General features: G+C 59.0%; 109 protein-coding genes, 2 tRNA genes and 3 pseudogenes (3 of these 114 cut by a window edge). 52 read left to right on the top strand and 62 right to left on the bottom strand.

Going from position 1 to position 110,060, the window contains the following annotated elements; translation table 11 throughout:
- On the top strand, nt 1-862 hold the 3' portion of the coding sequence (locus AC1RJ3_RS04065) for a type I restriction endonuclease (RefSeq protein WP_493077570.1). The gene continues 224 nt to the left of window position 1, outside the view; the window shows 862 of its 1,086 coding nt (coding positions 225-1,086); its start codon lies off the left edge, out of view; its stop codon occupies nt 860-862.
- Between the two features lie 47 nt (nt 863-909).
- Here AC1RJ3_RS04065 and AC1RJ3_RS04060 read toward each other — a convergent pair whose 3' ends face one another.
- The 4 genes from AC1RJ3_RS04060 to AC1RJ3_RS04045 form a co-directional block, all read right to left on the bottom strand.
- Entirely contained in the window at nt 910-1,449 is a 540-nt protein-coding gene (locus AC1RJ3_RS04060) for an AidA/PixA family protein (RefSeq protein WP_347929165.1), read from the bottom strand.
- A gap of 122 nt (nt 1,450-1,571) precedes the next feature.
- Nucleotides 1,572-2,075 (bottom strand): inclusion body family protein, encoded by a 504-nt coding sequence (locus tag AC1RJ3_RS04055; RefSeq protein WP_054596081.1) that lies wholly within the window; start codon nt 2,073-2,075, stop codon nt 1,572-1,574.
- A 424-nt stretch (nt 2,076-2,499) separates the two neighbouring features.
- Complete coding sequence (locus tag AC1RJ3_RS04050) at nt 2,500-3,696, bottom strand: DUF1501 domain-containing protein (protein ID WP_493077567.1); 1,197 nt, start codon at nt 3,694-3,696, stop codon at nt 2,500-2,502.
- 21 nt (nt 3,697-3,717) lie between these two features.
- Nucleotides 3,718-5,253, bottom strand: a complete 1,536-nt coding sequence (locus tag AC1RJ3_RS04045; RefSeq protein WP_493077565.1) for a DUF1800 domain-containing protein — start codon at nt 5,251-5,253, stop codon at nt 3,718-3,720.
- A gap of 306 nt (nt 5,254-5,559) precedes the next feature.
- Between AC1RJ3_RS04045 and AC1RJ3_RS04040 the strand changes: the two genes are divergently transcribed.
- On the top strand, nt 5,560-5,889 hold the full coding sequence (locus AC1RJ3_RS04040; RefSeq protein WP_019692252.1) for a YXWGXW repeat-containing protein: 330 nt from the start codon (nt 5,560-5,562) through the stop codon (nt 5,887-5,889).
- Nucleotides 5,890-6,241: 352 nt separating this feature from the next.
- On the top strand, nt 6,242-7,012 hold the full coding sequence (gene tam, locus AC1RJ3_RS04035) for a trans-aconitate 2-methyltransferase (RefSeq protein ID WP_493077563.1): 771 nt from the start codon (nt 6,242-6,244) through the stop codon (nt 7,010-7,012).
- Nucleotides 7,013-7,047: 35 nt separating this feature from the next.
- Here the strand turns inward: tam and AC1RJ3_RS04030 are convergent, their stop codons facing one another.
- The 3 genes from AC1RJ3_RS04030 to AC1RJ3_RS04020 form a co-directional block, all read right to left on the bottom strand.
- Complete coding sequence (locus AC1RJ3_RS04030; protein WP_071551463.1) at nt 7,048-7,455, bottom strand: type II toxin-antitoxin system HicB family antitoxin; 408 nt, start codon at nt 7,453-7,455, stop codon at nt 7,048-7,050.
- A gap of 31 nt (nt 7,456-7,486) precedes the next feature.
- A complete protein-coding gene (locus AC1RJ3_RS04025) occupies nt 7,487-7,669 on the bottom strand; it encodes a type II toxin-antitoxin system HicA family toxin (RefSeq protein WP_081013750.1) in 183 nt (60 codons plus the stop codon).
- A gap of 326 nt (nt 7,670-7,995) precedes the next feature.
- Nucleotides 7,996-8,334, bottom strand: a complete 339-nt coding sequence (locus tag AC1RJ3_RS04020; protein WP_054596084.1) for a hypothetical protein — start codon at nt 8,332-8,334, stop codon at nt 7,996-7,998.
- Nucleotides 8,335-8,782: 448 nt separating this feature from the next.
- On the opposite strand from AC1RJ3_RS04020, the gene AC1RJ3_RS04015 reads away from it, so the two are divergent.
- The 5 genes from AC1RJ3_RS04015 to AC1RJ3_RS03995 are packed head-to-tail and all read left to right on the top strand — an operon-like array spanning nt 8,783 to nt 13,824.
- Nucleotides 8,783-10,240, top strand: coding sequence for a c-type cytochrome (locus tag AC1RJ3_RS04015; protein WP_493077560.1), 1,458 nt, complete (start codon nt 8,783-8,785; stop codon nt 10,238-10,240).
- Nucleotides 10,241-10,288: 48 nt separating this feature from the next.
- Nucleotides 10,289-12,064 (top strand): cytochrome c oxidase subunit I, encoded by a 1,776-nt coding sequence (gene ctaD, locus AC1RJ3_RS04010; protein WP_493077558.1) that lies wholly within the window; start codon nt 10,289-10,291, stop codon nt 12,062-12,064.
- Nucleotides 12,061-12,753, top strand: coding sequence for a cytochrome c oxidase subunit 3 (locus AC1RJ3_RS04005; protein WP_493077556.1), 693 nt, complete (start codon nt 12,061-12,063; stop codon nt 12,751-12,753). Before ctaD ends, AC1RJ3_RS04005 begins: the two co-directional genes overlap by 4 nt.
- A gap of 6 nt (nt 12,754-12,759) precedes the next feature.
- Nucleotides 12,760-13,473 (top strand): heme-copper oxidase subunit III family protein, encoded by a 714-nt coding sequence (locus AC1RJ3_RS04000; protein ID WP_493077554.1) that lies wholly within the window; start codon nt 12,760-12,762, stop codon nt 13,471-13,473.
- A gap of 33 nt (nt 13,474-13,506) precedes the next feature.
- A complete protein-coding gene (locus tag AC1RJ3_RS03995) occupies nt 13,507-13,824 on the top strand; it encodes a cytochrome C oxidase subunit IV family protein (protein WP_419119731.1) in 318 nt (105 codons plus the stop codon).
- A 44-nt stretch (nt 13,825-13,868) separates the two neighbouring features.
- Here the strand turns inward: AC1RJ3_RS03995 and AC1RJ3_RS03990 are convergent, their stop codons facing one another.
- The 7 genes and pseudogenes from AC1RJ3_RS03990 to AC1RJ3_RS03960 form a co-directional block, all read right to left on the bottom strand.
- Nucleotides 13,869-14,429 (bottom strand): magnesium transporter, encoded by a 561-nt coding sequence (locus tag AC1RJ3_RS03990; protein ID WP_493077552.1) that lies wholly within the window; start codon nt 14,427-14,429, stop codon nt 13,869-13,871.
- A gap of 196 nt (nt 14,430-14,625) precedes the next feature.
- Nucleotides 14,626-14,895 (bottom strand): hypothetical protein, encoded by a 270-nt coding sequence (locus AC1RJ3_RS03985; RefSeq protein WP_054596089.1) that lies wholly within the window; start codon nt 14,893-14,895, stop codon nt 14,626-14,628.
- A gap of 416 nt (nt 14,896-15,311) precedes the next feature.
- Nucleotides 15,312-15,689 (bottom strand): annotated as a pseudogene (locus AC1RJ3_RS03980) (Fic family protein); the annotation flags it as partial.
- 280 nt (nt 15,690-15,969) lie between these two features.
- A tRNA-Gly gene (locus tag AC1RJ3_RS03975) sits at nt 15,970-16,043 on the bottom strand.
- 248 nt (nt 16,044-16,291) lie between these two features.
- On the bottom strand, nt 16,292-17,176 hold the full coding sequence (locus tag AC1RJ3_RS03970) for an alpha/beta fold hydrolase (protein ID WP_054596091.1): 885 nt from the start codon (nt 17,174-17,176) through the stop codon (nt 16,292-16,294).
- A gap of 312 nt (nt 17,177-17,488) precedes the next feature.
- On the bottom strand, nt 17,489-18,181 hold the full coding sequence (locus AC1RJ3_RS03965; protein ID WP_347929219.1) for a pseudouridine synthase: 693 nt from the start codon (nt 18,179-18,181) through the stop codon (nt 17,489-17,491).
- Nucleotides 18,182-18,218: 37 nt separating this feature from the next.
- Nucleotides 18,219-18,425 carry a cysteine-rich CWC family protein gene (locus tag AC1RJ3_RS03960; RefSeq protein WP_054596093.1) on the bottom strand — a complete coding sequence of 69 codons (207 nt, stop codon included), beginning with the start codon at nt 18,423-18,425 and terminating at the stop codon, nt 18,219-18,221.
- A gap of 239 nt (nt 18,426-18,664) precedes the next feature.
- Here AC1RJ3_RS03960 and AC1RJ3_RS03955 point away from each other — a divergent pair, with 239 nt between their 5' ends.
- Together AC1RJ3_RS03955 and AC1RJ3_RS03950 are read left to right on the top strand one after the other, a co-directional pair.
- Nucleotides 18,665-18,922: a hypothetical protein gene (locus tag AC1RJ3_RS03955; RefSeq protein ID WP_493077550.1), complete on the top strand. Its 258-nt coding sequence runs from the start codon at nt 18,665-18,667 to the stop codon at nt 18,920-18,922.
- 248 nt (nt 18,923-19,170) lie between these two features.
- Nucleotides 19,171-19,605, top strand: a complete 435-nt coding sequence (locus AC1RJ3_RS03950; protein ID WP_493077548.1) for a hypothetical protein — start codon at nt 19,171-19,173, stop codon at nt 19,603-19,605.
- A 53-nt stretch (nt 19,606-19,658) separates the two neighbouring features.
- Here the strand turns inward: AC1RJ3_RS03950 and dspII are convergent, their stop codons facing one another.
- Nucleotides 19,659-20,771: an enoyl-CoA hydratase/isomerase DspII gene (gene dspII / locus AC1RJ3_RS03945; protein ID WP_493077546.1), complete on the bottom strand. Its 1,113-nt coding sequence runs from the start codon at nt 20,769-20,771 to the stop codon at nt 19,659-19,661.
- A 131-nt stretch (nt 20,772-20,902) separates the two neighbouring features.
- On the opposite strand from dspII, the gene ung reads away from it, so the two are divergent.
- A complete protein-coding gene (gene ung, locus AC1RJ3_RS03940) occupies nt 20,903-21,595 on the top strand; it encodes a uracil-DNA glycosylase (RefSeq protein WP_123582147.1) in 693 nt (230 codons plus the stop codon).
- A gap of 173 nt (nt 21,596-21,768) precedes the next feature.
- On the opposite strand, the gene AC1RJ3_RS03935 is transcribed toward ung, so the two are convergent.
- Genes AC1RJ3_RS03935 through AC1RJ3_RS03915 form a run of 5 tightly spaced genes read right to left on the bottom strand, consistent with a single transcriptional unit; the run spans nt 21,769 to nt 27,168 of the window.
- Nucleotides 21,769-22,806 carry an AbrB family transcriptional regulator gene (locus AC1RJ3_RS03935; RefSeq protein ID WP_493077543.1) on the bottom strand — a complete coding sequence of 346 codons (1,038 nt, stop codon included), beginning with the start codon at nt 22,804-22,806 and terminating at the stop codon, nt 21,769-21,771.
- Nucleotides 22,799-24,313 (bottom strand): tripartite tricarboxylate transporter permease, encoded by a 1,515-nt coding sequence (locus AC1RJ3_RS03930; RefSeq protein ID WP_103320006.1) that lies wholly within the window; start codon nt 24,311-24,313, stop codon nt 22,799-22,801. The genes AC1RJ3_RS03935 and AC1RJ3_RS03930 overlap by 8 nt, the downstream gene beginning before the upstream one ends.
- A 1-nt stretch (nt 24,314) precedes the next feature.
- Nucleotides 24,315-24,773 carry a tripartite tricarboxylate transporter TctB family protein gene (locus AC1RJ3_RS03925; protein ID WP_054596100.1) on the bottom strand — a complete coding sequence of 153 codons (459 nt, stop codon included), beginning with the start codon at nt 24,771-24,773 and terminating at the stop codon, nt 24,315-24,317.
- A gap of 58 nt (nt 24,774-24,831) precedes the next feature.
- Nucleotides 24,832-25,821: a Bug family tripartite tricarboxylate transporter substrate binding protein gene (locus AC1RJ3_RS03920; RefSeq protein WP_103320001.1), complete on the bottom strand. Its 990-nt coding sequence runs from the start codon at nt 25,819-25,821 to the stop codon at nt 24,832-24,834.
- 54 nt (nt 25,822-25,875) lie between these two features.
- The gene (locus tag AC1RJ3_RS03915) at nt 25,876-27,168 is read right to left on the bottom strand and encodes an OprD family porin (protein WP_054598260.1); all 1,293 of its coding nucleotides are present in this window, start codon (nt 27,166-27,168) and stop codon (nt 25,876-25,878) included.
- A gap of 234 nt (nt 27,169-27,402) precedes the next feature.
- Between AC1RJ3_RS03915 and AC1RJ3_RS03910 the strand changes: the two genes are divergently transcribed.
- On the top strand, nt 27,403-28,074 hold the full coding sequence (locus AC1RJ3_RS03910) for a response regulator (protein ID WP_019692544.1): 672 nt from the start codon (nt 27,403-27,405) through the stop codon (nt 28,072-28,074).
- Entirely contained in the window at nt 28,067-29,452 is a 1,386-nt protein-coding gene (locus AC1RJ3_RS03905; protein ID WP_489111130.1) for a sensor histidine kinase, read from the top strand. Before AC1RJ3_RS03910 ends, AC1RJ3_RS03905 begins: the two co-directional genes overlap by 8 nt.
- Before the next feature lie 196 nt (nt 29,453-29,648).
- Here AC1RJ3_RS03905 and AC1RJ3_RS03900 read toward each other — a convergent pair whose 3' ends face one another.
- Entirely contained in the window at nt 29,649-30,470 is an 822-nt protein-coding gene (locus AC1RJ3_RS03900) for an HDOD domain-containing protein (RefSeq protein WP_054596103.1), read from the bottom strand.
- Between the two features lie 36 nt (nt 30,471-30,506).
- Nucleotides 30,507-31,448 (bottom strand): CAF17-like 4Fe-4S cluster assembly/insertion protein YgfZ, encoded by a 942-nt coding sequence (gene ygfZ / locus AC1RJ3_RS03895; protein ID WP_347929225.1) that lies wholly within the window; start codon nt 31,446-31,448, stop codon nt 30,507-30,509.
- Nucleotides 31,449-31,597: 149 nt separating this feature from the next.
- Between ygfZ and AC1RJ3_RS03890 the strand changes: the two genes are divergently transcribed.
- Together AC1RJ3_RS03890 and AC1RJ3_RS03885 are read left to right on the top strand one after the other, a co-directional pair.
- Nucleotides 31,598-31,852, top strand: a complete 255-nt coding sequence (locus AC1RJ3_RS03890; RefSeq protein ID WP_019692540.1) for an FAD assembly factor SdhE — start codon at nt 31,598-31,600, stop codon at nt 31,850-31,852.
- Nucleotides 31,853-31,998: 146 nt separating this feature from the next.
- Nucleotides 31,999-32,448, top strand: a complete 450-nt coding sequence (locus tag AC1RJ3_RS03885; RefSeq protein ID WP_103319993.1) for a protein YgfX — start codon at nt 31,999-32,001, stop codon at nt 32,446-32,448.
- On the opposite strand, the gene nadB is transcribed toward AC1RJ3_RS03885, so the two are convergent.
- A complete protein-coding gene (gene nadB / locus AC1RJ3_RS03880) occupies nt 32,417-34,033 on the bottom strand; it encodes an L-aspartate oxidase (RefSeq protein WP_054596106.1) in 1,617 nt (538 codons plus the stop codon). The two genes, AC1RJ3_RS03885 and nadB, sit on opposite strands and share 32 nt — an antisense overlap.
- A gap of 557 nt (nt 34,034-34,590) precedes the next feature.
- On the opposite strand from nadB, the gene rpoE reads away from it, so the two are divergent.
- The 4 genes from rpoE to AC1RJ3_RS03860 all read left to right on the top strand — a co-directional run bounded on the left by rpoE (nt 34,591) and on the right by AC1RJ3_RS03860 (nt 38,435).
- Nucleotides 34,591-35,172 carry an RNA polymerase sigma factor RpoE/AlgU gene (gene rpoE, locus AC1RJ3_RS03875; protein WP_019692537.1) on the top strand — a complete coding sequence of 194 codons (582 nt, stop codon included), beginning with the start codon at nt 34,591-34,593 and terminating at the stop codon, nt 35,170-35,172.
- Nucleotides 35,173-35,203: 31 nt separating this feature from the next.
- Nucleotides 35,204-35,791 (top strand): sigma-E factor negative regulatory protein, encoded by a 588-nt coding sequence (locus AC1RJ3_RS03870; protein WP_054596107.1) that lies wholly within the window; start codon nt 35,204-35,206, stop codon nt 35,789-35,791.
- A gap of 8 nt (nt 35,792-35,799) precedes the next feature.
- The gene (locus AC1RJ3_RS03865) at nt 35,800-36,759 is read left to right on the top strand and encodes a MucB/RseB C-terminal domain-containing protein (RefSeq protein WP_054596108.1); all 960 of its coding nucleotides are present in this window, start codon (nt 35,800-35,802) and stop codon (nt 36,757-36,759) included.
- Between the two features lie 248 nt (nt 36,760-37,007).
- Nucleotides 37,008-38,435: a DegQ family serine endoprotease gene (locus AC1RJ3_RS03860; protein WP_054596109.1), complete on the top strand. Its 1,428-nt coding sequence runs from the start codon at nt 37,008-37,010 to the stop codon at nt 38,433-38,435.
- A gap of 64 nt (nt 38,436-38,499) precedes the next feature.
- On the opposite strand, the gene AC1RJ3_RS03855 is transcribed toward AC1RJ3_RS03860, so the two are convergent.
- Nucleotides 38,500-39,933 carry a M48 family metalloprotease gene (locus tag AC1RJ3_RS03855; protein ID WP_103319989.1) on the bottom strand — a complete coding sequence of 478 codons (1,434 nt, stop codon included), beginning with the start codon at nt 39,931-39,933 and terminating at the stop codon, nt 38,500-38,502.
- Between the two features lie 97 nt (nt 39,934-40,030).
- On the opposite strand from AC1RJ3_RS03855, the gene AC1RJ3_RS03850 reads away from it, so the two are divergent.
- Both AC1RJ3_RS03850 and AC1RJ3_RS03845 read left to right on the top strand, forming a co-directional pair.
- Nucleotides 40,031-40,270 carry a sulfurtransferase TusA family protein gene (locus AC1RJ3_RS03850; RefSeq protein ID WP_054596111.1) on the top strand — a complete coding sequence of 80 codons (240 nt, stop codon included), beginning with the start codon at nt 40,031-40,033 and terminating at the stop codon, nt 40,268-40,270.
- A 31-nt stretch (nt 40,271-40,301) separates the two neighbouring features.
- The gene (locus AC1RJ3_RS03845) at nt 40,302-41,372 is read left to right on the top strand and encodes an AI-2E family transporter (protein ID WP_347929226.1); all 1,071 of its coding nucleotides are present in this window, start codon (nt 40,302-40,304) and stop codon (nt 41,370-41,372) included.
- Between the two features lie 107 nt (nt 41,373-41,479).
- On the opposite strand, the gene AC1RJ3_RS03840 is transcribed toward AC1RJ3_RS03845, so the two are convergent.
- A complete protein-coding gene (locus AC1RJ3_RS03840) occupies nt 41,480-41,953 on the bottom strand; it encodes a peroxiredoxin (RefSeq protein ID WP_054596113.1) in 474 nt (157 codons plus the stop codon).
- 10 nt (nt 41,954-41,963) lie between these two features.
- Nucleotides 41,964-42,524 carry a glycine cleavage system transcriptional repressor gene (locus AC1RJ3_RS03835; protein ID WP_019692529.1) on the bottom strand — a complete coding sequence of 187 codons (561 nt, stop codon included), beginning with the start codon at nt 42,522-42,524 and terminating at the stop codon, nt 41,964-41,966.
- 329 nt (nt 42,525-42,853) lie between these two features.
- Between AC1RJ3_RS03835 and dapA the strand changes: the two genes are divergently transcribed.
- The 5 genes from dapA (at nt 42,854) to AC1RJ3_RS03810 (ending at nt 46,541) form a co-directional block, all read left to right on the top strand.
- Nucleotides 42,854-43,732 carry a 4-hydroxy-tetrahydrodipicolinate synthase gene (gene dapA, locus AC1RJ3_RS03830; RefSeq protein WP_054596114.1) on the top strand — a complete coding sequence of 293 codons (879 nt, stop codon included), beginning with the start codon at nt 42,854-42,856 and terminating at the stop codon, nt 43,730-43,732.
- 17 nt (nt 43,733-43,749) lie between these two features.
- Nucleotides 43,750-44,865, top strand: coding sequence for an NlpB/DapX family lipoprotein (gene bamC, locus AC1RJ3_RS03825; protein ID WP_493077533.1), 1,116 nt, complete (start codon nt 43,750-43,752; stop codon nt 44,863-44,865).
- Nucleotides 44,866-44,869: 4 nt separating this feature from the next.
- Nucleotides 44,870-45,628: an MBL fold metallo-hydrolase gene (locus tag AC1RJ3_RS03820; protein ID WP_054596116.1), complete on the top strand. Its 759-nt coding sequence runs from the start codon at nt 44,870-44,872 to the stop codon at nt 45,626-45,628.
- A gap of 28 nt (nt 45,629-45,656) precedes the next feature.
- Nucleotides 45,657-46,367: a phosphoribosylaminoimidazolesuccinocarboxamide synthase gene (gene purC / locus AC1RJ3_RS03815; protein WP_019692525.1), complete on the top strand. Its 711-nt coding sequence runs from the start codon at nt 45,657-45,659 to the stop codon at nt 46,365-46,367.
- An 84-nt stretch (nt 46,368-46,451) separates the two neighbouring features.
- Nucleotides 46,452-46,541 (top strand) — tRNA-Ser (locus AC1RJ3_RS03810).
- Nucleotides 46,542-46,626: 85 nt separating this feature from the next.
- Here AC1RJ3_RS03810 and AC1RJ3_RS03805 read toward each other — a convergent pair.
- On the bottom strand, nt 46,627-47,844 hold the full coding sequence (locus AC1RJ3_RS03805; RefSeq protein ID WP_493077530.1) for a multidrug effflux MFS transporter: 1,218 nt from the start codon (nt 47,842-47,844) through the stop codon (nt 46,627-46,629).
- A gap of 189 nt (nt 47,845-48,033) precedes the next feature.
- On the opposite strand from AC1RJ3_RS03805, the gene pdxR reads away from it, so the two are divergent.
- The gene (pdxR, locus tag AC1RJ3_RS03800) at nt 48,034-49,587 is read left to right on the top strand and encodes a MocR-like pyridoxine biosynthesis transcription factor PdxR (protein WP_493077528.1); all 1,554 of its coding nucleotides are present in this window, start codon (nt 48,034-48,036) and stop codon (nt 49,585-49,587) included.
- Between the two features lie 103 nt (nt 49,588-49,690).
- On the opposite strand, the gene AC1RJ3_RS03795 is transcribed toward pdxR, so the two are convergent.
- The 7 genes and pseudogenes from AC1RJ3_RS03795 to AC1RJ3_RS03765 all read right to left on the bottom strand — a co-directional run.
- A complete protein-coding gene (locus tag AC1RJ3_RS03795; protein ID WP_103316191.1) occupies nt 49,691-50,482 on the bottom strand; it encodes an ABC transporter ATP-binding protein in 792 nt (263 codons plus the stop codon).
- A gap of 18 nt (nt 50,483-50,500) precedes the next feature.
- Nucleotides 50,501-51,238 (bottom strand): ABC transporter permease, encoded by a 738-nt coding sequence (locus AC1RJ3_RS03790; RefSeq protein WP_054596119.1) that lies wholly within the window; start codon nt 51,236-51,238, stop codon nt 50,501-50,503.
- 21 nt (nt 51,239-51,259) lie between these two features.
- Nucleotides 51,260-51,976, bottom strand: a complete 717-nt coding sequence (locus tag AC1RJ3_RS03785; RefSeq protein WP_054596120.1) for an ABC transporter permease — start codon at nt 51,974-51,976, stop codon at nt 51,260-51,262.
- A gap of 67 nt (nt 51,977-52,043) precedes the next feature.
- Entirely contained in the window at nt 52,044-52,808 is a 765-nt protein-coding gene (locus AC1RJ3_RS03780; protein WP_102667258.1) for a transporter substrate-binding domain-containing protein, read from the bottom strand.
- A 612-nt stretch (nt 52,809-53,420) separates the two neighbouring features.
- The gene (gene hutH, locus AC1RJ3_RS03775; protein ID WP_103316192.1) at nt 53,421-54,959 is read right to left on the bottom strand and encodes a histidine ammonia-lyase; all 1,539 of its coding nucleotides are present in this window, start codon (nt 54,957-54,959) and stop codon (nt 53,421-53,423) included.
- 135 nt (nt 54,960-55,094) lie between these two features.
- Nucleotides 55,095-55,190 (bottom strand): annotated as a pseudogene (locus tag AC1RJ3_RS03770) (glycine betaine/L-proline ABC transporter ATP-binding protein); the annotation flags it as partial.
- Between the two features lie 423 nt (nt 55,191-55,613).
- Nucleotides 55,614-55,694 (bottom strand): annotated as a pseudogene (locus AC1RJ3_RS03765) (short-chain dehydrogenase); the annotation flags it as partial.
- A 249-nt stretch (nt 55,695-55,943) separates the two neighbouring features.
- On the opposite strand from AC1RJ3_RS03765, the gene AC1RJ3_RS03760 reads away from it, so the two are divergent.
- Entirely contained in the window at nt 55,944-56,495 is a 552-nt protein-coding gene (locus AC1RJ3_RS03760) for a hypothetical protein (RefSeq protein WP_081013753.1), read from the top strand.
- A gap of 107 nt (nt 56,496-56,602) precedes the next feature.
- Here AC1RJ3_RS03760 and AC1RJ3_RS03755 read toward each other — a convergent pair whose 3' ends face one another.
- Complete coding sequence (locus AC1RJ3_RS03755) at nt 56,603-56,845, bottom strand: short-chain dehydrogenase (RefSeq protein WP_493077848.1); 243 nt, start codon at nt 56,843-56,845, stop codon at nt 56,603-56,605.
- Nucleotides 56,846-56,922: 77 nt separating this feature from the next.
- Here AC1RJ3_RS03755 and AC1RJ3_RS03750 point away from each other — a divergent pair, with 77 nt between their 5' ends.
- Nucleotides 56,923-58,368, top strand: coding sequence for a hypothetical protein (locus AC1RJ3_RS03750; RefSeq protein WP_493077524.1), 1,446 nt, complete (start codon nt 56,923-56,925; stop codon nt 58,366-58,368).
- 195 nt (nt 58,369-58,563) lie between these two features.
- On the opposite strand, the gene AC1RJ3_RS03745 is transcribed toward AC1RJ3_RS03750, so the two are convergent.
- Nucleotides 58,564-59,982 (bottom strand): MFS transporter, encoded by a 1,419-nt coding sequence (locus AC1RJ3_RS03745; RefSeq protein ID WP_347929233.1) that lies wholly within the window; start codon nt 59,980-59,982, stop codon nt 58,564-58,566.
- 158 nt (nt 59,983-60,140) lie between these two features.
- Here AC1RJ3_RS03745 and AC1RJ3_RS03740 point away from each other — a divergent pair, with 158 nt between their 5' ends.
- Nucleotides 60,141-60,755 (top strand): helix-turn-helix transcriptional regulator, encoded by a 615-nt coding sequence (locus AC1RJ3_RS03740; RefSeq protein ID WP_203226127.1) that lies wholly within the window; start codon nt 60,141-60,143, stop codon nt 60,753-60,755.
- A 175-nt stretch (nt 60,756-60,930) separates the two neighbouring features.
- Here the strand turns inward: AC1RJ3_RS03740 and AC1RJ3_RS03735 are convergent, their stop codons facing one another.
- From AC1RJ3_RS03735 to AC1RJ3_RS03715, 5 genes are read right to left on the bottom strand one after another with little or no spacing between them, the layout of a single operon-like run.
- Nucleotides 60,931-62,259: an aspartate aminotransferase family protein gene (locus AC1RJ3_RS03735; RefSeq protein ID WP_347929234.1), complete on the bottom strand. Its 1,329-nt coding sequence runs from the start codon at nt 62,257-62,259 to the stop codon at nt 60,931-60,933.
- Entirely contained in the window at nt 62,249-63,373 is a 1,125-nt protein-coding gene (locus AC1RJ3_RS03730; RefSeq protein ID WP_493077521.1) for an aminotransferase class III-fold pyridoxal phosphate-dependent enzyme, read from the bottom strand. The genes AC1RJ3_RS03735 and AC1RJ3_RS03730 overlap by 11 nt, the downstream gene beginning before the upstream one ends.
- A gap of 8 nt (nt 63,374-63,381) precedes the next feature.
- Nucleotides 63,382-64,251 carry a TauD/TfdA family dioxygenase gene (locus AC1RJ3_RS03725; protein ID WP_347929236.1) on the bottom strand — a complete coding sequence of 290 codons (870 nt, stop codon included), beginning with the start codon at nt 64,249-64,251 and terminating at the stop codon, nt 63,382-63,384.
- A gap of 12 nt (nt 64,252-64,263) precedes the next feature.
- The gene (locus AC1RJ3_RS03720) at nt 64,264-65,796 is read right to left on the bottom strand and encodes an AMP-binding protein (RefSeq protein WP_493077519.1); all 1,533 of its coding nucleotides are present in this window, start codon (nt 65,794-65,796) and stop codon (nt 64,264-64,266) included.
- A complete protein-coding gene (locus AC1RJ3_RS03715; protein ID WP_054596131.1) occupies nt 65,793-66,401 on the bottom strand; it encodes a thermostable hemolysin in 609 nt (202 codons plus the stop codon). Before AC1RJ3_RS03715 ends, AC1RJ3_RS03720 begins: the two co-directional genes overlap by 4 nt.
- Nucleotides 66,402-66,902: 501 nt before the next feature.
- On the opposite strand from AC1RJ3_RS03715, the gene AC1RJ3_RS03710 reads away from it, so the two are divergent.
- The 9 genes from AC1RJ3_RS03710 (at nt 66,903) to AC1RJ3_RS03670 (ending at nt 75,732) form a co-directional block, all read left to right on the top strand.
- Nucleotides 66,903-67,826: a LysR family transcriptional regulator gene (locus AC1RJ3_RS03710; protein WP_347929238.1), complete on the top strand. Its 924-nt coding sequence runs from the start codon at nt 66,903-66,905 to the stop codon at nt 67,824-67,826.
- Nucleotides 67,827-68,374: 548 nt separating this feature from the next.
- On the top strand, nt 68,375-68,566 hold the full coding sequence (locus tag AC1RJ3_RS03705; protein WP_054596133.1) for a YegP family protein: 192 nt from the start codon (nt 68,375-68,377) through the stop codon (nt 68,564-68,566).
- Between the two features lie 245 nt (nt 68,567-68,811).
- Nucleotides 68,812-69,780 (top strand): glycosyltransferase family 2 protein, encoded by a 969-nt coding sequence (locus tag AC1RJ3_RS03700; protein WP_054596134.1) that lies wholly within the window; start codon nt 68,812-68,814, stop codon nt 69,778-69,780.
- Nucleotides 69,781-69,782: 2 nt separating this feature from the next.
- Entirely contained in the window at nt 69,783-70,493 is a 711-nt protein-coding gene (locus tag AC1RJ3_RS03695) for a class I SAM-dependent methyltransferase (protein ID WP_347929239.1), read from the top strand.
- Entirely contained in the window at nt 70,490-70,876 is a 387-nt protein-coding gene (locus AC1RJ3_RS03690) for a GtrA family protein (protein WP_103316206.1), read from the top strand. Before AC1RJ3_RS03695 ends, AC1RJ3_RS03690 begins: the two co-directional genes overlap by 4 nt.
- Entirely contained in the window at nt 70,873-72,969 is a 2,097-nt protein-coding gene (locus AC1RJ3_RS03685) for a DUF6311 domain-containing protein (protein ID WP_347929240.1), read from the top strand. Before AC1RJ3_RS03690 ends, AC1RJ3_RS03685 begins: the two co-directional genes overlap by 4 nt.
- Before the next feature lie 100 nt (nt 72,970-73,069).
- Nucleotides 73,070-74,014 carry a LysR substrate-binding domain-containing protein gene (locus AC1RJ3_RS03680; RefSeq protein ID WP_054596138.1) on the top strand — a complete coding sequence of 315 codons (945 nt, stop codon included), beginning with the start codon at nt 73,070-73,072 and terminating at the stop codon, nt 74,012-74,014.
- A gap of 78 nt (nt 74,015-74,092) precedes the next feature.
- Nucleotides 74,093-75,283: a low temperature requirement protein A gene (locus AC1RJ3_RS03675; protein ID WP_347929241.1), complete on the top strand. Its 1,191-nt coding sequence runs from the start codon at nt 74,093-74,095 to the stop codon at nt 75,281-75,283.
- Between the two features lie 83 nt (nt 75,284-75,366).
- Nucleotides 75,367-75,732: a 5-carboxymethyl-2-hydroxymuconate Delta-isomerase gene (locus tag AC1RJ3_RS03670; RefSeq protein WP_347929242.1), complete on the top strand. Its 366-nt coding sequence runs from the start codon at nt 75,367-75,369 to the stop codon at nt 75,730-75,732.
- Nucleotides 75,733-75,750: 18 nt separating this feature from the next.
- Here AC1RJ3_RS03670 and AC1RJ3_RS03665 read toward each other — a convergent pair whose 3' ends face one another.
- The 3 genes from AC1RJ3_RS03665 to AC1RJ3_RS03655 all read right to left on the bottom strand — a co-directional run bounded on the left by AC1RJ3_RS03665 (nt 75,751) and on the right by AC1RJ3_RS03655 (nt 78,993).
- Nucleotides 75,751-76,686 carry a LysR family transcriptional regulator gene (locus tag AC1RJ3_RS03665; RefSeq protein WP_054596141.1) on the bottom strand — a complete coding sequence of 312 codons (936 nt, stop codon included), beginning with the start codon at nt 76,684-76,686 and terminating at the stop codon, nt 75,751-75,753.
- 196 nt (nt 76,687-76,882) lie between these two features.
- The gene (locus AC1RJ3_RS03660) at nt 76,883-77,794 is read right to left on the bottom strand and encodes a DMT family transporter (RefSeq protein ID WP_347929243.1); all 912 of its coding nucleotides are present in this window, start codon (nt 77,792-77,794) and stop codon (nt 76,883-76,885) included.
- 14 nt (nt 77,795-77,808) lie between these two features.
- A complete protein-coding gene (locus AC1RJ3_RS03655) occupies nt 77,809-78,993 on the bottom strand; it encodes a cyanate transporter (RefSeq protein WP_347929244.1) in 1,185 nt (394 codons plus the stop codon).
- 208 nt (nt 78,994-79,201) lie between these two features.
- Between AC1RJ3_RS03655 and cynR the strand changes: the two genes are divergently transcribed.
- The gene (cynR, locus tag AC1RJ3_RS03650; protein WP_347929245.1) at nt 79,202-80,074 is read left to right on the top strand and encodes a transcriptional regulator CynR; all 873 of its coding nucleotides are present in this window, start codon (nt 79,202-79,204) and stop codon (nt 80,072-80,074) included.
- On the opposite strand, the gene AC1RJ3_RS03645 is transcribed toward cynR, so the two are convergent.
- Nucleotides 80,068-80,853: a transporter substrate-binding domain-containing protein gene (locus tag AC1RJ3_RS03645; protein ID WP_347929246.1), complete on the bottom strand. Its 786-nt coding sequence runs from the start codon at nt 80,851-80,853 to the stop codon at nt 80,068-80,070. The two genes, cynR and AC1RJ3_RS03645, sit on opposite strands and share 7 nt — an antisense overlap.
- A gap of 205 nt (nt 80,854-81,058) precedes the next feature.
- On the opposite strand from AC1RJ3_RS03645, the gene AC1RJ3_RS03640 reads away from it, so the two are divergent.
- The 4 genes from AC1RJ3_RS03640 (at nt 81,059) to AC1RJ3_RS03625 (ending at nt 84,317) form a co-directional block, all read left to right on the top strand.
- Entirely contained in the window at nt 81,059-81,721 is a 663-nt protein-coding gene (locus AC1RJ3_RS03640; RefSeq protein ID WP_054596146.1) for a class I SAM-dependent methyltransferase, read from the top strand.
- A 112-nt stretch (nt 81,722-81,833) separates the two neighbouring features.
- A complete protein-coding gene (rnd, locus tag AC1RJ3_RS03635) occupies nt 81,834-82,967 on the top strand; it encodes a ribonuclease D (protein ID WP_054596147.1) in 1,134 nt (377 codons plus the stop codon).
- Nucleotides 82,964-83,257 (top strand): YcgL domain-containing protein, encoded by a 294-nt coding sequence (locus AC1RJ3_RS03630; RefSeq protein ID WP_019692499.1) that lies wholly within the window; start codon nt 82,964-82,966, stop codon nt 83,255-83,257. Before rnd ends, AC1RJ3_RS03630 begins: the two co-directional genes overlap by 4 nt.
- Nucleotides 83,258-83,384: 127 nt before the next feature.
- Nucleotides 83,385-84,317 (top strand): D-2-hydroxyacid dehydrogenase, encoded by a 933-nt coding sequence (locus AC1RJ3_RS03625; protein ID WP_103316216.1) that lies wholly within the window; start codon nt 83,385-83,387, stop codon nt 84,315-84,317.
- Between the two features lie 163 nt (nt 84,318-84,480).
- Here the strand turns inward: AC1RJ3_RS03625 and AC1RJ3_RS03620 are convergent, their stop codons facing one another.
- On the bottom strand, nt 84,481-85,074 hold the full coding sequence (locus AC1RJ3_RS03620; protein WP_019692497.1) for a nitroreductase family protein: 594 nt from the start codon (nt 85,072-85,074) through the stop codon (nt 84,481-84,483).
- 282 nt (nt 85,075-85,356) lie between these two features.
- On the opposite strand from AC1RJ3_RS03620, the gene AC1RJ3_RS03615 reads away from it, so the two are divergent.
- Both AC1RJ3_RS03615 and AC1RJ3_RS03610 read left to right on the top strand, forming a co-directional pair.
- Nucleotides 85,357-85,806, top strand: coding sequence for a YcgN family cysteine cluster protein (locus AC1RJ3_RS03615; protein WP_054596149.1), 450 nt, complete (start codon nt 85,357-85,359; stop codon nt 85,804-85,806).
- A 39-nt stretch (nt 85,807-85,845) separates the two neighbouring features.
- Entirely contained in the window at nt 85,846-87,075 is a 1,230-nt protein-coding gene (locus tag AC1RJ3_RS03610) for a hypothetical protein (RefSeq protein ID WP_493077510.1), read from the top strand.
- 178 nt (nt 87,076-87,253) lie between these two features.
- On the opposite strand, the gene AC1RJ3_RS03605 is transcribed toward AC1RJ3_RS03610, so the two are convergent.
- From AC1RJ3_RS03605 to AC1RJ3_RS03585, 5 genes are all read right to left on the bottom strand, one after another.
- Entirely contained in the window at nt 87,254-87,628 is a 375-nt protein-coding gene (locus AC1RJ3_RS03605; protein ID WP_347929248.1) for a YgaP family membrane protein, read from the bottom strand.
- Nucleotides 87,629-87,705: 77 nt separating this feature from the next.
- Nucleotides 87,706-88,176 (bottom strand): RNA methyltransferase, encoded by a 471-nt coding sequence (locus AC1RJ3_RS03600; RefSeq protein WP_019692493.1) that lies wholly within the window; start codon nt 88,174-88,176, stop codon nt 87,706-87,708.
- A 146-nt stretch (nt 88,177-88,322) separates the two neighbouring features.
- Nucleotides 88,323-89,747 carry an efflux transporter outer membrane subunit gene (locus AC1RJ3_RS03595; RefSeq protein WP_347930004.1) on the bottom strand — a complete coding sequence of 475 codons (1,425 nt, stop codon included), beginning with the start codon at nt 89,745-89,747 and terminating at the stop codon, nt 88,323-88,325.
- On the bottom strand, nt 89,731-90,897 hold the full coding sequence (locus tag AC1RJ3_RS03590; protein WP_493077508.1) for an efflux RND transporter periplasmic adaptor subunit: 1,167 nt from the start codon (nt 90,895-90,897) through the stop codon (nt 89,731-89,733). The genes AC1RJ3_RS03595 and AC1RJ3_RS03590 overlap by 17 nt, the downstream gene beginning before the upstream one ends.
- Nucleotides 90,887-94,120: an efflux RND transporter permease subunit gene (locus AC1RJ3_RS03585; RefSeq protein ID WP_347929250.1), complete on the bottom strand. Its 3,234-nt coding sequence runs from the start codon at nt 94,118-94,120 to the stop codon at nt 90,887-90,889. Before AC1RJ3_RS03585 ends, AC1RJ3_RS03590 begins: the two co-directional genes overlap by 11 nt.
- A 225-nt stretch (nt 94,121-94,345) precedes the next feature.
- Between AC1RJ3_RS03585 and AC1RJ3_RS03580 the strand changes: the two genes are divergently transcribed.
- Together AC1RJ3_RS03580 and AC1RJ3_RS03575 are read left to right on the top strand one after the other, a co-directional pair.
- A complete protein-coding gene (locus AC1RJ3_RS03580; RefSeq protein ID WP_103316221.1) occupies nt 94,346-94,750 on the top strand; it encodes a PA0061/PA0062 family lipoprotein in 405 nt (134 codons plus the stop codon).
- 77 nt (nt 94,751-94,827) lie between these two features.
- Nucleotides 94,828-95,238: a PA0061/PA0062 family lipoprotein gene (locus tag AC1RJ3_RS03575; RefSeq protein WP_054596156.1), complete on the top strand. Its 411-nt coding sequence runs from the start codon at nt 94,828-94,830 to the stop codon at nt 95,236-95,238.
- A gap of 73 nt (nt 95,239-95,311) precedes the next feature.
- Here the strand turns inward: AC1RJ3_RS03575 and AC1RJ3_RS03570 are convergent, their stop codons facing one another.
- The 4 genes from AC1RJ3_RS03570 to AC1RJ3_RS03555 form a co-directional block, all read right to left on the bottom strand.
- Nucleotides 95,312-96,691: a sensor histidine kinase gene (locus AC1RJ3_RS03570; protein ID WP_493077505.1), complete on the bottom strand. Its 1,380-nt coding sequence runs from the start codon at nt 96,689-96,691 to the stop codon at nt 95,312-95,314.
- Entirely contained in the window at nt 96,669-97,352 is a 684-nt protein-coding gene (locus AC1RJ3_RS03565; RefSeq protein WP_103316223.1) for a response regulator transcription factor, read from the bottom strand. The genes AC1RJ3_RS03570 and AC1RJ3_RS03565 overlap by 23 nt, the downstream gene beginning before the upstream one ends.
- A 151-nt stretch (nt 97,353-97,503) precedes the next feature.
- Entirely contained in the window at nt 97,504-97,878 is a 375-nt protein-coding gene (locus AC1RJ3_RS03560; RefSeq protein WP_054596159.1) for a YajD family HNH nuclease, read from the bottom strand.
- Between the two features lie 49 nt (nt 97,879-97,927).
- Entirely contained in the window at nt 97,928-98,614 is a 687-nt protein-coding gene (locus AC1RJ3_RS03555; protein WP_103316224.1) for a spermidine synthase, read from the bottom strand.
- A gap of 118 nt (nt 98,615-98,732) precedes the next feature.
- Between AC1RJ3_RS03555 and AC1RJ3_RS03550 the strand changes: the two genes are divergently transcribed.
- Complete coding sequence (locus AC1RJ3_RS03550; protein ID WP_054598262.1) at nt 98,733-99,023, top strand: hypothetical protein; 291 nt, start codon at nt 98,733-98,735, stop codon at nt 99,021-99,023.
- On the opposite strand, the gene AC1RJ3_RS03545 is transcribed toward AC1RJ3_RS03550, so the two are convergent.
- On the bottom strand, nt 99,020-99,493 hold the full coding sequence (locus AC1RJ3_RS03545; RefSeq protein WP_054598263.1) for a cyclic nucleotide-binding domain-containing protein: 474 nt from the start codon (nt 99,491-99,493) through the stop codon (nt 99,020-99,022). The two genes, AC1RJ3_RS03550 and AC1RJ3_RS03545, sit on opposite strands and share 4 nt — an antisense overlap.
- Before the next feature lie 116 nt (nt 99,494-99,609).
- Nucleotides 99,610-101,664, bottom strand: a complete 2,055-nt coding sequence (locus tag AC1RJ3_RS03540; protein WP_493077501.1) for a S9 family peptidase — start codon at nt 101,662-101,664, stop codon at nt 99,610-99,612.
- 100 nt (nt 101,665-101,764) lie between these two features.
- Between AC1RJ3_RS03540 and AC1RJ3_RS03535 the strand changes: the two genes are divergently transcribed.
- From AC1RJ3_RS03535 to AC1RJ3_RS03525, 3 genes are read left to right on the top strand one after another with little or no spacing between them, the layout of a single operon-like run.
- A complete protein-coding gene (locus AC1RJ3_RS03535; RefSeq protein ID WP_054598264.1) occupies nt 101,765-102,262 on the top strand; it encodes a hypothetical protein in 498 nt (165 codons plus the stop codon).
- Nucleotides 102,263-102,294: 32 nt separating this feature from the next.
- Entirely contained in the window at nt 102,295-103,071 is a 777-nt protein-coding gene (locus AC1RJ3_RS03530) for a class II glutamine amidotransferase (RefSeq protein ID WP_103316226.1), read from the top strand.
- 13 nt (nt 103,072-103,084) lie between these two features.
- On the top strand, nt 103,085-103,627 hold the full coding sequence (locus AC1RJ3_RS03525) for a DUF2937 family protein (RefSeq protein ID WP_054596163.1): 543 nt from the start codon (nt 103,085-103,087) through the stop codon (nt 103,625-103,627).
- A 142-nt stretch (nt 103,628-103,769) separates the two neighbouring features.
- On the opposite strand, the gene AC1RJ3_RS03520 is transcribed toward AC1RJ3_RS03525, so the two are convergent.
- Nucleotides 103,770-105,881 (bottom strand): TonB-dependent receptor, encoded by a 2,112-nt coding sequence (locus AC1RJ3_RS03520; protein WP_054596164.1) that lies wholly within the window; start codon nt 105,879-105,881, stop codon nt 103,770-103,772.
- Between the two features lie 14 nt (nt 105,882-105,895).
- A complete protein-coding gene (locus AC1RJ3_RS03515) occupies nt 105,896-107,107 on the bottom strand; it encodes an MFS transporter (protein WP_103316228.1) in 1,212 nt (403 codons plus the stop codon).
- A complete protein-coding gene (locus AC1RJ3_RS03510; RefSeq protein WP_493077497.1) occupies nt 107,097-109,019 on the bottom strand; it encodes an IucA/IucC family protein in 1,923 nt (640 codons plus the stop codon). The genes AC1RJ3_RS03515 and AC1RJ3_RS03510 overlap by 11 nt, the downstream gene beginning before the upstream one ends.
- Nucleotides 109,020-109,144: 125 nt before the next feature.
- Nucleotides 109,145-110,060 carry the 3' portion of a LysR family transcriptional regulator gene (locus tag AC1RJ3_RS03505; RefSeq protein WP_493077495.1) on the bottom strand. Its footprint extends 2 nt past the window's final position, so the window shows 916 of its 918 coding nt (coding positions 3-918); the start codon is cut by the window's right edge — 1 of its three bases falls inside, at nt 110,060; the stop codon is at nt 109,145-109,147.
- Nucleotides 110,059-110,060, bottom strand: a 2-nt sliver of a protein-coding gene (locus tag AC1RJ3_RS03500; RefSeq protein ID WP_158246521.1) for a hypothetical protein. Its footprint extends 145 nt past the window's final position; only 2 of the gene's 147 nt are visible here; the start codon falls outside the window, past its right edge; only part of the stop codon is in view: it crosses the right edge, with 2 bases visible at nt 110,059-110,060. The genes AC1RJ3_RS03505 and AC1RJ3_RS03500 overlap by 4 nt, the downstream gene beginning before the upstream one ends.

Genomic DNA, 110,060 nt, shown 5'->3' with positions numbered 1-110,060 from the left:
GGTTCAGATCCTGATCGAGTGTAAAAAGATTGGTGAACCATTGCACATCAATCACGCATCGCAGTTGTTTCGATACTTCCATGTCACCAGCGCTCGAATCTCGATCCTCACCAATGGTCAGGTCTACAAGTTTTTTACGGATCTGGACGCCCCCAACAAGATGGATGAAAAGCCTTTCCTTGAACTCGATTTGCTCGATATCGACGAGTATTCAGTCCCAGAGCTGACGAAGCTGACCAAGTCCGCATTCGATGTCGATTCGATCATCAGCGCAGCGGGTGAGTTGAAATACGTCAGCCAGATCAAAAAAGTGATCGCGGCCCAAGTCAGCAAACCTGATGACGATTTCGTAAAAGTCTTTGCGTCCCGGGTTTACGATGGTGTGATCACACAAAAAGTCCGGGAACAGTTTCAGGAATTGACGAGAAAAGCGGTCGTGCAGTTTCTCAACGATCAGATCAACGATCGACTTAAATCAGCTATGAGCGGAGCCATTCAACCCAGTCTGTCCTCACTGCCGGCAACAGATGCAAGTATCTCAGAGCCGGATGAGCGTAACGAGTCGGATGACAAGGTATTGACCACGCTCGAAGAGCTGGAGGGCTATCACATTGTCCGTGCGGTGGTGCGTTCGGTAGTCGATGCCAAACGGATTGTGCAGCGTGATACACAGAGCTATTTCGGTATCTTGCTCGATGACAATAACCGTAAACCGATCTGTCGCCTGCATTTTAATCGGTCACAAAAGTACATCGGTATCTTCGACGAAGAGAAGAACGAAACTCGCCATCCGATCAATTCGGTCGATGATATTTACGAGTATTCGGATCAGTTGAAAAAGACAGTTGGGTATTACGGCTGATCACAGCAGGAAAAACTGAAAACCGGCTATTGAAGCCGGTTTTTTGTTTAGCTCGACAGCTTCACCCCAACCGTCCAACTGAAATACCCCAGCACTTCACAGCCGCTGTTCACCAGCATAAAGCTCAGCTCGCACTGCTCGACTCCGGTGCTCAGCTGCTGGCAATGCCAATAGTGATCATCGGCTTTTACCGCGAGTGGTTCGGTGGGGGATTCGGGATTGGGGGCGGGCAAGGTCTGGCCGTTATGCACCACCAGATGCGGTTTTGAGAACACACCGGCGTCGCCCACAGTCAGGTTGTAAAACACCACGCTGTGTTCGGCGTGCAGACCGACGGTTCGGCCACGGATGTGGAAGGTTTTGGTTGAACTTGCCGGTAGTTCAAGACAAGGGCTCTTGGACGTTGGCATTGTCCCCAGGGACGCGCCAAAGGTGAAAATGAAGCCGTCCTCGATCACGGTCGGTTGCTGCGGGTCGAGGCTCGGTTCCGGGTAGCGGGTGAGCAGGGTTTCGGCGTCGATAATCAGCAACACATTGGTTGCCTGCTCAGTGGTGGATGACGGGTTTGCGCTGGTATCTGTAGACATCACGGCTTCCTTTCATGATGTGGGTCGATCGCGGCCACCGCTGCGGCTTACGCAAGACATCCAGTTCCAGTCGGGGCGCGAGGCAGAGGGGAAAGCCCCTTGTCGCCAAGGGGCCGTCCAGATCAGTTACGGATGGTGATGAACGGATCCCACGAGCAGCAACCTACTATCTGGCAGTCCCGGTTCACGATCAGGAAGTTGAAGTGATAGGTCACGCTGCCGGTGGCCAGGGTTTCCGAAGACCAGTAATGGTTATCGACTTTCTGGCAGCTAGGCACTGACGGGTTGCTGGTGTTTGGCACGGCAACACATGCGGTGGCCTTGCGTGGCGTCGGTGTCGAGATCAGCTCATTACCCGCGTTGCCGATGAACTTGTAGAAAATTACCGCTGTTTCGAAGCTCTGCGACAGGCTGGTTTCACGCCAGCGAATCAGGTCACCGACGGAGGCTTTCAGATTCAGTTCACCACCGGCCTGGCCATTGATCACGTTGTCCCGGTTGGTGACCATGTACACATGACTGACATCGATAAGCGTTGGCGCGTTGGGATTTTTGCTGATGTTCGGGTAGTTTTTCAGAATGGATTCTGTGTCGATCGAAACAAGCACATCCGTGACTCGAGACATAGTAAAGCTCCTTGTTCATAGTGAGGGCCTGGCGTCTACCAGGCACAACAACGCTTGATTGCCATACGGCTGCTGTAAGCGCGCTACTACGGGGAACCTACCGATCACAAGGTACGAGCTGGCCTGGCTCCTTGCCTATAAAAGTGACCGGCCCGGGTTCCTTCCAACAGGCCGCGTCTGGAATATAGATGCCCATCTTAAGCTGTCAAAACAGAGGGGCCGTCGTTCGACGAGCGGTCGTTTTTCTTCTAATTTCCGATGATTTGGCGATAAGGAAATGGTGATCCAGAACGTTTCCCAAGCGTTGATTTCCCTCTGAATTGTGTGCCTTTGAGCAGCGATTACCGATCCCGGCAGCTTCACTTCCAGGGTGTCGGAGAATTGACCGTCGATGGCTTTGAGCAAGCCTTGCGCCGATCGCCGATCAGAGCAACTGCAATGCGTCCGGACGCGCACCGGGAAATACGTTCTGCAACTGCGAAGCAGATAAGCCCCAGGTCCTGCCAAGTAAACCTCCGAGCAGGTTCCGATAATTGTTGAACACCGGGTAATCGCGGTTTTGCAGCAGGCTTTGTGGGTTGACCGTCACCTGTTCACCCACGATGCGTCCACCGCGAACGTTGCCGCCGAGTACCCAGTACACCGTGCCATGTCCGTGGTCGGTGCCCCTGGCACCGTTTTCACGAAAGGTGCGGCCGAACTCCGAGACCACCACCACGGTGGTGTTGTTCCATTCATCCCCCAACGCCTGGGCATAGGCGACCAGACCTTCACCGAGGTTCGCCAGGTTGTTGGCCAGTTGGCCGCTGGTGCTGCCCTGATTGACGTGGGTATCCCAGCCGCCGACATCGACGAAACCCAGTCGGTACTGGTCGCGCATCAGCGTCGCCATGCGCCGGGTCTGGGCCGCGAAGTTCTGTGCATTCGGCGCGCCACGATTGGCCTTGACCATCTCTTCTTGCAGATCCCTTGACACCTGCTGGCGCAGTTCAAGGCCACCGGCTGCGGAGGCGGCATAAGGTGTGTTTTGGTACATCGACGAAAGAATCGCCGATTGTCGAGCATCGAAGGCCGGTTTCGAGTTACCGCGCAACGAGATGTTTGGGATGGCGTTGCCGCCCTGAAAACTCAGGGGCAAGGCATCGGTGAAGGCAATGGGCGCACTGTTCGGCACCTGACGCGACAAGCGTGCAAGAAAGCCCGAGTCGTAACGGTTGCGCTGTTGGGTCGGTTCGCCAGACTCGATATTGTCCTGGGTTTCGAAGTGGCTGCGGGACACGTCATCGGTCCCGGCGAACGGCACGAAGGCGATCTGCTTGCGTTGCCACAACGGATAGATCGAGTCACGTAAAACCGGGTTCAGGCCCCAATGGCTGTCCAGTGCAATGGCGCTGTTGGGGTTATGCGAGTCCGGCCGGGCAATGGCGAGAGTCGGACGCGACTCGTAGTAAAAGTCGCTGGAGTAGGGCACCAGCAGGTTGTTGCAGTCGTAGCCGCCGCGCAGGAATACGATCAGAAAGCGCGGTGCCGAAACGGGGGCGGCGAACAGCTTTGCACTAAACGACAAGGACGGCAGCGACGCGGCTGCTACAGCGGCAATCAGCAGTTCTCGACGATTCATGGCGACACCCCATTACGCAGCTTAACGGTTATTGAAGTCAGGTGAGGCGAGCAAAAAGGTGTTCCATTCCTGAGGCGACACGGCCTTGTTCAGCGCGCCAAGGGTCGCTGCTGAAAGGTGTGGAGAGATGGCTTCGTAGAACAACGGTGTGGTGATCATCGGAAACCCTGGACCGGGCAGGTTGCTACCTTGTGGGGTAAACAATCGGTTATCCCCGCGTCCGATTGCCCGGGCGATTTCGAAGCGTTTGGACATCTGCCCCGAGCTCGACCAGCCGCTGGATTCCAAAGGCCAGCCGTCCGGTGTCACGCGACCGAATACTGGCTGCCCCAACTGATTGAGCCAATTGATCATCGGCCTGGCGTTGGCCAGCGGCTTACCGTCATAGGCCAGCCGCACCGCCGACACCACAAACTGCATCGGGTCCTTGAATTTGGTACCAGTGCTTTGCAGCAACTCCTTTGACTCGAACAACGTACGCATCACTTGGGCGATATCGCCATCGCTGTCCTGGAAGGTCTTGGCCATCCGTTCCACCAGCGCGGGCGGCGGCTGATCGGCAACGAAGTATTTGGCCAGCTGTTGCGAGACAAAATGCGCACAGGCTTTCTGCCGGGTAATCAGCTCCACGGCCTGACGGATCTCGTCAAAGCCGCTGCCCTTGATCGGATGGCCGAGCAGTACCTTGTCGCTAAAGTCGTGACGACGAGGATTGAATTCGAACAGCCCTTCGCGCACCACCAAGGCCTGTAACCGAGGAGCAAACTTCTGCGTGCGACCATCGAGCGGCATCAGCCCGGCGCCGGTCAGAATCAACGCCAGTTGCTGCACGTCTTGCTGGGTATAGCCGGAGCCGACGCCCAGGGTGTGTAGCTCCATCAATTCGCGGGCGTAGTTCTCGTTGACCTTGCCCTTGGCATTTTGCGCGTTGTCCAGGTACTCAAGCATCGCCGGACTCTTGAGGGTGGCCATCACCAGATCCTTGAACTTACCCAGCGCGTGTGGGCGGATTGCGTGTTCTGCGTAGTCCGCCGTCAGCACCCGTATGCGACCTTTACCTTGAAACACGCTGAAGTGGTTGAGCCAGAAACCCACCAACTGCTCCTTGAGCTGATTGGGCCCATACACCGCACGCAACAGCACGGCTTCACGCGCTTGTTCTGCGAGTTCGTTGGCTTGTTGTTGCGTATCTTTTTTCGCGGCGTTTTTGGCGTCGCCTTCGGGCATGGCCTTGAGCTGTTCCTGCTGGCTCTTGAATGCCAGCAACAAGGACTCGGGCGGCGCGCTTAATACCGGATAGCTGTGCAACAGCGCGTTGATTGCCGGTGGCAGCGGGTCATTGATGCGATCGGCCAATTGGGCTTGAAGCAGACCCTCGCGGCCCATGCTGCGCAAGCGCGCCAGGTTGGCGGCATCCAGATCGAAGCCATCGCGGCGCAGCCAGGCAATGTCGCTCGGGTTGAGCGTTGCGGGGGGGCCGGCCAAGGCGAGTGAGGGAAACAACAGCAAACAGGTCGACAGACACAACAGGCGCAAAACGGCATGTGGCATGTGCATGTAGGAGGTTCCCGAGTATCAAGAGAGACGTCGACTGCAGCCAGTGTAGTTTCCACCCGTGAAGCTGACGCGATGCTGAATAACGTGCATCTAGAACAGCTCAACAACGAAGGTGTTGTACTTGTTCTCGCAGGTTCTGCGATCTGTGGAAGGTCAACTTTTCTTTACACAGTTCCTTTAGGTGGGTTCAGGTATTAGACAGATATCTGCTGGTACAAATATTCATACGCCAAGCAGGAGCGCGGCGGTAAAGGGGGCATGGTTTTACAGGGTTACTCTATTGGCCGATGAGCCTCAGGAGGCAGCATGTTGTTACGTTACGCGGCATTGGTAGCAGTGGTCATCGCGGCCTCCGGTTGCGTACAGGAGCGGGTGGTTCACGACCGGCGTCCGCCACCACGCGAGTACGTCGAAGTCATCGCGCCGCAGCCACCACCGGTCCAGGTGATCGAAGTGGAACCCGCGGGCCGGCCAGGTTATGTCTGGTCGCGCGGTTACTGGCGTTGGGAAGGCGGGCGTTATGTCGCCGTTCGCGGGCACTGGGAACCGGAACGCCGGGGTTATCGTTACGTGCACCCGCATTGGGAACAGCGCAACGATGGCTGGCATTGGCAAGGCGGGGGCTGGGCCCACTAGATCCAGCGTTTCGCCGAATCAAAAAAGAGCGACCTTCGGGTCGCTTTTTTGTGCTGTCCAGACGCTGTCACGATCTCGAATTCATGACAATACGTAGCAGCTGCCGAAGGCTGCGTTCGGCTGCGAAGCGCTCGTAAAATCAGGCAACGCGTTCTTTCAGGTTAACCGTGGATTCAGGGTTTACGACTGCTGCGCAGCCGAACGCAGCCTCCGGCAGCTGCTACGAATCGCGTTCCCTCTCATCCAGCCGAGTCTTGACGAACTTGGCAGGGCCGTCGCTTACTGGCGCCCCACGAGCGAAACGCAGAGTCTAGCGCGTCGCTCATGTCCTGATCCGTTACAGGAGTACGCGATGAGCTGGTCTGCCAAACAGTATGTGGCTTTCGAAGATGAGCGCACGCGCCCGGCGCGCGATTTGCTGGCCGCTATCCCGAACACCGATGCGCGTTCGGTGATCGATATCGGCTGCGGCCCCGGAAACTCTACCGAATTGCTCGTGCAGCGCTTTGCCAACGCCAAGGTGCGTGGCCTGGACAGCTCGGCCGACATGATCGGCGCCGCCCGCAAACGCTTGCCGGACGTACGTTTCGACATTGCCGATATCGCCGCCTGGAGCGAGCCCGGCCCGTTCGATGTGATCTTCGCCAACGCGGTGTTCCAGTGGTTACCCGACCACGCCACGCTGTTGCCGTCGCTGGTGGCCAAGCTCGCACCGGGTGGCAGCCTGGCGATTCAAATGCCCGACAACCTCGATCAACCGTCGCATCGAATGATGCGTGAAGTCGCCAATAACGGGCCTTGGGCCCGCAAGCTTGCGGATATCGCCGGGCAACGGACGACCCTCGACGATGCCAATACCTACTACCAGATGCTGTGTTCGTGCGCCTCGCGGGTCGATGTGTGGCGCACCACCTACCATCACCCGCTGGCGGGCGGTCCTGCGGCCGTGGTCGAGTGGTTCAAGGGCAGCGGTTTGCGGCCGTTTCTTGAACCGCTCGACGAGGCGGAAAAAGCGCAGTACCTCGAGCAATACCTGGCTGCGTTAGAGCCATTCTTCCCGGTGCTGGCCGATGGTTCGGTGTTGCTGCCGTTCCCGCGTTTATTCATCGTAGCGACCCGCTAAAGGTCGTTGTTGCATCAGGGCTGAGGCCGTTGCCCTCAGCCCTGTTGCAACACTTTCAACGCCGCCGAGGCGAGGAAGCCGGAGCGGCTTTTCTCTTCCGGGTGATGCAGCACGTATTCGTCTATACGGGTCAGCAGATAGCCGGGCAGGGTGATGTTGAGTTTCTGAGCCTTGCCCAGGTACTTGGTGACATCGATGTCCACCAATGCCCAGGTAACGCCGGCGTACTGCGGATTGGCCGCGTGTACGGTGACCTTGTTGGCGGGTGGAATCGCCGAGCCGTCTTCGGCGAGTATCTCGAAGTGGCCTTCGATGGCTTCGCGCGCCATGGCGATCGCATCGTCCAGGTCATCACCGGCCGAGAAACAGCCCGGAATATCCGGCACTTCCACGCCCCAGGCGTGTTCGTTATCGCCCATTGAAATCGCAATTGGGTAAAGCATGTTCGTTGTCCTCTGGGTGCTGTTCGCCGGTTCAATACAGCAGGGCCTGTTGCAGGATGCTGACGGCCGTTTTGGTCAGTAAATCCTTTTTCGGGTGTGGGACGGTGACCAGACCGGGCTTCACAGGATGCTTGAAGTGGTGATGGCTGCCCCTGACCCGTACCAGATACCAGCCGTCTGCGACGATTTGGGTTATCAAATATCGGCTATTCACATCACTTCCCTGTGCTGTGTAGGTGGTTACTATACCTACTGAAAATAAGTTATCAACACTATAACCACCGCTGGTGGCGACAGAATGGATGAGTGGTAGGGAACAGTGTAGGAACCACCGCAAGACACGGTGTCCAGGAGCAGCGCTGGAGTGTTTCTGATTCCTTCAATGCCAGTTCAACGCGTGTTATTGCTGAATGGCGGGCATGAAAAACCGGTCACTGAGGACCGGTTTTTCTTGTCTCTGCATTTTCTGTTTACAAAGATGAGTTTTCGACACCGCGCTCCCCCCGCAGAGAAAACCCGATGCCGAGAATCACGTAGTCGCTACTCAAGCAGCTGATCAATCAATACCGCATTGGTATAGATCAAGCTTCCATCGCTTGCTCGATGTCCGACCAGATGGAACTGACCGCGTTCGTGTTGCAAATAGACGCGCATTTGGCAGTCGGACAAGGGGCCGTATCCCTCGGGCAGGATCAAATCCATTGAACTCATGTCGACATCGACCATGGCTTCACGCTCATGGGTCTTCTGCAGGCGTTCTTCTGCTTCCTCCAGGCGCAGGTGGAGGGGGGCATCGACGTCAAAATGGATCTCTCCCACCGGGGTGGATTTTTGGGCGCCGCTGATTTTGCACCAGCCTTCGATCGTCAAGGCACTCATGACGGAACCTCCGTTGTGGACTGCTGGACTCTGTAGCTCGGGCCACTTCTGGTCGATCTCTACCGTCCGTAATCAGAAATTAAGTATAGCTGGCAACCGGGCGTCGCTTGGGGGCGTGGGGCTCGATTCTGATTATTTTGACTGATCGGAAACAAGTCGCTATGCCCAATTGAGTACCGGGAGGCGTGATGCTGAATATCTTTAGCTATAGGTGGCGAATGGATTTAACTAATTAACTTACTGTTGGAGTTGGAATGCTCGTGCGTCACGGTACTTCAGGAAAAGCGCTTGCTCCGTTCCTGCACTATACTTCTTGCTGACTTTACCGTCAGGAGCAGTGGTGCTTGTCTGCTCTGCTGGGACGTCAGATTAATATTAATTTGACGATGCTGTTAAGTGGCGATGCTTTTGCATAATCCACGCGTGACAGGAATAGGATGAAGAGAAAATGGCAATAGCAATTATCTTGATTCTAATCGTTGTTGCATCAGTGTTGTTCAACATCCTGGCGCCTTGGCATGCGACACCGGCCGCTTCCAACTGGGGGTCGATAGACACCACCCAGTTCATCACCCTGATCATCAGCGGAATATTTTTCATCGCCATCACGGTATTTATGGCGGTCGCCGTGATGCGTTATCGTCACAAGGACGGTGCCAGGGCGGCTTACCAGCCAGGCAATAAGAAATTGGAGTTATGGTTAATTATCGTTACGTCGGTCGGTATTGCCGCGATGTTGGCGCCAGGCCTGGTTGTTTATAGTGATTTCGTCCGGGTGCCGAAAAAAGCTTATGAACTCGAAGTGGTTGCCCAGCAGTGGCAGTGGGCTTTTCGTTTTTCCGGCCGGGACGGAAAGTTGGGCAAGTCGGATATAAAGTTTTCTGATTCCACCAACCCTTTCGGTCTTGATCCCAAGGATCCTGCCGGGCAGGACGACATACTGGTACTAAACAATGAAGTTCATCTTCCGCTCGATCAGCCGGTAAAAGTTTTACTGCGTTCCAAAGATGTGCTGCACGATTTCGATGTACCGCAAATGCGCGGCAAGATGGACATGGTGCCGGGGATGGTGTCGTACTTTTGGTTTACGCCAACTAAAACCGGGCAATATGAAATTATGTGCGCTGAATATTGTGGTGTAGGGCATTACAACATGCGCGGCCATATGATCGTGGACGAACAGGGCGCCTTCGATCAATGGTTGAGCAGCCAACCGACTTTTGCGCAGACATTAGCGGCAGCTGCCAAACCCAGTCGCGACAGCGTGCTGGAAAAAGGCCGGCTGTTGGTCGAGAAGTACGGTTGCAACGCCTGCCATAGCCAGGATGGCAGTGCCAGTCTCGGCCCGGGATGGAAAGGGCTGTACGGCCGCACTGAACAGCTTGCCGATGGCACCAGTGTGCAGGTCGATGAGGCTTACCTTAAATCGGCGATTCTCGATCCAAAGGCCCGGCGGGTGCAGGGCTACCCGCCGGTCATGGTGGCCTATACTCTCAATGATGATGAACTGGGTGCTCTCGTCACCCTGATCAAATCACTGGGTACCGCGCGCCAAGGCGATGAGCTTTCTGCCCCAGGTGAAGACTTGGCGGCGCAGGGACAGCAACTGGCCAAGTCGTTCGGCTGTCTGGCCTGCCACAGTGTCGATGGCAGCAAGGGCGTTGGTCCCAGCTGGCAGGGCCTGTATGGCAAGACAGAAACCCTTGAGGACGGTACGAGGATAAAGGTCGATGAGGACTATATAAAAGAATCGGTTCTCAAGCCTAACGCCAAAATCGTCAAGGGTTATGCACCCATCATGCCGACCTTTACGCCGAGTGATAAGGAGTTGAGCGCACTGATCGCTTTTATCAAATCCAAAGCGAATGCCGACGCTGATACGAGCAAGGCGGAGCCAGGAAAGTAGCCGTAAGCAGCCAGCAATACACCGAAACTTCAGTTGGAGGATGACGTGATGGCCTATGCGGAGCAAGCCGAAACAGAAGCACTGCACGAGCCCAAAAGTTTCCTGACCAAATATATCTGGAGTCAGGACCACAAGGTCATCGCCATTCAGTATTCCTTGACGGCTATATTCGTGGGCATCATCGCCGTGGTGTTGTCCGACTTGATGCGCTTGCAGATAGGCTTCCCCGGTAGTTTGGGGTTCATGGACGCCAGTACTTACTATCAAGCGATGACCATGCACGGCATGATCATGGTCATTTATTTGCTGACGGCCTTGTTTCTCGGCGGCTTCGGCAACTATCTGATCCCGCTGATGGTGGGGGCCCGTGACATGGTCTTCCCCTACGTCAACATGCTGAGTTACTGGACCTACCTGCTCGCGGTACTGGTGTTGCTCGCCAGTTTCTTTGTTTCTGGCGGACCCACCGGTGCGGGCTGGACGCTCTATCCGCCACAGTCCATTACCAAGGGGACACCGGGGACCGAGTGGGGCATCGTACTGATGCTCGTCTCACTGGCGATTTTTATCGTCGCAACCACCATGGGCGGGTTGAACTACGTCACCACGGTGTTGCAGGCGCGCACGCACGGCATGACATTGTTTCGCATGCCGCTCTCCGTATGGGGAATCTTCATGGCCTCGATTATGGCCTTGCTGGCGTTCCCGGCGTTGTTTGTCAGCGCGATCATGACGCTGTTCGACAAGCTGTTGGGCACCAGCTTCTTTATGCCGGCAATCATCTCGCTGGGGCAGCAGCTCGATCACCAAGGTGGCAGCCCAATATTATTCCAGCACCTGTTCTGGTTCTTCGGCCACCCGGAAGTCTATATCGTTGCTCTCCCGGCGTTTGGTCTGGTCTCCGACTTGATCAGCACGCATGCGCGTAAAGGTATCTTCGGCTACCGAATGATGGTGTGGGCCATTATTGCGATTGGCGTACTCAGTTTTGTGGTCTGGGCACACCATATGTATGTCAGCGGAATGAACCCCTACTTTGGCTTTTTCTTCGCCACCACCACCTTGATCATCGCGGTGCCGACCGCTCTGAAAGTCTACAACTGGATTCTGACCCTGTGGCGGGGCGACATTCATCTGACCGTACCGATGCTGTTTGCCCTGGCCTTTATCGTCACCTTTCTGGTCGGCGGTCTGACCGGGTTGTTTCTCGGTAATGTGATCGTGGACATTCCGCTCTCGGACACCTATTTCGTCGTAGCCCATTTTCATATGGTCATGGGGGTCGCACCGGTACTGGTGGTGTTCGGCGGCATTTATCATTGGTTCCCGAAAGTCACCGGGCGCATGACGAACGACACCCTCGGCAAGCTGCATTTCTGGATTACCTTTCTCGGCACCTACGCGATCTTCTTTCCCATGCACTACCTGGGTTTCCAGGGCATGCCACGCCGCTACTACGCCTATGACAACTACGCGTTCATTCCGCAGTCGGCGCAAGAATTGAATTCTTTCATTACGGTGGTCGCATTGATCGTCGGCGTTTCCCAACTGCTGTTCCTGTTCAACCTGGCCTGGAGCACTTTCAAAGGCAAGCCCGCAGGCAGTAACCCCTGGGGCGCGGCCAGTCTGGAATGGCAAACGCCAGACACCCCGCCGGTACACGGTAACTGGGGCGCGAAGCTGCCGGTCGTGTATCGCTGGGCCTACGACTACAGCATGCCGGGAATAGACCAGGATTTCGTTCCGCAAACGGTCTCCGACGAGGGGCTGGAGCAGATGCGGCAACTCAGTGCCGGAGCCAGGATTGCGGACGTTAAAACATGAACAGGCTGCTATTGAGAAACGTCGACGGTGCTGACCCCGGCGGTAGTTGGAGTGGTGGTCCTGAGGATATTCAGGCCGCCGAGGCTGCCAATAGAATCCAAAACGCAAGAGTCGGCCTGCGCTTGTTTCTGGCCGTCGTGAGCTCGTTATTCTTTCTCTTTTTGGTTGCCTTTATCGAACGCTCGCAAATGGCCGACTGGCGACCCCTGACGGAGCCCTTGGCGCCCTTGGCCAACCTTTGGCAGCTATGGCTGAATACGGCTTTTCTGGTATTCAGCTGCATCGCCCTGCAGTGGTCGCGTATGGCCGCCCGACAGGGGCGACTGGACGCAACGGTCATTGGTTTTGCAGTGGGGGGCGTATTTGCAGTTGCCTTTCTGACAGGACAACTCTGGGTCTGGCAGCAGTTTGTCGCCTGGGGCTACTTTGTCGCCAGTAATCCGGCCAACAGTTTCTTCTACCTGTTGACCGGCCTGCACGGGTTCCACCTGCTGGGCGGGCTGATCGCCTGGAGCAGAACCGTCGCTAAATTCCTGCATCACGTGCCGTTGCCGCAACTCAGCGCCAGCGTAGAGCTCTGTGCCACCTATTGGCATTACTTACTGGGTCTTTGGTTCGTGCTATTCGCGCTGCTGACCAGTACGCCGGCAACCTATGAAGCCATTGCCAGATTCTGCGGCCTGAGGTGAAAAGCCATGGCATCGCACCCGCTAGCCCCACTCGAGTCCACTTCATCCAATCCACCCAGCTCGCCACCTGCAACGGGATGGCAGGGCATCGCCAACGACTGGGCCTCGGACAGAGAGGCTTTCAGGCAGGTGCCTTGGGGCAAGGCGATGATGTGGATATTCCTGCTCAGCGATACGTTTGTATTTACCTGCTTTTTAACCGGCTACATGTCGGTACGCATGACGATCACCAATGCCTGGCCGAACCCCAGTGAAGTGTTTGCATTGACGATTGGCGGTAGAGAAATCCCGCTTATTCTGATCGCCATCATGACCTTTGTGCTGATCAGTAGCAGCGGCACCATGGCTATGGCGGTCAATTTCGCCTATCGCCGTGATCGCGCGAAAACCGCTGCCCTGATGCTGGCGACCGCAGCCTTCGGGGTGACCTTCGTCAGCATGCAGGCATTTGAATGGAGCAAGCTCATCGCAGAAGGGGTGCGTCCCTGGGGGAACCCCATGGGGGCGGCGCAATTTGGTGCCAGCTTTTTCATGATTACCGGTTTCCACGGGCTGCATGTGTCAGTCGGCGTCATCTACCTCAGCATTGTGGCGATGAAAGTATTGCGCGGAGATTATGAGCGCTCCGGAAACTATCAGATCGTCGAGATAGCCGGGCTTTACTGGCACTTCGTGGACCTGGTGTGGGTGTTTATTTTTGCGTTCTTCTATTTATGGTAGGTCGTGAACAGGTTCTGAAGAGGAGCACTGATGATGGCGCATACCCAGGGTCAGCAACATCCAATCAGCTTGTACCTTAAAATCTGGGGGCTGTTATTCGTCCTCAGCACGTTGTCGTATCTTGTCGACTATTTTCACTTCCAGGGCTACCTCCGGTGGTCCCTGATCATCACGCTCATGTTGTTGAAGGCAGGTCTGATTGTCTCCGTCTTCATGCACATGGCCTGGGAACGGTTGGCCATGGTCTACGCCATATTGGTGCCACCGTTGTGTTTACTGGTACTCGTCGGACTGATGGCCACCGAGGCTGATTATGTGTTCCTCAGCCGGGTGATTTTCTTCGGCCAATAAGCGACGTCCGGATGGCACTTCCGGACGCCCTCAAGCCTGCGGGGCTAACCCGATATCACTCGTTTGAACTGATGCCATTTGTGCTGCCAGGCGACTGTCCAGTGGGGGGCTGCCGTACCCATGCCGGCGATCTTCAGCCTTGGATGATGTTCGATTACCCGGTCCAGTACCGATTCCTGATCCGGCTCAACATCCACGAAGAAGATATGTTTGCCCTCGTCTACCACCTGTTTAAAACTGCGGAAGTGAGTGTTTGGCACCTGGATACCAAAAAAACCGCCTTCCCAGATGCTGAAGCCCAATATAACAATCGCCAGGAAGATAAAAGGCATCCAGCCTGCTGCGGATTCGGTCCAGCCTAGCCAATAGGCGCCACCCAGGACCAGCGCCGCGAGTGGTATACCGACCACCGCACCAATCTCGCCAGAGTGAACAGTATCTTGTTTCATCAGCGAGTTAACTTCGTGGAGGTGATGTTCTTCAACATCAGCCACTTCTTCACTGAGCACATGAATTTGTTCGGTATTGATGCCGTTGGCTTCCAGTTCATTTTCAACGGTTTCAAGATCGTCGAGATTGTCACTGATGTAATAGTGCCGATTCATACCACACCTCCCATCTCGTGTTTGCTGTAGACCTCCTCTGTCCTGCAGCCGTTAACTGAGATTTGCAGTCGGTATCTGTGCCCGTGGGGGACGTTGCAGACTTCATGCAATTTGAAAGAAGTATAGCATTCGCTAGCATGCGTGATTTTCGGTGTCAAGACCTGGAGGGGCGCCGAAACAGCGCCCCCTTGTGACGTCAGGACGGTTCTGCATCCATGCGTCGCGCAATCACATCCAGCACATCGCAACCGTCGCGCAAAGGTATGCAGCAGAGCAATGCGAAGTCGCTGAGAATGACCGAGTCAGTGGTGATGTCACCCCGCATCGCGAGGTTTTCAAGAATCTGCGTCACGGCTCGGATTCTGTAACTGGCCGTGCTGAGCAGTGAATGCAGCGGTTGAGTGGTGTTGACGAACAGGGAGGGTAGGTCGTCGGCGTTGCTGGTTAAGGCCATGTATTCATTCATGAGTGATCACCATGTAGTTGGAAGACCCCACCACTCAATTGTCGCCAAACAAATGGGTGGCAGCTGTACGCGGGTTGGCGAACCGGACATGGCATAACCGGCAGATCCTGGGATCTCCCACGCACAGCTACCAAAAAACAGGCAGCTAAGTGCGTTCAAAAGCGCTCCGAAACTGCTCGGAAGCTTCTGCACCATGTCGTCGAGTCGCCAAACCCGACACGCCATTTGGGCGTCGGCCGACTATAAGCCTCGTGACAAAAGCACAGCAATGCGCAAGTGTACGGACAATTCCCAGTGTCGTGTGGGACATTGCCTTTTCGGAAATTGGCTTCTTTGTGCCACCAGTAAATGGGTGGTCGATGCTGAATTTGGCTGGCGTTAATCCGCCACAGCGTAGAAGGGCAATTCCCCCGAATTCACCGGCACTGCACTTCGCCGCCCCCCATCTCACGATCCTCAAACGCAGAACGCACGGCCTCCACAACGCGCTCTGCCATGCGCTCATCTTCAAGCTGCGGGTACCCTTTCTTTAGCTTGCCGGACACCACCCAGCCGTTCTCCTTGATGGAGCGGATGATGCGGTTCGCATCCTGGTCCGGCATTTCCAGTACTTCTTTCAGCCGGTCCTGAGCTTGCTGAAAGATCACCAGTACTCTGGCTTCATCCGCCATTTCCTTTCGAATCGTGTGCTCGACGACTCGTGCGGTGTACAGGACGTGTTCGGTCAGATCGGGATAGCGCCAGGCAAAGCACGCGTCCTTGTATTCGTCGAAGATGAAGTTGCTGCGAGTCCCGTGCGAAAACGCTAATTTTTCGTAGGCGTGAAAATGCTAACGCTTGATGAAATTTGATAATAAATCCGTGTTTTTAGAAAAAAACGCTAACAGACTTCAGGGTAGTCGCTAACGCCCCGAGAGCACTTACTCATCGATCAGCGGACAACGGACAAAAGTGGGGGAGATGCCTCAGAGCCCGATTCCACCAAACTCCAGACATAAAAAAACCGGCCATCAAGGCCGGTTTTTTCTTTACCTGCATCCCCCATCAAAAAACGACGTGAGACTGAAATCTGATTGGAGCGGGTGAAGGGAATCGAACCCTCGTTATCAGCTTGGGAAGCTGGAGTAATGCCATTATACGACACCCGCTCAGAGCGGCTGACTTTGTACCAGATGTGGCCGGGGATTTGAAGTTTTTCTTTAGCGGATCTGTGTTTACGTGGTTTTTTGCAGATTCGGGCGGGTAGGCGCATGCCTCGTCGGCAGCTGGGCTCAGCGCTGGCGATGGCGGTGGTACGCAGGGTTTGAAAGCGTGTTGCGGTCTGTCGCGGGCAAGCCTCGTTCCGGGAAGTAGTGCGTGTACCTAGGAAGACGAGGTTGCTCGCGAGGACGCTGTTTCAAATGGCCAATGCATGGTGGTCCTGGGTGAAGTGGGAACGCGTTCGGCCTTCATGATGAGCCGGTTTCAGGAACCCCAGCAGTGCGTGGCGGCTGTCTCGGCAGGCGGCTTTGTGCTCCATGTCGAGAAAGTGCCCGGTGGCCCGGATGGTGCTGAATGTGCTGTGTTGCACATGGCTGGCGAACAGGTGGGCATCGCTGGCGGCGGTGTACTCGTCCCATTCACCGTTCATGAACAGCACCGGCACGTCGATGTGCTTGGCTGCCTTGAGGTAGCACATGCGATCGCTGTTGAGTACCTGGCTGATGTGGAAGTGCATTTGCCCGTATTCGTGCTCGGCCAAGGTGCTGACGTGGCGATAGTTGAAGCGTTTGAACAGCGATGGCAGGTGCTTGCCGATGGTGTTGTTGACCAGATGGCCGACACGGTCGCGGTCAAGCTTGCCGAGGTAGTCGACACCACGCTCCAGATAATCGCGCATGTGCTCGTTGACCACCGGCGAGAACGAACTGATCACGGCTTTTTCGATCCGGCGCGGGCGCTGTGCCAGAGCAATCATGGTAGCTGCGCCACCCCACGAGAATGACATCACGTGTTCCGCGGCAAAATGGTCGATCAGCTCAAGGAGGATCTGCCCTTCGACTTCCTTGGTGAGCATTTTCTCATGCCGATTGTGGGCTTTGGACTTGCCCGCGTAGGGCTGGTCGTACAGCACCACGTTGAACTGCGGGTGCAGGTTTTTCACGGTTTGTGCAAACGATGCAGTAGTGGCCATCGAGCCGTTGACCAGAATGATGGTCTTCTCTGCGGCGTCTGCGCGATAGAACTCCGTGTAAACCCGGTACTGACCTTGTATATCCAGCACAGCGATTTCTGGCCTCATGTCGTAAGACTCCTGGCAAGCGGGTATGCGCGCAATGAGATTGCACGAGCTTTGTGACAGGTAGGCATACGCCTGGAATTTTTGAGCCCATGTCGATCCGGTGGAGGCTGGTCGACGGGTATTGTTATTGGCGGGCAGTCTGTCGGGAGAGGTGGAATCTGCGAGGCGCTCTGCCGACAAAAAGTTTCTTAGAAGTATGTTATGACTTGCCGGTCACATTTCGGCCGACGTCCTGATTCAAGCAGGGGAGTGGTCATCGCGCAAGTGCAGTTTGTAAATTGTTCGACAACTTCTGCTCAGCGGTCGCTCGCTTCAGATCAGCTGGGTCTCTGTGGCGCTCAGCGGACGGTACTCACCCGGCCTCAATGTGTCATCGAGTACCAGCGGCCCCATGCGTTCGCGGTGCAGACGCAAGACCTTGTTATCGAAGTGGCCAAACATCCGCTTCACCTGGTGATAACGGCCTTCGACGATACTCAATCGCGCAGATTTTTCGCCCAGTACTACCAGGTCGGCAGGCTGGGTGGTGAGGTCTTCAAAGGCGAAGTACAGGCCCTGGGCGAAGGTCTGTGCGTACTCTGGCGTTATCGGCTGTTCGGTTTCGACGTAGTAGACCTTCGGCAGTTTGGTCTGCGGTTGGGTCAGGCGCCGCGACCAGGAACCGTCGTTGGTGATCAGCATCAGCCCGGTGGTGTTGAAGTCCAGACGCCCGGCGATGTGCAGGTCATCCTTGTCAGGTTCAAGGATCAGGTCGAGGACAGTCGGGTGTTGCGGGTCGCGAGTGGCGCTGACACAACCTGGCGGTTTGTGCAGCATGAAGTAGCGCGGTGGTTTGCCGGCTTGCAGCACTTCGTCGTCGCACTCGACACGGCTGAACTCGCGGACTTCCCAATGTGGATCGCTGACGATCTGCCCGTCGACCCTGATCCGCTGTTCGACCAACAGCAAGCGCACCTGTTTGCGGTTGAAGCGGGGCAGGTTGCTGAGGAAGCGGTCAACGCGCATGACGGTCGGCAGATCGGAAAAGGGCGCGCATCTTACCCTATAGGGCTGCTCGCAGCTGCGACTCGACTTGAGCGCAGCTCGGGCACAGGCATGACTGGTCGCGCAGTTCGGCGGGCAACGCCAGCAGCACTGCCGGGTCGATAGCCACGGTGTAGCACCAGCAGGCCTGGTCGGCGGTTCGCGGGTCGGCCAGGCTGCAATCGTTGCTGGCGCCGCAGGCCGGGCAGAGGTCTGGTTTATTCATCACTGGAGTGGGGCACTTCTGCGCAGGTTCGGTCAGGGTCGATAGGCTTGGCACGGTACATCGCCTGATCGTTGCGTGACAACAGGCTGTGCACGTTGGGCGGGCCGCTGATCTGAAGTTCTGTGAAAGGAGGCACTTGGCGGTTGTGACAGAGTCTTAATCAATGTCAGCCGTTCAGTGTTCCGACTGGCAGCAGTCCGCGTTTTCGGAATGTGCTGCCTGCGGTCCAGGAGGCCGCCATGTACCGTCGAATCTTGCTCAGTGGGTTGTTTGGTTTGAGTCTTTCCGCCTGTTTTTACTACGCAGAACCCGGCTATTACGGTCCAGAGGTGTACACCGTGCCGGCACCTTATTACTACGGCGGTTATTACTACAGGCCCTATTACTATGGTGGTTACTACTATGGCCCTCGCTATTACGGCGGTTATCGCCATTATTACCATGGTGACCATGACCATGACCGCGGGCGCGGGAGGGAACGCCACGAGCACGATTGACGCCAGGTAAGGCGAGCGGGCTCAATTGTTTTTCAATCCTTTCATTTCACGGCGCTTTGCGGGTAAAGGAAGCGCCGTTTTTCATGCCGGCTTCCAGCGGTCGAGAAGCGTTATCGGCTACTTGTTTATATTTGTTTCTAAATCGCACCAGATTCTGATTTTGCTGTCAGATGTTTCGTCAGTCAGATGAATTGGCTGCCGCTGACCAGCGTCGCTGGTATGGCTCATTCGCGGTCCAGGAGGCCGCCATGTATCGTCGTCTTCTTCTCATTGCTTCATTGGGTTTGACGCTTTCTGCTTGTGTTCCCTATTACGACGAAGGCCCCGGTAATTACCGCTCTGAGGTCTACACCTCTCCGGCGCCAGCCTATTACTACGGAGGTGGATCCTATTATTCCGCACCGCCTGCGCGTTACTACGAGCCAGCTCCGCGTTACTACTCGCCGCCGCGCTACTACCAGCCAGCGCCGCGTTATTACCAGGCAGCACCGCGAGTCGAGTACCGCGTTTACCAGAACCGTGGCTGGGATGACCGCGACCGCCATGGCTGGGGTCATCGCGAAGAGGGTGGCCATGGTCGCCGGGAATGGGATGATCGGGGGCATCGTGACGGGCGTGATCACGACAGACAGGGTGACCGTGATGGTCGCGATGGCCGCCGCAATTGGGACGGCCACCGTTAAGCCTTGCAACGATCAAGCGGCGCATTCAGCGCCGCTTTTTTTATGCCCGGATTTCAATAACCCGACAAATCTGCCAGCGGATGCCGACCTTCCCAGACCTTATGGAAATGCGCCTGGACTACCGCTTCAGGTATCGCGTTGATGTCCGGCCAATGCCAGTGCGGCTTCTGGTCCTTGTCGATCAAGCGCGCACGAACACCTTCGCTGAATTCCGGGTGCCGGCAGCAGTTCAGGCTCATGGTGTATTCCATCTGGAATACCTCGGCCAATGACAGGTGCCGAGCACGCTGGATTTGCTCCCAGACCAGATGAGCCGTCAGTGGGCAGCCCTCGTGCAGGTTTTTTGCCGCGCGGGCCAGCAACAAGTCGCGGTGATCGCGCAACAGACTGATGGCGCGCCAGGCACAGCGTACATCGCTGACATCCAGCAACTCATCAATCTGCTGGCGTCGTGGCAACCATTGGGCCTCGGGCATTTGTCCGACGGCTTCCTGTTGCAAGGCCTTGAGCAGGCTGTTGAGCTGCATTGGCGTTTGTTCCTGCCAATTCAATTGCAGCAGACCTTCGATGAGCTCCTCCTGCTGTTCATCCAGCAAGAAGCGGTCAGCCAGGTCCAGGTCAATGGCGTCGCGTGCGTTCATCTGCGCGCCGGTCAAACCAAGAAACAGGCCGAGCTTGCCGGGTAATCGTGACAAAAACCAACTGGCGCCAACATCCGGGTACAGGCCGATACTGATTTCGGGCATGGCCAGGCGGCTGCTCGGGGTGACGATGCGAATGCTCGCGCCTTGCAGCAACCCCAGGCCGCCACCGAGAACGTAACCGTGACCCCAGCAGATCAGCGGTTTAGGGTAGGTGTGCAAGCGAAAATCAAGGCGATATTCCGCCGAGAAAAACTGTGCGGCCAAGGGCGGAACCTCACCGGGATGGGCTCTACAGGCCTCTACCAGGTTGCGCACTTCACCGCCGGCGCAAAACGCCTTGGCGCCGTTACCGCGTAACAGCACGCAGACAATCTGCGGCTCTTTGGCCCAGGCTTCCAGTTGATCGCTCAAGGCCCTGATCATCGGCAGCGAGAGGGCATTCAGGGATTTTTCGGCATCCAGGCTGGCGATGCCGATGCGTGCGCCGTCCGTGCCGGTGAGTTCTTCGAAGTGCAGATTCATTTTGACCTCGATGACTGAATTGAACGTTCAGTATGATCGCTGTACGAGAAAGTGCTGGATCTGCGTCAGATCAATTGACAAGCGCGGTGGGCTTTCCTAGGGTTCGCCCCATTGAATTCTCGGGTGTAACCATGACTGTTGAAGACCGTATCAAACTCGAACCGAGCTGGAAGGAAGCACTGCGTGCCGAATTCGACCAGCCTTACATGGCTGAGTTGCGCGAGTTTCTGCGGCAGGAAAACGCCGCAGGCAAGGAAATCTATCCGCCGGGACCGATGATCTTCAACGCCCTCAATTCGACGCCGCTGGACAAGGTCAAAGTGGTGATTCTCGGCCAGGACCCATACCACGGCCCGGGTCAGGCCCATGGCTTGTGCTTCTCGGTGCAACCGGGTGTGCCGGCGCCACCGTCGCTGGTGAACATCTATAAAGAGTTGAAGCGCGACCTGAACATCGACATCCCGAACCACGGTTACCTGCAAAGCTGGGCCGACCAGGGCGTGCTGATGCTCAACACCACCATGACCGTGGAGCGGGCCAATGCCAACGCCCATGCGGGCAAGGGCTGGCAGCACTTTACCGATCGGATTATCGAGGTGGTCAGCGAACATCAGCCCCATCTGGTGTTTTTGCTGTGGGGCGCTCATGCACAGAGCAAACAGAAACTGATCGATGCGACCAAGCATCTGGTGCTGACGTCGGTGCACCCGTCGCCGCTGTCCGCTTACCGTGGATTCCTCGGCTGCGGGCACTTCAGCCGCGCCAACAAGTTTCTTGAACAGAATGGCGAGACACCGATCGACTGGCGGTTGCCACCGGTCTGAAACGACGCGAAAGTGAAGGGGAGCGGCTTTTGTGGTGAGGGGGCTTGCCCCCGTTGGGTCGCGAAGCGGCCCCAAAACCAGCCACTGCATTTTGTCAGACACACCACAGACATATGGTTTACGACTGCTACGCAGCCGAACGGGGGCAAGCCCCCTCGCCACAGGTGATCAACTCAGGTGTCATCCGGCAACCGGTCCCAATACCTGAACAACGGCTCCGCCAGAAACAGCACGAACAACAACCGCATCACTTGCATCGCTGTGACCAAGGGCACCGACAGTTGCAAGGTTTCAGCGGTCAGGCTCATTTCTGCAATGCCGCCAGGCATCATGCCCAGAGTCAGTGAGCGCAGGTCCAGTTGGGTCAGCGCACTCAGTCCCAGCGCCGCCAGTGTGGCGATCAGCATGGTCAACGCCGTACCGATCAAGGTCCGGCCCATGAACGACGGTGCTCGACGAAAGAACTGCCGATTGAAGTGACAGCCCAGGCCACTGCCAATCAGCCATTGGCCGATCTGACTGCCGCCGTGGGGCAGCCCGATGTGTAAATCCCAGCCGATGCTCACCGCCGCACTCACCAGCAACGGGCCAAACAGCCAGGGGTTGGGCTGGCGCAACCGTTGCCAGATCCAGGTGAGCAGGGCACCGGCCGGAAACAACACCGCCAGCCAGCGCCAATCGACGCTGGCCGGATGCAGTTGTGGGGCGCCGTCGCCAAGCAAGTATTTGAAGGCTGCCGGTACGCAAAGCACCACCACCAGCACCCGAAGGCTTTGCCCTGCCGCAACCCGGCTGAGCACGGCGCCATTGCGTGCGCCAAGGTTGACCATTTCACCGGAGCCGCCCGGCATGCTGGAGAAAAATGCAGTGGCGCGATCCTCGCCGGTGCGCCGCAGCAACCAGACCCCGACCACTGCCGACAGGCTGGTGACCAGCGCCCCGAAGAAGATCAGGCCAAAGTGGCGCATGACCTGCTCGATCACCAGCGGGGTGAAGTGCAGGCCAATGCCGATGCCGACAATCCACTGGCCGCATTTACGCCCGCCAGGAATTTCCGCCAATTGCCAGGGTGTCAGGCAGCGCACCAGGATGATCGCCAGCAACGAGCCGACCATCCATGGCAGCGGCCAGCCGATCTGGCTGGCGAGGTACCCGCCCAGCAGACCGACCAGCGGTGTTCCCCACCAGCTTTTGAAAGGCCGATCAGACATCGGCGATTGCACGCCGCGCCACGGAACGTTTGCGCCAGATGCGCAGGATAGGCATCAGCAGCATGATTGCCGTCAGTACCCAGCAACCGAAGGTGATGGGGCTCGACCAGAGGATTTCCAGCGCACCGTTGGAAATCGACAGCGCACGGCGCAGGTTCTGTTCCATCAAGCCGCCGAGAATGAACCCCAGTAGAACTGGCGACAACGGGAAATCCAGCTTGCGCAGGATGTAGCCGAAGATGCCGATGCCGATCATCAGGAACAGGTCGAAGGTCGTCGCGTGCACGGCGTAGACGCCGATCCCGGTAATGATCGCGATCACCGGCACCAGTGCCCAGTTCGGCACGGCAAGGATGCGGGTGAAGATGCGGATCATCGGGATATTGAGGATCACCAGCATGACGTTGGCGACGAACAACGAGGCGATCAGGCCCCAGACGATGTCCGGTTGCTGTTGGAACAACAGCGGCCCCGGGGTGATGTTGTACAGCGACAGGGCGCCGATCATCACCGCCGTGGTGCCCGAACCCGGTACGCCGAGGGTCAGCATCGGCACCAACGCGCCGCAGGCAGCACCGCCGATGGCAGTTTCCGGTGCCGCGAGGCCACGTTTGTCGCCCTGGCCGAAGGTGCCGCTGGCGCCGGCGATGCGTTTCTCGGTCATGTAGGCAACGGCACTGGCCAGCGTCGCACCGGCACCCGGCAACACGCCCATGATGAACCCCAGAACGCCGCAACGGATGTTCACCACGAACACCGAGGCGGCTTCCTTGAAGTTGAACATCATCCGCCCGGTGGCTTTCACGGCTTCCTGGCCATGATGGGTTTTTTCCAGCAGCAACAGGATTTCGCTGATGGAGAACAGGCCCAGCACCAACACCACGAATTGAATACCGTCAGTGAGGTGGATGTTGTCTCCGGTGAAACGGTACACGCCGCTATTGGCGTCGATCCCGACGCACGACAGAAACAACCCGATCAGCGCGGCGATGAAGGTTTTCAGCGGTCGATCACCGGCCATGCCACCGAGGCAGACAATGGCGAAGACCATCAGCACGAAGTATTCCGCAGGGCCGAAAGCGATGGCCCATTTCGCCAGCAGCGGGGCGAACAGCACCATGCCGCAGGTGGCGATGAATGCGCCGATGAACGAGCTCCAGGCCGACAACGACAGTGCCACCCCGGCCATGCCCTGGCGGGCCATGGGGTAGCCATCGAGGGTGGTCATGACCGTCGACGCTTCGCCCGGAATGTTCAACAGAATCGAACTGATACGCCCGCCGTATTCGCAACCCAGGTAGACGGCAGCCAAGAGGATCAGCGCGGACTCCGGTGGCAGGCCGAGGGCGAACGCAATCGGTATCAACAACGCCACGCCGTTGATCGGCCCAAGACCCGGCAACAAGCCGACCACGGTGCCGATCAGGGTGCCGCACAACGCGGTGACCAGGTTGTAAGGAGTCAGTGCGACGCCAAAACCCTGGCCGAGGTAGTTAAGGGTATCCATATCAGTTCTCCAGAACGTCGAGCAGGCCCAACGGCAGTGGCACGTCCATCAACCGGTCGAACAGCATGTACAGACCGACGCTCATCAAGCTGATGATCACCACGCTCGGCAACCAGCGGCCACCGTACAAACGGGCCATAGGTACGCCGATGAGGATGCTCGAAACAATGAACCCGAGCGGTTCGAAGGTTCCGGCGAACACCAGCAGCAGAACGACACAGATACCGATCTTGGTCAGGGTTTCGCGGTCCAGTGGCGGCTCGTCTTCACTGTGTTTGATCGGTGCAGGGCGAAACACCATGTACAGCAGTGCCACGCCCATCAAGCCGAGCATCAACAGCGGAAAGGCCCTGGGGCCGACGGGTTCATAGGAAAAAGCCGCTTGATACGGCCAGGCCATCAGTGCCAGGCCGAGACAGGCCAGTAACAGCACCGAGGCAAAAATACGTTGTAAGAGCATGACAAACTCCTGGGCCAGCCCCTTGATGCGCAAGGGGCTGGCCGCGAGACAGAGGCGATTACTGAATCAGGCCGAACTCTTTGGCCAGCAGTTTATAGTCCGCTACCTGCTTCTTCACGTAGGTGTCCAGCTCTGGCCCGGTCATGGCGAACGGGAACAGTTCACGCTGATCGCGCAGTTTGGCGAAGTCTTCAGAGGCCAGCAGTTTGTCGAAGGCGTTTTTCCACCAGGCATATTCCGCATCGCTGACTTTTGGCCCGAGGTAGAAACCCCGAACCACTGGCCAGACGATGTCGTAGCCTTGCTCTTTGGCGGTCGGAATATCCTTCATTTCCGGCTCGTCCAGACGCTCGTTGGCGAACACGGCCAGCAGGCGCATGTCACCGCTCTGGATGTGCGGCATGGAGTCGGAGATGTCGGTGCTGCCGACCTGGATGTGACCACCCAACAGCGCGGTGGCGATTTCGCCGCCACCTTCGAGGGCGACGTAGCGCAGGTCACGCGGGTTGATCCCGGCGGCCTTGGCGATCAGCGCGGTTTGCATCCAGTCCTGGCTGCCCACCGTGCCGCCGGAGCCGATCACGACTTTGCTCGGGTCTTTCTTCAGCGCCTGAACCAGATCGTCGAGGTTCTTGTAGGGCGAGTCGCTTTTCACCGCGATGGCACCGTAGCTGGTGCCCACCGCTGCCAGCCAGCGCACGGCGTTTTCGTCGAAGCGGCCGAACTTGCCTTGGGCCAGGTTCAGCAGCGAGCCGCTGGACCAGGCCACCAGGGTGCCGGCATCGGCTGGGCGCTGGGCGACGACGGCGTTGTAAGCCACCGCGCCGACACCGCCGGGCATGTAGGTCACGCGCATCGGTTTGGTCAGGATCTTTTCGTTCACCAGCGCGCTTTGCGCCAGTTTGCAGGTCAGGTCGAAGCCTCCGCCGGGGGAGGCCGGGGCGATGCATTCCGGGCGCTTGGGCTCGCCGGCGACGTCGGCAAACAGTGGGCCGGCGAACAGCAGGCAACTGGCGGCTAATGCAACTTTACGCAGTGATAAGTCCATTTTTCGTCTCCACAGGAGTTGTTGTTGTGTAGGAGCTGTCGTTTGTTGAATCAATTACCAAAGGGCAACGCTGTAGCTCACCAGCAAACGCACTTCATCAGCGTCACGGGCAGAGTAGTTGGAGCGGTAGGTGGCATTGCGCAGACGCACGGCGACGTCCTTGAGGGCACCACTTTGCACCACGTATTTGATCTCGGTATTGCGTTCCCACTCTTCGCCGGTGGCGCCGTTTTTCAGCTTGATGTTGTCACCGCTGATGTAACGGGTCATGAAGCTCAGGCCCGGAACCCCGAGCTTGGCGAAGTCGTAGTCGTAACGCGCCTGCCAGGAGTGTTCTTCGGCGCCTGCAAAGTCGTTGATCTGCACGAAGTTGACCAGATACGGGTCGGCACCATCGACATACGGGAAGGCGCTGTCGCCGGACATGTGCTGATAACCGGCGGTGAGTTTATGCCCGCTCAAGGCATAACTCACCAGGCCGTTGAGGGATTTGTTGTCGATCTTGCCGCCACGGGCCTGGCCCTGGTCATTGCTGATGGCCAGCCGCAGGTCGGTGGCAAAAGTGCCCGGACCGAACGGTTGCGAGGCGACCAGGCCAAGGAAATGCTGGTTGTACACCTCGCCCAGTTGAGCGAAGTGGTAACTGCCGGTGATCTTGTCGGTGAACTTGTAGTCGACACCGCCGAAATCGAAATGCGTGCCGGGCACGGTGCCGGCGAAACGGCTGTTCTTGTTGTTGAGGGCGATGTCCTCGAAATCGGTGCTGTCGCGGTCCTTGGCTTTATCGAGGCGCCCGCCGGTGAAGGTCAGGTTCTTGATTTCCTTTGAAGTCACCAGGCCGCCTTCAAAGGTCTGCGGCAGAATTCGCCCATCGTTGGGCTTGAGGGTCGGCAATTCAGGTATCAGGCTGCCGACTTTGAGCTCGGTAGCAGAGATCTTCATTTTGCCGGTCAGGCCAAGTTTGGAGTACTCATTGGCGGCACGCCCGTCATCGTGGGTTGGCAGCAAGCCGGTGCCGGTACGGTCGGGGCTGGAATCGAGCTTGACCCCGAGCATGCCCAGCGCGTCGACACCAAAACCCACGGTGCCGTCGGTGTAGCCTGACTGCACGTTGAGCATGAAGCCCTGGGCCCATTCGTCACGCTTGGATTGCTGGGCACTGGTGCCACTGCGAAAGTCGCGGTTGAAGTACATGTTGCGGGTTTCGAGGGTCGCGCTACTGTCTTCGAAGAAGGCAGCCTGGCTGACGGGCGAAAAGCCGGCGAGGGCGGCGGCACTGGCGAGAGCGGTGGAGGCGAGGCGGGAAAAACGCGCAGGCGGGCAAGCCTGAGGCTGTGTGGACAGCATGCTGAAATACTCCATTTATTGTTCTTATTTGACGAAAACGCTTCGAGGCGTTTTTCGGTTGCAGCGCTTCATGGTCACGGCAGTCGAAACTGTCCGTGGCTGGACTCTAACGGGCTAACCTTTCTCCAACCTTTCAGCAGACTTTCATTGTTTTCGGTCTTCACAGAGGCGGATGCGGCTGTAAACTCCGCGCCAAAGAATGGCGTCGACCATCCCCGAACGAGGTAAAAAACCATGCGTGTTCTTCTCGTCGAAGACCATCTGCAGTTGGCCGAAAGTGTCGCCCAAGCGCTCAAAAGCACCGGTTTGACCGTCGATGTGCTGCACGATGGGGTAGCTGCCGACCTGGCCTTGAACAGCGAGGAGTACGCGGTGGCGATCCTTGATGTCGGCCTGCCGCGCATGGATGGTTTCGAGGTGCTGGCGCGTTTGCGCAGCCGTGGCAAAAACTTGCCAGTGCTGATGCTGACGGCCCGCAGCGACGTCAAGGACCGGGTTCACGGGCTCAACCTTGGCGCCGATGACTACCTGGCCAAACCCTTTGAACTGACCGAGCTGGAAGCGCGGGTCAAGGCGCTGTTGCGGCGCAGCGTACTCGGCGGCGAGCGTCAGCAACGTTGCGGTGTGTTGGTGTATGACCTGGACACTCGGCGCTTCACCCTCGGCGATGAACTGCTGACCCTGACTTCCCGTGAGCAAGCGGTGCTCGAGGCGTTGATCGCGCGCCCTGGGCGGGTGATGAGCAAGGAGCAGTTGGCCTCCCAGGTGTTTGGTCTGGACGAAGAGGCCAGCCCTGACGCCATCGAAATCTACGTCCACCGTTTGCGCAAGAAACTCGACGGCCATGCAGTCGCAATTGTGACCTTCAGGGGGCTCGGTTACCTGCTGGAAGCCCGCGATGCATAAGCCCGGCAGTCTGCGCTGGCGGCTACTGTGGAACCTCGCACTGCTGCTGGTGGTGCTGATGATCGCCAGCGGTTTGAGTGCCTACTGGAATGGTCGCGAAGCGGCCGACACGGCGTATGACCGGACCTTGCTGGCCTCGGCGCGAACCATCGCTGCCGGGCTTTCCCAGCGCGATGGCAGCCTCAGCGCCGATGTGCCTTACGTGGCGCTGGATACATTCGCCTACGACAGCGCCGGACGCATTTACTACCAGGTCAACGACATCCATCAGCAGCTGATTTCCGGTTACGAAAACCTGCCAGGACCACCGCCAGGCACGCCGCGAACCGACGATTATCCAGCGCTGGCGCGGTTCTATGACGCCATTTACCAAGGGCAGAACGTGAGGGTAGTGAGCCTGCTCAAGCCGGTGACCGAACCGAACATGAATGGCATGGCGGAAATCCGCGTGGCGGAAACCGACGAGGCCCGCGTCCGCATGGCTCGCAGCCTGATGACCGATACCTTGCTGCGTCTGGGCCTGCTGGCAGTGGGGGCGTTGCTGTTAGTGTGGTTTGCGGTGAGCGCAGCACTGCGCCCAATCGAGCGTTTGCGCACGGTGGTGGAGGAGCGGCAATCGGATGACCTTCGGCCTTTGCCACTGGTAGAAGTGCAGCGTGAATTGTGGCCGCTGGTACGCGCGCTTAACCACTTTACCGAGCGCTTGCGCGGGCAGTTCGAGCGTCAGGCGCAGTTCATCGCCGATGCCGCCCATGAGTTGCGAACGCCGTTGGCGGCTCTTAAAGCAAGGCTCGAATTAGGACTGCGGGCGAGCGAGCCGCAAATCTGGCGAAATACGTTGGAGAGCGCCGCTCAGGGCACCGATCGGCTGACTCATCTGGCGAATCAATTGCTCTCGCTTGCGCGCGTCGAGAACGGTGCGCGGGCGATTGCCGAGGGTGGGGCGCAGTTGCTCGATTTGAGTCAGCTGGCTCGTGAACTGGGCATGGCCATGGCGCCGTTGGCCCACGCGCGGGGCGTCGCGTTGGCGTTGGAGGCTGAGGAACCGGTGTGGCTGCGCGGCGAACCAACGCTGTTGAATGAGCTGCTGAGCAATCTGGTGGATAACGCCTTGGCTCACACGCCCCCCGGCGGCAACGTGATCTTGCGCGTCAGTGCGCCCGCGGTGCTGGAGGTCGAGGATGATGGGCCGGGGATTCCGCTTGAGGAGCGCGACCGGGTGTTTGAACGCTTCTACCGGCGTAATCAGCAGGTGGCGGGTTCAGGCCTGGGCCTGGCGATTGTCGGTGAAATCTGCCGCGCCCATCTGGCCCAGATCAGCCTGCACGATGGCGCGCAACGTGGGTTGAAGGTTCGGGTCAGTTTTATCGCCGGGTAGGGCTGATTACCTGCGAGCGAAACACAACACCTGTGGCGAGGGGGCTTGTCGGAACGCCGAACCGCCCCGTTCGGCTGCGAAGCAGTCGTAAAATCGGCTGAGTCGTTGATTCAGATAAAGCGCGGTGACCATCTTGGGACCGCTTCGCGCTCCAGCGGGGGCAAGCCCCCTCGCCACAGACGCCCCTCTGCAGTGATCAATAAAACATCGATCGTGACTCATCCAGATCGCTGCACATTGCCGTGTTCTCCGGATCAATCCCCAGTTTCTTGAACGCCGGCACGTTGAGCACGTCAATTCTGGACAACGGATGATCGGTGTCCTTGTGGCAATACAGGCTGGCGATCTGCACCAGATCGACATAATCGACCTGCTCGGACTGACGCTTGAAGTCCAGATACAGCCCCGGCAGTTTCACCAGCATTTCCGGAAACTCCCAGACCTGCAGCAGCTTGTCACCGAGCAGCGGATGAATGTGTTCGATCACATGGTTGAGGCTGACCGGATCTGACAGCAGCTCGTAGTGGTCTTCGGCATAGGTCAGAATTGGCAGCACGCCGATCTGATGCACCAGCCCGCCAAGGGCCGCCTGATCCGGTTTCAATTGGGTATGAGTGCGGCACAGTGCATAGCTGACACCGGCGATTTCCAGGCTCTTGCGCCAGACTTCGCGCATCTTCTGTTCCACCACCTCGGAGCGGGCGTGGAAAATCTGTTCCATGACCAGACCGATAGCCAGGTTGCTGCTGTAATTGATGCCCAGTCGGGTGATTGCCGTGTGCAGGTCTGTCACTTCCTGAGCCGCACGCAGCAACGGACTGTTGACCACTTTGATCAACCGCGCGGACAACGCGGTGTCGCGGCCGATGACTTTACTCAGGTCGGCGACGCTGATTTCCGGGTCTTCGGCGGCCTTGCGAATCTGCAGGGCCACTTCCGGTAACGTTGGCAGAACCAGGTCATCGTTATCGATGGCCTCAACCAAATCCTGTTGGACCTTTTCCGCCAGCTCGCTCATTTAGTTTCTCTAGGGCATTGCAAAAAAATGCTGCAGTTAACGCTGGATCTCGAGGTCACGATCCAGTTGGTAAGGCAGGTCGAGCAGGTGCAGGGCCGGGCCCTCCAGGGCGCCAAGATGCACGTCGCCACTGTCCGCGGCTTCGGCTTGCAGCACCGCCAACAGCTCGATGTTCTGTTCGGCATGAGCGGCAATCACCACTTCACCGATGGAGCTGCCGTGGGTTGGGGAAAACAGTGCGGTGCCTGGCTCGGGCAGCTCGGTGGCGTCGAGTTGCAGGCGATACAGCCGACGCTTGAGCTTGCCCAGGTACTGCATGCGCGCGACGATTTCCTGGCCGGTGTAGCAACCTTTCTTGAAGCTCACGCCGCCTACCGCTTGCAGGTTGAGCATTTGCGGAATGAACAGCTCGCGGGTTTGCGGCATGACCTGGCCGATGCCGGCGCGGATCTGCCCGAGCAGCCACTGGTTCAGGTCGCCTTCAGGCAGCAATGCGGCCAGCGAGTTGCGCAAGGTGCCGGCCTGACTGGCCGCCGCCCAGAGTTCGACGCGATCGGATGACACTCGAATGGCAATCAGACCGCCTGCGCGGGCAACTGCGCCGTCTTCCCGGGGAAGGGCCAGGCCCAGGCCAGACAGGACGGCTTCCGAGTGCTGCAGGCCAAAGCGAACCCAGTCAGCGCTTTCGTCGGTCAGCTTGGATTTGGAGAACACCGCGTACTTTTTCAGGTCCGCCAACTGTGGCTCCAGCAACTCGCTGGCCATCGCCAACAGGACCCCATCACCTTCCAGCAGGATGCGAAAACTCGACTGCATGCGGCCTTTCTGGGTGCAGCGTGCACCGAGGCTGGCGTGGGTGTCGCTCAGGTAATTGAGGTTGCAGGTCAATTGTCCCTGAAGGAACTTGCTGGCGTCGGAGCCGCGAACGGCGAGTACGCCTTCATGGGACAAGGTGCAGAAAAAAGCAGAATCAGCCATGGGTCATCGCAGGGTAAAGAGTCTGGAGCACATCATAAGGGGGCGCCCTTGAAATGGGTAGTTCACAAAGGTTCGAACGTGCCCGACCAAAGCCGACTGTTCGACGGGGATTGGGGCTGTATACTTGCGCTCTATTTGAGGAGCGCTCCATGGTCGAAGATGTTGAACTGAATCGCCTCTACTGGCACAGCCGCCGCGGCATGCTCGAGCTTGACGTGTTGCTCGTGCCGTTTGTCAAAGAGGTTTATCCGCACCTCAACGATGTCGATCGCGAGTGCTACCGCAAACTGCTCGAATGCGAAGATCAGGACATGTTCGGCTGGTTCATGGAACGCGCCGAGTCGGAAGACCCTGAGCTGCAGCGCATGGTTCGCATGATTCTGGACCGTGTCCAACCCAAGTGAGAGTGTCCTGTCTCACAGTTACTGTTTCTTTTTGACGGCGTCTGTTGTCGCCATGCCGCGTTGCCGCTCCTCGCCATAGCGGGCTATGACTCGTCGCGGCGCCTTGCCTGGCAACAACAGCCACTCGCCAAAAGAGAAACGTAACTGTGAGAAAGGACACCCAGTTTGAGTGCCGCTGGCATGCCTCGCGGCAATTGCTGGCGGCTTATCTTCTCGCCCAGCTGTTCGCGCTGGGTTCGCTGTTGCTGCTCTCTATGCCGCTATGGGCCAGTTTGCTCGGCATTGCGCTGTGCGCGGTTCACGGTTTTTGGGTGTTGCCGCGACAGATTCTGCTGACGCACCCGCAGGCATTTCGCGGCTTGCGCCGGGACGCCGATGGTTGGCAATTGTGGAATCAGGCGTCGGGTTGGCAAGCTGTGCAATTGCGTCCAGACAGCCTGGCGCTACCGTTGGTCGTCGTGTTGCGTTTTCGTCTGCGCGGCGAGCGGCGGGTCCGGGCGATCTGTGTGCCGCGTGATGCGCAGGCGGCGGATGTTCACCGACGCCTGCGGGTCCGGCTCAAGTTCAGTCGGCGTAGGTGGGCGGCACCAGAATAGTGTCCAGCGCTTCTGGCAGCATGTTCGGGTAATCGAGGGTGTAATGCAGGCCGCGACTTTCCTTGCGCTCCATGGCTGAGCGAATCATCAGTTCTGCCACCTGGGCCAGATTACGCAGTTCGATCAAATCCCGGCTGACCTTGTAGTTGCTATAGAACTCGTCGATCTCGTCCAGCAGCAGGCGCACGCGATGCTGGGCGCGTTGCAGGCGCTTATTGGTACGCACGATGCCCACGTAGTCCCACATGAACCGCCGAAGCTCATCCCAGTTGTGCGCAATGATCACGTCTTCGTCGGAGTCGGTGACCTGGCTGGCGTCCCAGGCGGGCAGGGTGCTCGGAATCTCGACTTGAGGCAGTTGTTCAAGAATGTCTGCTGCCGCCGAACGGGCATAGACGAAACACTCCAGCAGCGAGTTGCTGGCCATGCGGTTGGCGCCGTGCAGGCCGGTGAAGCTGGTTTCGCCAATCGCATACAGGCCTGGCACGTCGGTACGACCGTGTTGGTCGACCATGACACCGCCGCAGGTATAGTGCGCAGCCGGAACCACCGGGATCGGCTGCTTGGTGATGTCGATGGAGAATTCCAGGCAGCGTTCGTACACCGTCGGGAAGTGCGACTTGATGAACGATGCAGGCTTGTGGCTGATATCCAGGTACACGCAGTCGATACCCAGGCGCTTCATTTCATGGTCGATTGCCCGGGCAACGATGTCCCGTGGCGCCAGCTCGGCACGCGGGTCAAAACGCGGCATGAAGCGTTCGCCGTTCGGCAGTTTCAAATGTGCGCCTTCACCGCGCAGGGCTTCGGTAATCAGGAAGCTTTTGGCTTGTGGGTGGTAGAGGCAGGTGGGGTGGAACTGGTTGAACTCCAGATTCGCCACCCGGCAGCCCGAACGCCAGGCCATGGCAATGCCGTCGCCGCAAGCGCCGTCAGGGTTGCTGGTGTAGAGATAGACTTTCGCGGCACCGCCGGAGGCGAGGATCACGAACCGCGCACCATAGGTATCGACTTCGCCAGTGCCGCGATTGAGCACATAGGCGCCAAGGCAGCGATCACCTTCCAGGCCCAGGCGTTTTTCGGTGATCAGATCAACGGCGACCCGTTGCTCCAGCAACTCGATGTTCGGCCGTTGTCGTGCTTGATCAAGCAACGTATTGAAAATCGCAGCGCCTGTGGCGTCGGCGGCATGAATAATGCGCCGATGGCTGTGACCGCCTTCGCGGGTCAGGTGAAACTCGAAACCGCCGTCTTCAGTGCCGGACTGTTCATCGCGGGTGAACGGCACGCCCTGATCGATCAACCATTGAATGGCTTCGCGGCTATGCTCGACGGTAAAACGCACGGCGTCTTCGTGGCACAGGCCTCCGCCAGCGTTGAGCGTGTCATCGACGTGGGATTCAACGGTATCGGTGTCATCCAGCACGGCAGCGACACCACCCTGGGCCCAGTACGTCGAACCGTTGGCGAGGTTGCCTTTGCTCAGTACGGCAATGCGCAAATGATCGGGCAAGGTCAATGCCAGACTCAAACCGGCAGCGCCGCTGCCAATCACCAGAACATCGTGTTGAAACTGTTGGCTCATTTCAGGATTCCGCTCAAAGCGACCCGGGTCGGGGTTGGCGCAAGACACCTGAATCGGCGAGTCGAGACAGCCACACAGCGCACTAGTATATAGAGGGGTGGATCGGCACAATAGTCGGGCCTACGTGGCAATGTGAAACTACTGTGACGGAAAAGGTAGAGGGCCGTGTAGGGCAATTTACACGCGGGATCGACGATAAGACAGCCTGATCGCCGATGAAGCGCTGTTTTTCGCCGCGTGGTCATACATTATTCGTCTCGCGCGACTATAAAGCTTGGGAACTTTGCAAGGCGTCCAAGCTCAATAGAAGGTTGCCTGAAACAAGGAACAGCGTCGGCTTCACGCAGGATTTGTGTTTTGGTCATTGCGGGTGGATTCGACGAAAAGATTATTCGCGCAGCCGGCCCAGCCCGTGCTGCGTCTTTCGTGTGTGCCAAATCAGAGCGCGCAGGAAACTTGCTTGGAGGGGGAGAACTTTTGCGAAAAGCCCGAGTCTATGTTTGCAAGCCTGATCGATTAGTTATGCAAGCCTCCTCCGAGCTTATCGAGGAGTGTTCATGCTAACCCAGGAAGAGGATCAGCAGCTGGTCGAGCGCGTACAACGCGGCGATAAGCGCGCTTTCGATCTGCTAGTGCTGAAATACCAGCACAAAATTCTCGGGTTGATCGTGCGTTTCGTGCACGACACCCATGAAGCCCAGGATGTCGCACAAGAAGCCTTTATCAAGGCCTACCGTGCACTTGGAAATTTTCGCGGCGACAGCGCGTTTTATACGTGGCTTTACCGCATCGCCATCAACACGGCGAAAAACTATCTGGTTTCACGCGGCCGTCGGCCGCCGGATAGCGATGTCAGTTCAGAGGATGCAGAGTTCTACGATGGCGATCATGGCCTCAAGGATCTCGAGTCGCCGGAACGTGCATTGCTGCGTGATGAGATCGAAGGCACCGTCCATCGAACCATCCAGCAACTGCCAGAAGATTTACGTACGGCGTTAACTTTACGTGAATTCGATGGTCTGAGTTACGAGGACATTGCGAGCGTCATGCAGTGTCCGGTGGGTACCGTGCGCTCCCGGATTTTCCGCGCTCGGGAAGCCATCGATAAAGCCCTGCAGCCGTTGTTGCAGGAAAGCTGAGACAGCGGCGACAGCCAAGAGAGGAACCGCCATGAGTCGTGAAGCCCTGCAGGAATCGCTGTCCGCAGTGATGGATAACGAAGCGGACGAACTGGAATTGCGTCGGGTACTAAATGCCTTTGACGATGTTGAAACCCGCGAGACCTGGGCCCGTTACCAAGTCGCTCGGGCAGTCATGCACAAGGACCTGCTGATCCCTCGTCTGGATCTTGCTTCGGCCGTTTCTGCTGCCCTGGCTGACGAAGCCGTACCGGTCAAGACCACTCGTGGTCCATGGCGTACCGTGGGCCGTCTGGCAGTGGCCGCATCGGTGACCCTTGCTGTTCTGGCTGGCGTGCGTCTGTACAACCAGGATGAGATCGCCGGTGTCGAATTGGCCCAGCACTCCACTCAACCGGGTCTGGCCGTTCCTCAAGTAAAAGGCCCAGCCGTTTTGGCAGGCTACAATGAGAGTTCGGAAGCCACTGGTCCTATGGCCAACGGCGTATTGCAAGGTCAGCCGGGCTGGCATGATCAGCGTCTGCCAGGCTACTTGCGCCAACATGCTCAACAAGCTGCACTGAAAGGCACTGAAAGTGCTTTGCCTTACGCTCGTGCGGCAAGCCTGGAAAACCGTTAAGGAGGATCATGCGCGCCATCCCTCTACTTACGCTGCTGGTGACTGGCTGGTTTGTTGTTCCAGCCTATGCCGATGAGGCTCAGGACTGGTTGACCCGCCTGAGCCAAGCCGAACAACAGCAAAGTTTCCAAGGCACTTTCGTCTACGAGCGTAACGGTAGTTTTTCTACCCACAACATCTGGCATCGTGTCCAGGATGGCAAAGTCCGCGAGCGTTTACTTCAGCTTGACGGTTCTGCTCAGGAAGTCGTACGCATTGATGGGCATACTCAATGCGTCAGCGGCAGCCTGGTGGCGGGGCTGGGGGATACTCCCGACTCTTCTGCTCGTGCGCTCGATCCTCAAAAGCTCAAGAATTGGTACGATCTTGCCGTCATCGGCAAGTCGCGCGTGGCTGGGCGCCCGGCGGTCATCGTTTCATTGACGCCGCGTGATCAGCATCGTTATGGCTTTGAATTGCACCTGGACCGCGAAACCGGCTTGCCGTTGAAGTCATTGCTGTTGAATGACAAGGGGCAGTTGCTGGAGCGTTTCCAGTTTACTCGACTGGATACGGCTGACATGCCGACTGAGCGTGATCTGCAAGCCACTTCCGAGTGCAAGGCTGTGACGCTCGACAGCGACAAGGCATTAGCGGTGAAAACCGCTCAGGTATGGCATTCCGACTGGTTGCCACCTGGCTTCGAGCTCAGCAGCAGTAGTGCACGCCAGGATCCGCAGACCAAGGTCCAGATCAGCAGCTTGATGTATGACGATGGCCTGGCGCGTTTTTCGGTGTTCCTCGAGCCACTGAATGGCGCGGTGGTTACCGATACACGTACTCAGTTAGGCCCGACCGTTGCGGTTTCGCGACGTCTGACCACGCCTGAAGGCGAGATGATGGTCACCGTAGTCGGCGAAATTCCGATCGGCACCGCTGAGCGCATTGCACTCTCCATGCGTGCCAATACCACTGCGGCCAAGCAGTGAGCTGATCCGGTGATGCTCATCGGACAGTCGGTTGGTTGTGAAAGAGGTCAGCAATTGTCCACTGCACAATTGAGATGTTGAAATGTTTGGTGAGCATTTCCATTTGCAAAATCCCCAAAAATTTTCTATAGGTCAGAGCCCCACGGCTCTGGCCTTGTTTGTTGTTCCCGGAACAAAAGTACCGGTGTATGTTTCCCGGTATTCCTTGCTCCATATCGCTTAACCATGCTCGTCGTAACGGGAGCCGTATGTCGATACCACGTTTGAAATCCTACCTCTCCATTTTTGCCGCTGTATTGGTACTCGGTCAGGCCGTCAGTGCCCAGGCGGCCGAGCTGCCTGACTTCACGCAGCTGGTCGAGCAAGCCTCGCCTGCGGTGGTGAACATCAGTACCACGCAGAAATTGCCGGACCGTAAGGTCTCCAATCAGGATCTTCCGGATCTGGAAGGCCTGCCGCCGGCGCTGCGCGAGTTTCTTGAGCGTGGCATGCCGCCACAGCAGCGTGCGCCTCGTGGTCGCCAGCGTGAAGCGCAATCCCTGGGTTCGGGGTTCATCATCTCGCCTGATGGCTACATTCTGACCAACAACCATGTGATCGCCGATGCAGATGAAATCATCGTGCGTCTTGCCGATCGCAGTGAGCTGAAAGCCAAGTTGATCGGCACTGACCCACGTTCCGATGTGGCGTTGCTGAAGGTCGAGGGCAAAGGTCTGCCGGTGCTCAAATTGGGTAAATCCCAGGATCTGAAAGCCGGGCAGTGGGTTGTTGCCATCGGTTCGCCGTTTGGCTTTGACCACACGGTGACCCAAGGCATCGTCAGTGCCATTGGCCGCAGCCTGCCGAACGAAAACTATGTGCCGTTCATCCAGACGGATGTCCCGATCAATCCGGGTAACTCGGGTGGTCCGTTGTTCAACCTCGCGGGCGAAGTGGTAGGGATCAACTCGCAAATCTACACCCGTTCCGGTGGTTTCATGGGGGTGTCGTTTGCGATCCCGATCGATGTCGCCATGGATGTTTCCAATCAGCTGAAAAGCGGTGGCAAAGTCAGCCGAGGCTGGTTGGGTGTGGTCATTCAGGAAGTGAGCAAGGATCTCGCCGAGTCCTTTGGTCTGGAGAAACCGGCCGGTGCGCTGGTGGCGCAGATCCAGGAGGGTGGTCCGGCTGCCAAGGGTGGTTTGCAGGTCGGTGACGTGATCCTGAGCATGAACGGTCAGCCGATCATCATGTCAGCGGATCTGCCGCATCTGGTAGGTGCGCTCAAGGCGGGCGAGAAAGCCAAGCTTGAAGTGATTCGTGACGGCAAGCGTAAAAATGTCGATCTGACGGTTGGTGCGATTCCAGAGGAAGGCAAAGAGCTCGATGCCCTTGCCAAGCCTGGTGTCGAGCGCAGCAGCAATCGACTGGGTGTATCTGTGGCCGATTTGAGCGATGAGCAGAAGAAAGCCTTCGATCTCAAAGGCGGCGTGGTGATCAAGGATGTTCAGGAAGGTCCTGCCGCCCTGATCGGCCTGCAGCCGGGCGACGTGATTACTCATTTGAACAATCAGGCGATTGGTTCTGCCAAGGAGTTCACGGAAATCGCCCAAGCGCTGCCAAAGAACCGCTCTGTATCGATGCGGGTCTTGCGTCAGGGGCGTGCCAGCTTCATTACCTTCAAACTGGTCGAGTAAGCCGGTTAGTCACTGAATAAAAAAACGCCTCGAAAGAGGCGTTTTTTTATGGGGCAAAGAAACCTCAGCCCATCATGTCCTTGACCAGGCGCTCTTGCTCCATCAGCTCCCGTTGACGCGCATCGATGCGTGACGACAGTGGGAAGTTGGTGCCCGCGCGACGTTTGGCGAAGTCCAGTTGCTGGATCGCCTGGCGGTAGTCGCCGATCAGTGCGAAGTACTCGGCGCGGGCTTGATGCAGGCCAATGATGTTGCCGGACTGGCCACGAGTCTCGGCCACCATGTACCAGACGTCCGGATCGTTCGGGCGGTTCTTGAGCAAGGCTTCAAGGGCTTTCTCGGCGTCAGCCGGGCGGTTCTGCTTGAGCAGCAAGTCGACCCGCACCTGATTCAGCGGATAGTTGCGCGGGTACTGCACGAGCATCCGGTCGACCCGCGTCTGTGCATCCGGCAGGCGACTGTTGGCGATGTCCAGATCGACTTGCGCCAGGTTGTAGATGATTTCGTCAGGCGACTTGGCCAGCAACTGCTTGAGGTTCTCACGGGCGTCGTTGAACAGGCTGCCCTTGATCTGGGCGATGGCCAGGCCGTAGCGTGCTACGTCGCTTTTCGGGTTTTCATCGAGTTGGGCGCGAAAGCGTTTAGCGGCAAGACCCGGACTGTCTTCGTAGAATAACTGGACGCGCGCGCGAATCAGTTGATACGTCAGGCTGTCTTCCTTGCCGCCCGGTTTGAACTGCTCGGCGCGGTTGCGGGTGTCGGCGATCCGCGATTCGGTGACCGGGTGAGTCAGCAGGAATTCGGGCGGTTTGGCATTGAAACGGTACTGGCGCATCAGACGTTCGAACATGGTCGGCATCGAGCGCGGGTCGTAACCGGCTTTCTCGAGGTTGAGCATGCCGATACGGTCGGCTTCCTGCTCCTTCTCCCGGGAGAAGCGTAGTTGCTCCTGAATGGCCGCTGCCTGGGTGCTGGCGATGGCGGCGATACCAGCGTCTCCGGCGCCAGCCGCGGCCACGATGATCCCGCCGAGTAGGGCCGCCATCATCGGGATTTGCATACGTTGCGAAGCTTCGACGCCGCGCGCAAAGTGGCGTTGCGACACGTGTGCCAATTCATGGGCGAGTACCGAAGCGTATTCGCTTTCGGTCTGGGCATTCAGAAACAGGCCGCCGTTGACTCCGACAATCCCGCCGGGTGCGGCGAAGGCGTTGAGTTGCGGGCTGTTGATCAGAATGAACTCCAGGCGCCGGTCATTCACCTGGCTGGTTTCCACCAGTTTATAGACACTGGTTTCGACGTAATCCTTGAGCAGTGGGTCGTTGAGTTGTGACACCTGGCTGCGCAGCATCGCCAGCCATGCGCGGCCCAACTGGTATTCCTGCTGTGGCGATACGATGGCAGAACTGGCATCGCCAAGTGACGGCAGGTCGTCGGCAAAGCCCGGTGAGGCTAGCAGGCAAGCGAGCGTCAGCAGGGTGGGGCGCAGAAAAGTCATGCATGAAGCCTTAGTCGACAAAGACCTTACTGTAGCCGGACACATGCGTTGCGACCAGATATTCTAGATCACTCAATCACCTATCCGGAGTGAAGCAATGACCGACGCTGTAGAGCATGACGCCGAACTGGACGCCAGCGGGTTGAACTGTCCATTACCGTTGCTCAAGGCCAAGCTGGAACTCAATCGCCTGCCCAGCGGCGCGGTACTCAAGGTCATCGCTACCGATGCCGGCTCGCAACGCGACTTTCGCACCTTTGCCCGTTTGGCCGGTCATACGCTGCTTCATGAAGAAGACGAAGCTGGCGTTTATCGCTACTGGCTGAAAAAAGCCTGAATTTTGCGGCGTTCGTTGTTAAGGAATATCGATGTTCAAAGTGTTACGCGACTGGATTCAGCGCTACTTCTCCGATGAGGAGGCCGTGGTCCTGGCCGTACTGCTCTTTCTAGCCTTCACCGCGGTCCTGACTCTGGGTGGAATGCTCGCGCCAGTATTGGCGGGAATGGTGCTGGCGTATCTGATGCAAGGTCTGGTCAGCACCCTTGAACGCCTGCATTTGCCAGGTGCTGCCGCGGTGGGGCTGGTGTTCGCGTTGTTCATGGGCATGTTGCTGCTATTTCTGGTCGTGGTGCTGCCGTTGCTTTGGCATCAACTGATTGCCTTGTTCAACGAACTGCCGGGCATGCTCGCCAAATGGCAGTCGTTGCTGCTGTTGCTGCCCAAGCGCTATCCGCATCTGGTGTCCGATCAACAGGTGCTGCAGGCCATCGAGGTGGCGCGTGGCGAGATTGGCAAGTTCGGTCAGTGGGCGTTGACGTTCTCGCTGTCCAGCTTGCCACTGCTGGTGAACATCATGATCTATCTGGTGCTGGTGCCGATCCTGGTGTTTTTCTTCCTCAAGGACCGGGTGATGATCGGCCAGTGGGTCCGCGGGTATTTGCCGCGTGAGCGTGCACTGATCACCCGCGTTGCCGAAGAAATGAACCGGCAGATCGCCAATTACATTCGCGGCAAGGTCATGGAAATGGTCATTTGCGGCGGGGTGACCTACATCGGCTTCGTTACCCTGGGGCTCAACTACGCCGCGCTGCTGGCGCTGTTGGTCGGTGTTTCAGTGGTGGTGCCGTATGTCGGGGCTGTGGTGGTGACCGTGCCGGTGCTGCTGATTGCATTGTTCCAGTGGGGCTGGAGCGATCAGTTCATCTACTTGATGGCGGTCTACGGGATCATTCAGGTGCTGGACGGCAATGTGCTGGTGCCGCTGCTGTTTTCGGGGGCGGTCAATCTGCACCCGGTGGCGATCATTTGCGCAGTGCTGCTGTTCGGCGGGCTGTGGGGGTTCTGGGGCGTGTTTTTCGCGATTCCGCTGGCTACCCTGTTCAAGGCAGTGCTGGATGCCTGGCCGCGCAAGGAGCCGATAGTCGCGCCGTTGTTGTAATTACCGCTGACCTGCAGGAGCAAGGCTTGCCCGCGATGACGGTGTACCTGACACACCGCGTTATCGTTCATCGCTAGCAAGCTCTGCTCCTGCAGAACGTAAATAACTCAGGCTTTGTTCAAGGCTTGGGCCGCAGCCAATACCGCATCAACATGCCCTGGCACTTTCACACCACGCCATTCCTGACGCAGCACGCCATTCTTGTCGATCAGGAAAGTGCTGCGATCAACCCCCATGTATTCCTTGCCATAGAGCTTTTTCAGCTTGATCACGTCGAACAGCTGACAGATGGTTTCGTCCTTGTCGCTGATCAGCTCGAACGGGAACTCCTGTTTGCACTTGAAGTTCTCGTGGGATTTCAGGCTGTCACGCGATACGCCGAACACTTCGGTGTTGGCCGCGGTGAACTGCGCATACTGGTCGCGAAAGCCCTGACCTTCGGTGGTGCAACCCGGCGTGCTGTCCTTGGGATAGAAGTAGATCACCACTTGCTTGCCCTTGAGGGCCGCGAGGCTGACGGTTTGCCCGCTGGTGGCAGGCGCTTCGAAATCGGCGACAGGTTGGTCGATAGCAACGGCCATGGGAGCTTCCTTACATTGGGTTCTGTGGGCGCCACGGTTCGATCAGCGCGTCCAGGTTCAGCGCGTCGGCAAAATCCAGGAACTGATCGCGCAGCCAGCTGATCTGCACGCCCGCCGGTAGCGTCACGGTAAATGTGGCGTTGAGCATGGTGCCGCCGGTTTGCGGTGCCTGATACGTGTCGCAGGTCAGGTTTTCCAGCTCGACGTTGTGGTCCATGAAGAACTGGCACAGCTCGTTGATGATGTCCGAGCGGTAAGCCGAACTGACATAGGCGACATACGGCAGGGCCTGTGGACGGTTTTCCAGCGCCGCGCTGCGCACCACGTTGACCGTGAAGGCGTGCTTTTTGGCGAGGCTCGACAGGCTGCCTTCAAGGCGCGCCAGCGCGTCCCAGCTACCGGAAATCTCGAGGACCAACGCACTGCACTCGCCATGACGGGTCAGGCGAGAGGTGACCACGGCACAGCGGTTTTCATGGCTGGCGCGGCACAGGACGTTAGTCAGCTCCATGGGGTTGGCGCCAAGGGCACTGATGACAAGGAATTGTTCGCGAACTGTGGGGGTGGACATGCAGCATTCCTAAAGCGATGAGCGGTCGGTACTTATCAAGGGCCGATTCGTCGGGGTGGGCGTCCGGATGCGAAATCAAAAAGCCCGAGCCAGATGGTTGCGACGAGCTCCAGTGAGGCGAGATCGGGTAGGCGGCAACGCAGGATCGGGGCTTGTGAGGCCGAAAGTGGAGGCTGGAACCCGGCGTACGAGCCTGTCGGTACTGATCAAAGTCTGAAGGGTAGCGAAAACCGGCGCTTAGGGGAATGGCGCGAGCGCAGTACTTCGCTTGTACAAGCATCTTGGCGCCAGTACCATTACCGTTCTCTTTTTCCGGCAGGAGCGGTTGCATGATTGCGGGCAGTATGGTGGCACTGGTCACACCCATGGATGCACAGGGTCGTCTTGACTGGGACAGCCTGAGCAAACTGGTGGACTTTCACCTGCAAAACGGCACCCACGCCATTGTGGCGGTCGGCACCACAGGTGAGTCTGCGACCCTTGACGTGAACGAACACATCGAAGTGATTCGTCGCGTGGTCAAGCAGGTCAACGGTCGTATTCCGGTAATCGCCGGTACAGGCGCCAATTCGACGCGCGAAGCGATCGAACTGACCACCAATGCGAAGACCGCCGGCGCCGATGCGTGCCTGCTGGTAACGCCGTACTACAACAAGCCGACGCAAGAAGGCCTGTACCTGCACTTCAAGACCATCGCCGAAGCTGTCGACATCCCGCAGATCCTCTACAACGTGCCGGGTCGTACCGCGTGCGACATGCAGGCCGAGACGGTCATCCGCCTGTCGACCGTGAAGAACATCATCGGCATCAAGGAAGCCACGGGCGATCTTTCGCGCGCCAAGGCCATCCTCGACGGTGTCAGCAAGGACTTCCTGGTGATTTCCGGTGACGACGCCACCGCAGTCGAGCTGATCCTGCTGGGCGGCAAAGGCAATATCTCGGTGACCGCCAACGTTGCGCCGCGTGACATGAGCGATCTGTGCATCGCCGCCTTGAACGGTGATGCCGTGAAAGCCCGCGCGATCCACGAAAAGCTGATGCCGCTCAATAAAACCCTGTTTATCGAATCCAACCCTATCCCCGTGAAATGGGCGCTGCATGAAATGGGCTTGATGCCGGACGGTATCCGTCTGCCGCTCACCTGGCTCAGCGAAGCCTGTCACGAACCGCTGCGACAGGCCATGCGCCAGTCCGGCGTATTGGTTTAATTGAGGAAGTACAACGCATGAAGCGAATGGCCGGACTTTCCGCACTTGCCTTGATTATCTCCAGCACCAGTGGCTGTGGATGGATTTGGGGCCCGGAAGGTTACTTCCGTGACCGTGGTAGCGATTACCTGGAAGCGCAACAGACTGCACCGATGCAACTGCCGCCGGATGTCCATACCTCCAAGCGCCTGGACCCGTTGCTGCCGATTCCGCGCAACGTCTCCGATGACACGTTCAAGGGCGAATACGTCGTTCCTCGTCCGCAGCCGTTGTCGGCGATTGCCGATGCCAGCGATTACAGCCTGCAAAAAAGCGGCGATACGCGTTGGGTCATGGCCCAGCATCCACCGGCTGAAGTCTGGCCAGTGGCTGTGCAGTTCTTCCAGGACAACGGCTTCCGTCTGGATCAACAGCGTCCGCAAACCGGCGAGTTCACCACGGCCTGGCAGCGTCCTGACGAGCTTTCCGCGACGATGGCCAAGCGCCTGAGCAGCACTGGCGTCGGTTCTGACAGCCAGACTCGGGTGCGGGTGCGCATCGAGCCAGGCGTGCAGCGCAACACCAGTGAAGTCTATGTGGTCAGTGCCGAGCGTCCTGCCGGTAGCACCGCCGATGTCGCGTTCACCAACCGTTCGGTCAACACTGGCCTGGACGCTGCGCTGATCGACGACATGCTCGCCAGCATGAGCCGCACGTCGGAGAAGGGCGGTTCGGTCTCGATGCTCGCCTCGCGTGATTTCGATACGCCAAACCGTGTCAGCCTGACTGAAGACGGCAGCGGTAACCCGGTGCTCAACGTCGGTACCGACCTTGACCGTGCCTGGTCGAGCGTAGGGCGCGCGCTGGAAAAGGGTGAATGGCGCGTTGAAGACATCAACCGCAGCCTGGGCCTGTACTACATCAACCTTTCCGAAAAAGCCGAGAAGAAAGACCAGAAGCCAGGTTTCTTCAGCAACCTGTTCGGCAGTGCGCCGAGCAAGGAAGAAGTTGAAGCCCGCGCCGAGCGTTATCAGGTTCGTCTGAGCAAGGTTGGCGAGAACGTACAAGTGACCGTCGAGAAGAACATCAACACCGTTGCGCCGGCTGAAGTGGCGCGCAAAGTGTTGGGCGTGATTCAGGACAACCTGGGCTGATCAGATGCGTTTCGCCGTTCTCGGCAGTGGTAGCCAAGGGAATGGCACGCTGATAGCCAGTGATGACACGTACGTCCTGGTCGATTGTGGTTTCTCCTTGCGTGAAACCGAAAAACGCCTGCTGCGCCTGGGTGTAAGCCCGACGCAGTTGAGCGCGATACTGGTGACCCACGAACATGCCGACCACGTGCATGGCGTGGGTTTGCTGTCTCGGCGCTACAATCTTCCTGTCTACCTGAGTCGTGGCACCCTGCGCGGGATGCGCAAACCGGTTGAACCGGCAGGCTTTATCGCCGGTGGTGAGCAGTTGCAGATCGGCGGGCTGAGTATCGGCGTCATTGCCGTGGCCCACGATGCGCAGGAACCGACGCAGTACGTCTTCAGTGACGGTTCGCGGCGTTTCGGCCTGCTGACCGACCTCGGTTCGTATTGCGCCACGGTGCTGGATGGTTATCGGGATCTCGATGCATTGATGATCGAATCCAATCACTGCCGCGACCTGCTGGCCCGCGGTCACTACCCGTACTTTCTCAAGCAGCGGGTAGGCGGTGAACTGGGACATTTGAACAACCATCAGGCCGCAAGCCTGGTGGCCGAGTTGGGCTGGCAGGACCTGCAACACCTGGTACTGGCCCATCTGAGCAGCAAGAACAACCTGCCGCAGCTGGCCCGGCAATGTTTTGTCGACACCCTTGGGTGCGACCCGGACTGGCTGCAATTGGCCGATCAAGATTCAGGGCTCGACTGGCGACATATCGCCTAGCCCATCTACTTAGCAAGCGGAGCCCATCATGGAAAAACGTGAAGAACTCTACCGCGGCAAAGCCAAATCGGTTTACAAGACCGATGACGCTGACCGCTTGATCCTGCTGTTTCGCAACGACACCTCGGCGTTCGACGGCAAGCGCATCGAGCAGCTCGACCGCAAAGGCATGGTGAACAACAAGTTCAACGCCTTCATCATGCAGAAACTCGAAGAAGCCGGCGTGCCGACCCAATTCGACAAACTGCTGGGCGACAACGAGTGCCTGGTGAAGAAGCTCGACATGATCCCGGTCGAGTGCGTCGTGCGTAACTACGCCGCCGGCAGCCTGGTCAAGCGTCTGGGTGTCGAAGAGGGCATGAAGCTCAACCCTTACACCTTCGAACTGTTCCTGAAGGACGACGCCAAGGGCGACCCGTTCATCAACGAATCCCACGTCGTGGCATTCGGTTGGGGCAAGGCCGAGCAACTGGTTCGCATGAAAGAACTGTCGCTCAAGGTCAACGAAGTCCTGAGCAAACTGTTCGACGATGCCGGCCTGCTGCTGGTCGACTTCAAGCTTGAATTCGGCGTGTTCCACGGTGAAATCGTCCTCGGCGACGAGTTCAGCCCGGACGGCTGCCGCCTGTGGGACAAGGCCACCGGCAAGAAAATGGACAAGGACCGCTTCCGTCAGGGCCTCGGTGACGTCATCGAAGCCTACGAAGAAGTCGCCAAGCGCCTCGGCGTACCGCTGTAATCGACGCAAGCATCTGATAGCACGGAAAAAATTTCACTCAGGGGGTTCGCTTCCGCTGAATGTGCTGTTATGATGCGCGCCGTTGGAGAGATGCCAGAGTGGCCGAATGGGACGGATTCGAAATCCGTTGTACCTTCACCGGTACCTAGGGTTCGAATCCCTATCTCTCCGCCATTACATAGAAAAAGCCCCCGTAGCTGAAAAGTTACGGGGGCTTTTTCGTTTCTGGCGTTTTGTTTGCCACATGTCCAGCGCCGCTTCAGCGTTCGCCCAGCGCCTCTTCCTGCGGGGCAGTCTCTGTTTTGAACAGCAGCCAGACCAGGCAGAAGCTGATGCTGAAGATCGAGGTCATGATCATCATCGGGTAGACGCTGCCATCCGAAAGTTTGCCGGTGACGAAGCCGCACACCGCGGTCATGGCCATCTGGATAAAGAAAAACAGCCCTGAAGCGGTGCCGGCTATGGCCGAGAAGGGTTGCAGTACCGCCAGTTGGCAGGCGGGGATGGCGATACCCACCGAGAGCATGATCAGCAGCATCGGGCAGACGATCGACAGCAGCGCCTCGGGCCAGAGCCGGGTGGCCATGATCAGTAGCAACGAGCCCACCAGATTCAGGGCGATGGCGTAGCTGATCAGGGTATCGGTATCGTGTCTGACGGACAGGCGGCGGAACAGATTGGAGCCCAGCACATAACCGGCCACGGTGACGGCGAACACTTGGGCATATTCCATCGAGGACAGGCGCAGGGTTCGTTGCAGCAGGGTCGAGGACTCGGCGATAAACGGAAAATAAGTGCAGTACACGCAGCCTATGGCCAGGGAGTAGCGCAGGAAATAGCGGTCGCGCAGCAGTCGTGCGTAAATGCGCAGGGTGCCTTGCTGGCGCGTATCGGGCTGGGCGGACGGACGGGTTTCCGGCAGCAGCAGGCTGATCAGGGTCAGCGTTAGCGCAGCAATCACGCTCAGGATGGCAAACACTCCACGCCAGCCGAAGGCGGTTTCGATAAGGCTGCCGATCATCGGGGCCACCATCGGCGAAATGGCCATGCCCATGGAGATCCGGCTGAGCAGGCGGGTCTGTTCATGGCGGTCGAAACGGTCGCGGACCATGACCCTGCCGATCACCGTGCCGCAGCAGCCACCGAGGGCCTGGAGCATCCGGGCGACGATCAGCACCTCGACATCGCGGGCGAGCGCGCACATCAGGGTTGCCATCAGGTACAGCGCCGTGCCGCCGATCAGCACTGGCCGCCGGCCAAAACGATCGCAGAGCGGGCCGCCAATCAGCATCGAAAAGGCGTACCCGACCATGTACAGGGTGAGGGTCAGTTGCAGTTGGGCATCGCTGGCACGCAGGGCATCGGCCATTGCCGGCAATGAGGGCAGGTAGATGTCGATGGTGACGCGTGGCAGGCAGACGACCACCAGCAACAGCGCGGACCAGATCCAGGGTGCCAGGTTAGATTTTACAGGCATGGGTTATTCCGTAGGGGCGAGCATGACATCCAGTGGCAAGTCAGGCTCGGGCCGCCAATGGTTGCGAGGGTGAATTCGGGGAGGGTGTAGAAGCCATTGCGTTCTTGGGTATCCGTTACAGGACCGTGACGTTAAGTGCTTTGTGGTTTAATTCCGAGAGCCATTAATTAGTATTTCGACTGGACCACTATGAGCCGAGGAAAGGTTTCCGTTCCCCTGGATCTGCCCCAGCCCGGCAGCCTGAGCGATGGCAGCCGGGTGTTGACCAAACAGGAAAGCGCCTATGAGGCATTGCGCGGCGCGATCCTGGAAAAACTCCTGCCCGCCGGTAGCCAGTTGCCTTCTACGCGAACCCTGGCGCAGCGCTGGTCGCTGTCCCGGGGGACCGTGGAAATGGTCTTCGACCGCTTGCGCAGCGAAGGTTATGTGACCCGGGTGTCGGGCTCGGGGACTCGGGTCAGTGCGGTGGTCCCCGATCTCTTTATTCGCGCGCCGCAGGCCCGGGCGGCTCTCCAGGCACGGGAGCAGCAGACGCCAGCAGCACCGCCGCCGGCGCTGGAGATCGCGGTCAGGGTAGGGCAGCCTTTCGTGGCGCGCCTGGCGGACCCGGCGCTGTTCCCCATTCGCGTGTGGTCGCGGGCGGTTGCCAAGGCCATGGCCGAGGCCTCGGCGCAGTTGCTCTGTTCGCCAGACCCCGGCGGCATGCTGGCCCTGCGCGAACAGATTGCCGATTACCTGGCCAAGTACCGTGGCATCCGCTGCAAGCCTGATGACCTGATCGTGACCACGGGCATTCGCCACTCCCTGGACCTGGTGGCCCGCAGCGTGGTGACGCAGGGTGACAAGGTGTGTGTCGAAGATCCGGGTTACCTGTCGGCGAAAAGGATCTTTTCCATGGCTGGAGCGCGGCTGGTGTATATCCCGGTCCTCGAAGATGGTATCGACGATGGGACACTGCGCGAGCACGGCGATGCCCGGTTGGTTTATGTCACGCCCGCGCACCAGTCGCCGCTCGGAGTGACCCTCTCGGTGTCGCGGCGCCTGGCCCTGCTGGACTGGGCCAGCCGGACCGATGCCTGGGTGGTGGAGGACGACTACGACAGCGAATTCAACTACAACAGCGCGCCACTGGCAGCCCTCAAGTCCCTGGACCGCGATGACCGGGTGATCTACTGCGGCAGCTTCAACAAGACCTTGTTCGCCGGGCTGCGCGTCGGTTTCATGCTGGTTCCCGGGGCGTTGCGCAATCGCCTGCTGGCAACCCTGCAGACCACCGGCCGCTCCGTTGGGGTCACCGAGCAGGCTGCGCTGGCGGAATACATGAGGAGCGGGGCGTTCGTGCGTTACCTGCGCTCGGCGCGCCAGGCCTATCAGGAACGCCGTGACGCGTTGCTGGCCTGTCTGGCGGAACAGGCGCCGGGAGGTTATTCGGTTTCCGGGCAACATGCCGGTCTGCACTTCGTCCTGGAATTGCCTGCGGGCAGTGACGAATCCGACTTCTGTCGCCGTGCCAGCGCCATCGGACTGGCCTTGCAACCAGTCAGCGAATTCTGTCAGGAGGTGCGACGGCCGGCGGCGGTGATGATCGGGTTCACGGCCCTGAGCCTGTCGCAGATCCGCTTTAGTGGCCGCAAGCTCGGACAGTTGCTGGCCGGGCAGGCGGTTCTTCTCGCATCAGGCTCAGGCGTCGTCGATTCTGGCTGCCGGCGCGCTACTGAAGACTTCCAGCGCTCCGGCGTATGACATATCAGGCTGTACGCAATACATGAAAGCCCCGTAGCTGAACACACTACGGGGCTTTTTCGTTTTTGGGTTTATGGCTTGGCGCGCGCTCCGCGGGCCGTGCTTATTCGGCGCTTCTCTCATGATGGCTGGAGACGAATTGCCGAAAGCGTTCGGTGGGCAAGCCTTCGAATAGTTCCGTCGGTGTACCCTGCACATCGATGAGGCCGCCATGCATGAACACCACCCGATTTGACACGTGTCGGGCAAAGCCCATTTCGTGCGTGACCACCAGCATGGTGCGGCCTTCTTCAGCCAGAGAGCGCATTACGCGCAACACCTCTCCAACCAGTTCAGGGTCAAGTGCCGAGGTTGGTTCGTCGAACAACATGACCTGTGGATTCATTGCCAGTGCGCGGGCTATCGCTACGCGTTGCTGCTGGCCACCGGACAGGTGCGCCGGGTAATAGTCGCGGCGATCGTACAGGCCGACCTTGTGCAGCAGGGCTTCTGCTTCCTCAACGCATTCGGCACGGGAACGTTTGAGAACCCGCATCGGGCCTTCGATGACGTTTTGCAGCACCGTCATGTGCGACCAGAGGTTGAAGCTCTGGAACACCATACCCAGGCAGCTGCGCATGCGCTCGACCTGGCGGCTGTTGCTCGGTGTCTGGCGGCCGTCGGCATGCTGCTTCATTTCGATCACTTCACCATTGACGCTGATGATGCCTTGATCGGGTGTTTCCAGGAGGTTGATGCAACGCAGGAAGGTACTTTTACCTGATCCACTTGCACCGAGGATCGAGATCACATCGCCCTTGTGGGCTTCCAGGGAAATGCCCTTGAGGACATGTGCGTTGCCGAAGGACTTCTGAATATTAGTTACCGACAAGGCTGAAGCGGGCTGAGTGCTCATGGCATGCTCCGTATCAAATCAGGAATGGGAAGGCAGCGAGGGGCTGGCTTTTTTGATGGCGTCAACTGGCCGCTCACGCAAGTGCGGCGAGAGGCGATACTCGAGCCAGGCGACAGCGCGGACGACCAGGAAATTCAGCACCAGATAGATCAGGGCTGCGCAAATGAACACTTCCATCGTGCGATAGGTACGCTGGATGATCTGTTGCGCGACGCCAGTGACGTCCCACACAGTCACCAGGCTAGCCAGAGCCGTGGACTTGACCAGCAAAATGGCTTCCGTGGAGTAGGCCGGCAGGGCCTGACGCAGGGTGACCGGAGCAATGATCCGGAGTAGCAGTTCCCAAGGCGACATGCCCACGGCCTTGCCCGCCTCGATCTGTCCCTGTGGCACGCTAAGCAGCCCACCGCGAATAATTTCGGCGGTGTAACCGGCGGTACACAAGGCCAGTGAAAGCACCGCACAGCCATAGGGTGATTTGAGCAGTACCCAGGCGAAGCTATCGCGAATGGCCGGGAACTGGCCCAACCCGTAGTAAATCAGGAACATTTGAATCAGCAGCGGCGTACCGCGAAACAACATGATGTAGAACCGCGCCGGATAGCTGAAAAACCACCAGCGGCTGACCCGCAGGCTGACAATGCCGACAGACAGGGTAAGGCCGATCACCAATGAGCTGAAAAACAGCGTCAGCGTTGTGGGCAGCGCTGCCAAAAGCTTGAGCATGGTGTCAGCGAGGAACGGAAAATCGATCATACGTAGCGCTCCCGACTCGAACTAGACTGGACTGCGCTGCCGCGTGCGACGCACACGAGCCTCAGCCATATTGAAAAGCCGACCGGACAAGCCGGTTAGAATGAGGTACACGGCGCCCCCGATGATGTAGAACGTGAAATATTGACGAGTGGAACCGGCCGCAACCTGGCTGGCACGCATCAATTCCACCAGGCCGATGACCGAAATCAGCGCCGAGTCTTTCAGGCTCATTTGCCAGACATTTCCCAGGCCGGGCAGCGCAAATCGCAGCACCTGGGGGACCAGAATCCGTTTGAAACGCATCGCGCGGGACATGCCTATGGCCAGGCCGGCTTCCAGTTCGCCTCGCGATACCGCGAGAAAAGCGCCACGGTAGACTTCAGCCTGATAGGAGCCGGAAATCAGCCCGACTGCCAACGCGCCGACCAGAAAAGGTGGCACGTCGATGTAGCCTTCACCCCCGAACCAGTGGCCAACCGCCGTCACCACACTGGCTCCGCCAAAGTAGAACAGGTAGATCACCAGCAACTCGGGGATCCCCCTGAACAGTATCGAATACAGATCCCCCAGCCAGCGCAAACTGCGTCGACGGGATAGCTTGGCAGCCGCGACCAGGCTGCCAAATACCGCACCCACCAGCAGCGCTGCCAGGGTCAATATCACGGTCATGCCCGCTGCCTTGAGCAGCGCCATTCCCCAGCCTGAGTCACCAAAACTGAGTAGCTGCAAGAGGTTCATAGAGGCTCCCATTCTTGAGAAGGTTTAAGCAGCCCGGCAGCCTTAACGGTGCCGGGCAATTCAGGGGTCAAGACTTAGGTGTGAGGTCTACTTTGAACCACTTCTCGCTAAGTGTCTTGATCGTGCCGTCAGCCATGGCTTCCTTGAGAGCTGCGTCGAACTTGGCTTTGAGCTCAGGGTCTGTCTGGCGGAAGCCTAGAGCTTCCCCTTCACCCCAGATCGGGCCTTTGATGACCGGGCCGGTAAAGGCCAGCGGTTTGTTTTCCGGCTTGTCCATCACCGAATTGAAAAAGGTCACGTCATCGAATGCGACGTCAATGCGGCCGGCCAGCAGGTCGAGAATGGCTTCGGCCGAGCTGCCGTATTCACGAATGGTCGCCACATCCTTGAAGTTCTGATCAATGAATGACGTGTAAATGGTGCCGGAGGCGATACCAATGGTCTTGCCCTTGAGTGCCTTGCGCAGCTCTTCAACGCCGGCGCGTACTTCCTTGGCATCGGTACCCAGAGTGATGGCGGCTTCGGCACCGGTTTTGCCCGGCAACAGATCGGCTTTCAGCGCAACGAAACTGGCAGGTGTCTGGGCGTAGGGAATCGAAAAGGCCATTACCTTTTGGCGCTCTTCGTTGATGACAATGGCGTCCATCAGCATGTCGAATTTACCGGCATTGAGGCTGGCGATCATCCCGTCCCAGTTCTGTACGACAATGTTGCACTTGAGCTTCATGCGCGGACAGATGATATCCATCAGCTCCGGTTCGAAGCCGCCAATTTTTCCGCCTGGCAGAGTCACGTTCCAGGGCTCATAGGCGCCCTCGGTTGCAATATTCACCGAAGTCCATTCTTTGGCCTGCAGTGCCGGAGCACAGGCGAGAACCATTGCACTGAGCGCTACAGAACCCAACCAGCTTGATTTCTTCGACATCTTGATAATTCCTGCCTAATCAATGGAGTGTTGCGATCTGATCCGGCTCAGGCCGAATCTCCTGTGCGGGTATGCACAACTATTTTTGTGCATACCATACAAAGCAGTAAAAACCAGCCAGGCAGCGGGCGAGCAAGCCTGTGCACGGCATTGCGCTACAAGTGAAATAGTGGAGAGGCAAAGAGGTTCTCGTGACTCTTACGCACACATACTTACTTGTACATACAAGGCTATGCAATCAAGCGGCCAACTTATTGGATCGCTTTTCTATAAAGCTCAGGTTTGGTGGGAATGGCTTTGGGACAAGGGTTTGGCGGGAGGCAATTTTTTTTGAGAGACTTTGCGAAGGTGTGACGGTCGTTACTTGAGTGTGGAATTGCGCTATGCCGGGGCGCTCGGTAACAAATTGAGAGATGTTGGTGCGCGATGGGGAACGATTGGGTGAGTGCTTTGGTGGCGATTATCCGCCGCAGCCACTTATGAATGGCTGCGGCTTGGCACGCTGCTTGGGAATCGATTTTAGTGCAGGCTCGGTAACGCGGTTTGCAGCAATTGCGGATCTTTCAACACGCTTGCTGCACTGGCGATATCTGGCGCCAGCCAGCGGTCCTGGTCGTAGGCCGGAACGCGCTCGCGCAGCAGTCGCCAAGCGACCTCCGTGCCTGCACCGAAGCATGGCCCCTTGAGAAAGTCGGCCTTGAGAAATTCGAAGGCCTGGGCCGCCAGCAGATACTCGATAGCGAGGATCTGCGTGCAGTTTTCCAGCGCCCGATGCAGCTTCAGTGCAGCGTTGGTGCCCATGCTCAGGTGGTCTTCCTGCAGACCCGATGTGACGTAATTGTCGAGCACCGCCGGTTGCGCCAGCTGACGATTTTCCGCACACAAGGAAGCGGCAACGTACTGGACGATCATCATTCCAGAGTTAACCCCAGGGTTGCTCACCAGAAATGCCGGCAAGCCACTGACGTGCGGGTTGATCAAACGGTCCAGGCGACGCTCGGCGATCGAGCCGATCTCCGCCATGGCGATCGCCAGCAAGTCGGCAGCCAAGGCCACCGACTGGCCGTGCGGGTTGGCCTGAGACATCACCCGGTAGTTATCCGGTGTACCCAGAAGCAGGGGGTTGTCGGTGGCGGAGTTGAGTTCGGTTTCGATCTGTCGGGTCGCGTGGTCAAGTTGATCACGGGCCGCGCCATGTACTTGCGGGATCGAACGGATGCTCAGTGCATCTTGAGTACGAATGCCCTTGCTGCTGGCGATCACTTCACTGCCATCGAGCAGGCCGCGCAAGTTGATGCCGACTTGCTGCATGCCCGGATGTGGCTTGAGGGCGATGATTTCAGCGTCGAATGCGTCGATCTGACCGCGCAGGGCTTCGAAGCTCATGGCACCGATCACGTCTGCCCACTGGATCAAGCGGGTTGCATCGGCGAGGGCGAGGCAGCTCAGGCCGGTCATGCACGGCGTACCGTTGACCAGGCACAGCCCGTCTTTTGCGCCCAACTGCACCGGCTTCAAGCCTTCTTCAGCCAAAGCTTGCTGCGCAGGGACGATCTGCCCGCGATAACTGACCTGGCCGACCCCCAGCAGACTGATGCCGATATGCGCCATGTGAGTCAGGTAGCCGACCGAACCCTGGGACGGTACTTGTGGGGTAATCCCGCGATTGAGCAAGGCCAATAGCGCTTCGACCACTTGCCGATGCAGACCGGATTTGCCGTGGCTGTAATTTATGATCGCCGCGCACATGATCGACCGCGTCTGCTCATCGGTCAGTGGTGCACCGACGCCACACGCGTGGCTAAGCAATGTATTGCGCGACAGTTGGCTCAGTTGTTCGCCTTGCAGCGAGACATTGCAGAGCGCGCCCAAACCGGTATTGACGCCATACGCGCGCTCGCCGCTGACGACGATGTGCTGGACGATGGCCTGGGCATTGTCGATCCGTGCCCAGGTTTGAGCCGACAATTCAAGCACAGCACCGTGCCGGGCAACTGCGACCACATCCTGCCAACGCAACGGCGCATCGGCGATAACAATTTTTTTAGCCTGTGACATGTGAAGCCTCACGCAGGGTTGTTGTCGAGTTACACCTGTGGCCAGAGGATTCGGCCCCTGGCCACATTGGATACACGTCGTTCGGAAAAACTCATTTCAAGCAGGTGCGGCAGGACGCTGAACGAAGCGATCAACCTATTCGTCAGCAGACGAGTCAAGGATCCCTTTCGGCGCACCAATCTGAATCAATCGGCCGTCCTTGAGAATCACGACGCGGTTGCCGATGCACACGTCTTTGTTGTGCGCGGCCTTGCTCTACAAGCAAGGCGGTGGAGGTGAAGAGGTTCCCGCGACTCTTGTGCACACACGTTTACTTGTACATACAAGAATATGCAATCAAGCGGCCAACTTGTTGGATCGCTGTTCAATAAAGCACAGGGTTTGACTGGAACGCTTTTGGGGCAAGGGTTTGGCCGGAGGCGATTTTTTCGGGAGGTTTTGCGAAGGCGTGACGGCTGTTACTTGAGCGTGGAGTTACGTCGCGCCGGGACGTTCGGTAACAATTGGGTGTGCTTAGGAAACGGCTACAAACCAGAGCTGAAATTTGATTCACTCCCCTCTTTGGGACTGAATGGTTTGAGCTGGAAGGTGTCCCCGTCGAGCAATCACATCGAGTCAATCGCAGCCGTTGCGTAGAGGAATGCAGCACCGCTACGCGAAGTCGCTGAGGATCACCGAGTCGATGGTGATGTCGCCACGCATCGCGAGGTTTTCCAGAATCTGCGTAAAGGCCCGGGTTCAAGCTCTTGGAAAAAGTATCGAGTATTTTGGCGTTGGATAAGCGAGCGCTGAAAATATCCCCCCTTTCATTGACCGCTTCCCTTCCAAGGCGCATTTCTTGTGATGATATCATTGAGCCATTAACTCAACTCTATTATCCTCCTCGCGTTTTCAGGGACAGCCGCCGACACTCCGGCCTTCATTCGCAGACCCTGATACGACGTTTACCGTTACTCGCCCCTTTTTGGACATCAAGGATCGACCATGCTCCGTTTGCTTTCTATCTCCCTGTTTGCCCTCGTTCTCACTGGCTGTGCTTCATCAGCCAAGGTCGAGAATATGCAGGTCAATCCCGCGCAAGCACAAACCTATGACGTTGCGCTTCGCGACAACATGAAAGTCGACAGTGTCGGCGGCGGCAGCACGACCAACCCGCTGTGGACTTCGCAGATCGAAAGCGCGGACTTCCGTTCGGCGCTCGAGCAATCGTTGAGCAACGCTGGCCTGCTGGGTAAGAACAGCAAGGCAAACTACGCCCTGCGCGCCAATCTGGTAAGCCTCGACCAGCCGCTGATCGGCCTGAACTTCACCGTCACTTCGATGGTTGAATACAGCCTGGTAGAGAATGCCACGGGCCGGGTGATCTGGACCGACAAGGTCAAGGCTCCCTTCACCGCCGGCGTCGGCGACTCGTTCTTCGGTGTGAAACGCCTGCGACTGGCGAACGAAGGCTCGGCACGGGAGAACATCAATGAACTGCTCAAGCGCCTGGCCGGGTTGAAGCTCGGCGCTGGTCAGGTGTCGCTGGCCCAGTAAGAAAGCATTTGTCCCCGTTATTTTGGGGGCGAATCCCTATCTCTGCGCCATACCTATAAAAAGCCCCCGTAGCTGAAAAGTTAGGGGGGGCTTTTTCTTTTTTGAGGTTATTGCTTGGCGCGTTCGCTTGCGGGCGACGGCTGCGCATCCAGACGTCGTGCAATCACATCGAGCAAGTCGCAGCCATCGCGTAGAGGAATGCAGCAGAGCTGCGCGAAGTCGCTGAGGATCACTGAGTCGGTGGTGATGTCGCCGCGCATCGCGAGATTTTCCAGAATCTGCGTAACGGCCCGGATTCGATAACCGGCCGTGTCGAGCAGTACGTGCAATTTCAGATACCCATCGGTGATGGGCGAAAAAAATGTGCCGAACTATCAACAAGATTTTTATCTTTCACCCGCCCCTAATTTTCAAGGACCGTATCCGCATGGACGCCAGCTCTACCTTTTTCCGCCACCCGGTTGTGTTGGGCTTCTCGCTGCTGGCCCTGAGTCTGACCGGTTGCAGCTCCAGGCCGATCCCGCAGGAACCCAAGGTGCACCCGGGCCTGGCCGTCTTCAATGAGGCCCTCACGTTGCCCGTCCTGGAGCACTCCATTGTGCGCGAAGGCGACAAGGTGACCTACTTGGTCACGCGAGTGGGCAACTCTGCGATCTATGCCAGGTTCAATGCGTCCTGCAAGCAGGGTCCGAACAGCATGTTCTATCCCACCCGTAACGGTTTGAGCGCGTTTACCGACCAGCCAATGACCAGCACTGCTTTGCCGGCGGAGCAAAGTCAGCAGTTGCAGCACAGTGCGCAGTTGCAACAGGTATGCACACAACGTCCCACGCCCGATTGGCGGATGCTGGAATTAGCCGAGGATCAGGATTGGCTGATGCTTGACCGCAATAGCCTGCAACAGGAAGGCGGACTACTGTATGTCTGGGCCGGCCGCGATTATCGGCACTACCTTATTGCCAGCGACGGAGCCGCGCTGATAGCTCAGAGCCAGGAGCGACTGGCCTTGGACTGCAAGCAGCAAACGGTCACTGCACTAAGCCAGTTCATGATCGATGGCTCGCACGAAGTCTCCAGCGGCAAAGTCGAAAGGCAGGCTGTGCCGCAACCGCTGATGCAGGCTTCGGCCGACCGGCAACGCGTGTTCAAGGCCGCTTGCCTGCCGCAAGCGGAGCTGGCCAGGTTGCCTGTCTTCAACGCACGCCAAACCTTGCCGCCGGTCATCAGCACGCCGACGGTTGCACCGTCAGTCGTAGCGGCCATCCAGGCCCTGGACCTGCCCGCGCCGGCCAGGCCCCTGCGCCACCTGGGATATCGCTATGACATGGTGATGTTTAACGGGACTAAACTTGGCGACTTCTCCAAGGAGGTCTTCATCAGCACCGACAGCGCCTCGGGGCAAACTCTGGTGCAGCCAGTGGACTTTGTGCTCCCGCCTGCGATCAACCTGACCTTCCGTGGCTTGTTCGATCTGGCCAGCCACAACATCGACAAAGAAACCGGCAAGGAAGTGGCGGATTCGCGGCCCCTGGTCGACCTGAGCTTTCAGGGTGACTGGCGCAACTTGCCGCTCAAGACCCAGGTCAGCTATATCGAAACCCGGGCAGAGCCTGCCAACGCTGACGGCAGCCCTTCGCACAAGACCAGTGAACCCAGGACTGTGACCTGCCAGATCGTCCGCGAACAACCTGCCAGCGCCTTGCATCCGACTCTGCTGGGCTCGGCCAAGCTCCTCAATTGCACCAAGATGAAAGCCCGCGGGCTGGATTGGACCGATCTGTCCTGGTACCTCGCCGACTATGGACAGTTCGTTCATGTTCTCGAGAACAGTCCGGTAGGTCTGTGGAAGTGGCGCATCGAGTCGGTGCGCTGATAAGCCCGGAAGCATGACGCCATGACATCCAGTGTTGGTGATGGCGAATGATGAAAACGCCGCTTGTCTCGACATGAGAAAGCGGCGTTTTACTTGGTTTTCACCGTAGAGTTTGAAATAAAAAAGCTCTGGTCTCCGGCTTAAGTGAACAGAATGGCGGGTAATGCCGGGTTTTTTATTGAAGCGCGACCCGATTCAAACCGCTGCAAGCCCCGGCCGAATCCGCGCCGACCGCACCGCAGTCACCAGCGCCAGAATCGGTGCAATGGTAAACAGCGCAAACAGCCAGCGTGCGGCGTTGGCAGTGCCTTGCATGTTGCTCGGGTCGTTGAGTCCGGCCATGTTGGCGATCATCCCGGCCAGTGCCGCGCCGAGTGCGGTGGCGAACAGTTGTACGGTGGTGATGGATGAAGCCGCCGAGTCCTGGTCTTCGGCCGAGGCCACTTGCAGGACTCGGGTCAGCAGGTGTGGCCAGCCGATACCGATGCCGAATCCCACCAGGGTCAAGGCAATGCAGATCGGGGTGAGCAGCGCCCAGTCTCCACCACTGTCGAACGGTATGGCGACGGCCAGGATGATCAGTCCGACCAGTACGAACACCGGGCCACTGATGATTGCGCGGCGCACGCCACGCTCGCGCCAGCCGGAGCTCATCACTTCGGACAGCGTCCAGCCAGCCGCCATGAGGGCCGCCAGGTAGCCGGAAATCAGCGGCGTCTGCCCGTGCAGGGTTTGCAGGAAGTACGGCACGAAGATTTCGCTGGTCATGCCAACCACCAACAACCCCATGGTCGCGTACAGCGCACAGAGTGGGGTGTTGAGCCGCAAGGCATCCTTGGGCAGCAGGCGTGTCAGGGTGCTGGATTCATGACGAACCAGGAAGAACACCAGCAGCAGGCAGAGGCCTATGCCCAGCAGGTTCCAGGTCGGAAGCGACGAAGCGCTGCCGATGCATACCGAGAGCACCGCCGCAGCCAGCAGGAACAGTTGCAGCAAGGGCAAGCGGCCCACGGGCGGTTGATTCATGTCACGTTTGGGCAATACGCTGCTGGTCAGCAGGATGTACGCCAGCGTCACCGGCACCAGCGTGCCAAAGGCTAAACGCCAGGCATCCATTTCCGCAAAGATGCCGCCGATGGCCGGGCCGATCAGCGTGGCGATCCCCCACATGCCCGAGACCAGGGCCATGGCCCGGGGCCAGAGGCGCTCTTCGAACACCAGCTGAATCATCGAGTAGCACAGGGCGAACATCAAGCCGCCGCCCAGGCCTTGCACCGCGCGACCGACCAACATCACTGGCATGCTCGGTGCCAGGGCACAAATGAGGCTGCCAGCGAGGAAAAATAACGAGGCTATCGCATAGGAAACGCGTGGCCCTGTGCGTTGCAGGATTTTGGCCGTGAGCGCGGAGCCGAGGATGGATGCGACGACGAACAGTGTGGTGTTCCAGGCGTACAGGTCGAGCCCGCCGATTTCCTTGACCACGGAGGGCAGGATAGTCGTAGCGATGTAGATATTGATCGCGTGCAGCGTAACGCCTCCTGACAGTGCGATGGATCGCGCGGCGTTTTTTCCGGAGAGTAAATCGCTCCAGCTGCTTCCTTGTGTAGACATACAACCTCCTGCTGTGACTCGCGACCCGGCGGATTGCGAGAGTCAATTGCCTGCTTTCAAGGCTTGGGTTAGATTTACCAAGTTAATTCTTTAAATATTGAAGCTGCGAGGGCTGTTGTTTGTCAAGTAAACACTTGGAAAACCAGGATGACGTGTCGATGTCGGCTGCCGACCGACTGCTTCACATGCTCAAGACCCGCGGCCCGCAACTGGCGGCCGATGCCGGACGCGCGATGGGCACCACGGGGGAAGCGGCGCGCCAGCAGTTCGTCAAACTGGCCGCCAGTGGCCTGGTGGAGGCTCAGTCCGAGGCCCGAGGCGTCGGGCGCCCGTCGCAGGTCTGGCGTCTGACGGCGGCCGGCCATGCGCGGTTTCCCGATACCCATTCGGAGCTGACCGTGCAGCTCTTGCAGACCGTGCGCGAGACCTTCGGGCCCGAGGCCATCGATCGTCTGATCGACGTTCGCGAGCAGCAGAGTCGCACCTTGTACCTGCAAGAGCTGGCCAGTGCCGAGACCCTTCAGGAACGGGTCAAGCGCCTCGCGGCCCTGCGGGCCCGCGAGGGCTACATGGCCGAGTGGAGTGAGCAACCGGATGGGGCCTTTGTGCTGATCGAAAACCATTGTCCGATCTGCGCGGCGGCGACCGCGTGTCAGGGTTTCTGCCGTGCCGAACTGGATGTGTTCGAGCAGGTTCTGCAAGCCAGGGTTGAGCGTGTGGAGCACATTCTGATGAATGCCCGCCGTTGTGCTTACCGCATTACTCCGGTCTGAAGTGCCCTCGAGATACTCATTTGCGGCACACCAGGGCCAACTGATCGTGCTGCCGGGGATGACCCCGGCAACGATGTCAGTGGGGGAGGGTTACTGAGCGGGATCACCGCCTGCCATTTTGGCAAGGCGGCCTCCAGGCGCTTGCCGAACTACCGGGAAAGATCGTCCTCGCGAATCATCGGTCTGCGCTCCGTGGGGTCATGGCGTAGGGGATGCGGTAGAGATTGCGGATGATCGGCGTCATCAGTTTGAGCAGCCAGCGCGGCTTGCTGGCGACGGCCTCGAGGGATTCTTCCAGGGCCTTGAGGACCTGGCTCACTTGCGCGGTGCTGATGGTCAGCGGTGGATAGAAACGCAACACCGGCGCCGAGGCTTTTTCGTTCAACGAGTGCCCTGAGTGAACCCCGCGTTTGCTCAGTTCCATGCTGATCAGGTTTTCCCACACCGCGCCCTTGAGGCGTAAACCGGTCATCAGGCCAATCGCTGGCGCGTCGCTGATGATCTGCGGGTAGGCTTCGGCCAGTAGCTGCAATCCCTGACACAACTGTGTGCTGGCAGCCTGGGATTTTTCGATCAGTTGGCCTTCTTCAATCGCATGAATTGCGGCCAGGGCCGTTTCGCAGGCATAGGGCAAACCGCCCTGGCCGCAGACCTGATCTTCAAGAGGGTCGAGTGGCTGCCGGTCGATCAAGGCGCGGCTGTACATCACCGCCGCGATGGCTGCGTAGCCGCCAGTCAAGCCCTTGGACAGCACCATGATGTCAGGCACCACGTTGTCGTAATCGACGCCGAACCATTTGCCGCAGCGACCGAACGCCGTCTGGATTTCATCGGCGATCATCAGGCAGCCGTGGGCGCTGCACAACTCGCGGATCCGCGTGTTGTAGCCGGCTTCGGGCAACGTCAGGTGGGCACCGCCGAGGATCGGCTCGATGTAGACCGCCGCCACCTGGTCGGTGATGGCGTGTTCCAGGGCGGCGAAGTCGCCGTAGGGAATGAAGTCGACCATCACGCGGTTCAGGCCATGCTGGTTGCTTTGGTACTGCTGGCCGAGGATCGCCATAGTGGTCAGGGTTTTGCCATGGTAGGCATTGCGCATGACCACGATCCGTTTGCGCGGCAACTGGCGTTTGAGCGCATAGCGCAAGGTTTGCTCGATGGCTTCGGCACCGGTCATGGTGTAGCGCACATCGCCCCACTCGCCGGGAGCCAGACGCTTGAGGGTCTCGCTCAGTTGGTGCTGCGAATTGTGGGTCAGCCCCTCGGGCTGCCAGGCCATCCGGTTCAGCTGACGCTGGCTGGCGTACTTGACCTGAGGGTTCTGGTGACCGACCAGGAATATTCCATAGCTGCACGCACAATCGATGAAGTGCTTGCCGCGATGGTCGGTAACGATCGCCCCTTCGGCGGAGCGTTCGATGCCGGTATTGGCAATGCGATAAAGCTTGGCCGCCGAGGGCGTCCAGTGTTTGTAGCAGTCATCCACCAGGCGGTTAAGCAGCATATTGCAAAGTCCTTTTTATCAGGTGTGCGGCGTCGACCACGCGCTCCGTGCGCGCGACCAATGGGCAACGCAAGAGCAGTTCGCGCCCGCTTGGCCGGCGAATATGCACACCGGCGGCGTACAGCGCCCGTTGCGCCTCGAGGGCTTGCTCGGTGCTGGCCAGCGGAACTTTGACGATGCCACCGATGGCCCTTGCGTTGAGGTCGGCCAGTTCGCTGGCCAGCGCCTTGCCGTTGTCGAGACTGCGCTGGTCCAGCCGCTGTTCCTGCGCGTAGCGCAGGGCAGTCTGTGCCGCGATGCACGATGGCGGGTTACCCGCCGTGGTGCTCCCGTGTTTGGCCGGTGTGGCTTTGCCGTAGGCCTTGTAGGCCAGCGCATGACTGCAGGTGTAGGTGCCGATGGGGATGCAGCCGCCGCCCAGGCTTTTGCCCAGGACGACGATGTCCGGGCGCGCACCGGACAGGTTCTGCGACAGCAGATGCCCGACGCTGCCCAGGCAGGTGTCGACGTCATTGAACAGGGTCACAATTCGCTGGCTGTTGGCGATCCGTTCCAGACTGGCGATCAGCATCGGGTCGATCGCTTCCAGCAGCCCGTTGGCGGCCGTGCGCAACGGGCCGTAGCACAGGGCAAAACAGTCCTGCCAGATCGCCATGTCCGGCAGGTCGTGCACGGAGTCGACGTGCACCACCTTGATCCCCAGAAACTCCCCGGACTCTGGATAAAGCCCAGGGGCGCTCAGGTAGCGCCCGTAAGACAATGAACCGTACGCCACGCCCCCCACGGCGATCACTGTGCGCCGATGGGGGTTGATCGAACGCGCGAGTTTCAGTGCACCTTCAAACGCCTCGTCGCCAGAGTTGCAGACGTACGAGTTCTCCAGTCCTTCGGGCATGAACTCGCTGAGTTGCTTGCACAACTCGATCAACGGCGCGGACAGCAGGACACGGTTGGACAGGCCGATTTTATCGACCTGCCGACTCACGGCCTGCACCACTTCGGGCACTTGCAGGCCGAACCCGCCACTGAGGTCAATCAGTTGATGGCCGCGGTTGTCGATGAAGCTTTCGTACTGGCCTTCGACGGCCCAGGTTTGCTCTGGATGATTCGTCATGGCGGCCATTACCGATAGCTCAGCGCATTGAAAATGCGACGCTGGTCATCGATGATCGCTTGCCGGCCGTGCATCACCCGACGGTTGTCGATCATCACCAGGTCCAGGTCCTGCCAGCCCACGGTATGCGTATTGCGTTCGGTGACCGCGATGATTTCCGCCAGCAGATCGGCGGGAATCTCTTCGCCGTTCTCGAAGTCGATCACCGGTTTTTCGTAGTTGAAGGACGGCCCGAGAATGCTGTTGGCGAAGGCTGGGTGCTCACAGAAACTGGAGGTCTGGCACGCCGGGACACTGTAGGCGTAGGCCACGCAATCGGTGCTTGGGTTGTACTCCATCCGGGTGTTGGGGTCCTGGCCGATGATCTCGCTCAGGTGCTCGAAGCTGGCGTCTTCCAGCTGCTGGATTTCCGGTTTGTAGTAGCTGACGATCTTGCGCCACTTTTCGCCCGTCACCGTGCGGCGGTAGCGGATGCGGCTGCTCTCGAAGCGCTGACGGGCCTCTTCGCTGAGTTCCTGGTAGACCTTCACCCCATCGCACAAGGTGGTTTGCGAACCTTTGGTGGGGGCGATCTCGCAGAAGAACCAGGTCAGGTCAGGCCAGATCGGCGCGTTGCCGTTTTCGCAGTGCAGGCCCACGGCGTCGGTGCCGGCGTCGACCAGTTGTGCGACGCCTTTGGCGATCACGCGACCCGGGTCCAGGCTCAGGCGCGAACTGTGTTTTTTCACGAAGGCACCGAACTCGTCCAGCGACTGGATGCAGTTGCGGAAGATAATCACGCCGGCGTTCGAAAGCTCTTCGAAAACCGCCGCAGTGTCGGCGCTCAAGGCATACGCGCGATCGGTGATGACACTCGCCTGATAAGTAGATTGAGTCATGTCGCTAATCCTTTAGTGAGTACATGTCTGACGATGCAGGTCGGTGGCGTGCGCTCTACGGGCCGGGCCATTGAGGGCATAGAGGCTTTGCAGCTGCGGGGCGTCCGGCGCCAGTGGCCAGATGGCCTGCGGCAGTTCGACTTCCGAGAAGCGCTGTTGCGCCCAGTCCCGGGTGTGCTGGTGATCGAATTGCGGTCCGACGCTGAGCACGATCGCCAATTGACCGTCCGTGGTCATGAACATCAGCGCATCGTTCACGCCGGCTTGCTCTTTGAACTCCAGCTCGATTTGTTCCGGAGAAACATTGCGGCCGTTGGGCAGGCAGATGATATTTTTCTCGCGTCCGGTGATGAACAGGAAACCCTGGTCATCGAACTCGCCGATATCACCGGTGCGCAGCCAGCCATCCTCGGTGAAGGAGCAGGCGCTCGGATCGACCCACGAGTAGCCCTGGAACATCGAGCTGCTTTTGATTTCTACCCGTTGCTGATCCGTCATCCGGACCTGGACGTGCGGCAGGGGTTTGCCAACGCTGCCCAGCTTGCTGTTGGCCGGGGTGTTGACGCTCACCACCGAACCGTTCTCGCTCAATCCGTAACCTTGATGAACCTGAATACCCTGCGCGCTCAGGCGCTGCAGTTTTTCGCTGCTGATCGGAGCGCCACCGGCGGTGATGTACAACTCGTTGCGCAGCAACGACAGCAGCTCCGTGTCGGTGTTTTGCTCGGCCACTTCAAGGAGCACGTCGAGCATGATCGGCGGTACGGTCACCGCGCTTGCCCGGGTTTTGAGCAGTTGCGCCAGAATCGCCGAGGTGTCGAAGCCCGCTTCGCCGATCAACGGCGTGTGCTCGTCGAGGAAGTACACCGTGCCGCCGGACAGCAGCGGCAGGTAGACCGCCGTGACCTGTTCGATCAACAGGCTCAGCGGCACCACCGACAGGTAGCGCTCTTGATAGCTGGCCGGGACCACGCCGAGTAGCGATTGCAGCACGGCGCTCAGGCCGCCCAGGCTTTGCTTCACGCCTTTGGGCTTGCTGGTGGTGCCGGAGGTGTGGATGACTTTGCAGGTCCATTCGGCATCGGCGCTGTCGATGAAGCTCGGGCCCGTCGGCACCGGAGCCGGGGTCTCGAGTGCGCTGGGCACATGGATCAGGCGGCTGGCGTTCAGGTCGATTTCCCAGCGCTTTTCCAACGTCTCCCGGCCTTTGTCATCGACCAGGAAGCCCGAGCATTCGAAGGCCAGGTGTTCGGCCTGGTACTTGCTGAAGCCCAACGGCAGCGGCAAGGAGGTGAAGCCGAAGAGCAGGCAGGCGAAGTCGGCGATGACCCAGTCGCTGCTGTTGCGCATGACGATGCCGATGGTGCGCTTTTCGTCGGTGAACTGACGGTTCATGTGTTGCCCCAGCTGCCGGGCATGCTCCAGCACCTGGGTGTAGGTCAGGCGCCGCCCACCCGTGCCGTCTGCCGCAGGAATATCGACGACGCACACGGCATCCGGTGTGCGTTGGGCCTGGGCCAGCAAGTCTTCGACGAAATGCGTCATGCTGCTTGCTCGCTCTGCACGTCGAGTCGGAAAACGGTCTTGAGGACGGTCTCGTGATAGTGACGCTTCATATCGCCCAGCTTGATGTAGCCGGTGATGGGCGTCTGCTCGTAGTAGGAGCCCCATTCGACTTCCGCTTGTGGGGTCATGCGTTGCGGGTCGGCATCGCAGATCTTGTTGACCTTGACGTTGCAGTAGCCCATCGATTTGATCAATTGCGGTGTGCAGGTGCACAGCACGTAGCGTGCGCCCATGCACCAGGTCACCATTGAGAGCATGTTGAACAGGGTCTGGCCGGCAGCCGAATTGATCGATGCGGTATTGCCGATTTCGACGATGCTGTCGCGTTCAATCCGGGTGTTGGTGATGCGCGACAGCGTCTCCTCGGACGGTGAGTCCAGATAACACTCGGACAATAGAGGGCCTGACTTGGCGAAACTGAAACCGGCACACGACTGAATGGAGTCATTGTTATCGAATACGATTAAAAAGTACTCGGGAGATGGCTCGATGATGGCGTTAAAGGCTTTCATATACCGACGTTTAACAAAGTCAACGGCGGACTTCCAGAGTAGGGTGTTGCGTTTGGCTACTTGAGTACGCATGCAAGTTTTCCTTTCTTTTCTGCGTGGATCGATAGACGGGTTGTTTTGGTACAACAGTGCTAAAGCCTCCTGTTGTTACGGCAACAGGCGGCTTATCCATGCCCTATGTAATAGCGTGGTTTAATCAAGTTATTGGATTGATTTTTATAGTGTTTTTATTCAGTTGTGACGAATTTTCAGGCTGCCACACGCCTCCGCAGAAAAGGCCACAAGGGGATGTGCGGTTTTTTCTGAACGGAAGATAGGGGCGTGGTTTGACGTGTCAGCGAGTAGCGAATCCTTCCGATGGATTAATGAGATAGCGTCCTGCTTGGCGTGGCGTTTTATCATGAGCGGCTTGATTGTTTTAAATGAATTAATTAGTCGCTATTCATTCAGAATCTTCATGTGAGGCATGAGGGCAATCGCGGTATCGATGGTGTAGGGCGAGAGGTTTTTTTGTGGTAAAACGCCGAGCCGCAGTAGCGGTGGTTTTTACCCGATACGGACATGGAGGTTCGAATGTTTTCCAGGATCAGTCTCGACCAGTGGCAGGCTTTTGTTTCTACAGTCGAGTGTGGAGGTTTCCAGCAGGCCGGCGAGTATATGTTCAAGTCACAGTCGGCCGTCAGCCATTCGGTCAACCGCATGGAAACCCTGCTGGGTCAGGAACTGTTCCTGATCGAGGGGCGCAAGGCCGTATTGACACCTCTGGGCCAGGCCCTGTTGCCTCAGGCCAAGCATCTGCTGGGCTCGGCGAAAAAGCTTGAGCGACTGGCCATTCAGTACCAGCCGGGGTTGTGTATCGAACACTCGCTGGCGGTCGACATGCTGTTTCCCGCCAACGTGCTGGAGCAAGCGCTGTCACGCTTTTCTTCGGTTTTGCAGGGGTACCATGTCCGGCTTCACGAAACGGCCGTGTCCGGCGCATACGAATTGCTGGAAAACGGCAAGGTCGAGTTGGGCATCGCCAGTAGTCTGCCGGAGGGCTATATCCAGGAGTTCCTGCTCAACGTTTCACTGCTGTGTGTCGTGGCGTCTGATCACTCTCTGGCCCATTTCAATGGCGAGCTGAGCCTGGCTGACATGAAAGACTACCGGCAAATCGTGGTTAGCGATTCGGCTATCCGCAACTCCCAGAACAGCAGTTGGTCCGGCGCGTCCCAGTGCTGGACCGTAAGCAACCTGAGCACCGCGCTGACGTTTGTCGAACGCGGTCTGGGTTTTGCCTGGTTGCCTGAACACATGGTCAGCGACAAGCTGGCGAGCGGTCAGTTGCGCCTGGTACCACTGTGTCATCAACGCGAATGCAACGTGCCGATGTATATGGGATTCCTGGAAGAGTACAGGTTCAACCCGGAAGTCCGGCTGATGACCGACATCATTCGCGAGCAGTGCCGGAACATTAATAGCGCCAAGGCCGATACTCTGGCCCTGGCGCTCTGATGTGGTCGACCGAGACGGGTGGGCTGGTCAATTATCCTCGGCGCTCGGCAGGCTCTTGAGGAGTTGATTGATGCGTTTGACCTCTTCGGCTTTGGCGCACTGTTCCCCGTGCTTATAGAGACGGCATGGGGTATTTCCTGAAATCGATGAGATGACAGGACTATCCCTTGGCGGGTGATGAACAAAAAAGCGACTTTTTTGAGGTATATCCACCCAGGGTGCTCATCATCGGGCGTATAGCGGTCGCAGCAAACAGGTATGGGGGTGGTGCAAAGACGGAACGATCCTGTTTGTTCCGTGCTTTTTTCCAGCAGGTCGGGATGAATGCGGCCTAGGCTCTGTATGAAAAATAAGTACGATTTCCTGAAAAATGACACTGTTCAGTCAGCCTTTTAACTGGCCTCAGTGTCTGTTGGCTTTCGTTGGGGTGGAGGGTATTTTGGGTAATGTCTGCTTACTTTTGATCGCCGTTAAATCTTGAATCACTCGTCTACTCTGCCTGCACAGACCAGGAGTCTGTCGTTATCAGCAGTCGCAAGGAGCGAACCATGTACTTTGAGATCTACAGGCAGTCACGAGGCACCCCGCTTACCGGGAAGGGCCAATGGCGCTGGCGTTTAAGGGCGGCCAATCATGAGACGGTTGCCAGCGGCGAGTCGTACGTCAACAAGGCGGATTGCCTGCACGTGATCGGGTTGATCAAAAGCGTCCACAACGAAACGTCGGTGAAGGAAATCTAGGCTGTACCTGTTGGTGTGTGGAAACGAAGCTGCTCAGGCACATCGAGCAGCTTCGCAGCTTTGGCGTCTGCTGAATCAGGTCATCCGCCAGGTGGCGAAAGGGGGGGTAAATGAATGGCCAAAATCGCCGCAGTTTCGCCCTTGCATCACCTCCCACGCTCCTGCTTAATGTCACGCAGCTCATGGCGCTGGAGATTAGCCGGCGACCTCGGATAGCAGAAAAATCACTATAAAAAGAGCAATCAGTGACTCATCAGCATGGAACGCATTGGGGCGAGCATGTGGCGCTATCGCTCGTCATTCCGGTCTTTAATGAAGCTGCCACCATCGATTTGTTCATGGCGCGGATCACTGACGTCTTCAAGGATGAGGCGCTGGTCGGTCTGGAGATGGTGTTCGTCAATGACGGCAGTACCGACACCACGCTGGAGCTGCTTCTGGAGCGCCAGAAGACTGACCCCCGCGTGCGAATCGTCGATCTGAGTCGCAATTTCGGCAAGGAAGCGGCGTTGACCGCGGGCTTGCAGACTGCCACTGGCCAGGTGGTAGTGCCCATCGATGTCGATCTCCAGGACCCTCCCGAAGTTGTCCTCCAGATGATCGCCCGCTGGCGTGAAGGCTATGAAGTGGTGCTGGGCCATCGCGTGAGTCGTCACAACGACTCTTGGGCCAAGCAAACCTCCGCCAACTGGTTTTATCACCTGCACAACAAAATCTCTGATCAGCCGCTGCCGAAAAATGTCGGTGATTTTCGGCTCATGGACCGCTGCGTGATCGATGCCTTGCAGACCTTGCCGGAGTCACGGCGTTTCATGAAGGGCTTGTTCGCCTGGGTCGGGTTTCGGACGACCCATGTCGATTACGAGCGTCCGGAGCGGGTGGCGGGGGAAAGCAAATTCAATGGCTGGCGCTTGTGGAATTTCGCGCTGGAAGGCATCACCAGTTTCAGCACCGACCCGCTCAAGGTCTGGACGTATCTGGGGCTGTTGGTGTCGGTGGTTTCTTTTTCATTTGCCACTTTCATTGTGCTGCGGACGTTGTTGACCGGGATCGATGTCCCGGGCTACGCCTCGCTGATGGTTGCCGTCACCTTTCTGGGGGGGCTGCAATTGATCGGTATCGGGGTGCTGGGTGAGTACCTGGGCAGAACCTACATCGAATCAAAACGCCGCCCGGTTTTTCTGGTGCGTCGCGTCCATAACGCCAAGGACTGACCATGGATCTCAAGGAAACCGACATCCTCGGTTCAAGCATCGAGCAGCATTGGTATTACCGCTCGAAAGCGGCGGCGACGACTCGTTTGCTGGGCAATGCGCGGGTCGACAGGATTCTTGACGTAGGTGCGGGTTCGGGGTTCTTTTCCCATCATCTGCTGACCCATACGGCAGCCACCGAGGCCTGGTGCGTGGACATCAGCTACGAAGCGGATTCGGATGCCACGACCGCCGGGAAACCGGTGCACTATCGCCGTTCGATCGACTCGGTTGATGCCGATCTGGTGCTGCTGATGGATGTGCTGGAACATGTCGATGACGATGTCGGGTTACTCAAGGCGTACGTCGATAAAGTCCCGTCCGGGAGTCGTTTCCTGATAACCGTGCCGGCGTTCCAGTTTCTCTGGAGTGGGCACGATGACTTTCTTGAACACAAACGGCGCTATACCTTGGCGCAAATGGAAGCAGTGGCCAGGGACTCCGGTTTGATAGTGAAGAAGGGGGCTTATTATTTCGGCGCGGTGTTCCCGATTGCAGCGACCCTGCGGTTGCTGTCCCAAGGCGCACAGCCTTCGCCGCCACGCTCGCAACTCAAGCAGCACCATCCATTGGTCAATACGCTGCTCAAGACCTTGTGCAGTATCGAACGTCCGTTCATGGGCGCGAACCGCCTGGCGGGTCTGACGGTGTTCGTGCTGGCGCAGAAACCGTGACCTCAGCCGAAAAATCAGCCCTGATCAAGCGTGGCCTGCGTTTTGCCGTGACCGGGTTATTCGTAACGGCCCTGCATGCGGTGGTGGCCGTGTTGCTCATCAACTACGTGCTGGCGCTGCCACCCGTGGCCAACGGTGTAGCGTTTTCTGTGGCGACCCTGGTTTCTTATGTGATCAACACGAGCTGGAGTTTTTCCAGCCGATTGCATGGCCGGACGCTGGCGCGCTTCATGATGGTTTCCGGGGCCGGTTTACTACTGGCGATGCTGGTGGCCTGGGCCGCACAAATGGCCGGGCTTCATTACTTGCTGGGGATAGGGGCGGTGGCGCTGACCATTCCGGCCTTTACGTTTGTATTGCATAACTTCTGGACGTATCGATGAAGGTTTCGGGCAAGCATTGGGCGATCGGGTTATTGCCCCTGTTAATGGGCGTGGTGGCATTTTTCATGGTGATCGGGCCACGGGCCCTGGACCCGCAAAACATTGCCTGGCTGGAAAGCGGCGATCCGGCGACCCATTACTTGGGCTGGACGTTCTTTCGACATTCTCCCTGGACTTTTCCGCTCGGACTTAACCCGTCCTATGGGTTGGAACTGGGCAGTGCGATCATTTTTTCCGATTCCAATCCGCTGTTGGCGCTGCTGTTCAAACCCTTCAACTCAATCCTTCCCGAGACGTTCCAGTATTTCGGTATTTGGCTGCTGGCATGTTTTGTTCTGCAAGCCTGGTTTGCCTGGAAGTTGCTGGGGCTGGTTACGCCCAGTGTTGCGCTCAGGGTGCTGGGGTCAGGCCTGTTTCTGTTTTCGCCGCCGATGTTCTTGCGCATGGGGGGGCATTTGTCCCTGGCCGGGCATTTTCTGATTCTGGCCGCGCTCTATCTGGCCCTGCACCCGGGCGTGCAGAAGCGCCGGGTGGCCTGGGGAGCGCTGTTGGCGGCGACGGCGATGATCCACGCTTATCTGCTGGCCATGGTGGCTTTGATCTGGGTAGCCGATGTTGCCGGCCGAACCCTCAAAGGCCAGTTGACTCGATGCACTGCATTCATCGAGGTGGTCTTGCTGTTTTTGCTGGTGAGTCTGTGCTGCTGGCAGGCGGGCTATTTCAGTATCGCGGATGGTATGGCTTCCGGTGGTTTTGGCTTGTACCGCATGAATCTGCTGGCACCGATCGACTCCAGCGGCTGGTCGTTGATCTTGCCGGACTTGCCCGAGGCCAGCGGCGACTACGAGGGTTTCAACTACCTCGGGTTGGGGACGCTGGTGCTGGCGATCTGCGCCTGCGTCGTACTGCTGCGACGTACAACTGACTTTGGCAGTGCGGTGCGCCGTTTGCCGGTTCTGCTGTTGGCGTTGATTGGGCTGACGCTGTTTGCGCTCTCGAACGAGATCGGTGTCGGCCTGCTCAGTGTTCATTACCCATTGCCGGAAAAAATCATCAAGCTGGCGAATATCTTTCGGGCGTCGGGGCGGATGTTCTGGCCGGTGTTCTATGCCATCGTGTTTGCCGTCATTTTCCTGGTGGTGCGTGGTAACCGGCCGCGCACCGCGCTGTGTTTGCTGGCATTGGCACTGGTTGTTCAGGTCGTTGATACCCGCAACGGATGGGTGGGTTTACGGTACGCGAGGATGATGACGCCTACCTCCGAATGGTCAACAGCATTGCATGACCCGTTCTGGTCCAGCGCCGCCGCCCACTACGCGAATATTCGTTCTTTACCGCCGCAGAACCAGTCGCAGACCTGGCTCCCGTTAGCCACCTACGCGGCTACTCATGGTCTGAAAACCGATACGGCTTATCTGGGGCGTATGAGTTCTACGGCGCTTGAGCACGCTCAGCAAAAAGCCGGACAAATGCTCAAGACTGGGCAGTTCGACCGTGATTCGCTGTATATCCTCGACGAAAGTGCCATGCTTGACGCAGTGAAAAGCGTCAACAGCGATACCGATCTGCTGGCCCGCATTGACGGCTTGGTGGTGCTTGCGCCGGGCTGGAAGCAATGTGCTGAATGCCTTCCGGTCGTGGACGAAGGGCGTTCGATGCAGTCAGTGCCGTTGATCAAACTCGGGCAGCAACAACGGTTCAACTACAAGACCCCTCATCTGGCCCATGGCTGGTCTACCCCGGAAACCTGGGGCACATGGTCCGAGGGAGAGGAGGCTGAGATCGTGCTTCGGGTTCAACCTCAGGCTCAATCCATCGTGATCGAGGCGCTGGCCTTTGTGCTACCGATGCATCTTGGTCAGGACGTGGTTTTTACCATCAACGGCGTACAAGCCGTTTCGACACACCTGACCCAGCTTCAGGACAATCGCATCGAAATCCCCCTGACTGCGGCCATCCACGAAGCCATCGCCAGGGACACGCTGATGCGGATTCATGTGCAGTTACCCGACGCGATCAGCCCGAAACAGCTGGGACTTGGGGAAGATCAGCGCGTGATGGGCCTGGGGGTGAAGTCGTTGACCGTACAGTAAGTCGCCGCAGCCTCTGGTTCACATGCAGCGCTCATACCGATAGACGCCGTCCCCCCGGCCTTTCTAAACTGGCCTAAGTATTGAGAGCCGGGAGCAGCTGATGAACCGCAATGAACTGCGTAAGGCCGACATCAATTTGATGGTGGTATTCGAGACGCTGATGCTCGAACGCAACGTGACGCGAGTGGCGGAGAAGCTGTTTCTCGGGCAACCGACCATCAGCTCGGCACTCAACCGTTTGCGGGCGATGTTCAACGATCCGCTGTTTATCCGGGTCGGCCACCGCATGGAGCCAACGGCGCGGGCCGAGGAACTGATTCAACACCTCTCGCCGGCGCTGGATGCGTTGTCCTCGGCGTTGAGCCTGACCCACCACTTCGAACCTGCCAGCAGCACCATGACCTTTCGCATCGGTTTGTCCGATGACGTCGAATTCGGCCTGCTGCCACCGCTGTTGCGCGCATTGCGCCAGGAAGCGCCGCAAGTGGTGTTCGTGGTTCAGCATGTCGATTACTGGCGGATCCCGGACTTGCTCGCGTCCGGTGACATCACGGTCGGCATCAGCCAGACCCGCGGCCTGCCGGCCAATGCCAAGCGCAAACTGTTGCGGCACATTCAGCCCTGCATACTGCGCGCCGATGCCTGCGATACGCCGCTGACCCTCGATGAGTACTGTGCACGGCCGCATGTGCTGGTTTCGCACACGGCCAATGTCAGCGGTTATGCCGACGAGTGGCTGGCCGAGATCGGTCGCAAGCGCCAGGTGGTGCTCTCGGTGCCGCAATACAGTGCCTTGCCGGCCCTGCTCGCGGGGACCGACCTGATTGCCAGCCTGCCAGACTACGCGGCAGCGGCGATGGCCGCCTCGGGTCAGTTGTTCATGGAACCGTTCCCGTTCAAGACGCCGACCCTGGACCTGTCCATGGTCTGGTTGAGCCACGTCGATAGCGACCCCGCCGAACGTTGGCTGCGTGCACGGCTCGAAGCCTTCATGAGCGAGCGCGGTGTGTCCGGGATACAGAGCGACAAATTGCTCGGACGGTAACCGGCGGCGGCTTGCTTGCCCGACATAGTGTTGTTTTGCTGCCAGTGTTTTCCCGATGACTGACCGGAGATCCATCCCATGAGCAGTTCCCGTTCTCTGTTGCGTGGGCGCGGCAGTCAAGACAGTGGCAAGGTTGGCATGATCGAGCTGTTTTTCGATCTGGTGTTCGTGTTCGCCGTCACCCAGCTTTCTCACACCTTGCTCGCGCACCTGACGCTAGGTGGCGCGGTGCAGGTCGCCTTGATGATGGTGGCGGTGTGGTGGGTGTGGATCTTCACCTCTTGGGTGACCAACTGGCTGGACCCCGAAAAGTTGCCGATCCGCCTCGGCCTGTTCGGTTTGATGGTCGCCGGCCTGTTGCTGTCGTCGTCGATTCCCAAGGCTTTTACCGAGCATGGAGTGATGTTCGCCGCAGCCTTTGTCTTCATGCAGGTCGGCCGCACGCTGTTCGCGATCTGGGCGGTGCGTGGCGAGCCGTTGAATATGACCCGTAACTTCCAGCGAATCCTGGCGTGGATGGTGCTGTCCGGGGTGTTCTGGATCAGCGGCGCGCTGCTTGAAGGCGATCAGCGCCTGGCCTGTTGGGCGCTGGCATTACTGATCGAACTGATCTCGCCGTCGTTGTACTTCTGGGTGCCGGGGCTCGGCCGTTCAACGCTGGCCGACTGGAACGTCGAGGGCAATCACATGGCCGAGCGCTGTGGTCTGTTCGTGATCATTGCCCTGGGCGAGTCGTTGCTGGTGACTGGCGCAACGTTCGCCGATCTGGTGCTGAACTGGCAGGCGCTGGCGGGTTTTTTGATTGCCGTGCTGGGTAGCGTGGCCATGTGGTGGGTGTATTTCGACAGCGGCGCCGAGCGCGCTCACCACCGGATCGCCCATTCCAGCGACCCTGGGCGGCAGGCGCGGATTGCCTACACCTATCTGCATGTGTTGATCGTTGCCGGAATCATCGTCAGCGCGGTGGCCGATGAGCTGGTGCTGGTGCATCCGGAACAGGCGAGCGATGCCGGGATCCTCGTGATTGTCGCCGGGCCCTGGCTGTTCTTGCTGGGGTGTGCGTTGTTCAAGTGGGTCATGGCCGATCGGATTTTGCCGCCGCTGTCTCATCTGGCGGGCCTGGCGCTGCTGCTCGCGCTTTTGCCTGCGGCGCTGAATCAGCTGTTTTCAGTGTTGGTACTGGGAGGGCTGACCACCACGGTGATGATTCTGGTAGCCGCGTGGGAAACGCGGGTACTGCGTGAATCGCTACCGGCGCAGGAGCATTGACGCGCAGGTGTTTTCGCGGGGAAGGGCTGGGGCGCTCTATGGTATATCTACGGCCCTTCGTTCAATCCTCAAGGAGCATCGCAATGCCTCACCTGCACATGGAGTACACCGCCAACCTGCCGAACCTCAATGCCGATGTGGCGTTGTTGCGCTTGAACAACGCATTAGTGGCGTCCGGGCAGTTTTCCGCAGAGTACGATATCAAGAGCCGTGCGGTGCAGGTCGACGCATTCCGGGTCGGCACCGGGTTGGGCGAGCGTGGTTTTGTGCATGTGAAGCTGGCATTGCTGAGCGGGCGCTCGCCCGCGATCAAGAAGCAATTGTCCGAGAGCCTGTTGGCGGTGGTGCAGGATCTCTGCGAATGGCCTGCCAGTGTTGATGTGCAGCTATGCGTCGAGATTCTGGATATCGATCGCGATTCCTACGCTAAGACTGCCATCAGTCACTGATACCCTGCGCGCCGATCCTCAGATAAAACCCTGTTCTGTGCAGGCCTTGACCACTTGCTCGCGAAGCCAGGTGTTGGCGCTGTCCAGCTCGTGGGTTTGACTCCACTGCATCTCAAGGGTGAACCCTGGTACGCCGTTCGGCGCCTCGCAATGGCTGAAGACCGAGTCTTTGGCCAGCAGGTGCTGGATGCGCCGGGGCATGGTCAGAATGAAGTCGGTCCCGGTGATCAGCTTCAGTGCAGCGCTGTAGCTGTTGGCGCGTGCAACGATCTGGCGTTTGTGCGCCTGTTGGGCGAGCCAGCCGTCGACCATGTTGGTGGTGGACGTCCACGGCGTGGGGAACACGTGTCGGCGCTCGACGTAGGCTTTGAGGCTGATGCGAGGCTCCAGCGGCGTCGCCCGTTTATCGAAAACGCACACCAGATCGTCCTCAAGCAACACCTGGGATCTGAAATCAGTGTGGCTGCGATGAAAGTTCGGGCCGAAGCCGATCACCAGGTCGAGGCTGCCATCGCGCAGCTCTTCGGCGGGTATGTCGGTTTCGAGTTTGTGCACATTGACGATCACCGGCAGGTCGGCGAAATCGAAGTTTTTCAATAGCCGCGGCAGGATCAGTTGCTCGAAGTATTCCGGCGCACAGATATTGAAGGTCACGGCTTGCTGCGTCGGGTCGAACGCCTGAACCCCGGCATGGCACAGGTTGATGCTTTCGAGAATCTTCTGCACGTGTGTGTACATGGTGCCGGCCTTGTAGGTCGGACGCATACCGGTGCGGGTATTGATGAACAACTCGTCCTCGAAACTGGTGCGCAGTTTCTTCAGGCAGTAACTCACCGTGGACTGGCTGACAAACAGCGCTTCAGACACACCGGTGACGCTGCTTTGCTCATACACGGCGATGAACACCATGAGGTCCTGCATGTCGAGCTTTCTAAGCAAGTTACTGTTCAGCATCCGTACTATCTCACTCCGCTCGTTGCGCAAGTTGTGCGCAAACGTGTGCGAGTGATGCTAGCGGAACGATCGTCCTAGGAGAATGGTTCGTAGGATTATTCACGGACAAGTGTGGGACAGAAGTTGTAGCAAATGCGACGTCTGTCGCAATCCGGGCCGAAGGCGGGTGAGCACCTTCAGCCTTCAGCCGCTGTGTTTACGCAGTTACCGTAAGTGCGCGACGACTGGACATCACCAGCGCGAGCATCCCGATGGCCACCAGCAAGGCACCCACGACTTCCAGCATCAGCGGTTGCTGCGCCAGCCAGAACCAATGGAACAAGGTGATGAACAACGTGCTGAGGTAGACGTAGGAAATGACCGTGGACGGTGCAATCACCCCGATCGCCCGGTGCAGCAACCAGAAGGTTGCCAGGGTCGCGAACAGCGCCAGGTAGACCAGCCAGAACAGGTCGTGGGCGGACAACAGGGCGCCGGATCGCCAGCCGCCATTGGCCAGGCTGAACGCGAACAGGAACAGCGAGCCGAAGAGCATGTTCCAGAACGTCATCACCACGGGCCCACGACCCTTGAGACTGTGGGCCTTGAAGCGCTGACTCAACGGTGAATAGAGGGCCATCGCCAGGCAGCCAATCCCGAACACCGACACCGCGTAGAGCGAAGGGACTTCGCCGGGGCCTGTGCCCTTGAGGATCAGCAGCAGCGCACCGGCCGCCGCAATCAGCATCGGCAGCAGACGGCTTTTCGACCGGTTGCCAGGTATCAGGAAGGCCTCGAAGCACAGCGTCATCAACGGCACCAGGGTAAACAGGGTTCCGGTGTTGACCGCCGAGGTGTAGCGCAGCGCTTCAAATAACGAGCCGAAATACACGGCCAGCAACAGCCCGAGCCAGGCATGACTGACAAGGCCTTTGGCGGTGATCGCGGTGCCGCCGTTGAGCAGCAGCATCGGCAGAAATGCCAAAGCCGAAAACAGCAGCCGCAGGCCGGTCAGCAGGATCGGGTCGATGGATTGGCTGACCTCGGCAGCGGCGAAAAACGAGGCGGCAACCAACGCAGCCCAAAGCAACATGCCCGCGTTGGCGGAGGCGAAACTGATCTGTTTCATTGGTGTGCCCCTGATCAATCAATGTGTTTGGCGTAATGCCGTGGGTCAAAGCGCAACACCATCAGAACCATCAACAGCATCACTGCCGTCAGTGACCACCAGGCCCATTCGAAACTGCCCAGTTGATCGCGAATCATCCCGGCGATCAGTGGCGACAAGCCGGCGATCAAATAGCCGATTCCTTGCACGAATGCCGTGAGCCCACCGGCGCGCTGCGGATTGTCCAGGTGATCCAGCGAGACAATCAGGCTCATGGGAAACAAGCCGCCAATACCCAGGCCCAGCAAACACGGCCAGAGCAGGCTCAGGTGTTGCGGGCTGAGGATCAGCCCGCAGAAGCCGGCCATGATCAATCCCAGCAACACCATCAGAACCAGTCGTTTATCGCGGCTGCGGTTGGCGATAGCCGGCGTCAGCAAGCCAGAGATCACCTCCATGGCCGTCAAAAAGCCTAGCAGCAGGCCGGCGTTCTGCTCGCTCCAGCCTTTCTCGACGTAGTACGGGGCCAGCCAGGCCAGCACGCAGGTGTAGGCCGCGGTGCCCAAGCCGAAGAAAATCGCCAGCAGCCAGGCGCGCGAATTGCTGAAAAACGCTTCTTTGCGTTGCACGGCGGCAGGCGTCGCCGGGACGGCGTGACGTTGGCCATACCAGAGCAGCAAGGCGAGCAGTGCCAACAGCGCCCAGATCGCCAAGCCCACACGCCAGCTGCCGGTACGCGTCATCACCAAGGGCGCGAACGATGCCGCGATGGCCGCGCCGCCCATGATCGAGGTGACGTAAAGCCCCATGAACAACGAGACGTTGTCGCTGAAGCGGGATTTGATCAGCGCCGGCATCAAGGCCTGGATCAGCGCAATGCCGATGCCGGCGAGGACTGCGCTGAGGATCAGTTCGGCGGCCGAATCGAGGAACAGTCGGGAGACAGTGGCCAAGCCAATGATCAGCAGCGACAGCACCACTGTTCGATGTTCTCCCAGGCGCCGGCTGACGCTCATGCCGAAGAACATCGCCAAGCCCATGGCCATCACCGGCAACATGGTCAGCAGCGACGCCAGGCTGAAACTCAACGCAATATCGCCGCGAATGGCCGACAACAGCGGACCGACGGCGGCCATCGACGGACGCAGGTTCAGGGCGACGAGGATCACGGCGATCATCAGCCAGACAGCGGGGCGGGAGGTGGCGCGAACGTTTTCCATAACCATACCTTGAAGGACAAGGTATGGATTAGGCGGTGCGCGGCGGGCGTCGGCAAATCAGAAAGTCATGTGCAGTATTTAAAAATTAAATACTGCTCGGCTTACCGGAAAAAGTCGCAAGGGAAGGCGCACGGATACTGTTTCCAGCCATAGCGTCGCGGACCAGCTTATGATGCCATCCATAATCCATGTCTATAGTTGAGCCGGCATGCTGTTACGCCATATCCGTTACTTGCTCGCCGTCGCCGAGCATCGCAACTTCACTCGGGCGGCCGAGGCATTGCATGTCTCGCAGCCAACGCTGTCGCAGCAGATCAAGCAACTCGAGGATGTCCTCGGTGCGCCATTGTTCGATCGTTCCGGGCGCACGGTGCGTTTGACCGATGCCGGCGAGGCGTATGTGCGTTATGCGCGGTTGGCCTTGCAAGACCTGGAGGCGGCCAAACGGGCGATGCACGACGTGCAGGACCTGACACGCGGCTCGTTGCGGCTGGCCATGACGCCGACTTTCACCGCCTACCTGATCGGCCCGTTGCTGGCGCGTTTCAACAGCCTGTACCCGGGCCTCACCCTGAGCGTCGAGGAGATGACCCAGGACCAGATCGAGGCCGCGCTGGCCGAAGACCGACTGGACCTCGGCATCGCATTCACCGGCAGTCACCTGGCGGACATCGACAGCCAGACGCTGTTTGCCGAAACCTTGAGCCTGGTCGTCAGTGAGGCGCATCCGGGGTTTGTCCGGCAACAAGCACTCGACGCGCAGACGCTGGGCCAGCAGTCGCTGGTGTTGCTCAGCGGCGACTTTGCAACCCGTCAGCACATTGACCTGTATTGCCGACAGCAAGGCATCGCGCCACGCATCGTCATCGAAGCCAACTCCATCAGCGCGATTGTCGAGATTGTTCGTCGCGGGCACCTAGCGACCATTCTCCCCGAAGCCATTACCCATGCGTTGCCGGGGTTGCGCCCGCTGGCGCTGCAACCAGCGTTGCCACAACGCACGGTGGCCTTGCTCAGTCGCAAGGGCGCTTATCGCAGCGCGGCGAGTGAGGCATTCCGGGTGCTGGTCAGTGTTCAGTGACTGGGGGCGGTCGCCAACCACTGGGCGAGCACCGCATCATAGGCGCCCGTGGCTTTGCTCAGGTGTAGCCACTGATCCACATAGGCTTTCCAGGCCACGTCATCGCGAGGCAGCAAGTAGGCTTTCTCGCTGTACTGCAAGTACTGCTCGGGGTTGACCGCGCACAAACCGGGTTTGAGCTTCTGCTGGTAGCGTGCTTCGGAAGCGTCGGTGATCATCACGTCGGCCTTGTTTTCCAGCAATTGCTCGAAAATCGTCACGTTGTCCGGGAACAGGGTCAGCGTGGCGTTGGGCAGGTGAGTGCGGGCAAACACTTCGTTGGTACCGCCTGCCGGCTCGATCAGCCGCACGGACGACTGGTTGAGCTGTTCGACGGTTTGATAGCGTTGTTTATCTTCGCAACGCACCAGCGGGATTTTTCCGTCGACGCCCAGCGTGTCGCTGAAAGCCGCCTTTTTCTGCCGCTCCAGTGAAACCGAAATGCCGCCCATACCGATATCGCAACGGTCAGCCAGAAAGTCCGTCATCAGGTTCTTCCAGGTGGTGGGGACCCATTGCACATCAACGTTCAGACTTTTCGCCAGGGATTGGGCCATGGCGATATCGATCCCTTCGTATCCGCCCTCTGCGCGCAGGTAGGTGTAAGGCTTGTAATCGCCGGTGGTACAGACCTTCAGATGACCTCGTTCAATCACCTGGTCCAGGTGCGAAGGTGCATTCTGGGCAATTGCCTGGACGCTGAACGTGAGCAAGGAGCAGAGCAGTAAACGAGCTTTCATCGGGTCGTCCTTGAGTGTTGCCAGAGGAGGAGGGGAGGTCGACGTCAGTATTTGTTGGCCGGGTGCGCTGGTGCAAGGGTGAAACCAGCGTGCGGCGCAGCAAAAGCTGCAGGCTAGCCCCGGCATCGTCATTAAACCTTTTTTTCACGCGCAACTTGATAACCTGTCGCCAGTAAGTCGTTTCCTTTATCAAGAGTCGCCAGTTATGTCTGCGCAACCCCCTTCCTCAGTCGAGCACGAATGTGCTCGACGCTACGATCAGGAGCACGCTCGAGTCTGCCTCCAGCGGCATCCCCGTGGGCTGGTGCAGCGGTTTTTGCAGTGGCGTGGCAAGCGACTGGTGCGGCGCGCACTCAAGGTGGCCGGCGAACCGGGGCTGATTCTCGATGTGGCCTGCGGGGCAGGGGGCAACTGGCCGGTGCTGGCCGAGCATACCAACCGGGTGATTCTTGCCACCGACCCGTCCCAGGAAATGCTCGACCATGCCCAGACTCATCATCCGGCCGAGCTGCTCAAACGGGTCAAAACCTTTCAGAGCTCGGCATTCACCATCGGTTTGCCGGAAAATTCCGTGGATTGCATTTTTTGCATGCCGTTGTTTCAGCACATCGAAAACAGTGAAGATCGCCTGGCGATGCTGCGTGAGTTTCACCGGGTCAGTCGCGACGCGCTGATCGTGTCGGTACAGCGAGACGGGTATTTCAAGCTGCGTGCGCGGTTCGGCGAGGATGCACAAGCGCACCAACTGGCGACCAAGGCCGAACTTGAGGCAGAGTTTCGGCAAGCGGGCTTCAAGACGCTCAAGTACCTGGACACCCTGCCTGGCAGCGACCTGCCGCGAGTCTACGTGCTGCATAAAGCCGACTAGTTGTCCTATTCTTCTCGAGCCGCGGGAGTTTCGCTCAAGCGCTTGCTCAGTCAGTGCGCGGAAATCGCCGGGGCCGATATATACTGCGCGCCATTCTTCAAGGGAGAGCCGTGTGGCCATCGATATTCACTGGATTCGCGACAACGATAGCCTCGGTCAGTTTTGCGCCCAATGGCAGCAGTTGCCGTTCGTCGCCCTCGACACCGAATTCATGCGGGTCGACACCTTTTATCCGATCGCCGGCCTGTTGCAGATTGGCGATGGCGAGCGGGCTTTCCTGATTGATCCGTTGACGATCGACAACTGGCAACCGCTGGCCCAATTGCTGGAAAACCCGGCAGTGGTCAAAGTGCTGCACGCCTGCAGCGAAGACCTCGAAGTCCTGTTGCGCTTGACCGGCAGCCTGCCGGCGCCATTGTTCGACACGCAACTGGCGGCTGCCTACCTGAATCTGGGTTTCTCCATGGGCTACTCGCGTCTGGTGTCGGAGGTGCTCGGCATCGACCTGCCCAAAGGTGAGACCCGTTCTGACTGGCTGCAACGTCCGCTCTCGGAAACCCAGATCAGCTACGCCGCCGAAGATGCCGTGCATCTGGCGGAGGTTTTCGTGCATCTGCGGCCGAAGCTGTCGGACGAAAAGTACGCCTGGGTCCTGGAAGATGGCGCCGAACTGGTGGCCAACCTGCGCCGCGAAGTCGACCCTTACGAGGTGTATCGCGAAGCCAAGCTGGCCTGGAAACTTTCCCGCGCGCAACTCGCCGTGCTGCGTGAACTCTGCGCCTGGCGCGAGCACGAGGCCCGTGCCCGCGATCTGCCGCGCAACCGCATCGTGCGCGAGCATTCGTTGTGGCCGCTGGCACGCACCCAGCCGGACAATCTCGGGGCATTGGCGAAAATCGAAGACATGCACCCGCGCACCGTGCGTCAGGACGGTGAGTTCCTGCTGGGCTTGATCAAGCAGGCCGGCAGTGTCCCGCCGGACCAGTGGCCGCCAGCGGTGCCGGAGCCCTTGCCGGTGGAAGCCGCGGCACTGGTCAAGCGGCTGCGGGCGCTCGGTCAGGCCGAAGCTGAACGCTTGAACATTGCCCCGGAACTGATGCTGCGCAAGAAAACCCTCGAAGCCTTGCTCAAGAGCGGCTTCCCCGAGGGCCCTTACCAATTGCCTGATTCGCTGCGTGGCTGGCGCCGCGAATTGATGGGCCAGGCCCTGCTCGACTGCCTGGCCACCGCCGGAGAACAGCCTTGAAACGTATTTGCTCGATCTACCGAAGCCTGAAAAAAAACGAGATGTACCTCTATGTGCTCAAAAGCGATGCACTGGAGCGCGTCCCGGAAAACCTGCTGCTGGCGTTCGGTAAACCGCATCACGCCTTCGACCTGGTGTTGACCCCCGAGCGCAAGCTCTCGCGCGAAGACATCACGGTGGTCCTGGAAAACCTCGACAAGCAGGGCTATCACCTGCAAATGCCGCCGGCTGAAGACGAGTACATCGAACACTTGCCGGAAGAGCTGCTACGACGTAATGATCCGGTTTGACGGATATCTGTAGAGGCTCTGTCCAGAGCCTCTGGAAACAATGGAATTGATAATTTTGGCTAGGGCCGCGAGCGAGGGAGAAACACTCCTTCGGCGGCCTTGTGCACTGTTTTTGAAGGTTTGAACCATGCGCGTTCTGATTGCCGAACACGACCACGCTGTATATGCCCAACTGTTGCGTCAGGCCGCGCCTGAACTGCAGGTACTGACCAGCGGCGACTCCGCTGAACTGGCCAGCATGGCCGCCGACTGCCCGGTATGGCTCGGCCAGCCGGACCTGTTGGCGACGCTGTTGCGTCAAGGTCATGAGCCTCAGTGGCTGCAATCGACCTGGGCCGGTATTACACCGTTGCTCGCCGACGGCTTGCCACGCCACTATCGGCTGACCCGTGCGGTCGGGATTTTCGGTCAGATGATGGCTGAATATGTGCTGACCTACATGCTTGGCCATGAGCGCGAAGTGCTGGCGCGACTGGTCAGCCAGGTCGAGCGCAAGTGGGACAACCGTCTGGGCCAGAGCCTGGCGGGGCGCAAGGTGCTGATCGTCGGTACCGGCGATATCGGTCAGAGCGTGGCGCAGTTCTTGGTGCCTTTTGGCGTCAAGCTGTACGGGATCGCCAGTTCGCCGCGCGAGCAGGCGCCGTTCATTGAGGTCGCGGGGCTGGAGGATCTGGGGCGCCTGGTCGGTGAAGTCGATTACGTGGTCAACCTGCTGCCGAATACGCCGAACACTCACGATCTGTACAACGCCGCGTTGTTCAAGCAGTTCAAGTCGACCGGTTTGTTCATCAACGTCGGGCGTGGCGTGGCGGTGGTCGATGCGGACCTGGTAGAGGCCTTGAAGGAAGGGCATCTGGCAGGGGCGGTGATCGACGTCTGCCGTCAGGAACCGTTGCCGCAGCGCCATCCATTCTGGACCGCCTGGGGCTTGCTGCTGACCGGCCACAGCTCGGCACCTACCTCACCGCCAATGATGGTGCAGTTGTTTGTCGAGAATCTGCGGGCGTTTCAGGCGGGCGAAGCGTTGCGCGGCGAAGTGGATTTCACACGGGGGTACTAGTCGTATCGAGTTTCAATGTGGCGAGGGGGCTTGCCCCCGTTGGGGTGCGAAGCAGCCCCATAACCGGCAATCGCGTTTTGTCAGACAGAACGCATTCTCGGGTTTACGACCGCTTCGCGGTCGAACGGGGGCAAGCCCCCTCGCCACAGGTGTGATTTCAGCCTCAGAGGGTGAAGTCGCCTTCAGCCGCCAGCTCGCTCAGCGGGCGACGCGGGCTTGGGACTTCCCGGGCCTGCAGGTAATCGGCGAGCGTCGCCTTGTCACCCAGCTTGCCAATCGCGACTGCCGCGTGCAGCGCGTAGCCTTCAGGAATATTCAGCTCCTTGCGGGTCAGCTCCTGATCGAAACCGGCCATGCCGTGGGTGTGCCAGCCGCTGATAGAGGCTTGCAGGGCCAAATGGCCCCAGGCGGAGCCGGTGTCGAAGGTGTGCCACAGGGCGGCGGTTTCTTCGGTGGCGCCTGGCGCGGTGAAGGTGGTTTTCGAGATCACGATCACCAGGGCCGAGGCGTGTTGCGCCCAGCTGCGGTTGAACTCGTTCAGCAGACCCAGGTAACGCTCCCAGTTCGGCGTATCGCGGCGCGCGTAGAGAAAACGCCATGGCTGCGAGTTGTAGGCCGACGGTGCCCAGCGAGCCGCTTCGAAAAAGCTCAGCAGGGTCTCTTCAGGGATACTTTCACCGGTGAAGGCGCGCGGCGACCAGCGATCAGTGAACTGTGGGTGAATGGCATATTCGGCAACGCGGGGATTAGCGCTCATGGACGAGTTTCCTGACTACATTTATGAAGGAAAAGTTGAGTAAAAACCGACGCGCGCAGTGGAGCTGGGCAGTGAGGTTTTTCAGACCCGGGGCAATTGCCCTGAATGCAACGCGGTAGAGCGTTTATGGCACCTTGGCATGGGTCGTTGCGACTGGCAAAGCTACTTCGTGGCGGCATAACTGACAAGTTCTGTTCTACCGGCAGTCGCCAGCACTTGGCCCGCAGGGGCGGGGGCACTAGACTGGCGGCCTTTTCACCACCTGATGTTGATGCTTGAGCCATGGCCGCCAAAGTCGAACCTTTCTGGATACGCAAAACCCTCGAACAACTCGATCAAGAGGAGTGGGAGTCGTTGTGCGACGGGTGTGGCCTGTGCTGCCTGCAAAAGCTTGAGGACGAAGAAGACAACAGCGTCTACTACACGCGCATCGCCTGCAAACTGCTGGACCTGAAAACCTGCCAGTGCACCGACTATGCGAACCGTCGCGACTCGGTACCGGACTGTATCCAGCTCACGCCGGGCAAGGCCGATCAGTTCAAGTGGCTGCCGCCGACCTGCGGTTACCGTTTGGTCAGCGAGGGCAAGGACTTGCCGCTTTGGCATCACCTGGTTTGCGGCGATCGGGATGCCGTGCACCACGAGCGCATTTCCCAGTCCGGGCGTATGCTCGCCGAAGGCAGCGTGGCTGAGGATGATTGGGAAGATCATCTGATTTTTCGGGCGGGTTAAGCACCTGTCGTAGTACGAGCAAGTCACGAAGGAGTGTGTATGGCTGTTGGGTTGAAGCTGCCGATGGTTTTGTCGTTGCTGGTGCTGAGTTCACCGGTATGGGCGGCAAAAAAAGTCGATCTCGATTACCACGTACGATTATTGCCGCAAAGCGATCAGGCTGAAGTGCGCTTGACCCTGGCACGTGGCTCGGCGGTGCACAGCCTGGATTTTGATCTGGGCGATGGCAGCCAGTACAGCGACTTCAAGGCCGATGGTCAGTGGCAACTCATGCCGGGCAACGCAGCGCGTGGCGTCTGGCATCCGGGCGCTGACAAGGCCAGCCTGACCTACCGGGTACGCATCAGTCACACCTTCAAGAATTCCAGTTTCGATACCCGCATGACGCCGAATTGGGCGTTGATGCGTGGCGACGACCTGGTCCCGGCGGCGCGCCTGGATCAGCAGGACGGTGTCGAGCTGGTATCGCGTCTCGAGTTCGAATTGCCGGAAGGCTGGAAAAGCGTCGAGACTTCCTGGCCGCGGGTCGGCAAGAACCGCTTTCGCATCGACAACGTTGCTCGACGGCTCGACCGGCCTACGGGCTGGATGCTCGCCGGCAACCTGGGCAGTCGTCGCACACGCCTGGGCGAAACCGAAGTCACGGTCGCCTCGCCGCAAGGGCAGGGCATGCACCGGATGGACGTGTTGACGCTGCTGACCTTCGTCTGGCCGCAAGTGCAGGCGCTGTATCCGCGTCATCCCGGCAAGCTGCTGATTGTGGGGGCCGCGGACCCGATGTGGCGCGGCAGCCTGGCCGGGCACGAATCGATTTATCTGCACAGTCATTTGCCGTTGGTCAGCGAAAGCGGCAGCAGCCCGTTGCTCCGTGAGTTGGCCCAGGTATTGGGGCGAATCAAGGACAGTGATCGCAGTGACTGGATCAATGAAGGCTTTGCCGAGTACTACTCGATTGAACTGCTGCGCCGTGCCGGCGGCATGAGCGATGATCGTTATCAGGTGCTGGAAGATAAAATGACCAAGGCCAGCCATCATGTCAGCACCCTGCGCGGCGATCAGCTCAGCACGGCACAGCTCGCCAAAGCGGTGTTGCTGTTGCAGGAACTGGACCGCGAAATTCGCCTGAAAACCCGTAACAAGCGTTCGTTGGACGACATGTTGCGCGGCGCCATGGACCTCGGGCGGGTGAGTACCAAAGAGTTTGTGGTGTTGGCCGAGAGCATTATCGGTGAGCCGTCGAAAGTGCTGGACACCGAGTTGCTCAGATAACTTGAGTCAAGCGCAATTGTGGCGAGGGAGCTTGCTCCCGCTGGAGCGCGAAGCGGTCCTGAATGCGGTAAACGCGGTTTACAGATAAACCGTGTAAGTCGAATTTACGACTGCTTCGCCCGAGCGCGGACCGGCCGGCGGGAGCAAGCTCCCTCGCCACAGGGTTTTGCAGTGTTTCTCAAACCCCGGCCTTGGGCGATTTCAGCGAATCATTACCCGTCACCGTCGCGGTACGGGTTGCCGCATCGGCATCGGCATCGGCTTTACGGGTTTTGAGCTCTGCGCCGGCCCGTTCGATTTTCGAACGGGCGTTGTTCAGGTCCTGACGACTTTTTTCGAAGAAACTTTTTGCCGAACTGTGACCGGTGATACCGCGGGCCAGGGCTACACCGCCGAGCGCCACCTCGATCAACCCGAACACGCCACCACGGCGCAGGCCTTTGCCGACCATCACTACACCGCCGGCCGTGCTCACGATGCGTTCCCAGCCCTGGACGTTTTGCGTTGGCTGCGTCTGGAACGGCGTGGGTTCTACGCGTTTGATGTCGCTCATGATCTGTCTCCTCAGGGGCAATGGCTATACAGCTGACTGTGCAGTCGGCCGCCTTGCTCCATGCCGCGCTCAGCGTATCAGCGAAATTTTGGACCGGAACGGGTGTTATTGCCCTTGGCCATACGGTCGTAAAGCACCACGTTGACGGTGGCGGCCAGGTTCATGCAGCCGGTGGTCGGGATGTAGACCACGTCTTCGCACCACTCGCGAATCTCTTTATCGAGTGAACCGTCTTCCGGCCCGAAGATGTACAGCGCACGGTCCGGGTGGGTGTACTCGGGCAACGAACGGGCGCCATCGACCAGCTCGACCGCCACCGGGACGCAGCCCAGCGGGAGGATTTTCTTCAGGTCGTCGATGCCGATCAGCGGAATGTCGTGGTGGATTTTCTTGGTGTCGGTGACAAAGTCACGGGCGCGTTCATAACGCTTGCCGGTGTAGAACACCGACGCCACGCCGTAACAGCCGGCGGCGCGCATCACCGAACCGACGTTCTCCGGTGATTTGGGGTTATACAAACCGATGCAGCTGTACCGTTTGTTTGCCACGAGCGGGGTGCCCTTCGAGAAAAACCGCGATTATACGGGGATTGGGTGGGAACGGTCAGTTTCGAGATTGGCGGTGCGTGGGCAATGGCTCTCGCGAGTTTGCTCGCGATAGGGCCGGTGCATACAGCGTCAATCTCGACTGTCGGTCAGCTGCCGTTGCTCCAACCGCCACCCAACGCCACGACCAATCCAACGCTCGCCTGCAACTGCCGGGTCTGCAGATCCTGCAAACGTCGTTGTGCCTGCAGGGCAGAGGTTTGTGCGGTCACTACGTCCAGATAGTTCACGGCTCCGGCTTCATAGCTGTTCATGGCCAACGTCTGAGTCGTTTGCGCGGCATGTACGGCTGCCTGCTCATCCTCCGCCTCACGCTGCAGGTCACGCATTTGCGCGAGGTTGTCTTCGACTTCGCGTACCGCTCGCAACACCTGACTGCGGTAATGGGCGGCCGCTTCTTCAAATTCGGCCTTGGCCTGACGCTCGTTGGCATCCAGGCGACCGCCGTCGAAAATCGGCAGATTGACCAACGGCCCAAGCGCCCAATAGCGGTTGCTGGCAGCCAGCAGATTGCCGCTGCCGGCGGTTTGCCCTCCGAGCAGCCCCGTCAGGCTGAAGTCCGGGTACCAGGCCGCTCGGGCGACACCAATGCTGGCGTTGGCGGCAAAGACTCTTCGCTCGGCTGCTGCGACATCCGGGCGCCGTTGCAACAAGGTGCTCGGAAGCGCGCCGGGTATCGATGGCAGATTCAAGGCCTGGCTGTTTGCGTCCAGATGGAAATCACTGGCCGGTTGGCCAACCAGCTCACCGATCGCATGTTCGGTCAGATTGCGTTGCGCGCGGACATCGTCCAGCTGCGCCTTGGCCTCGGCCAGTTGGCTCTGGGCTCGGGTCAGATCGAGTTCCGAGGCGATTTCTCCCTGATAGCGGTCACGGGTCAGTTGCAATGCCTGGCCGTAATCGTCGAGAGAACTGGCGAGGATCTTGTTCTGGGCATCGAGGCCATTGAGCTGGACATACAGCGTTGCCAGTTGACGTTGCAGGCTCAAACGAGCGGCGGCGAGGTCGTCGGCAGAGGCTTGGGCCTGGGCATCGCCTGCGGCCACCTGGTTGCGAATCCGCCCCCACAGGTCGAGATCGAAGCTCAGTGCAAAGCCTGCGGTATCGCTGTTGTACACCGACGGTTGGCTGGCCCCGCGTAATGGTCGGTTGTCCGACTGGCGCTGGCGCAGCGGCTGCGCGCTGGCGGTGACCTGTGGGAACAGCCCGGCATGCAGTTGGCCGGCATAAGCCTGCGCCGCATCAAAGTGCGCGAGGGCTGCCGCCAGGTCCGGGTTGGCCTTGAGCAGCTGCTGTTGCAGGTTGTCCAGACGCGGGTCCTGGTACAACTGCCACCATTGCGAAGACAGCTGTTCGGCGGGTTTGGCCATGTGCCAGGGACCGTCGCTGGTCTGTTCGCGGTATTGCGCGGGCAAGTCGATCGGCGGCGCCTTATAGGTCGGCGCCAGTGAACAGCCCTGCAGGGCCAGCGCCATGGCCAGCACTGCGGCGAGAGGCTTAAGCCTTGGGCGCATGAGAACCCCCAGCGTCGGCCAGTTGTACGGAATCGCCTTCACGCAACGCATCCGGCGGGTTGTCGACGACGCGGTCGGCAGGCTTCAAGCCCTGGTCGATGACCAGGCGCTCGCCCAGGTCCAGGCCGATATGAATCTCGCGCAGGTGCACATGGTTGTCCGGGTCGAGCACTGCCACTTGAGTGCCTTGGGCGCGGAAGATCAGCGAGCTGGCGGGAATGCTCACGCCATGGGTGTCGGCCGGAATCTGCAGAGTGGCTTCGGCATAATCGCCGGGCAGCAACGCCCCGTCCGGATTGTCGGCGACAAACTGTGCAAGCAAGGTCCCGGAGCGGCGGTCGACGGCGGTGGAGTCACCGATCAGCCTGGCGCTGAAGTGCTGGCCGGGGTGTTCCGGCACAATCAATTCGGCTTGCATGCCGGGACGGATCACGCTGGCGTAGTTCTGCGGCACCGGCACATACAGGCGCAGTTGATGAGTGTCAGCGATGTCGAACAGCTCCGGATCGCTGTCGCTGTCAGCCTTGATCAACTGGCCGATGTCGGTGTTGCGGGCGGTGATGGTCCCGGCGAACGGAGCGCGAATGGTTTTGTAGTCTTCCAGCGCCGAGAGCCGGGCGTAATCGGCGGCGGCTGCCTGGGCGTTGGCCTTGGCCGCTGCGGCGTTGGAGCGTTTTTCGTCGGCTTCCTGACGCGACACCGAATGCGTCGCCAGCAGGTTTTGCCAGCGGGTCGCGGTGGTTTCGGCGAGGCGTGCGTTGGCCTGCTCCTGGATCAGCCGCGCGTGGGTCTGCGCGACCTGCTGATCGAGGTCCGGGCTGTCGATCTCTCCGAGGATCTGCCCGGCTTTGACCGGAGTGCCAATGTCGGTTTTCCAGTCCTTGAGGTAGCCGCTGACCCGGGCATGAATCGGTGCCTTGCTCCAGGCTTCCAGATGCGCCGGCAGACGCAGGCTGTCGCCATGCACGTTCTGTTGCGGCTGGAACACGCTGACCAAGGGCATGGCCGCAGTTTCGGTCCAGGCGGCAACGGCTTTTTCATGGCGGGTGCGGGCAGCCAGGCCGTTGGCGACCAGCAGCGCGGCCAGAGTCAGGCCTCCGATACCCGCCAGCATCAGGCGTTTGCGCGAAGGTTTTTGATCAGGCGACATGAGAGCTTTCTCCAGCAAAGTTTTCTTCAGCAATAGCGCGAGATTGACGTCCGTGGACCAGGCTGAACACCACCGGAACGAACAGTAGAGTGGCAGTGGTCGCGAGGATCAGGCCGCCGATGACGGCGCGGCCCAGTGGCGCGTTCTGTTCTTCGGACAGGGCCAGCGGCAGCATGCCGATGATCATCGCCAGGGCCGTCATGCACACCGGGCGAAAGCGCGTGTAGCCGCCTTCCAGCGCCGCCTTGAGGGCATCGCCGTGTTCCGCCAGGCGTTCGCGACAGAAGCTGACGACCAGAATCGAGTTAGCGGTAGCCACCCCCATGCAAAGGATTGCCCCGGTCAGTGCCGGCACCGATAACGAGGTGCCACTGAGAAAGAGCATCCAGACAATCCCGGCGAGCGCCGCGGGCAGGGCGGTGATGATCACGAACGGATCGACCCAGGACTGAAAGTTGACCACGATCAGCAGATAAATCAGCACCACCGCACCCAGCAAGCCGAAGCTCAGCCCACTGAAGGCTTCATGCAGCGCGTCGATCTGCCCGTGCAGGCTGATCACCGAACCCTTGGGTCGCAAGGAGGCGGTGTCATCCAAAACTTTCTGGATGTCCTTGGCCACACCACCGAGGTCACGGCCCTGCACGTTGGCGTACAGATCCAGGGTCGGCATGACGTTGTAGTGGCTGACGACCGCCTCGCTCTGCACCCGGGAAATGCTCGCCAGGCCGCCGAGGATCTGCGAGCGACCGTCACTGCCGGTGACCGGCAAGGCTTCCAGCGATGGCAGGCTGTCCAGGCGATATTGCGGGGTGGCCGCGACCACTCCATACGACACGCCGTTGGCCGGGTTTAGCCAGAAGGTCGGCGCAACCTGGGAGCTGCCGGCCAGCGAGGCGACCATGCTGTTGGTCACGTCACGTTCGGTGATGCCCAGGCCATTGGCCCGCAGTCGGTCGACCTTGACTTGCAGTGACGGATAACCGGTGGACTGCTGGATTCGCAGGTCGGCAATACCGGCCACATGTTGCAGGCGTCGCTCCAGTTCCACCGCATAGGCCCGGTTGGCATCGCTATTGGGGCCGGAGATTTTCACGTCCAGCGGCGCCGGTGCGCCGAAGTTGAGGATCTGGCTGCTGATGTCCGCCGGCAGAAAAGCGAAATGGCTGCCGGGGAAGCTTTCGGGCAAGGCCTCGCGCAGCCGCTTCACGTAGTCGGCGGTGGGGCTGTGTTCCGTTTTGAGGGTCACTTGAATGTCACCGTCCTGGGGACCGATGGTGCCGCTGTTGCTGTAGGCCATGTCGATGCCGCTCAGCGGGATACCGATATTGTCGACGATCGTGTCCAGTTGCTCGGCCGGAATGATCTCGCGAATGCGTGCTTCGATCCGGTCGAAGGCCGCAGCGCTTTCCTCGATCCGCGTGCCCAGCGGCAAGCGCACATGCAAGGACAGCGCACCGGCGTCGGTGGCCGGGAAAAAGTCCTGGCCCAGGCTCGGTAGCAGCGCAAAGGAAGCCAGGACACAGGCCAGAAACCCCAGCAGGAATCGCTTGCGGTATTCCAGAGCCAGTTCCAGCAGTCCGTAGTAGGTGTCCCGCAGGTTGGAAAATCGCTGTTCGAACCCCTGCTGGAAATTCAGCAGCGCTTGCAGCAACGGATGCCGAGGCGTGTGGTGATGTTCGCCCTCATGATGATTGATGAATTCATCTTCCGGGTGATGCCCCGGACCTTGCTCGGGCACGTGGGGTTTGAGCAGGAACATCGCCAGGGTCGGCACCAGCGTCCGCGAGAGGATGAACGAACTGGCCATGGCGAAGATCACCGCCAGGGCCATCGGCCGGAACAGGTATCCGGCGATGCCCTGCAACAGGAACATCGGCACGAACACGATGCAGATACACAGCAGCGACACGAAGGCCGGACCGACAATCTGTTTCGCACCGTCGAGGATCGCGGTCTTCACCGCCTTGCCTTGTTCCAGATGCCAGTTGATGTTCTCGATGGTCACCGTGGCATCGTCCACCAGAATCCCCACCGCCAACGCCAGCCCTCCAAGGGTCATGACGTTCAGGGTCTGGCCACTGGCGGCCAGCAGGGCGATGGCCGACAGTACCGCCAGCGGAATCGAGGCAGCGATGATCAGGGTCGAACGCCAACTGCCGAGAAACAGCAGAATCATCGCGCTGGTCAGCAAGGCGGCGATGATGCCTTCCCGGGCTACGCTGCCCACCGACTGTTTGACGAACACCGAAGCGTCGCCCAGCAACGAGGTCTTGAGCGATGGCGGCAGGGTTTCATTGATGCGCGGCAGCATCTGGCGAATGCCGTCGATGATCGACAGGGTGGAGATGTTGCCGTTCTTCAAGGCTGGCATCAGCACGGCGCGTCGGCCGTCGACTCGCACGATATTGGTCTGTGGCGGTGAGCCGTCACGCACGTGGGCCACCTGGCCGATGGTGATCAGCGCGCCGTCGACCGTCTTGATCGGCAGGTCGTTGAGTTCGTCGATGGCTTGCGGGCTGTTGTTCAGCAGCACTGTGTATTCGTTGGGGCCGAGCTTGGCGGTGCCCACCGGGATGATCTGGTTTTGAGCCGCCAACGCGTTACCCACGTCCTGGGCCGAGAGCCCCTTGGCGGCCAACGCCTGAGGGTCGAGGTCGAGGGTGATCTGGCGCTGTTTGCCGCCCATCGGGGTGGGGATCGCCAAGCCCGGGACCGAAGTCAGTGGCAGGCGGATACTGTTCTGCACCAGGTCACGAATTTTCGCTTCCGACAGGGTCGGACTGGAGAACGCCATCTGCAGGATTGGCACCGTGGAGGCGCTGTAGTTCAGGACCAGCGGCGGGGTAATCCCCGGGGGCATCTGTTTCAGGACTGTCTGTGACACCGCCGTAACCTGGGCATTGGCGGTACGAATATCGACGCCTGGCTGGAAGAAAATCTTGACGATGCCCATGCCCGGCAGCGATTGCGACTCGATATGTTCGATGTCGTTGACCGTGGTGCTCAGGGAGCGCTCATAGGTATAGATCACCCGTCCGGCCATATCCTGCGGGGCCAGTCCGTTGTATTGCCAGACCACTGCAATCACCGGAATGCCGATGTCAGGGAAGACATCGGTCGGTGTGCGCAGCGCCGCCATGGGCCCGATGATGCAGATGAAAATTGCCAGCACGATAAACGTGTAGGGCTTTAGCAGTGCAGTCTTTACCAGCCCGAGCATGCCGTAAACCTCCGAGGAGTTGAGTTGCAATCCTCGGCAGTCTTGCGGTTGCAAACTAACAATTTGCCTTCATCGGGATGAAGAAATTTTTACCGATTTCCTGAAAATCCTTTCACCTGGATTCATTTGTCTGCACCTGCCTGTCTCGTCACTCTGATGCTCAAGCCGATGGGCTGCTTTCAACCCTGACGACGACATCGGCTGTCATTTGCGAGGTTTTTTTCAATGACATTCAAACCCCTGTTACTGATTCCAGGTCTTGGCCTGGCCTGCCTGTTGTCTGCCTGTGCGGGGCCGGTCCCCAAGTCCGATCCGAGCGATGCCTGGATTGCTCTGCAACAACCCTCGAGCAGCAGTTTGCTGGCGGATCGGGTTGATGGCCGGCGAGTCGACGATGGTCGCTATTTCGAGGTCAAGCCTGGCGCTCATCGTCTGCAGATGACGCTGCTGACCGGGGCAGATGGCAACTCGGTTGAGCCCACTTGCATGGGGCATCTTCAATACAGCGGCTTTCAGGCAGGTGAGCATTACCAGATAAATACGTCGAGCGAGGGGCAGTCCGCCAGCGCCCGCCTGGTCGATTCCCACGGCAAGCAAGTCGCGCAAAGCGACCGCTTCAAGTGTTTGTAGGCCGGCTTTTCAACGATTGCTGATTGACCTTCAGGCATGCCGGGGTCTGTGTTTTTTACATGAGAGAGAGTCATTCGATGACACTTAAACAACTGCTGCTGATTCCTGGCCTGAGCGTGGCCTGTCTGTTGTCCGCCTGTGCCGGTCCGATGCCAAAACCTGATCCGGGCATGGCCTGGATCGGGCTTCGGGATGAGGCGCCCAATGACATGCTGGCAGAACGGGTGGATGGCAAACGTATCGATGACGGACGCTTTTTCGAAGTGACCCCCGGTGCTCATGATCTGGCCGTGACGCTGTTCGAGATCCCGAGTGGTGACTCGAACCAGCAGGACTGCCAAGGCGAGGTCCGTTACAACCAATTCAAGGCGGGCGAACACTACACACTGGTGGAGTCGAGCCTGGGGCAGGAAGTCAGTGCACGTCTGGAGGACTCCCACGGCCAGCAAGTCGCGCAGACTGGCGACTTTAGATGCATGCCGGGGTAAACCCTTCCAGGGGGCCGTCGTGCGCTACTGCAACTGGCAAGGTCGGCGCACTAAGACTTTGCCCGAACCGGATCTAACCGGAACGACAATCCAGAATCAGCCGCGCGCCTCCATGCTCACGGGTTCCGACCTCCAGTCTGAACCCGTGCAGATCGATGATCGCTGCAACAATCGATAGCCCCAGTCCGAAGCCGTTCTGCTGGTGAGTGCTGTCGCAGCGATAGAACCGCTGGAATACCGCCTCTCGTTCAGCGGGAGGAATTCCCGGGCCGGAGTCCAACACTTCGATCCGTGTGCTGCCATCATGACTGACGGCCTTGAGGATGACCTCACCGCCGTGCGGTGTGAACTTGATCGCATTGCTCAGCAGGTTGGCCAGCGCTTCGAACAGCAATGCCCGGTCGCCGTCCAGGGACGGCAGCGATTGTGGTAGCTGCAACAGCAGGGTGAGTTGGCGCTCCTCGGCAAGCGGCGAATAGAAGTCATGAACCTCCTTCAACAACGTCATTGGATCGAACTGGATGAACGCGGAGCGACGCTGATGATCTTCCAGTTCAGAGATGCGCAGCAGGCCGCGAAAGCGCGCCATCAACGTATCGGCTTCGGCAATGACCTTGTTCATTTGCAAGGCCTGCGGCGAACCTTCACTGGCCTGTTGTTGAATACGGTAGAGCTGTGTCCGTATATGGGTGAGGGGTGTGCGCAAGTCATGCGCAATGTTGTCGCATGTACCTTTGACTTCATTCAGCAACCGCTCGATGCGTTCCAGCATGGCATTGGCGATAGCCGCGAGCATATCCAGTTCGTCGCGTCGATCCGACAGCGGCAGGCGCTGGGTCAGTTTGCCGGCGACAATGGATTGCGCACTGGCCTGAATCGCTCGAATCCGCAGCAGTGGGCGGCGGCGCAACAGTTGCCAGGCCGCGATACCGGGAATGATGGTCAAGGAAATACCCCAGAGCAGCGCATGCCAAATGATCAGGGTGACGGCGAGTAATGAACCGTTATCCCGAACCAGTACCAGCCAGCGGTCATTCTGGATGTGGGTTGCGATGGCATAACAACTGGACTGCGGCAGCGCCGGATCGTCGGAATCTACGCAACTGTTCAATTCGTGAATATGACCGTCCAGCGGCAGTTGTGCAGGGATTTTCCGGATCGCTCCGTTCAGCGGTTTTTTTTGCCTGTCGAATACCCCAAAGGCATCCACGTTCGGCATATCGAACTGCATGCTGGTGGTCAGCGCTTCGATCAGTTGATCGCCTTGAAAACGCGAGAGCAGGTGTTGGCGCTGCATCAACGAGTGTTTGGCCAGACGGTTCATGTAGCCGGAAACTTCGTAATAGAGTCCGCCCATCAGGACACCGCTCCAGATCACGAACAACGTACTGTAGAGCGCCAGCAAGCGACTGGTCGAAGAGCTCCAGCCTTTAGAGGGGGTCAGCAATGACATAGCCCGAGCCTCGCATCGTCCGGATCAAGGGAGTCAGGCCGGGAGGATCGATCTTCTTGCGCAGGCGCCCGATATGCACGTCGATCAGGTTGGTTCCCGGGTCGAAGTGATAACCCCATACTTCTTCGAAAATCATCATCCGCGAGAGAACTTGTCCCGGATTGCGCATCATGAATTCGAGCAGTTTGTACTCGGTAGGCAACAGACTCAGCGGCTGACCGGCACGATTGGCTTCGTGGCTGATCAGATTGAGTTCCAGGTCGGCGACTTTGAGGGTGGTTTCGAACTTTCCGACCGGGCTTTTACGCCGTAGCAGCACTTCGACACGCGCTGCCATCTCATCGGTGGCGAACGGCTTGGACAGGTAATCGTCGCCACCTGCGCGCAAGCCGCGTACGCGTTCGTCAATATCGGAGAGGGCACTGATCATCAGAATCGGTGTCACCACGCCGATGGCACGCAGCGTGGTGACAATGGCCAGGCCATCAAGCTCGGGGAGCATGCGGTCGAGCGTGATCAGGTCGTAATTGCCACTGACGGCACTCACCAGGCCTTCACGGCCATTGTCCACCCAATCCACTTCAAATCCGTGGCTTTGCAACTCGGTTGCAATTTCCCTGGCCGTCACGGCATCGTCTTCTATCGTCAAAATACGGGACATTTCGGTTACCTAATGAAAAGATCATTACCGGGTGTCCAATTTTGCCAATAAAAGTTGCCAGACTTTCTGATGAAAGTTTCATGTTGAATACAAGCAGCTTGCGGTAGGTACCGAATTTGAAAAATTCCGATGACGTTCGGGACTTTGCACGTCAGTCGTCTTTTTTCATCAACCCGGCCAATGCGGCGAACGGGTTATGCGTTGCCTTGGCGATTTTCGGCGTGCTCAGCGAGCCGTCGCCGAAGTACTGCTGGTCGGTGTAGCGCGAGTGTTCGTTGTCGTGGCAGTACAGGCACAGCAGCTCCCAGTTGGAGCCGTCCTGCGGGTTATTGTCGTGGTTGTGGTCGCGGTGGTGCACGGTCAGCTCGCTCAGGCGCTTGCCGGAGAACTCGCGGGCACAGCGTCCGCAGACGTGCGGGTACATCTTCAGGGCCTTGTCGCGGTAACCCATTTCACGGTCGCGCTGGGCGTCGGCGAGGATGCGGTCCAGTTTGGCCGTGTTGGAGGGAGGCGTTGACGAACTCATGGGTTCACCTTTGTAAAAAAGACTAATGAGGTTATGAGGCAAGTTTAGCTCAGCCCTTGAGCTTCTCGGCAATCCAGATCGTGTGTCGGGTGCCTTTGTTGCCGTGGGCGAAGACTTGCACTTCTTCGGACTTGAAGCCGGCTTTTTTCAATTTGTCGGAAAATTGCCGGTCAGCGCTGGCCGACCATACGGCGAGCACGCCTTTGGGGCGCAGGGCCTTGGCGCAGGCGCTCAGGCCGCCGGCCGAGTACAGCCAGCTGTTGGCTTTCTGGGTCAGGCCTTCGGGGCCGTTATCGACGTCGAGCATGATCGCGTCGAAACCTTGCGGCTCGGCCTGCAGGACCTTGGCCACGTCATCCATGCGGATCACCGTGCGCGGGTCGAGCAGCGGTCGCCCGGACTTTTCGCCCAGCGGCCCGTGGTTCCACTCGACCACCCCTGGTACCAGTTCGGCGACCACCACTTCAGCGGTCTTGCCCAGGTGCTTGAGCGCCGAAGCGAGGGTGAACCCCATGCCGAGGCCACCAATCAGCACCCGTGAATTCGGCCGGCCGGCGACCTTGCGGCAAGGAATCTCGGCCAAGGCGTCTTCGGAACCGTGCATGCGGGTGTTCATCAATTGTCCGCCGTCACCGCCCTGGATCTTGATGACGAAATCTTCGCCATACTCGAACAGGCACAGGGCACCGCCGTTTTCGGGGATCGGGGTGGTGTCGAGCAGAACGAAACGTTTCATGGGGCTCTCTTTAAAGGAGGGAAACTGGCATCAAGGAGGAGAAACCGGCATTGAGAAGGGCAATCTTGCGCGGTTGGGAGTAGCCTTAAGGTCACAAGCAAGGGCAACGGAGCCATTGATGAAGTGCACCATTCTAACGGTCATTGTGTTGGCCGCGCTCTCGATAAGTGCAGCGCAGGCGCAAGAGTTGCAAACGGTCCCTGTTGCACCGTCAGCGGCCCCCGGTTCACCCGGCACCGCAACCCCTACGCCATACCCGCAGATTACCCCGACCACTGTACCCAAGGTCGGCAGCAGTAGCGGCGGTGAACCGTTGTTGCCACCGATCGAAATGCCCAACCCGCCCAAGGACCAGACCTTGCCGGGGCTTGAGCAGATTCAGCAAAAAAACAAATCTCCCGGCGGTTAAATCTGTTGCGAGAGCAATTGGCCGTCGGCCATGCGCAGGCGTTTGGACAGCGACACGGCAATGGCACGGATGATCTTCGCGGCGATTTTCGGTGCGTCGTTGAGCATCTTTTCCAGCGAGTCCTTGCCCAGGTTGAGCAGTTGGCAATTGCTCGCCGCCACGCAACTGGCCGAGCGCCGTTCGCCATCGAGGACGGCCATTTCGCCGAATGCCCGGCCGCTGCGCAGCGTTGCGATCGTCACCGGCTTGCCGTCGCTATTGGTTTTCTGCACCGCCACCTGACCCGAGTGAATGATGCACATGAAGCTGCCGGCATCACCTTCGTGGAAGATCTCCTGGCCCTCGGCGATGGTGCTGATGCTGAAGTAGCCGGCAGCCGCCGTGAAATCGGCCAGTTGCAGTTGATCGAACAGGCCGCAGTCCATCAGCCAGTCGCGAATTTCTTTGTTCAACAGGGTCGGTTCTGACATGTCATCACAGTCTTTTTGTGTGTCTGTTGCCGGTTCGGGCTTTGTGGGTAATTGCCAATCCCTTGTGGGAGCGAGCCTGCTCCCACATTTAAGACTCATACGCCTTACAGAGTTCCTCAGGCGATTCCCAATACCTTGAAAACAAATGCGTATTCGAGGGCTACGTCACGTAATCCTTGATAACGCCCGCTCATCCCGCCATGACCGGCACCCAGTTCGGTCTTGAGCAGCAACAGATTATTGTCGGATTTGGTCGCTCGCAACTTGGCCACCCACTTGGCCGCTTCCCAATACTGCACGCGGCTGTCGTTGTAGCCGGCGATCACCAGGGTTGCCGGATAGGCGTGAGCGCCGACGTTTTCGTACGGCGCGTATGCCTTGATCCGATCATAAACTGCCAGCTCTTCAGGATTGCCCCATTCGTCGTATTCGGTGACGGTCAGCGGCAAGTCCGGATCGAGCATGGTGTTGAGCACGTCGACGAACGGCACCTCGGCAATCGCCGCCGCAAACAGTTCCGGGCGCTGGTTGAGCACCGCGCCGATCAGTAATCCGCCGGCACTGCCGCCGCTGATGGCCAGTTGTTTTGAGGTAGTGAAGCCGTTGGCGATCAGGTGTTCGGCGCAGGCGATGAAGTCGTTGAAGGTGTTCTGCTTGTGTTCCTGCTTGCCAGCGCGATACCAGGCTTCGCCCAGCTCACCGCCGCCGCGCACGTGGGCGATGGCGAAGGCCATGCCGCGATCGAGCAGGCTCAGGCGCGCATGGGAGAACCACGGGTCGAGGCTTTCGCCGTAGGCGCCGTAGCCGTAAAGGTAAAGCGGCGTTGGCTTGCCGAGCATTTCACGTTTGACCACCAGGCTGATCGGCACCTGTGTGCCATCGGGCGCGGTCGCCCACAGGCGCTGACTGACGTAGGCATCGGCGTCGAAAGGGCCGAGCACCTGGGTTTCCTTGAGGACTTTCTGTTCGCCGCTGGCGAGGGTGAGCTGGCGAATCTGCGCCGGGCGATTCAATGCCTCGTAACGCAGACGGATCTTGTCGCTGGCAAACTCCAGGCTGTTTTGCACATGCAGGCTGTAGGCCGCGTCTGGCAGTTGCACGCGGTAAGCAGGCAGGCCTTGTGGGTGAACTTCGATGATCGGCAAGCCGCCTTCACGCAGGCTCAGGGTCATGGCCGAGGCATTCAGGCTCATGCCGTCAAGCATCACCGTGTCGCTGTGAGGGATCAGGTTTTGCCAGTCGCTTTCGGTTGGCGCAACCCCGGTGTCGGCAGCCTGATACAGCGCAAAGTTGATGCCGTCGCGGTTGCTGCGAATCAGCCAGGTCCATTGATCGTCGAGCTTGCCGTGGTCGACGTCGTACTCGTGATCTTCAACCCGTGGTGCCAGGCAGGTGAAGGCCTGCTGTGGCTGCGACGCATCGAGCACCCAGACTTCGCTGGTGGTTTTGCTGCCCAGCGACAGCAGCAACTGGCGTTCGGAGCTTGAACGGTAGCAGTGCAGGAAAAACCGTCCGTCCGCTTCATGGAAGACTTCTTCAGCGGCGGTACCGTCAAGACGATAGCGAAACAGCTTGTGTGGGCGATGGGTGTCATCCAGCTCGCCGAAAAACAGCGTCAGGCTGTCGTTGGCCCAGGTCATGCTGCCGTCGCAATTGTCGAATGCCAGTTCGCTGACCTTGCCGTTGGACAGCTCCTTGACGAACAGCGTGTAAATCTCTTCACCGCTGGTATCGAGGCTGTAGGCCAGGCGCTGGTGGTCCGGGCTGATGCTGAAGGCGCCCAGCGAAAAAAAACCGCCATTGGCCAGCACATTGGGGTCGAGCAGCAGCTGTTCCTGGCTTTCGTCGACCAGCAGGCTGTCGTCGGCCGGACGCGGGCAGCGGTAATGCCGGGCATATTCGTCACCGGCGACGGTGCGGGTGTAATACAGGTAAGGCCCCCACGGGGACGGCAGCGACAGGTCGGTTTCGAGAATCCGGCTTTTTATTTCGTTGAACAGGGTTTCCCGCAGCTCGGCCTGGTCGGCCAGTTGTACTTCCTGATAGCTGTTTTCAGCCTTGAGGTAGTCGAGCACCTGTGCGCTGTCGCGCTCCTGCAGCCAGGCGTATGGGTCATCGCCGTCGGCCTTGTGGGCAATCGGGGCGCTGCAAACGTGGGCGGATAGGGGCATGAAGGACTCTCGGGCGTAATGTAAAAATGGCTTCACAGACAGCGGGGCAGCCTGATCGGTGAAAAGCCGTTATCATAAGCGCCTCTTTGCCTGCCTTGCCATGGACACCATGACCGAGAACGACTATCTGATCGCTTGGGGCCTTTACGCCTTTGCCGCTTTAGGCTGCCTGTTGGTGTGGATGCGGCTGACCCGCTGGATGTGGCGCTGGTTGCGCGAGCCACTGCGTCTGCTCATGGTCGTGCTGTTGTTCAGCCCGACCATTATCGACCCGGTGAAGGAAAAATTCGCCCCGGCCATCGCCATTACTGCCCTGGACCTGCTGTTCAAGGTCGGTAACAACATCTGGCGCGCGATCTCCGACCTGGTCATGTACAGCATGATCGCTTTCGGCATTTACCTGATCTTCGCGTTGATCCGCTTTCCCATCGAGCGCGCCGCCAATGCTCGCAAGGAGCGGGAGGCCGCCGCGAAAGCCGCTGCCAAGGCTGCCGATCCGGATGATGACCAGCCCTTTGGCGGTGCTGGTGACGATCGTTATGGTCGTCCGCCGGTTCCGAGCAACCCCCAGCGTTCGCGAGTTGAACCCCGTCTTTGACGTTGCCCCGGCATTGAAGCGAGAGTCCAGGCATGTGTGAATTATTGGGCATGAGCGCCAATGTACCGACCGATATCGTGTTCAGCTTCACCGGGCTGATGCAGCGAGGCGGTCGAACTGGCCCGCACCGGGACGGTTGGGGTATCGGGTTCTATGAGGGCCGTGGCCTGCGCTTGTTTCAGGACCCGGCGGCGAGTTGTGAGTCCGAAGTCGCGCAGTTGGTACAGCGCTATCCGATCAAAAGCGAAGTGGTGATCGGGCATATCCGCCAGGCCAACGTCGGCAAGGTCTGCCTGTCCAACACTCACCCGTTCGTGCGTGAGTTGTGGGGCCGCAACTGGTGCTTCGCGCATAACGGCCAACTCGCCGACTTTCAGCCAACCACCAGTTTTTACCGGCCAATCGGCGACACCGACAGTGAAGCGGCGTTCTGCGATGTACTCAACCGAGTGCGTGAAGCCTTCCCGGAGCCGGTTGAAGTCGAGCAGTTGCTACCGAGCCTGGTGGCGGCGTGCGCCGAATACCGCAGCAAAGGTGTGTTCAATTGCCTGTTGAGCGACGGCGACTGGCTGTTCTGTTATTGCTCAAGCAAATTGGCGCACATCACCCGACGCGCGCCGTTTGGTCCGGCACGCTTGAAGGATGCGGACGTCATCGTCGACTTCCAGGCCGAAACCACGCCCAACGATGTGGTGACGGTCATTGCCACCGAACCCCTGACCGAAAACGAAACCTGGACCCGTTACGAACCGGGCCAATGGAGCCTGTGGCGACGCGGTGAATGCGTCAGCCAGGGCAAGACCGAATAAGGAACACCTTTCTATGTTGCTCAGTTATTTGCGGCTGGTGTTGTTTGCGATCGGCCTGTTGGTGGGTGTGCAGGTGCCGGGTTTCATCAACGACTACGCCAAGCGGGTCGAGGCGCACCTGATCGAAGCGCAGACCGGCTTGCGGGGTTTTCAAGGCACCGCCGAGCAGTTCTTCAAGGGCGATCTGCAAGCATTGGTTGCTCATTACCGTGCCAGTGACGACCCGGTGTTTCGCAGCGATGCCGACAGCCTGAGCACCTTGCTCACTCGCCAATTGGCGCTGGACAAGCAATTCCAGGCCATGCAAGGCCCGTGGTACATCCGCTTCTTGCAGGTGGTGTTGGCGGCTGACCCGGATATACGCAAGGAAACCTGGAATGGCTACAGCTACCAGCTGTTGCTGACACCTGAAGCCATGGGCTGGGGGCTGAGCGGGGCGATGTTGCTGTCGTTCGGTCTGGAATGCCTGTTCCGCCTGATCGACTGGGTGGTGTTGGGCGGCAAGCGCCTGCGCCAGAGCCGGCCGATCGAAGAGCGTGATTTGCGCGGTTTGTAACACCCTTCGTAGGAGCACGGCTTGCCGGCGATGGCGTCCTTGAGATCGCCATCGCCGGCAAGCCGTGCTCCTACAGCATCTGCGCAAGCCCTCGATCTCGATCCCCCGAAACCGGAACCGACTCCTACGGCGATTGGGTTATTTACCAATCGATCGAGTAGCTCATGCTCAACGTACGGCCTTCGGCGTTGGCGAACGGTGCTTTGGCGTTGGCCTGGGCGAACAGGTTGACGTACGTACGGTCGGTCAGGTTGTACACCCCGCCTTCGAGACGCCCGACCGGCAATCGCACCGATCCCAGCAAGTCCACCAGCGTATAGCCCTTGATGTCGCGCCCGTTGTTGTCCTTGGCGGCGGCGTCGTAACTGGCCAGGCGCATGCCTTGCAAACGCAGGGTGTAGTCATCTTCGGTGTAGCCGACAAACAGCGTGGTCTTGGCCGGTGAGATGCGTGTCGCCGGCAGGTCGATCCATTTGCCGTTCTGCTCGGTCTCGCCTTTGGCCCACGCATAAGTGCCCCCCACCGACCAGTGATCGGTCGCGCGGTAGGTCAGGCTGTTTTCGATGCCGCGTACCCGTTCCTTCTGGTTGATCAGGCGCAGGACGCGATCATTGGCATCGTAGAACTGGGTCACGTCCGAGGTGTTTTCATACACGGTGACGTCGGCCTGCCACTGGTCCCAGTTACCGCGCCAGCCCAGCTCGTAGCTGTCGACCTTGATGGCCTGGGCGTTGAGGCTCTGGATGTCGAAAGTGCTGTTGACGTCACGCAAGAAGCGCTGGATATCCGGCAGCGAAAAACCCTGGCTGTAATTGGCGAAGAGGTCCTGGTTCTCGCTCAGGTGATAGACCGCGCCCAGGTTATAGAGCGTGGCGTCATATTTGAGGGTGTCGCCGGGCAGGGTGGCGCGGACGCCGGTCTGGACGATCTGACCGTAGGCGATGCTGTCGGCGACCTCACTTTCGATCCACTCGCGGCGCACACCGCCACGCAAGGTCCAGTCGCCAACGTCCCAGGACATTTGCCCGAACAGCGCCTTGGTGGTGGTTTCGAGATCCGGGCCCATCTCGTAGGTGGTGCCGGTCTTGCTGTAAGTCAGCCCTTTGAGGGTGTACTGGTCGCCACGCTGGCGCGAGCGCTCGTGATCGTAGTCGGCGCCCCAGACCAGATTGCCCGTAGCGCTGCCGATGGCCGGCAACGGCGTGTCGATGGCCGCGCGCAAGCCGTAGACATCCTGCACGCTGTTGTTGTCGGCGATCCCGGCCTTGCCCCGCGACAGGTCCGGGAAGAACAGCGCGTCGGCCCGACGCCAGTAGCTTTCCAGCTGCAGGCCCTGACCGTAGAAGTCCTTGTCGGTGTAGTTGAGGTTGACCGCCTGGTTATGGGTGTAGGGCTGGTCGTCGAGTTTCAGCCCTTTGACCGCTACGGCTTGCTGCAGGTTTTTCGGGTCTTTGGTGAAGTCCGTGTCCTGCTGGTCCTTGTAGTCCTGCAGCGACAGGCTGAGTTTTTTGTCGGCATCCAGTTCGTAACCGAAACGACCTTGCAGGTCATAGGTTTCGGTGTCCATGTTGCTGCCCTGGGAGGTGTCCTGAGGGATGCGCTTGCCGTTGCCATCGAATTGATCGTTGCGCTGGGTCAGGTCGGCGGACACGTACCAGTCCAGCGCGTCCTTGCGCCCGGTCGCACTCTGGAAAGCTTCATAGGCGAAACCTTTGCTGTTGAGGTTGTTGCCGCTGGTCAGGCCCAGTTTGCTGCTGTAGGCAATGTCCTGGCCCTGATTGCGCTTGGTGATGATGTTGATGATGCCGCCTGAAGCGCCGGCACCGTAGATGCTGCTGGCGCCGGAAATCACTTCGATGCGCTCGATGCTGGCCGGCGCGATGCTGTTGAGCTGGCGGAAGTTGTCGCGCGTAGCGTTCTGCGATACGCCGTCGATCAACACCAGCATGTTGCGCCCGCGCAGGGTCTGGCCGAAGTTGCTCATCCCGCCGCTGGACGGCGCAAGGCCGGGCACCAATTGCCCAAGAATGTCGGAGACCCGGCGACCCGCGCCGCTTTGCTCGCGGACTTGCTGTTCGTCGATGACCTGGACCGAGCCTGGAATCGAGGCGATGCTCGCCTCGCTACGAGTCGCGGAGACGACGGTGGCTTGCATGTTCAGGGTGCCGGGTTGCTGTTCGGTCTCCTCGGCCCAGGTTTGGGCGCTGAAGGAGCCAAGCAGCGGAATCAACAGAGAAAGTTTGGTTCGGGTCATGACGTGGTCTTTTTTTAGTTTTGATAAGTGTGGGTAGATAAGGGTGTTGGGCCGGGTGTGGAGGTGAAGGACCGCACCCAGCGAATTCCGATGGCGGCCAGCGCATAAGTCAGCGCCACCAGCCAGAAACTGTGCGCCAGCCCGACCAGCCCCATGCCGATCCCGCCGAGTACGGCACCGAGCAAGGCGCCAGCCTTGGCCGCGCTGTTGCCGAGGCCGAGGGCAAAACCCTGTTGGCTTGAAGCAACGGTGTTGGCGATCAGTGCATAGGCGACCGGCAGCAGGGCGCCTTGCCAGACACCCCAGACCAGCCGGCTGACGAGGAACCCCAGCCATTCGTTGGCCAGTGCCGTGGCCGCCAGTGTCAGGGCGCACAGCCAGGCGACGCCTTCGATGACGCGCAAGGTGTAGGCCGGTTGCCAGCGGTCGAACAGGCGTCCCCACAGCGGGGCGGAAATGGCCAGGGTCGCGGCGCTCGCCGCATAAGTGGCGCCGATCAGCCAGCTCGGTGCGTGCAGAATCTCGGCGACGTACAGCGCATAGAACGGCTGCGGCATCATCTTCGCGGCCTGAATCAACACGATCACCAGCAAGATTCCACCGAGCCAGCCTTTGGGCAGGGCCACTGGCGCGACTGGTTTTTTCGTCGAGGCCCGGGCCTTGTCGGCCGGCAGGAAAAAACTCCCCAGTGCGCACAGCAGGCAAATCGCCGTCGCGCCATAACAGAGCAGGGCGAATCCCGAGATATCCATCAACCAGCCGCCCAGCACCGGGCCGATCAGCGAGCCGACGGCGGTCGCCGATTGCAGGCGGGCCAGGGTGTGGCCGCGCCGGGAACTGTCGCAGCAGGCCAGGGCATAGGCTTGCGCGGCGGCGAGAAACCCGGCCAATGCGCCTTGCATCACGCGAATGCCCACCAGCAGCCACGGGTCGACGGTGATGGCCGCCAACCCTTGGCACAACGCCAATGCCAGCAACGCCCGAACGATCATCGGCTTGTGCCCGGTGCGATCACCCAACTGGCCCCACACGGGAGTCAGGAGCATGGCGGCGAGCATCGGGCCGGCATAGACCAGCGCCGATAACAGCGCGGTGTAGCCGGCGCCCTCTGGCCCGAGCAGATGGCGGATCTGCAAGGGCCAGAACGGGCCGCTCATTTCCATGGCACCCATGGAGACCAACTGGATGACGATCAGCAGTCGCAACGCGCGACTGTCAGCGAGCATGGGCGCTGGATCGCAGTGGGTTGCTCAAGCGTCCGACGATATCGGCGTGGCTGTCGTGCAAGCGCATGCGCATGAACGATTTGGCCGGCCAGTCCTGTTCCAGCAAGGCCGCGCGCTCGCTGTCCCAGCGTGCCGGTTCGACACGTTCGCGCAAGGCGTCGAAGCACTCTGCAACGTGCGCTGCCAATCGCTCCCACAGGAGGTTTTCCGATACGTTCCAGTGACGGGCGCAGAGCAACGTCAGCTCGCCGAGGTGGCACATGAACGTGGTGTGCAGGAGTTTGTCGCGGACAAAACCGGGTTCGTCGTACAGGGTCATTTTCGGATCGTGCAGCTGGATATCCAGACCCTTGGCATGCAGGGTCTTGCGATCGATGCGGATGTCGCCGAAGTCACGCAGTAACAGCCGATTCAACTGCCCGTCAGCGCCCATCACCATGAAGCTGTTTTGCTGGTGCGCTTCGAACGCCACGCCATACATCAGGTAAATGCCCAACAGGCTCGGTACGGCAATCGACAGGTAGTCATCGAAGAACGCCAGCATGGCCTCGCTGTCGTCACGGCCCTGAGCCAGGCGTACCCAATCGCGCAGCAACGGTTGTTCGAATTCGTTGACGGCGAACAGGCTGCCGACCGGTATCGCCAACTCGCCTGCTTGCAGCAGGGTCAGCGGGTTGTCGCGGTACAGCACGGCGGCATGCCGGGACAGTTCGTCATTGGCCGGTTGTGGCGCGTAATGCACGCCGATGCGCTCCGGCACGATGTTCAGCAGACGCTGAATCTGCGGCTCCTGATCGAGAATATCCAGCAACAGCTGACTGATGCGCGGCCCCATCCGGGCCGAGCGCGGCGACACCGTGCGCTGCACGCTGGTCAGGCGCAAGGCCACCGGCAACTTGACCATCGGCGCAACGCGACTGGCCTCCGGTACGACCGTGCGGAACGACATGCTCGGATGGCCAGTGAAGGCCACGATGTCGGTGACGATCAGCAGGTTGTCGGCGATTTCGTTGGCGAACGATTTTGGCAGCTCTTCATCGGCTTGCCATGGGTGCGACGGGAGCGGGAGGTAGTCCGTTACTTCCAGGCCCAGTTGCTGCAAATGGCGCTGTAATTGTTCGGCGGCCTGCGGGAAGTGACCTTGCCACCACTCCCAGTAATCGGCGCTGCCGGCCAGCGTTTCGACGTGGGCGTATTGGCGGTGCAGGGCGCACAGCACAACAGGGAAGCTCGCTTCGAACTCCGGCGAGAAAGCGATGACCTGAGTGGCGCTCAAGCCCAGTTTGGTCTTGTAGTTGGGGTGCCACGGATGGCCGAGCGTGCCCCACTGTTCGAGCAGTGATGTCGGGTTCTGGCGAGCGGGGCTGGCTTTGAGCCAGGCGAGCAGGTTGTCGTCGTGTTCGGTGCCGATCTGCTCCCTCAGACGTTCGGTCCATCCATGGTGGAACGCCAGGCACAGGGTGTCGTTGCTGTAGCTGTCATCCAGCTCGCGGGCCAGACGTTCCAGTACTTGCGGGGAGGCGGGCGGGTTCAGCTGGGTGGCGAGATGGGCGAGCAGTTCGCTGGGCAACTGGATCTTGTGCGGCAGTGCATCGGGGGTGTGCAGGACGATGCTGCCGCGCACATCCCAACTGTTCATCCTGCCGCCGGACAGATGATCGAAGCACAGGTGTGCGCCGTTGCCCAGCGGCAACCAGCAGCGGCGGTTGTCATCGTATTCGCAGGTGTCGGGGTTGATCAGGTCTTCACGAAACAGCGCCTGGATCAGGCGTTGAAAACAGCGCTGGGCGGCGGGTTCCAGCGCATTGCTCAAATGATCGAGGGTGATGCGGTGGGACTGGAAAGCCTGGGTGCCAAGGGCTTCGCTCCAGTGTGCGAGCAGTTGCTGCTGTTGTTGCGTGTAGGCGCGCATCAGGTCCGACTCCTTCTGGACAGTTGTTTAGCTGAATGCGCGCTGAGAATACCGTCTAAAAATAATAATGCAAATGATAGTAATTCCTACTTGTGGTGTGGGAAAGCTCCTATTCAGAGGTTGGTTTAGTCTTTGCTCAAGACGATGTAGTGCTCACCGACCTTCTGCGCATAGCCCTCCACCACGTGCTGACACAATGCCACGATCTCCTCGACCCATTCCGCGCCGACCCGCCATGACACCACCACTTGCAGGTTGGGCGGGCGTTGGTCGATGGCCAGCAAGGTCAATTCGCCCCGGGCCAGTTCTTCACTGACCAGCACCGGCGGCAAGGCTCCAATGCCGAAACCGTCACGCAGCAATCGGATAATCGCCGACACCGAATTCACGCAATTGAGCTTTGGCGCGAGTACGCCATTGGCCTGCATCAGGCTGAGCACGTCCTGATGCGGGTGGGAGTTTTTCGAGTAGGTGATGATCCGTTCACGGGCCAGTTCGGCGACGCTGGTGTAGTTGCGGTTGTAGATCGAATGGCTGGCGACGATCCAGCCCATCGGGTGGCTGGCCAGTTCCAGGCTGCGCACGCTTTCCTGGCGCAGCAGGTCGGTTTGCAGAATCAGGTCGAGAAAGCCTTTTTGCAGCTGATCGCAGAGATTCAGCGAGGTATCGGCGACCAACTCGATTTCTACCAACGGATAGTGATCGGTCATCTGTGCCACCAACGGACTGAGCCAGGTGTGAATGACCGTGTCCATCACGCCGATGCGAACCCGTCCGACCTTGCTTGAGCGGGTTTCCAGCGACTGCTTGAGCGCTTGCATGGTGTCGATCATTTGCTCGGCGTAATCGAGCACCTTCACGCCTTCGGGCGTCAGCTTCACGCCGCGTGAATCACGCAGGAACAGCTTCACTCCAAGCTCGCTTTCAAGCACCGCGATGCGGCTGGAAATCGAGGCCTGGGTGGTGAAGAGCTTGTCGGCAGTCAGGCGAAAGCTTTTCAGCCGGGCGACCCAAACGAAGGTTTCGAGAAATTTGAGGTTC

This window comes from Pseudomonas sp. GW822-FHT04C11, assembly GCF_058800905.1.
This window is presented reverse-complemented; position numbering and strand designations above follow the sequence as displayed.

What these genes read in the sequence shown, in the direction of transcription:
- AC1RJ3_RS03835 (WP_019692529.1), bottom strand. Translation starts at nt 42,524, where the DNA reads ATGTCCACCCCCACAGTTCGCGAACAATTCCTTGTCATCAGTGCCCTT.
- AC1RJ3_RS03720 (WP_493077519.1), bottom strand. Translation starts at nt 65,796, where the DNA reads ATGACGCATTTCGTCGAAGACTTGCTGGCCCAGGCCCAACGCACACCG.
- AC1RJ3_RS03610 (WP_493077510.1), top strand. Translation starts at nt 85,846, where the DNA reads ATGGCTGTTGGGTTGAAGCTGCCGATGGTTTTGTCGTTGCTGGTGCTG.
- AC1RJ3_RS04015 (WP_493077560.1), top strand. Translation starts at nt 8,783, where the DNA reads ATGGCAATAGCAATTATCTTGATTCTAATCGTTGTTGCATCAGTGTTG.
- AC1RJ3_RS03910 (WP_019692544.1), top strand. Translation starts at nt 27,403, where the DNA reads ATGCGTGTTCTTCTCGTCGAAGACCATCTGCAGTTGGCCGAAAGTGTC.
- AC1RJ3_RS03990 (WP_493077552.1), bottom strand. Translation starts at nt 14,429, where the DNA reads ATGAATCGGCACTATTACATCAGTGACAATCTCGACGATCTTGAAACC.
- AC1RJ3_RS03675 (WP_347929241.1), top strand. Translation starts at nt 74,093, where the DNA reads ATGAGCAGTTCCCGTTCTCTGTTGCGTGGGCGCGGCAGTCAAGACAGT.
- AC1RJ3_RS03670 (WP_347929242.1), top strand. Translation starts at nt 75,367, where the DNA reads ATGCCTCACCTGCACATGGAGTACACCGCCAACCTGCCGAACCTCAAT.
- AC1RJ3_RS03750 (WP_493077524.1), top strand. Translation starts at nt 56,923, where the DNA reads ATGGACGCCAGCTCTACCTTTTTCCGCCACCCGGTTGTGTTGGGCTTC.
- hutH (WP_103316192.1), bottom strand. Translation starts at nt 54,959, where the DNA reads ATGTCACAGGCTAAAAAAATTGTTATCGCCGATGCGCCGTTGCGTTGG.
- cynR (WP_347929245.1), top strand. Translation starts at nt 79,202, where the DNA reads ATGCTGTTACGCCATATCCGTTACTTGCTCGCCGTCGCCGAGCATCGC.
- AC1RJ3_RS03655 (WP_347929244.1), bottom strand. Translation starts at nt 78,993, where the DNA reads ATGGAAAACGTTCGCGCCACCTCCCGCCCCGCTGTCTGGCTGATGATC.
- AC1RJ3_RS03725 (WP_347929236.1), bottom strand. Translation starts at nt 64,251, where the DNA reads ATGACTCAATCTACTTATCAGGCGAGTGTCATCACCGATCGCGCGTAT.
- AC1RJ3_RS03840 (WP_054596113.1), bottom strand. Translation starts at nt 41,953, where the DNA reads ATGGCCGTTGCTATCGACCAACCTGTCGCCGATTTCGAAGCGCCTGCC.
- purC (WP_019692525.1), top strand. Translation starts at nt 45,657, where the DNA reads ATGGAAAAACGTGAAGAACTCTACCGCGGCAAAGCCAAATCGGTTTAC.
- AC1RJ3_RS03660 (WP_347929243.1), bottom strand. Translation starts at nt 77,794, where the DNA reads ATGAAACAGATCAGTTTCGCCTCCGCCAACGCGGGCATGTTGCTTTGG.
- AC1RJ3_RS03565 (WP_103316223.1), bottom strand. Translation starts at nt 97,352, where the DNA reads ATGTCCCGTATTTTGACGATAGAAGACGATGCCGTGACGGCCAGGGAA.
- pdxR (WP_493077528.1), top strand. Translation starts at nt 48,034, where the DNA reads ATGAGCCGAGGAAAGGTTTCCGTTCCCCTGGATCTGCCCCAGCCCGGC.
- AC1RJ3_RS03995 (WP_419119731.1), top strand. Translation starts at nt 13,507, where the DNA reads ATGGCGCATACCCAGGGTCAGCAACATCCAATCAGCTTGTACCTTAAA.
- AC1RJ3_RS03620 (WP_019692497.1), bottom strand. Translation starts at nt 85,074, where the DNA reads ATGAGCGCTAATCCCCGCGTTGCCGAATATGCCATTCACCCACAGTTC.
- AC1RJ3_RS03530 (WP_103316226.1), top strand. Translation starts at nt 102,295, where the DNA reads ATGTGTGAATTATTGGGCATGAGCGCCAATGTACCGACCGATATCGTG.
- AC1RJ3_RS03680 (WP_054596138.1), top strand. Translation starts at nt 73,070, where the DNA reads ATGAACCGCAATGAACTGCGTAAGGCCGACATCAATTTGATGGTGGTA.
- nadB (WP_054596106.1), bottom strand. Translation starts at nt 34,033, where the DNA reads ATGAGCCAACAGTTTCAACACGATGTTCTGGTGATTGGCAGCGGCGCT.
- AC1RJ3_RS04020 (WP_054596084.1), bottom strand. Translation starts at nt 8,334, where the DNA reads ATGAGTGCCTTGACGATCGAAGGCTGGTGCAAAATCAGCGGCGCCCAA.
- AC1RJ3_RS03695 (WP_347929239.1), top strand. Translation starts at nt 69,783, where the DNA reads ATGGATCTCAAGGAAACCGACATCCTCGGTTCAAGCATCGAGCAGCAT.
- AC1RJ3_RS03550 (WP_054598262.1), top strand. Translation starts at nt 98,733, where the DNA reads ATGAAGTGCACCATTCTAACGGTCATTGTGTTGGCCGCGCTCTCGATA.
- AC1RJ3_RS03710 (WP_347929238.1), top strand. Translation starts at nt 66,903, where the DNA reads ATGTTTTCCAGGATCAGTCTCGACCAGTGGCAGGCTTTTGTTTCTACA.
- AC1RJ3_RS03545 (WP_054598263.1), bottom strand. Translation starts at nt 99,493, where the DNA reads ATGTCAGAACCGACCCTGTTGAACAAAGAAATTCGCGACTGGCTGATG.
- AC1RJ3_RS04000 (WP_493077554.1), top strand. Translation starts at nt 12,760, where the DNA reads ATGGCATCGCACCCGCTAGCCCCACTCGAGTCCACTTCATCCAATCCA.
- AC1RJ3_RS03935 (WP_493077543.1), bottom strand. Translation starts at nt 22,806, where the DNA reads ATGTCTGATCGGCCTTTCAAAAGCTGGTGGGGAACACCGCTGGTCGGT.
- AC1RJ3_RS03890 (WP_019692540.1), top strand. Translation starts at nt 31,598, where the DNA reads ATGGTCGAAGATGTTGAACTGAATCGCCTCTACTGGCACAGCCGCCGC.
- ung (WP_123582147.1), top strand. Translation starts at nt 20,903, where the DNA reads ATGACTGTTGAAGACCGTATCAAACTCGAACCGAGCTGGAAGGAAGCA.
- AC1RJ3_RS03865 (WP_054596108.1), top strand. Translation starts at nt 35,800, where the DNA reads ATGCGCGCCATCCCTCTACTTACGCTGCTGGTGACTGGCTGGTTTGTT.
- AC1RJ3_RS04045 (WP_493077565.1), bottom strand. Translation starts at nt 5,253, where the DNA reads ATGCACATGCCACATGCCGTTTTGCGCCTGTTGTGTCTGTCGACCTGT.
- AC1RJ3_RS03795 (WP_103316191.1), bottom strand. Translation starts at nt 50,482, where the DNA reads ATGAGCACTCAGCCCGCTTCAGCCTTGTCGGTAACTAATATTCAGAAG.
- AC1RJ3_RS03965 (WP_347929219.1), bottom strand. Translation starts at nt 18,181, where the DNA reads ATGCGCGTTGACCGCTTCCTCAGCAACCTGCCCCGCTTCAACCGCAAA.
- AC1RJ3_RS03985 (WP_054596089.1), bottom strand. Translation starts at nt 14,895, where the DNA reads ATGAATGAATACATGGCCTTAACCAGCAACGCCGACGACCTACCCTCC.
- AC1RJ3_RS03535 (WP_054598264.1), top strand. Translation starts at nt 101,765, where the DNA reads ATGGACACCATGACCGAGAACGACTATCTGATCGCTTGGGGCCTTTAC.
- AC1RJ3_RS03845 (WP_347929226.1), top strand. Translation starts at nt 40,302, where the DNA reads ATGTTCAAAGTGTTACGCGACTGGATTCAGCGCTACTTCTCCGATGAG.
- AC1RJ3_RS03870 (WP_054596107.1), top strand. Translation starts at nt 35,204, where the DNA reads ATGAGTCGTGAAGCCCTGCAGGAATCGCTGTCCGCAGTGATGGATAAC.
- AC1RJ3_RS03520 (WP_054596164.1), bottom strand. Translation starts at nt 105,881, where the DNA reads ATGACCCGAACCAAACTTTCTCTGTTGATTCCGCTGCTTGGCTCCTTC.
- AC1RJ3_RS03970 (WP_054596091.1), bottom strand. Translation starts at nt 17,176, where the DNA reads ATGAGGCCAGAAATCGCTGTGCTGGATATACAAGGTCAGTACCGGGTT.
- AC1RJ3_RS03930 (WP_103320006.1), bottom strand. Translation starts at nt 24,313, where the DNA reads ATGGATACCCTTAACTACCTCGGCCAGGGTTTTGGCGTCGCACTGACT.
- AC1RJ3_RS03590 (WP_493077508.1), bottom strand. Translation starts at nt 90,897, where the DNA reads ATGTCGCCTGATCAAAAACCTTCGCGCAAACGCCTGATGCTGGCGGGT.
- AC1RJ3_RS03595 (WP_347930004.1), bottom strand. Translation starts at nt 89,747, where the DNA reads ATGCGCCCAAGGCTTAAGCCTCTCGCCGCAGTGCTGGCCATGGCGCTG.
- rpoE (WP_019692537.1), top strand. Translation starts at nt 34,591, where the DNA reads ATGCTAACCCAGGAAGAGGATCAGCAGCTGGTCGAGCGCGTACAACGC.
- AC1RJ3_RS04060 (WP_347929165.1), bottom strand. Translation starts at nt 1,449, where the DNA reads ATGTCTACAGATACCAGCGCAAACCCGTCATCCACCACTGAGCAGGCA.
- AC1RJ3_RS03515 (WP_103316228.1), bottom strand. Translation starts at nt 107,107, where the DNA reads ATGCTCGCTGACAGTCGCGCGTTGCGACTGCTGATCGTCATCCAGTTG.
- tam (WP_493077563.1), top strand. Translation starts at nt 6,242, where the DNA reads ATGAGCTGGTCTGCCAAACAGTATGTGGCTTTCGAAGATGAGCGCACG.
- ygfZ (WP_347929225.1), bottom strand. Translation starts at nt 31,448, where the DNA reads ATGGCTGATTCTGCTTTTTTCTGCACCTTGTCCCATGAAGGCGTACTC.
- AC1RJ3_RS03900 (WP_054596103.1), bottom strand. Translation starts at nt 30,470, where the DNA reads ATGAGCGAGCTGGCGGAAAAGGTCCAACAGGATTTGGTTGAGGCCATC.
- AC1RJ3_RS04030 (WP_071551463.1), bottom strand. Translation starts at nt 7,455, where the DNA reads ATGCTTTACCCAATTGCGATTTCAATGGGCGATAACGAACACGCCTGG.
- AC1RJ3_RS03760 (WP_081013753.1), top strand. Translation starts at nt 55,944, where the DNA reads ATGCTCCGTTTGCTTTCTATCTCCCTGTTTGCCCTCGTTCTCACTGGC.
- AC1RJ3_RS03740 (WP_203226127.1), top strand. Translation starts at nt 60,141, where the DNA reads ATGTCGGCTGCCGACCGACTGCTTCACATGCTCAAGACCCGCGGCCCG.
- AC1RJ3_RS03555 (WP_103316224.1), bottom strand. Translation starts at nt 98,614, where the DNA reads ATGAAACGTTTCGTTCTGCTCGACACCACCCCGATCCCCGAAAACGGC.
- dspII (WP_493077546.1), bottom strand. Translation starts at nt 20,771, where the DNA reads ATGAATCTGCACTTCGAAGAACTCACCGGCACGGACGGCGCACGCATC.
- bamC (WP_493077533.1), top strand. Translation starts at nt 43,750, where the DNA reads ATGAAGCGAATGGCCGGACTTTCCGCACTTGCCTTGATTATCTCCAGC.
- AC1RJ3_RS03715 (WP_054596131.1), bottom strand. Translation starts at nt 66,401, where the DNA reads ATGCGTACTCAAGTAGCCAAACGCAACACCCTACTCTGGAAGTCCGCC.
- AC1RJ3_RS03785 (WP_054596120.1), bottom strand. Translation starts at nt 51,976, where the DNA reads ATGAACCTCTTGCAGCTACTCAGTTTTGGTGACTCAGGCTGGGGAATG.
- AC1RJ3_RS03905 (WP_489111130.1), top strand. Translation starts at nt 28,067, where the DNA reads ATGCATAAGCCCGGCAGTCTGCGCTGGCGGCTACTGTGGAACCTCGCA.
- AC1RJ3_RS03860 (WP_054596109.1), top strand. Translation starts at nt 37,008, where the DNA reads ATGTCGATACCACGTTTGAAATCCTACCTCTCCATTTTTGCCGCTGTA.
- AC1RJ3_RS03730 (WP_493077521.1), bottom strand. Translation starts at nt 63,373, where the DNA reads ATGACGAATCATCCAGAGCAAACCTGGGCCGTCGAAGGCCAGTACGAA.
- AC1RJ3_RS03645 (WP_347929246.1), bottom strand. Translation starts at nt 80,853, where the DNA reads ATGAAAGCTCGTTTACTGCTCTGCTCCTTGCTCACGTTCAGCGTCCAG.
- AC1RJ3_RS03805 (WP_493077530.1), bottom strand. Translation starts at nt 47,844, where the DNA reads ATGCCTGTAAAATCTAACCTGGCACCCTGGATCTGGTCCGCGCTGTTG.
- AC1RJ3_RS03605 (WP_347929248.1), bottom strand. Translation starts at nt 87,628, where the DNA reads ATGAGCGACATCAAACGCGTAGAACCCACGCCGTTCCAGACGCAGCCA.
- AC1RJ3_RS03855 (WP_103319989.1), bottom strand. Translation starts at nt 39,933, where the DNA reads ATGACTTTTCTGCGCCCCACCCTGCTGACGCTCGCTTGCCTGCTAGCC.
- AC1RJ3_RS03790 (WP_054596119.1), bottom strand. Translation starts at nt 51,238, where the DNA reads ATGATCGATTTTCCGTTCCTCGCTGACACCATGCTCAAGCTTTTGGCA.
- AC1RJ3_RS03950 (WP_493077548.1), top strand. Translation starts at nt 19,171, where the DNA reads ATGTATCGTCGTCTTCTTCTCATTGCTTCATTGGGTTTGACGCTTTCT.
- AC1RJ3_RS03705 (WP_054596133.1), top strand. Translation starts at nt 68,375, where the DNA reads ATGTACTTTGAGATCTACAGGCAGTCACGAGGCACCCCGCTTACCGGG.
- AC1RJ3_RS04005 (WP_493077556.1), top strand. Translation starts at nt 12,061, where the DNA reads ATGAACAGGCTGCTATTGAGAAACGTCGACGGTGCTGACCCCGGCGGT.
- dapA (WP_054596114.1), top strand. Translation starts at nt 42,854, where the DNA reads ATGATTGCGGGCAGTATGGTGGCACTGGTCACACCCATGGATGCACAG.
- AC1RJ3_RS03920 (WP_103320001.1), bottom strand. Translation starts at nt 25,821, where the DNA reads ATGGACTTATCACTGCGTAAAGTTGCATTAGCCGCCAGTTGCCTGCTG.
- AC1RJ3_RS03625 (WP_103316216.1), top strand. Translation starts at nt 83,385, where the DNA reads ATGCGCGTTCTGATTGCCGAACACGACCACGCTGTATATGCCCAACTG.
- AC1RJ3_RS03735 (WP_347929234.1), bottom strand. Translation starts at nt 62,259, where the DNA reads ATGCTGCTTAACCGCCTGGTGGATGACTGCTACAAACACTGGACGCCC.
- AC1RJ3_RS03925 (WP_054596100.1), bottom strand. Translation starts at nt 24,773, where the DNA reads ATGCTCTTACAACGTATTTTTGCCTCGGTGCTGTTACTGGCCTGTCTC.
- AC1RJ3_RS03685 (WP_347929240.1), top strand. Translation starts at nt 70,873, where the DNA reads ATGAAGGTTTCGGGCAAGCATTGGGCGATCGGGTTATTGCCCCTGTTA.
- AC1RJ3_RS03640 (WP_054596146.1), top strand. Translation starts at nt 81,059, where the DNA reads ATGTCTGCGCAACCCCCTTCCTCAGTCGAGCACGAATGTGCTCGACGC.
- AC1RJ3_RS03540 (WP_493077501.1), bottom strand. Translation starts at nt 101,664, where the DNA reads ATGCCCCTATCCGCCCACGTTTGCAGCGCCCCGATTGCCCACAAGGCC.
- AC1RJ3_RS03820 (WP_054596116.1), top strand. Translation starts at nt 44,870, where the DNA reads ATGCGTTTCGCCGTTCTCGGCAGTGGTAGCCAAGGGAATGGCACGCTG.
- AC1RJ3_RS03510 (WP_493077497.1), bottom strand. Translation starts at nt 109,019, where the DNA reads ATGCGCGCCTACACGCAACAACAGCAGCAACTGCTCGCACACTGGAGC.
- AC1RJ3_RS03615 (WP_054596149.1), top strand. Translation starts at nt 85,357, where the DNA reads ATGGCCGCCAAAGTCGAACCTTTCTGGATACGCAAAACCCTCGAACAA.
- AC1RJ3_RS03915 (WP_054598260.1), bottom strand. Translation starts at nt 27,168, where the DNA reads ATGCTGTCCACACAGCCTCAGGCTTGCCCGCCTGCGCGTTTTTCCCGC.
- AC1RJ3_RS03850 (WP_054596111.1), top strand. Translation starts at nt 40,031, where the DNA reads ATGACCGACGCTGTAGAGCATGACGCCGAACTGGACGCCAGCGGGTTG.
- AC1RJ3_RS04040 (WP_019692252.1), top strand. Translation starts at nt 5,560, where the DNA reads ATGTTGTTACGTTACGCGGCATTGGTAGCAGTGGTCATCGCGGCCTCC.
- AC1RJ3_RS03955 (WP_493077550.1), top strand. Translation starts at nt 18,665, where the DNA reads ATGTACCGTCGAATCTTGCTCAGTGGGTTGTTTGGTTTGAGTCTTTCC.
- AC1RJ3_RS03575 (WP_054596156.1), top strand. Translation starts at nt 94,828, where the DNA reads ATGACACTTAAACAACTGCTGCTGATTCCTGGCCTGAGCGTGGCCTGT.
- AC1RJ3_RS03960 (WP_054596093.1), bottom strand. Translation starts at nt 18,425, where the DNA reads ATGAATAAACCAGACCTCTGCCCGGCCTGCGGCGCCAGCAACGATTGC.
- AC1RJ3_RS04055 (WP_054596081.1), bottom strand. Translation starts at nt 2,075, where the DNA reads ATGTCTCGAGTCACGGATGTGCTTGTTTCGATCGACACAGAATCCATT.
- AC1RJ3_RS04050 (WP_493077567.1), bottom strand. Translation starts at nt 3,696, where the DNA reads ATGAATCGTCGAGAACTGCTGATTGCCGCTGTAGCAGCCGCGTCGCTG.
- AC1RJ3_RS03570 (WP_493077505.1), bottom strand. Translation starts at nt 96,691, where the DNA reads ATGTCATTGCTGACCCCCTCTAAAGGCTGGAGCTCTTCGACCAGTCGC.
- AC1RJ3_RS03560 (WP_054596159.1), bottom strand. Translation starts at nt 97,878, where the DNA reads ATGAGTTCGTCAACGCCTCCCTCCAACACGGCCAAACTGGACCGCATC.
- AC1RJ3_RS03580 (WP_103316221.1), top strand. Translation starts at nt 94,346, where the DNA reads ATGACATTCAAACCCCTGTTACTGATTCCAGGTCTTGGCCTGGCCTGC.
- AC1RJ3_RS03665 (WP_054596141.1), bottom strand. Translation starts at nt 76,686, where the DNA reads ATGCTGAACAGTAACTTGCTTAGAAAGCTCGACATGCAGGACCTCATG.
- ctaD (WP_493077558.1), top strand. Translation starts at nt 10,289, where the DNA reads ATGGCCTATGCGGAGCAAGCCGAAACAGAAGCACTGCACGAGCCCAAA.
- AC1RJ3_RS03585 (WP_347929250.1), bottom strand. Translation starts at nt 94,120, where the DNA reads ATGCTCGGGCTGGTAAAGACTGCACTGCTAAAGCCCTACACGTTTATC.
- AC1RJ3_RS03745 (WP_347929233.1), bottom strand. Translation starts at nt 59,982, where the DNA reads ATGTCTACACAAGGAAGCAGCTGGAGCGATTTACTCTCCGGAAAAAAC.
- AC1RJ3_RS03525 (WP_054596163.1), top strand. Translation starts at nt 103,085, where the DNA reads ATGTTGCTCAGTTATTTGCGGCTGGTGTTGTTTGCGATCGGCCTGTTG.